Raw genomic sequence first — 115,343 nt, 5'->3', positions numbered from 1 at the left:
TGCTGACGCACGATGACATAGTCGCCGTCGTGGATGCCCGCTTCGATCATGCTCTCGCCCATGACGTTCAAGATGAACACGCTGTTGTCCCCGACAAAATGGGCCGGGAGGGGGAAGTACTCTTCGATGTTCTCCGTCGCGGTAATCGGCACGCCGGCCGTTACCTTGCCGACGATCGGCACCTTCGAGACGGCGAGCGGAATAATGCCGTCGACGCCTTCCTGGTCCAAAATTTCGATGGCGCGCGGTTTGGTCGGGTCGCGGCGGATGAGGCCTTTCTTCTCCAGACGGTCCAGATGCCCGTGCACGGTCGAGCTCGATAATAATCCGACAGCTTCGCCGATTTCGCGTACGGAGGGCGGATAGCCTTTCTCCCGGACTTCATTCTTAATAAATTCCAGAATCGAATGCTGCCGGTTTGAAATCTTCGACACTGCGATCACTCCAGTTAGTAGGTTTGTAGCAAATTATAACATAGAACCGGAGTTCGTACAAACATAAGTTCTCAAGTACAGAAGTTCGCATTTTGGGGTTGACACCAAACGTCTGTTCGTGTAATCTGAGAACAGAACAAATGTTTGGGGTGTTGATAATGATGATGACAAGTCCAAGTTTTTATAGAACGATACATAAGCGCGAAGAGAGCGGATCGTCGAAGCTGCGGCGCATTGCCAAGCATTTGGCAAGACGCCATGCGGTTAAGCTCCTCGTTAGCGTCGCCGTGTTCGTATTGCTGTTCACGAGCTTCCTGATGATGGGAACCGATGCTTCGGGTACCGCTCCCGCTTCCGCGACCCCTCAGGAGCAAGTCGTCACCGTGCAGGCCGGCGATACGCTGTGGACGATCGCGAAGCGGTTCGGCAGCGAGAACGAAGATGTCCGTTATGTGATCTATTTAATTAAAGACCGGAACGAGCTGCGGTCGGCGGACATTAAGCCCGGCCAGAAGCTTATTATTCCGGCCGTCTAGCTCTAAGCCAGCCTCGATTGCCTGTCAGACGACATAACCGATCATAATATAAATTAAACTTTCCGACGAACGGATTGGAGAAATCCGGCTCAGTTGGAAAGTTTTTTTGCTTTTTCCGCAGGGTGTAGTATCATTCTATACGTCTATTAAAAAAGGGGAGGAAGGAGAGAGAGGATGCTGCAAATTGATAGGTTAAGCCATTCGTTTAAAAACGGTAGCGAAGTTACGGCCGTGCTGCGCGATATAAGCTTCCGGGTACACAAGGGCCAAATGGTTGCCTTGCTCGGCAGCTCCGGTTCGGGCAAATCGACGCTGCTCCATCTAATGGCGGGCCTCATGAAGCCGACGGAAGGCGATATTTTAATAGCCGGACATAACATCGTGTCGATGAGCGAGAACCGGTTGGCCGAATTCAGGCGCCATCATATCGGATTTATTTTTCAGGCTTACGAATTGCTGGCCAATTTGACCGTCAGGGAGAACATCGAGCTTCCGCTTGTCTTTCAATCGGTTCAGCCATCGGTTAGACGAAAGAAGGCGCTCGCGTTGCTGGAGCAGGTCGGCATCCCCGAAAAAGCCGAATTGTTCCCGTCCCAGCTGTCGGGAGGCCAACAGCAGCGCGTGAGCATCGCCCGATCGCTCATTACGGAGCCGTCCGTCATCTTCGCGGACGAGCCGACCGGGAATTTGGACACGCGAACGGAGGAGGAAATCCTCGCGATTCTTAAAGAGCTGAACAAGGCGCTCGATACGACCTTCGTCATCGTCACCCACGAGAGGGAAGTCGCCGCGCAGACCGAGCATATTTTATCGCTTCGGGACGGCTATCTGATTACGGAGAGGCAAGGGTTTGCAGAAGCTTCGTTGACGGGAGGGCCGGCCATTGCGATTACGTGACATTACGCGCCAGTCTTGGGACCAGGTGAAGCGGAGGAAGGTCGTCACCGCGCTGTGCGCGGCAGGAATCTCGATCGGCTGCGCGGCCATCATCGTCGCGATGAGCATAGGGGAATCCGCACAGATCTACATCGAGCAGCAAATGAACAGCTATTTGAAGATGGATGAGATTACGGTGCGGGCCAACAACGGCGCGCTTGCGGACGATTCGGGCGGCACGGCGGACAGCGATTCGCTGCAGCAAGGCCGGCTCACCGGCCAGAAGCTGGACATTATGCGCCAGATCGCGCATGTGAGCGCGGCGGCCCCTTACTTGCAGATCGGTCATATGCAGATGACGACGATGGATAATAAGTCCGCGCAAAATCCGACGGAGCTGCTGGGGACGGATCTCGAGACGCTTGCAAGCTTCGGACATTCTTTCTTGTACGGAGGACTGTCGGACATGCAGGGGACGATCGTGCTCAGTTACGGGGCGACGCTCGGCCTTATGGATGAAGAAACGAGAGACAATCTCCAGAAGCAGATGAGCGGAAATTACTACGACGAGTCGCTCATCCGGCAGATGGAGAGTCTTAACCGCGTGCCGGGCGAGCTGTATCAGAAGCAGGTCCGTTTCGTTCAATACACGCCGGAAGGTGAAGCATACAGCATGCCGCTGCGCGTCGTCGGGGTATTGGCAAAGCCAAGCGGCTCGACCGAGGATTCAATCGTGTATGACAAGAAAGGGTATATCTCGCTGGAAACGGCCGAAATGCTGAAAAAGGAGCTGAAGCTGGACGGCGAGAGGAACGGTGCATTTGACACGGTCATCGTTAAGGTAGACGATCAAGCGTACGTCGAGCAGGTCGAGAAGCAAATCCAGAAGCTGACGGTGACGACGGAAACGAACCTGTATCAGAAGGAGCGGCTTGCCGGGGAATTCAAAATTTTGAAGGCGGCCGCTCTCGGAATCGGCGTATTTATTTTGATTATCGCTTCGATCTCGATCGTCGTGGCCATGACGATGTCTACTTATCAGAGAAGAAGGCAGATCGGCATTATGAAGGTGCTGGGCGCGAATTTGAGCCAAATTCGGAACCTGTTCATCGTGGAAGCGGCGCTGCTCGGTCTTCTTGGCGGCTTGCTCGGCGTCATGTTCTCCTACTGGATCGTATGGGGGATCAACGGCTTGATCTACAGGCTGGCGAGCGAGCAGGATTCGGTCATCATTTTCATTCCGCTCGCAACGATACCGGTCGGCATGGCGTTCGCGCTCGCGACCGGCATCTTTTCCGGCATATATCCGGCCGTTAGCGCCTCGCGGACGGATGCATTGACGGCCATAAGGCGCGATTAATTATGGGGGTTAAAGGGAGAAACGGACAATGAAGAAAAAAATAAAATGGGCAATTATCGGTTTGATTCTCATCGCGGTCAGTTTCGGTTTGTACCGGATCGGCAATCCGCCAAGGCAGACGGTCATCATGAACGAAGCGGAGCAAATTACGTTCGAGGTAACGAAAGAGACGCTCGTTAATACAATAGAAGTAAAGGGGAAATCGTTGTACGAGCAGGAGACGCCGGTCTACGCCCCGTTCAGCTCGGAAGTGACGGCGTGGAACGCAACGGACGGACAGCAGGTGACGAAAGGAGACGTCCTCTTCCGCCTTGACCGGACGGCCGCGCAAAACGAAATTTCGCAAATGGAAGCCGCATTGCGCAAGGCTCGGCTCGAGGCGGAGCTTAACCGCTATTTGAGCCAAGCTTCGGACGAGTTGACGCCTCTTGCCTCTTCCGATGAAGAGAGGAAGAAAACACTGGTCGAACGCGAGGCGGCCCGCCTTCAGAGCGAACTCAATGAGGTGACGGCGGACATTCAGGAGAGCGAGCTGGCGCAAAAAAAGAAAAAGCTGCGGGAGGCCGATTTCAAATCGCCGGCGACCGGCATTTTTCTGTACGAAAGCCCGGGAAAACGCCCGCAGGCCGTCGGGGAGAACGAATACATCGGCAAGGTCGTCGATTTGAAGAAGCTGCAGTTCATCGCGCTTGTCGGGGAACAGGACGTATTTCGAATCAAGCCGGACATGCCGGTTCAAGTGAAAATGAACGCGATGAAGGATTTGGAACTGGAGGGAACCGTCCAGAAGGTGTCCAAGTTCGCCAAAACCGGCACGGACCAGAACAATCTCGATCAGGCGGCGCAGTTCGAAATTATTATCGCGCTCGAGCCGAACGAGCATTTAATCGCCGGATTAAGCTTGAACGGCGCGATCGAAACCGAAAGAAAGGAGCTCGCCGCCGTCATCCCGTCGATCGCGATCATTAGAGAGGGCGGGAAGCATTATGCGATGGCGGATGCCGGAGACGGCCGTTTTGAGCGAAAGGAAATCAAGATCGGATTGGAAACGCCGGAGAAGACGGAGGTCACCTCCGGCTTGAAGGAAGGCGACCGGGTCGCCTTGCCGTAAATAGCGGGGGAATTGCGGTTCGACCTGCATCGTTGCCTTGACAACGGGGTGTCGAAATGTAAAAGTAAAGAGTAGAGTGTCCGGACAGCAGGAGAGGGGTGGAGCAGATCATGGAAATCGAGAAATTGGTTGCGCGCATCAACGAGCTTTCCCGCAAAAACAAAACGGTGGGCTTGACCGATGCGGAAACGGCGGAAAGAGACGAGCTGCGCCAACAATATTTAAGCAACTTCAGGCGGAACTTTCGCCAGCAGCTCGATAATATTACGATTGTCGACGGCGACGATACGATCAAGCATTGACGGCTGCCGTCGCTCAATTCATTTAATATCCTTCAGGAGGGTGATTAGATGAAATATAATCTGTTAGGGAAGAGCGGTCTCGCCGTGTCCGAGCTGTGTCTCGGCACGATGACGTTCGGCGGCTCTACGGGCGAAGAGGAATCGATCGAAATGATCGACCGCTTCATTGACCTTGGCGGCAATTTTCTGGATACGGCCAACGTGTACGTAAGCGGCCGTTCGGAGGAGATCGTCGGCAAGGCGATCAAGAACAAACGGTCCGACGTCGTGCTCGCGACGAAGGTCAGAATGACGACTTCCGATAACGTCAACGGCGTCGGGTTGTCCCGCAAGCACATCATGGACGGCGTCGAAGCGAGCCTCCGCCGCTTGCAAACCGATTATATCGATTTGTACCAGGTGCACGTGTGGGATCATGCGACGCCGATCGAGGAAACGCTGCGGACGCTGGACGATCTCGTGTCGTCGGGCAAGGTCCGGTACATAGGCTGTTCGAACTTTTTCGCATGGCAGTTAATGAAGTCTCTCGCCTGCAGCGACGCGAATCGATACGTGAGATTCGCATCGATCCAGCCGCAGTATAGCTTGGTCAGCCGGCAGATGGATCGAGAGATGCTGTCGCTTTGTTTGGAAGAGAAGGTCGGCGTCATTCCCTGGGCCCCGCTGGGAGGCGGCTTCCTGACGGGAAGGTATTCACGCGAGACGCCGACGGAGGGGCGCTTAACCTCGAAGGTGGGCGAAAGCGCATGGATTAACCGCGCTTCGGACAAAAACTTCGTCATCCTGGACGCGCTGCTCGAAGCGGCCGCCGAGCTCGGGAAAACGCCGGCCCAGGTTGCGCTGAGATGGCTGCTGCAGCGCGAAGGCATTACGTCGCCGATATTCGGGGCAAGCAAGCTGGAGCAGTTCGAAGATAATATCGGCGCGGCGGGCTGGGAGCTTCCGGACGACGTTTGGCGCAGACTCGACGAGGTTAGCGCGCTGCCGGCCGATTACCCGAACCGTTTTATCGAGAAATTCCGCAGACCGTTTGAATTGGGTTAACAAATAGGAGGAGTCAGCTTGTCACGTTCTTGGGAGCGCAAAGTGCGCAAAAACATGAGCAACGTCAATAAACAGCGGAAGAAGCAGGGCGCGGGCCAAATCGTATTCAACGCCGATAAATCGGAAAAAATCGTCGGCCGTAATTTCATCGCTCCCATTCTATTGCTATTGTTCATCGGTCTGTACGTCATTCTTATGCAAAGCGCGGAAGGGTTCCGGACGGACACGATGTTCTGGATCACGATCGGCTGCTATATCCTGCTCGCATCGCTATTCTACTTCCGCAGGCCATACCTGACGATCGGCAAGGACTATGTTCAGACGCGCCGGTTTACGGGGGACAAGCGGATGACCGCTTCCGCCATCAAGGGCATTAGCGTTCAGCCCGGCTACGTCGTCATCGAACCGGTCAAGGGGGCGAACTGGGTATTCTCGCGCGTGATGAACCGTTACCCGACGGAAGAAATGGGCGAGAAGCTGAAGACATTCGCGCAATCGAACGGCATCAAGTACGAGCAAAAATAAAAGGCAGGAGCGTTCAAACAACAATGGCTAAACAAGCAGTTTTATTCGACTTGGACGATACGCTGCTGTGGGACGACCGCAGCGTGAAGGAAGCGTTCGAAGCAACGTGCAAGGCCGCGGCGGCGGAGACGGGGGTTAATCCGGAGGAGCTTGAAGAAAGCGTGCGCCGCGAGGCGAGGGCGCTTTATGAATCCTATGAAACATTCCCCTTTACGAAAATGATCGGCATTAATCCGTTCGAGGGACTTTGGGCGCCGTTCCGCGAAGGGGAGCAGGAGGAGTTCCGCCAGCTGGAGCGGCTTGCGCCGCAATACCGCAAGGCGGCTTGGACGCAAGGCCTCAAGTCCCTCGGCGTCGACGACGAAGAGCTGGGAGCGAGGCTTGCCGAGCAATTTCCGGCGGAGCGGAGGTCCCGTCCGATCGTATATGAGGAGACGTTCCGCCTGCTCGACGCGCTCAAAGGGAAATACAAGCTTCTGCTTCTGACGAACGGATCGCCGGATCTTCAGCGGGAGAAGCTTGCGGGCGTCCCGGAGCTGGCTCCGTATTTCGACCATATTATTATTTCGGGAGAGTTCGGCGAAGGAAAGCCGGCCGCATCGATTTTCAAGCACGCGCTCGAGAAGCTCGGCATCGAGCCGGAGCACGGCATCATGGTCGGAGACAAGCTGACGACCGATATTTTGGGCGCGAATACGATCGGCATGACCTCGGTCTGGATCAACCGCCACGGTACGGTTCGCGACGACGAAATCGTGCCGACGCACGAGATCAAGCATTTGGAGGAGCTGCTGAAGCTTCTGGAAAATTAGCAGCAAGTCACTTGCCGCACATAAAAAGCCCCCGCCGTCAGCGCTTGCTGCATGCGGGGGCTTGCCTCATAAGTTCGGCTTTACGCTTTGTTGAAAGCTTCGTCCGCGTACGGATGCGCGATCCAGCCTTCCGTCTCGATGAACAGGCGAACGGCGACGATTTGACGGTTCTCCATCAGCGTGAAGAAATGCGGCTTGTATTCCGGTACGGAAATGACGTCGCCGGCTTCCAGCTCCACGTCAAAGTAGCCGACGTCGTCCGTGCCTTTGATAATGAAGATCCCTTTGCCCGCCGTAATGGCGCGCACTTCGTCCTCGGTATGCGTATGGACGTTCTCGAATTTTTTGAGCAGCTCCTCGAGATTCGGCGTCGCGTCGGACAACGCGATGACGTCCCAGGTCCGGTAGCCGCGGCGTCCGGCCAAATCGCGAATTTCTTCATCGAACGTCGCGAGAATTTGCTGCTTGTCTTCGTCGGAGAGCACGAACTTCTCCTGCAGACTCGCTTCTAATTTATTCGGATCCCAGTGCTCGTACAGTACTTCCTGCTTCTCCAGAAATGCCCGTACATTCTCTTCCCCTTGAATCCGTTCATCCGTATTCCGAATTCTTATTTCCGCCATGAACATTCCCTCTTTTCCCATAGAGATTAAATGATAGGCCCATTATAAAACAAATCAAAGGTATTGTCGATGGATGCTCCTTTTCACCGGAAGGGTATTCTGATAAACTATTGGTTAATGATTTCGGGGGGAAGGGTGCATAATTTTGTCGAGACCGACTATACAACAACTGCTGCAGGAGCGCATTCTCATTTTGGACGGTGCCATGGGGACGATGATTCAGCAGGCAGACTTGAATGAAGACGATTTCGGAGGGGCGGAGCTCGACGGCTGCAACGAGATGCTCGTGCTTACCCGACCGGACGTCATCCGCACGATTCATGAGCAGTACCTGGAAGCGGGAGCGGACATTTTGGAGACGAACACGTTCGGCGCGACCAGCGTCGTTCTGGCCGAATACGATATTCCGGAGAAGGCAAGAGAAATCAACCTCGCGGCGGCTAAGCTTGCCCGCGAAGCTTGCGATAAGTACAGCACGCCGGACAGGCCGCGGTTTGTCGCAGGCGCGCTCGGGCCGACGACCAAGACGCTGTCGGTTACCGGAGGCGTGACGTTCGACGAGCTGGTGGACAGCTATTATGAACAGGCGATTGCCTTGATCGAAGGCGAAGTCGACGCCCTGCTGCTCGAAACGTCGCAGGATACGCTCAACGTGAAAGCGGGCAGCATCGGCATCCGGAAGGCGTTCGAGACGACCGGCCGCGAGCTGCCGATCATGATCTCCGGCACGATCGAACCGATGGGGACGACGCTCGCCGGGCAGAACATCGAGTCGTTCTATATCTCGCTCGAGCATTTGAAGCCGATCTCGATCGGGCTTAACTGCGCGACGGGTCCGGAATTCATGCGCGACCATATCCGGTCGCTCAGCGAAATCGCGAAGGCGGCGGTCAGCTGCTATCCGAACGCGGGCCTGCCCGACGAGAACGGGAACTACCACGAATCGCCCGAATCGCTCGCGAAGAAGATGGCCGCTTTCGCGGAACAAGGCTGGCTCAACATCGCCGGCGGCTGCTGCGGGACGACGCCGGACCATATCCGAGTGATGGCGGAGACGATGGCCGCCTACAAGCCGCGCACGAAGCTCGGCGAACACCCGAACGCCGTATCGGGCATTGAGACGGTGTACATCGAGCCGGATAACCGCCCGATCATGATCGGGGAGCGGACGAACATCTCGGGGTCGCGGAAGTTCAAGCGGCTGATCAAGGAAGAGAAGTTCGACGAGGCGTCGGAAATCGCCAGATCGCAGGTAAAAGGCGGCGCGCACGTCATCGACATTAACCTGCAGGACACGGATATCGACGAGGCTTACGCGGTGCATCATTTCCTGCCGCAGGTCGTCAAGAAGATCAAAGCGCCGCTCATGCTCGATTCCACCTATGACCATATTATTGAGCTCGGGCTCAAATATTCGCAGGGAAAAGCGATTATTAATTCGATCAATCTCGAGGACGGGGAGACGAAGTTCGAGAAGATCATTCCGCTCATCCATCGCTACGGCGCGGCCGTCGTCATGATCCTGATCGACGAGCGCGGGCAAGCGGTCAGCCGCGAAGCGAAGATGGAAGTGGCGGAGCGCTCGTACAATCTGTTGGTCGATAAGTACGGCTTAAATCCGGAGGACATCATTTTTGACCCGAACATGTTCCCGATCGGCTCAGGCGATCCGCAGTATATCGGCTCCGCCGTCGAGACGCTCGAAGGGATCCGGATGATCAAGGAGAAATTCCCGCTTGCGAAGACGATCCTCGGCCTGAGCAACATTTCGTTCGGCCTCCCCGACGCGGGCCGCGAGGTGCTCAATTCGGTATACCTGTATCACGCGACGAAGGCGGGGCTCGACTACGCCATCGTGAACACGGAGAAGCTGGAGCGTTACGCCTCCATTCCGGAGGAAGAGCGCAAGCTGGCCGAGGAGCTCATTTACAATACGACCGACGAGACGCTCGCCGCGTTCGTGGCCGCGTTCCGGAACAAGAAGGTTGAGAAGAAAGAGAAAGTGTCGAACTTGACGCTGGAAGAGCGGCTCGCTTCCTATATCGTGGAAGGAACGAAGGAAGGGCTCATCCCCGATTTGGACGAAGCGCTCAAAAAATACGCGCCGCTGGACGTCATCAACGGTCCGCTCATGCGCGGCATGGAAGAAGTCGGCCGGCTGTTCAACAACAACGAGCTGATCGTGGCCGAGGTGCTGCAGAGCGCCGAGGTGATGAAGGCTTCCGTCAGCCATTTGGAACAATTCATGGAGAAGAACGAATCGTCCGTGAAGGGCAAAATCATTTTGGCGACGGTCAAGGGTGACGTGCACGACATCGGCAAAAACCTCGTCGAGATCATTTTGTCGAACAACGGCTACAAAATAATTAATCTCGGCATCAAGGTGCCGCCGGAGCAGCTCATCGAGGCGTACCGGAAAGAAAAAGCGGACGCGATCGGTCTGTCCGGGCTGCTCGTCAAATCGGCGCAGCAAATGGTCGTCACCGCGCAGGATTTGCGCACGGCGGGCATCGACGCTCCGATACTCGTCGGCGGGGCGGCGCTTACGCGCAAATTTACGAAAACGAGAATCGGTCCGGAATACGACGGTCTCGTCCTGTACGCGAAGGACGCGATGGACGGGCTCGATATCGCGAACAAGCTGATGGATCCGGAGCATCGCTCGCGTTATGAGGAAGAGATGGCCGCTTTCAAAGCGTCGGGAGGAGCGGACGAAGACGAGAAGAAGCCGCTGCCGCAATTGACCCGCGCCGTCCGCTCGAACATTTCGCCGGATGCCCCGGTGTTCGCGCCGCCGGATCTGGACCGCCACGTCCTTCGCGACGTGCCGCTCCCGCATATTATTCCTTACGTCAATATGCAGATGCTGCTCGGGCATCATCTCGGCCTGAAGGGCAACGTCGAAAGCTTGCTCAAAGAGAACAACGAGAAGGCGGTGCAGCTTAAGGCGACCGTCGACGAAATATTGCGTGAGGGCAGCGAAGAAGGCTATATCAAGGCGCACGGCATGTACCGCTTCTTCCCTGCTCAGTCGTCCGGCAACGATGTCATTATTTACAGTCCGGACGACAAGGAGAAGGAAATCAAGCGGTTCACCTTCCCTCGCCAGCACGTGGAGCCGTTCCTGTGCCTCGCCGACTTCCTGAAGCCGGTCGAGAGCGGCATAATGGATTACGTCGGATTCCTCGTCGTAACGGCCGGCCAAGGCATTCGCGAGCTTGCGAACCGCTGGAAGGACAGCGGCGATTATTTGAGGTCGCACGCCCTTCAGTCGGTCGCCCTTGAGGTCGCGGAAGGCCTTGCCGAACGCGTGCATCATATGATGCGCGACATATGCGGCTACCCGGATCCGGCGGATATGACGATGAAGCAGCGGCACGGCGCGAGATACCAGGGTATCCGCGTGTCGTTCGGCTATCCGGCCTGCCCGAATCTGGAGGATCAGGAGCCGTTGTTCGACCTGATGAAGCCGGAGGATATCGGCGTCGAGCTGACCGAAGGGTTCATGATGGAGCCGGAGGCGTCCGTATCCGCGATGGTGTTCGCGCATCCGGAAGCTCAGTATTTCAACGTCGAGAAAGTATAAACGAGCACGATTTGCGCGAAGCGGAGCCCTCCGGCGTTCGGAATACCGAGCCTTAAGAGGGCTCTTCGTTTCATAATCGGCTCCGGCAAGACAGATGCTAGTAACGAGGTGATCGGGTAATGAAAATATGGTTTTTGGGGACTGGCGCCGGCCGGCCGGGCAAACATCGGAACGTGACGGGCATCGCGCTTCAGCTGCCCGATCCGAGCTGCCATTGGTGGCTGTTCGACGCCGGCGAGGCGACCCAGCATCAGCTGCTCCGCACGCCGCTGAAGCTGAGCAAGCTGGAGGCGGTATTCGTTACGCATCTTCACGGCGATCATCTGTACGGGCTGCCCGGCCTGCTCAGCAGCCGTTCCTTCGACGGCGGCATTACGCCGCTCAGACTGTTCGGACCTCCCGGTCTGAAGCATTACGTCGATACCGTATTCGGGATCAGCGGCACGCAGCTCGATTACGAGCTGCATATCCACGAATTGACGGCACCCGAAGGAGAGATTTGGGACAACGGAACGGTCCGGATCGAAGCGGGGGCGCTGGAGCACCGGATCGCTTGCTACGGTTATCGCGTGACGGAACGAGAGCAGCCCGGCAAGCTGCTCGTCCATAAGCTGGAGGAGCTCGGGCTGACGGCTGGACCTTTATACGGCAAGCTGAAGCAAGGGCAGTCGGTCGCCCTCGAAGACGGCACGCTTATCCGTTCGGAGGATGTGACGGGGGAGGCGAAGCCGGGCCGAGTCGTGACGATACTCGGCGATACGAAGCCTTGCGCGAACGTGGTCAAGCTGGCCAAAGGCGCGGATCTGCTCGTGCACGAAGCGACGTTCGCGCGCGGGATGGAGGAGAAGGCGCATGAGTTCGGCCACAGCACGACGGCGGAAGCGGCCGAAGCCGCGGCGGCAGCGGGCGCGAAGCGGCTTGTGATGACGCATTTTAGCGGCCGGTACGGGAGCGAGGATTTGATTCGATTGGAAGCGGAAGCCGCCGAGCGATTCAAGCCGGTCACGGCCGCCGTCGACTTGATGATGCTGGAAGTCAACCGCGAATAACATCGAGCTCAAAGCAGCCCGATTCGCTAAGGATAGCGCCTCGGGCTGCTTTAAGTTCGATCAATCGTCCAGGCTTTCGAGTTCTTTCGCGAGCAGCTTCAGCGTTGCCTCTCTGTCCCGGTCGTCTTGGCGATCGAATAAGAGCTGCTCCATGAATTCCCAAATATCCTCCAATTTCCGTCTGCCCTCATAGAACGATAACGCTTCGGCGTTGGCGGAATAGCCGGGGCGGACGCTCAAATAGGCGGACATAAACGATTCGTAATACGGCTTGTCCGTCAGAAACATCATATCGGCTTCGGCGGGCGCGAGCTTCAAGCCTTCCCAGTCGATCAACACGAGACGGTCTTCCGCCTTCATCAGGTTCCAATGATGCAGATCCGTATGGCAGAGCACCATCGGCAGCGATCGGTCCGGCAGAAGGGCCGACAGCCGTTCGATGTCGGCAATCAAGGCGTTCAATCGCGAGGAGAACGGAAGCAGCCGATCCCGGATTGCCGGCGGCAACGTCGCTCCATTGCCTCGCAGCGCATCCTTAAGTCGCTCTAGAAAAGGAACCCGGAAATCTTCCTTTATAGCCTCCGTATCAAGCGGGAAGGAGTCGCCGAAGGAATGGAGCTCCGCCACGATTTCCGCGAACCGGACGGCTTGAAGGCCGGTCAAGGCGTCCGCGCCGATCGTTGTTCCTTCGATATAGTCGTACAGCATGTATATCCCTTCATCGTCTTCGCATTTATAGCGCCCGTTCACCGTTAACAACGGAACTGGAATTTTTCCGTTCAACCCGCTGTTCCGATCGAGCCAAACGAGAATAGGCGCATAGCGGTCGATCAGCGCCGTCCATTTGGGCGTGGAGGCCCGGCTTTTTTCGTACTTTTTCAAGAAATAGGCCCGCTCGCCCTTCTGCACGCGGTAGGCCAGCGCCGCCCAGCCGCCTTGCTGCGGCGTTACGCCGCTCGGGTGAATACCGTAACTTTTTATCAGAACGGTGTTGATTTTATCCACGTAAATTGTCCCCCTCCGGACTGGAAGAATAGAAAATAAATCGCCTTCGACTCATAAATTTTACCACAAAATCAAACGTACACGGTTGCGCGGCGGCGGCTTCAGTGATAAATTATGATAGAACATACGAAGGAAAGAGGTGGGGGTATGAAATTCAACATCAAGCCGCACAACCGGATGGGTCTCGAATTTCCTATTTCCGCCGATTGGATGCACTGAAGCGATGCCGCTTCGGTGCTTTTATTTTTTCGGGGAGGTGTTTCGCATGCTCAGGTATAAGAGGGTACTCGTTAAATTAAGCGGAGGCGCCGTTGCGGGGGACAGCGAATTCGGGTTCGACCCGGCCAGACTGGAGCATATCGCGGGCGAAATTTTATCCGTAACGGAAATGGGCATCGAGGTGTCCGTCGTCATTGGCGGCGGGAACATCTTTCGCGGCAATATGGCCGAGAGCTGGGGAATCGAGAGGGCGGAGGCCGATAATATCGGCACGCTCGCGACGGTTATTAACAGTCTAATGCTCAGGGGCGTGCTTAAGGCGAAAACGGCGAAGGAAGTAAGAGTGATGACGGCGCTCCCCGTTACGTCGGTCGCCGAGCCGTATATCCGGCTGCGGGCGGTCCATCATTTGGAGAAAGGCTATATCGTCATCTTTGCCGGGGGGAACGGGCAGCCATACGTCACGACGGATTATCCGTCCGTGCAGCGCGCGATCGAAGTGAACTGCGATGCGCTGCTCGTCGCGAAGCAGGGCGTCGACGGCGTTCTGAGCGCCGATCCGAAGCAGGATCGCTCTGCCCGGAAGTACAAGTCGATGCACTATAACGACGTTCTGGGGCAAAACTTGAAGGTGATGGATCAGTCGGCGTTTATATTGGCACGGGACTATCAGTTGCCGATTCACGTCTTTAATTTCGACCGGCCCGGATCGATGAAGCAAATTTGCGAAGGAAGGAATAACGGCACGATCATAAGCGAGGATTCGGAACTGCAGCTGGAATAAACCGCATACGACAGACGGCCAATCGTGCGACGAGGCGCATGGTCAGCCGTCTTTTTTTCGAAAAATTAGAACCGTTTCTTCGTGTAACGCATGGAGACGAATATCGTGGAGAGGGCAACGCCGACGATGATGCAAAGGAAGGCGACGCTTTGAAACGGTGCCGGCACGAATGCGGTCAGGATCATAAGCAGGCCGCCGATGACGTAAAACTTGGCCGTGGCCTGGTGCGTTTTTCTCCAAACGGTTTCGTTGCCGAGCGTGCTCGCGGTCTTAATGCCGACATGGCTGTTCGGCTGGAAGCGGGGCATATAGTTCCCGAGCGCGACGAAAATGATCCCGATGACCGGCGGCACGATCATGGAAACGTTGATCTCCATTCCGTATCCGTAACCGATCGTTATGCCATGAAAGACGAGCAAGCCGAGGAGCACGACGTTCTCTAAGATCCGAATGCTGGATTCGAACTTCTCGTAATTTTGCTTCTTCGCATCGAGAAGCGGTATGACGCGGAACATCGCGATAAGGAGCGCCATTAGTCCGGGCAGGAAAAACAGGGCGAACGCCTTGGAGGTGAACCGGTCGATCTCGCCTGCCGCGTTCCAATGAATCGGAAGCCGATCGGGCATGTCGGCGTACGTCAAGGCGCTTGCGATAAGAGCGGCGGCAACGATCAACAAAGAAATCAGGCTTTTTTTCATGGCGAATCATTCCTTTCGGTTTTTGTTCTGCTGAAAGGATAACATCCATTTCATCAGGTCATGGAAGACGGTCGTATTGAGCGAGTAATAAATGTGCTGTCCTTGCCTCTCGTCCCATACGAGCTCCGCTTGCTTCAGCAGGCTCAGATGATGCGAGATGCTCGGCTTCGTCATTTGAAAGTGATCCGCAATTTCTCCGGCCGTCATGTCGCGGTCGCGCAGCAGATCGAGAATTTTGCGCCTTGTCGGGTCGGACAACGCTTTAAAGGCCAAGTTGATCGACATAGCAGACTTCCTTTCCGGCTGTGCCGCGTTCTCTTCGATATTTAGAAAATTATCTAAATGTTTAACTTAAATCAAAAATAGCTTACTCCGAAGCGATTGTCAACCGGCGAATCGCCTCTTATTTCCGGAAAATTAAAATTGCGGACCGAACATGTATTCTGTAAAATGAGGGTAGAGGTGTGCGATCATGCTGAAAAAGAAAAGTTTACCCGAAATCATCGAACAGTTGAGAACGAACGAAAACATAATCAATTGGCACGAAGTCGAGCCGGTGGAGGCCAAGACGCGGCCGATGCCGGAGAGCGCGGATCCAAGAATACAAGCGGCGTTGGCAAGGCGCGGCATCGAGCGGCTCTATACGCATCAGGCCACGGCCTACGACACCGTCCGCAAAGGCGAGAACGTCGTTGCCGTCACGCCGACCGCGTCGGGCAAGACGCTTTGCTACAATCTGCCCGTCCTGCAGGCGATAGCCGAGGACGATGGCAGCCGCGCGCTTTATTTGTTCCCGACGAAGGCGCTCGCGCAGGACCAGAAGAGCGAGTTGAACGAGATCATTGCCGAGATGGGGATCGACATCAAGAGCTTTACATACGACGGCGACACGTCGCCGGCCATTCGGCAGCTCGTCCGAAGCGCGGGGCATATCGTCATTACGAATCCCGACATGCTGCATTCCGCCATCCTTCCTCACCATACGAAATGGATCAGCCTATTCAGCAATTTGAAATATATCGTCATCGACGAGCTGCATACATACCGGGGCGTCTTCGGCAGCCACGTGGCAAACGTGGTACGGCGTCTGAAGCGGATTTGCAAATTTTACGGCAGCGACCCCGTATTCATTTGCACGTCCGCGACGATCGCCAACCCGAAGGAGCTGGCCGAGCAATTAACCGGCAAACCGATGAGGCTCATCGACGACAACGGCGCGCCGAGGGGAAGGAAGCATTTCGTCTTCTACAATCCGCCGATCGTCAACAAGCCGCTCAACATCCGGAAGAGCGCGACGGTCGAGGTGAACCAGCTCGCCAAGCAATTTCTCGCGAACAAAATCCAGACGATCATCTTCGCCCGCAGCCGGGTGCGCGTGGAAATCATCCTAAGCCACATCCAGGAGCTCGTCAAAAACGAAATCGGTGCGAAATCGATTAGAGGTTATCGGGGCGGTTATTTGCCGAATCAGCGCCGCGAGATCGAAAGAGGCTTGCGCAACGGGGACATTCTCGGCGTCGTCAGCACGAACGCGTTGGAGCTGGGCGTTGACATCGGACAGCTGCAGGTATGCGTCATGACGGGGTATCCGGGAAGCGTGGCGAGCACATGGCAGCAGGCGGGAAGGGCCGGTCGGCGGCACGGGGAAGCGCTGGTGCTGATGGTTGCGAGCAATACGCCGATCGACCAGTATATCGTGCACAATCCCGAATATTTCTTCGACCGGTCTCCGGAGTCCGCGAGAATCAATCCGGAAAATTTGCTCATTCTCGTCGATCATTTGCGCTGCGCGTCCTACGAGCTTCCTTTCAAGAAAGGGGAGGAATTCGGACCGCTCGAAATCGAGGAGCTGCTCGAGTACCTGGTGGAAGAGCGGGTTCTCCATTATGCCGGCGACACGTATTACTGGGCGAATCAGTCCTTTCCGGCAAGCGAGGTCAGCCTTAGATCCGCCGCGCAGGAAAACGTCGTCATCGTCGACCAGTCGAACGTCGCCAGCGTGAAGATCATCGGGGAGATGGACCGGTTCAGCGCCATGACCCTGCTGCACGACGAAGCCATTTACTTGCACGAGGGCGTGCAGTACCAGGTGGAGAAGCTCGATTGGGACCATAAGAAGGCATACGTGAGGGAGGTCGACGTCGAATATTATACGGACGCGAATTTGGCGGTGAAGCTGAAAGTGCTGGAAATCGACCGGACGGAGACGAGGCGCGCTTCCACCGTTCATTACGGCGACGTCGTCGTGAACGCGATGCCGACGATATTCAAAAAAATCAAGCTGACCACGTTCGAAAACATCGGCTACGGGCCGATCAGCCTTCCCGAGGAAGAGCTGCATACGAGCGCCGCTTGGGTCGAGCTGACGGAACCGGATCCGTCGCTCGGCACGAAGACGCTGGAGCAGCTGCTGATGGGCATATCCAACGTCCTCAGGCATATCGTGCCGATTCACGTCATGTGCGACCGGAGCGACATTCACGTCGTATCGCAAATTAGGGCGGAGCATACGCAGCTGCCGACGATTTTTATTTACGATCATTATCCGGGCGGCATCGGTCTTGCCGAAGACGTCTATAAGCGGTTTGACGAAATCAAGACGGCCGCAAGAAACCTGATCCGGAAATGCGCTTGCGAGGACGGATGCCCTTCCTGTATCGGCACGGAAATCGAGGGCATCGACGCCAAACAAAAAAGCGTAGAACTATTGGGGGCCCTATGAGCGGATTAAAGGATCGCATGATGCGGCTGCGCGGCCATTCCTCCGAGGCGCCGGCCGACCGGAAAACGGAGGAGCCGGCCTCAGCTTCGGCTGCTATCGATTCCGAGGAAACGGATCGCCGCGCAGCCGATTCGTCGGATGACGGCCTATCGCCGGTTTGGGACCGAATCGGCGTGAAGCTGCTTACGAACGATGCCGGCAGCTTCCTGCTGCGCAAGGTCGACTATCCGGCCGACTACCGGCACGGGCTGCATGCGATTGAGGAGCTTCGCCAAGCGGCACCGGGCTTGTCCGCCTTCCATCCCGGCGCGAACGCGTCCGCGGAGCAGGTGCTCTTCCTCGACCTGGAGACGACGGGTCTTGGCGTCGGAACGGGCAACGTGCCGTTCATGCTCGGCATTGCCTACGAGGCGCAAGGACGCTTTACGATCGAGCAAGCCTTGATCCGCCATCCGGCGGAAGAGAGGGCGATGCTCGCTTATTTGGCGGAGAAGCTGCCCAAGTTTACGTATCTCGCTACGTATAACGGCAAGACGTTCGACTGGCCGCTCGTGCAAAGCCGGTTTATAATGAACGGCTTGGGCCGGAACGTATGGGAGCCGAGGCATCTCGATTTTCTGCATCCGGCGCGTTCGGTATGGCGCAATACGCTCGCTTCGTGCAAGCTGAGCTACGTGGAAGAAGAGCGGCTGGGCATTCATCGGGAAGACGACGTGCCGGGCTCGCTTGCCCCGCAGCTCTATTTTCAGTTTTTGGCGGACGGCGACCCCTCGCCGCTTGCTGGCGTATTTCGCCATAACGAAATCGACATGCTGTCGCTTGCCGCGCTCGCGATTCGGTTCGGGCATTTGCTGAACGGCCGTTTCCAGCCGTTCATTCCGCTTCCGAAGGAGCCCGAGGAGTTGGTCCGTACCGGACTTTGGCTGGAGAAGATGGGCATTCCGGCGCTGCCCGAGCAATTATTCGAGCTGGCCGCGCGGACGGAGGAAGCGAATCCGGCCACGCTGCTAATGCTTGCCGCGCGCGATAAGAAGGCTGGAAATTGGGCACGCGCTGTGTTATTGTGGCAGAAGACTGTTTTAAGAGCGTTGTCGAATTATGGCGCGGCCGCTATGGAAGCGAACATCGAACTGGCCATGTATTACGAGCACAAGCTCAAAGATTTCGATTCCGCTCTCGGCTATGCGGATGCGGCCTTCGAGCATGCGACGAATCAGGCGATGCTCGTCCGGCGAGACGCGAAGAAACGCGCGGAGCTCGAGGCTTTGCGGAATCGGATCGCGCGGCTGCGCCGGAAAGCGGAGGCGGCAACGGCGCGCAGGGCCGAACCGGCGACTTTTTTGGGGGAGGAACTTCTATGACCGGCATAAGTCCAAAAATGCGCGGATTTTTAATCGATTTGGACGGCACCTTATATCATGGCCATCATCGGATCGACGGGGCGGATACGTTGATCGCGTACATGCGCGACTCGTCGCTGCCGTATCGGTTCGTGACGAACAATTCGTCGGCATCGCCCGAAGACGTAGCCGAACGGCTTAGAAATATGGGAATTCCGGCGGAGGCGGCGGAAGTGTGCACCTCGGCGCACGCGGCCGCGAAGCATATCGCGGGTATGAAGCCAGGAGCCTCCGTTTTTGTCGTCGGCGAGGCCGGGCTGAGGAGTGCGGCCCAGGAAGCGGGATTGCGGCTTACGGAGGAACGGCCGGATTTCGTGCTGCAGGGCATCGACCGCTCGCTTACGTATGAACGGCTGGCGAAAGCGGTAAGATTTATTCATGAAGGCGCCGAGTTCGTCTTGACGAATCCCGATTTGCTGCTGCCTTCCGGCGACGGGCTTATTCCGGGAGCGGGATCGATCGGCGCGATGCTGAGGGCGGCAGGGGGCAAGGAGCCTACGCTAATCGGCAAGCCGTCCTCGATTTTGATGGACTATTCTTTGAGGAGCATCGGGCTAACGGCGGAAGAAACCTGGGTAATCGGGGACAACCTCGCGACCGACATCGCCTTCGGCAAAGCGGCGGGCTGCGGCACGCTGCTGGTCCTGACCGGCCTTACCACCGAACAAAACATCGATGACTACGCTCTTCAGGCTGGCTGCAGGCCGGATGTCGTGTGCAAGGATCTCGGCGAGCTTCTCGCGTATATTGCCGAACATCGAGCGAACTGACAAACCGAAATACCGAAAGGCATAGGAAGGAAGAGAGCTTTCATGCAGGAACTGCCGGAATTGGACGTATACCGGGCTAAGCTAGCGGAGCAATTCGCCGGAGCTCAAATAACCGGTATCGAAGTGTTGAAAGAAAAAGTGTCGCAGACGGGCACCGATCAGCTGGAACGCGACATCGCTTTGAAGGCGCTATGGTTCGTCGAACGACGCGGCAAGCATTTGGTTTTTCATTTGGACAACGGCAAGCGTCTGCTTGTCCAGTTATCCCACGGCGCTTATTTGTACGCGGGATCCGAAGAGGACAAGCCGGGCCGAACGGCGTCGGCGAAGATTCGTTTCGGCGATCGCATCCTGTACCTCGTCGGACTGAAGACCGGCGATTTGCAGCTGCTGTCCGTGAAGGAGGTTGAGGAGCGGCTCGGCGCTTTAGGACCGGATCCGTTCGATAAACGGCTGACGCTCGAGAAGTTTATCGCGCGCTTCGCCAAGAAACGCGGCGCCATCAAATCCGCGCTTATGGATCAAACCGTCATTACGGGAATCGGCACCGTCTATTCGGACGAGATTTGCCATGACGCGGCGATTCGCCCCGACGCGAAAATTCCGTCGCTTGGACAGGATGCCTGGGAACGACTGTATCAATCGATGCATAAAATATTAAAGGAAGCGATTTCATACGGCGGCGCAGGCGTTCATCCGTTCAGCGAGGGAGACGAGTTGACCGGCGGCTACAGCCGGCACTTGAAGGTGTTCGATCGGGAAGGGGAGCCGTGCGGACAGACCGGCAGCGCGATCGAGACCGTCGACGTATCGGGGCGCAAGGCCTATTTCAGCCCGGGCTTCCAAACCAATCAATGAATAAGCGAGCATGTCATCCATTATTAGAATGGAGGCTTCATTCATGATTCATGTATACTTAGACGATTATCGCCCATGTCCGAAAGGCTTCGTCCCGGCCTTAAATGCGGAGGAGTGCAAGCAGCTGCTCGATCTCGAAGCGGTCGGCATTTTGTCGCTGGATTACGACCTGGGCTGGGCGCAGCCTACCGGCTATGAAGTGGTACGTCACATCGTGGAAACCGGCCGATATCCGGAGGAGATTTATTTGCATACGTCCAGCGCGGCCGGCCGCATGCAAATGTACCATACGCTCTCGACGAGCGCGCCGTCCCATATCAAGCTCCACAACGGCCCGATGCCGGAGTCGCTTATCCGCCAAATTTCGGAGACGCCTTAACAAGAGTGACCAGACGGACTTCTCCCTTCAAGGGAGGAGTCCTAGAGCGCTTCATACGGATTGGACAAGCCCTTTGTCCTTCGTCGTTGTCGACCCGGATGAAAGGCTGCAGGGCGGACGAATCGGCGGATTTCCATTAACTGCACCTGTACACGCGCTCAGGATTTGTACGATCATAAAGTAAAGCTGTTGTTGCACTTGCGCACCACCTGGAAGCGTGTCCCGAAAGGGACGGAAGCGGTCCTAGCTCAAATCTGCTAACACCCATCTCTTGGGCACATACGTTACTCATGATCTATACAAGGTTGCACGAGTGCCCCACCTGGAAGCGTGTCCCGAAAGGGACCGAAGCGGTCCTAGCTCAAATCTGCTAACACCCATCTCTTGGGCACATACGTTACTCATGATCTATACAAGGTTGCACTAGCGCACCAACTGAAAGCGTGTCCCGAAGGGACGAAAGCGGTCCTAGTACAAATCTGCTCACATCCGTCTCTGTGGCTCTCATGTTCATTCAATTGCAGGTGTCCAGAGGACGCAGTCCTTGGGGCCCTCCCTTGGAAGGGAGGGTTTGGGAGGGATCGAAGGGTTTCGGTTTGGGAGGGATCGAAATAATTACGAAAGAGGAAAAGTCATTGAGCCAATGGATCGGAACGGCGAATCAAGGTTATGCCCCGTACGCGATCGAGGAGCTGCGTCGACTAATCGACGGCGCGACCTTCACGCAGCTGGCGGCGGGGGAAGTGTTCATGATGAACAGTCCGCTCGATCGGAACGAGACGCTGCAGGCGATCCGCCAGCAGGAGCCGATCTTCCTGCGGCACATTCAGCCGGTCGACCGGACGCTCGAGATCGAAGGAAACGCCGACGATCTGGAGCGGTTGTCGTCCATGGTGCGCAATGCCGTTCTTGCTTTGGAGAACAAGCGGACGGCGGTGCATATCCGGCGCACGCCGAAGACGGTCTACGTGTATTCGGCGGCCGATACGAAGGCGATTCTGGATGCCGTGCTGGAAGAAATCGACGCGGAGCCGGCCGTGCAGCAGCCGGATATGATCATCGCGATCTACGCCGCGGATAGCCAGCTATACGCCGGCTTCGGCACGCCGCAGGACATGCTGTCGGACTGGCCGGGCGGCGCCGTTCGCTTCCAGCGCGAGGAAGGGCAAGTATCCCGCGCCAAGTTCAAGCTGCTGGAGGCGGAGCGGGCGTTCGGCTTAAATTACGCGAAGCATCGCAACGCGCTCGACGTCGGCGCCGCGCCGGGTGGTTGGACGTCGCTCCTGCTGGAGCGCGGCCTACGCGTAACGGCCGTCGACCCGGCGGAGCTGCATCCGTCCTTGCTGGAATACCCGACGCTGACCTACGTGAAGCGGAACGCTTCGGATGTCAAGTTCGATGCCGGAGCGTTCGATTTGCTCGTATGCGACATGAGCTGGAGTCCGATGCAAATGTGCAGGCTCGTTCTCGATCTGGAGCCGGCGCTCGCGAAGGGAGCGACGGCCGTCATAACCGTCAAGCTGATGCATCGCAAGCCGCTTCAGACGATCCGGGACGTCATCTCCCGGCTGTCGACCGCGTTCGTGCTCGGGAAGGCGAAGCAGCTGTTCCATAACCGCGAAGAAATTACATTGCACCTTCAAAAAAAATAAAGAGCGGTCTCCTAAGCGGGACGCTCTTTTCTTCTACCCGGCGAACGGCGATTTTTCATCGAACGGCGATTTAGCGTTAATGCGGAAAGGAGGCGACTCGCATGGCCCGTCTGAAAGCGCTTTATATGAATTTGCGCATCAAACATAAAATGTTCGTGCTTATTTCGGTGATCATGCTCGTCGTAGCCGTGCTCGGCATCGTCGTACAGCGCTACGCCTTCGATTTCTACGATCAGGAAATTTATGAGCAATCGGCCAAAGCGCTGCGGCTGTCGACGCTGAACATCGAGAACGAACTGAACAAAATGGAGAAGCTGACCTTCCGGCTCGCGACCGATCCGACGATCCAGCATTATTTGCGGTCGATCAAAAGCGGCCAAACCGATTACGACGACTACGAGGCGCGCACGACGGTCCGGGAGAGGATGGTCGACCTCGGGGCGCTTGATAAATACGTGCTCTCCGCGCAGCTCTACGACGTGTACGACAACGAGTACGCGGTCGGGGCCAATTCCATTACCGTCGGCAAGGACCGGTTAGCCCGGTTCAAGGAAAGCACGGCGGTCAACCTTGGCGGCAATACGTGGATCGCGCCCGCCGGGAACGACAAATCGTTGATCGCGGCCCGCGAGGTGCGTTCGTTTCAGCAGCTGAACCTGGATTACATCGGAACGTTGGCGCTGCGCATCGACATGAACAAGGTGTTCGCCGATTTCGCCAAAGGCATCAACAGCAACGACGCCAGACTTATCATTATGAAGAACAACGAAGCGGTCTACCCGGAAGCGTCGGAATTTCCGATCGATCGGCTGACCGGGCTGTCCGGAAGAGAGGGCTACAAGGTCATTCAGACAGGCGGCAAAAAATATTTCGTCACGTACGTCGCCTCCTCCAACACGGAGTGGACCTATTATACGCTTATTCCGTTCGACAGCATTTTCGAGCGGGTCGTCAAGGTGAAGAATACGATCATCATTATTTTTATCGTGCTGTTCATCGCCATTCTATTAGTCGCCGTCGGCTTCGCGAACGGCATTACCGAGCCGATCGAGAGGCTGAACGCGAAGATGAGGCGGGTACAGCTCGGCCATTTCGAGTACGCGGACGAACCGAACGGCCGGGCGCTCGCGATGGACGAGGCGGGGCAGATGCACCGCAATTTCCGGATCATGGTGGAGCGGATCAATGACTTGATCCACGAGAATTACATCAAGCAGCTCACGATTCGCGATACGGAATTCAAAGCGCTGCAGGCCCAAATCAACCCTCATTTTTTGTACAACACGCTGGAATCCATCAACTGGTCGGCGAAGCTGAGCAACCAGACGCATATTTCCCAAATGGTCGAAGCGCTCGGCTCTCTGCTCCGGACGTCTCTCAATTTGAAAGAGCCGCTCATTCCGCTGTCCAAGGAGCTGGAAATCGTGAATCATTACGTCACGATCCAAAAATACCGGTTCGAGGAAAGGCTCGACTTTCATGTCAATGTGCCGGACAAATTGCTGTCTGCCCGCATTCCGAAGCTGTCTTTGCAGCCGCTTGTCGAGAATGCGATTAATTACGGACTCGAGCAAATGATCGAAGCCTGCACGATCCAAATTCGCGCCTATGTCATGGACGATATGGTATGCATATCGGTCGAGGATAACGGTCCGGGAATGGAGAAGCCGTTTCTGGAGCAGCTGCTGAGCGGGCAAGTGAAGCCGAAGGGCTCGGGTCTGGGACTGAAAAATATCGAGGACCGCATCAAGCTGCTGTACGGCGAAGCCTACGGCTTATCCGTCGAAAGCGCGCCGAACGAAGGGACGAAGGTGATCTTGATGCTTCCGTATGAAACGAGGGATTCGAATGTATAAAGTACTGCTGGTGGACGACGAGCGGATCATCGTCGAAGGCATTTCGCGCACGGTTGACTGGGAGGCGCATCGGACAGAATTGATCGGCACGGCCCGCAACGGGCTCGAAGCGTTGTCCTTTATCGAAACCCATATGCCGGACATCGTCATTTCCGATATTAAAATGCCCGGGATGAACGGTCTGCAGCTCGTCGAGAAGGTAAATGAACGGTTTCCGCATATTGCCTTCATCCTATTGTCCGGCTTCAGCGAGTTCGATTACGCGCGCACGGCGATGCAGTTCGGCGTAAAGCATTATTTGCTGAAACCCTGCAACGAGAACACGATTACGCAGGCGTTGGCCGAGATCATCCTCGATCTGGAGAAGCTGCAGTCGCAGGAAAATTTCATGGCGAACATTCAGAAGGAATTAACGAAGGTGCTGCCCCACGCGAAGGAGCAGTTCCTGAAGGAGCTCGTCACCAACAAGACGTACGGCCAGCGGGATTGGGACGATTACCGCCAAATGTTCCGGATGACGGTCGAGAACGACAGCGTGCGGCTGCTGCTCTTTCAGCTTGAAGGCAAGTTCGAATTCGAGCATATGTTCGCGATCAAAAACATCGCCGAGGACGTGCTCGGCAAGTCGACGGTGCTTCTTAGCACGACGATCGGCAAGCACGTGCTACTGTTGATCAAGGCGGATGGGGAATCGGATGCGCTATTTGCCAATCTGTCTGAAATCAAACGGACGTTCGCGGCTTATTACAAAATGGATGCGACGGCGGCCGTCAGCGATCCGGGCCCGATCGTCGAGGCGCGCAGCATGTACCGCGAGACGCTCGAATGCTTGAACTACCAGTTTTATTTGGGCGAAGGCAGCATTATAACGAAGAAGGACATCGGCCGCGACGACGAATCGGCGCCGGGGACTTTCCTCTATGACGAGGAGCCGCTATGCATGCACGTCAAGTCGGGGGATTGGGCATTCGTGCGGGACGAGCTCCAGGCGTACTTCTCGCAGCTGGCCGACAGCCGGCTCGATACGCATCTTTCGAAATCGTACGTCATTCCGCTATATGTTTCGATCGTGCGCCAAGGAAGTCCGGAGGAGATCAACGACTATTTGCAAAAAATCGCGAGCTTCGACCAATTCCAGACGCTTCGGGCGATCGAGCAATTCATTACGGACAACGCGGAGCAAATCTGTCTGAACAATTACCGGTTGCTGACCCGGAAGCACTCGTCCATTATCCTTAAAATGCAGCAGGTCGTTGAGGAGCAGCTCGGCAATCCGGACCTGTCGCTCGGGTGGGTCGCAACCGAGATTCTATACATGAACGCCGATTATTTAGGCAAACTGTTCAAGAAGGAGACGGGCGACAAATTTTCGAATTACGTCGTCAAGCTGCGGATCGAGAAGGCGATGGAGGAGATCGAGAAAACCGGCGACGTCAAAGTGTTCGAGCTCGCGGAGCAGCTCGGCTTCGGCGACAATCCGCAATATTTCAGCCAGGTGTTCAAGAAATATACGGGCTTTACGCCGTCCGAATACAAGAGGTCGCCTTGACGGCGACCTCTGTTTTTTTAACAAAGAAAGCGGTTTTTTAAATTCCGACAATTCGACATAGGTCCTATAATAAAGCATGTCAACAACAACTCAAGAGTTTGGAAGGGGCGTAACACGATGAAAGCAAGGAACAAAATGCTTTTGCTGCTGATGGCTTTCGCTCTCGTTCTCGTAAGCGCTTGCGGCGGGAATGCGGAAAATTCCGGAAATAGCGCAAACGGAACGAATTCGGGGACGGAGACTGCGGACGGATCGGGCGAAGCGAAGCCGGTCACCCTTCGGATCGCCTGGTGGGGCGGACAGCCGCGCCACGATTACACGATGAAGGTCATCGAGATGTATAAGGAAAAAAATCCGCATGTCACGATCGAAATGGAATACGCGAACTATGACGATTATTGGAAGAAGCTGGCGCCGCAGGCGGCCGCCAACGAGCTTCCGGACATTATCCAGATCGACACGCAAAACTACTCGCAATACGCGGGACGCAACCAGCTGGCGGATTTGACGCCGTTCCTGGGCAAAGAGATCGACGTCACCGACATTTCGCAGAACGCGATCGACGGCGGCAAGCTGGGCGACAAGCTGTACGGCATGAATCTCGGCGTCAACGCGCTCGGATTCAACTACGATCCGGCGCTGCTGAAAAAAGCGGGCATCGATTCGATTCCGGAAAGCTTCACTTGGGACGATTACGTCGCGTGGGCGGGCAAAGCGAAGGAAGCCGACCTGTACTTCGACAACGGCATGCGCCCGGAAGTATTCTTCGGCTACTACCTCCGCACGATGGACAAAACGTTGTTCAACGCGGAAGGCACCGGACTTGGCTACGAGGACGACCAACTGTTCGTCGATTTCTTCGGCATGCTGGCTAAACTCGTCATCGACGGCGCGGTTCCTTCGCCGGACGTGCTGGCGCAAATCAAAGGCGCGGAAGACAGTCATCTCGTGCTGAACCAGGGCATCGGGGTATGGCAATGGTCGAACCAATACGTCGGCCTGCAGCAAGTAGCGAACCGTCCGCTTGCGATCGCGCCGATGATGGGACCGAATATGGAAAAAGGCTTGTTCCTGAAGCCGAGCATGTTCTTCTCCATCTCCGAAAATTCGAAGGCGAAGGAAGAAGCGGCTAAATTCATCAACTTCTTCGTGAACGACATCGAAGCGAACAAATTGATCCTAGGCGACCGCGGCGTGCCGGTATCCGCGAAGGTCAAAGAAGCGCTGAAGGAAGTTTCCACCGAAGCGCAGGTGCAAGTATACGACTATGTGGCATGGGCGGAATCGAACAGCTCGCCGATGGATCCTCCGGATCCGATCGGCTCCGCGGAAGTGTTCAAATCGCTTACCAGCCTGGCCGAGCAAATGAACTACGACAAAATTACGCCTGAAGAAGCCGCTAAGAAATTTAGAGAAGAAGCAACCGCCATTCTGAAGAAAAACGGGTAACCTCAACCGAGCTGCGCGGTGGCCGGTCGCAAGATCGGCCATCGCGCTTTCATACTTGGCGCGTTAGCTGGCGCATAGGAGTTGGATTAAGATGAAATCGCTCTCATTCAAAAATAACCTCATCGGCTACACGTTCATCGGACCGTTCGTCATCGGATTTTTATTGTTCACGTTAATTCCCGCAGTCGCATCGCTCTACTTCTCGGTTACGGATTACGATTTGCTGTCCACGCCGTCTTATATCGGCCTTGAGAATTATTCCTCGATGTTCACGGACGACACGAAGTTTTGGACATCGCTTCGGGTTACGTTCCTGTACGTCTTTATCGGCGTGCCGCTGCGGCTCGCGTTCGCTTTGTTTATCGCCATGCTCTTGAACACGGCCTCGAAAGCAATCGGGTTATATCGGACGGTTTACTACCTTCCTTCCATCATCGGCGGAAGCGTCGCGGTATCGATCATGTGGCGCAACCTGTACGGCGACGAAGGGGTCATCAACCACTTCCTGAACACGCTCGGTTTAGATAGCGTCAGATGGTTCGCGGAACCGGCAGCTGCTCTCTGGATGTTGATCACGCTGTCGGTATGGCAGTTCGGTTCCTCCATGCTTATTTTTCTTGCCGGCCTAAAGAATATTCCGCCAGAGCTGTACGAAGCGGCGAATGTGGACGGCGCGGGTCCGGTCGTCCGGTTTTTCAAAATGACGCTGCCGATGCTGAGTCCGATCATTTTGTTCAACACAATCATGCAGACGATCGGCGCGTTCATGACGTTCGTGCCGGCCTACATTATTTCCAAAGGAGAAGGCGGTCCCCTCGACGGCACGCTTCTGTATTCGCTTTACCTGTTCCGTCAAGCGTTCGTTTACTTTGATATGGGCTACGCGTCCGCCATGGCGTGGGTCATGCTTATCATCATCGCCATTCTGACCGGCATTTTGTTCTGGACATCGAAGAAATGGGTGCATTACGAGTCGAAAGGAGGCCATTGATCATGATCTTGAAAAAGCTGAAGTGGCCGGCATACCACGTTTTCGTCTCGCTGCTCGCGCTCGCCATGATCTACCCCGTGCTGTGGCTGCTCATGAGCTCGTTCAAGCAAAGCAATCTGATCTTCGCCACGGCGGACTCGCTCATTCCGCAGCCGTGGATTTGGGAAAACTACAAAACCGGCTGGATCGGCATCGCCGGCCAATCGTTCGGCACCTTTATGATGAACTCGCTGGAAATCGTCGTGTTGTCAACGATCGGCGCCGTGCTGTCTTCGGCCTTTATCGCCTTCGGGTTCGCTAGACTGAATTTTACGGGCAAGGCGTTCTGGTTCGGCATCATGATGGTGACGCTTATGCTGCCGCATGACGTCGTCCTCGTCCCGCAGTACATTTTATTCGCGAAGCTGGACTGGCTCAATTCGATCAAGCCGATCGTCATTCCGCAATATTTCGGCATTCCGTTCTTCATCTTCTTGCTCATCCAGTTCATCCGGACGATTCCGAGCGAGCTGGACGAGGCGGCGACGATCGACGGCTGCGGCAAGTTCCGGCTGTTTTTCCGCATCATCTTGCCGCTCGTGGTGCCGGCTCTGGCGACGGCCGCGATCTTCTCGTTCTACTGGCGCTGGGAGGACCTGCTCGGACCGGTACTTTACCTGAACCGGCCAAGTCTGTATCCGGTATCGATGGGGCTCAAGATGTTCCTGGACAGCGATACGGTATCGAACTGGGGCGCGATGTTCGCGATGTCGATCGTCAGCTTGCTTCCCGTACTCGGCATCTTCTTCGCGTTCCAGAAGTACATCGTGGAAGGGATTAGCACCAGCGGTCTCAAATAATTAGAACCAGGAGAGAGGAAGATGGATATGCCGCAGCTGCAATATGACGAAAATCAGATCCGCGACGTCATCGACCGGGTCGTGGACCGTACGTTTAGAATGGATTTCGGTTGGGATTGGCCGGGAGGCGTGGCGTTCTTCGGCGTAGCGGAAGCTTATGAGGCGACGGGCAACGAGCGGTATATCGAATGGCTCAGGGAATGGGTGGACGAGAAGCTGGAGGACGGCCTGCCGAAGCTGTCGGTGAACGGCGTGTCGATCGGCCACTGTCTCCTTTCGCTGTACAAAGCGACGGACGACAAGAAGTATTTGGACGTTGCCGTCCAAATGGCCGAATACTTAAAGCATGACGCGGTCCGGTTCGCGGACGGCATCTTCCAGCACACGGTCAATTCCGAGACGTACAACTTTCCCGAGCAGGCGTGGGTCGATACGATGATGATGGCGGGTTATTTCCTCGTGCGCATGGGCCATTCGCTGGACCGGGAAGATTATTTGGAGGACGGCCTGAAGCAGTATCACGGGCACGAGCATTTCCTGCAGGATCCCGTAACGAATTTGTATTACCACGGCTGGGACAACATCGCGCAAAATCACATGTCTTCGATTTTCTGGGCGCGCGGCAATTCCTGGGCCGCCCTGACGATGGCCAAAGCGCTGCCCCTCGTGGCGGTGCAGCATCCGTCCTTCATGATGATCGAAGGATCGATGCGCGATCAGCTAAGCGCGCTCGTCCGTCTGCAAGGAGACAACGGCCTGTGGCATACGGTGCTCAATGACGATGCGTCTTATTACGAGACGTCGGGCTCCGCCGGCATTGCAGCCGCGCTATTCGCTTTCGGTTCGCTTTACAACAAATACATCCAGCGCTCGATCGACGGCATTCTGAGCCAAATTGCCGAAGACGGCTCGGTCATGAACGTATCGGCCGGAACGGCGGTCATGAACGACCTGCAGGGCTACCGCGAAGTTGCCCATAAGCGGGTGCAGGGCTGGGGACAAGGGCTGGCGCTCGCTTTTTTGGCCGAGCTGCTGAATGCCAAGAAGCACCGCTAAACGAGGCTATGCCGCCAACGACGGCGTAAGCCGTTTTCGCTTGAATGAAATAGTTGTGTGCGCCCTCTCATATATGGTACTATTTACGAAATGAAATGAACCGGGAAAGCATCCTGGGGGCGCTTGCGCATCGGCAAGCGGCTTCAGGATGTTTTTTTGTGTCCGCAGAAAGGAGAATATCCGTTGGACAGCAGGCAGGAAGAAGCGGTTCCGACGCTTGGCGGCGGAGTGATCGTGGGAGGGCGCTATCGCGTCGCGGGGATGATCGGGCGAGGCGGAATGGGCACGGTATACGCGATGGAGGACATGAAGCTCGGCGGCATGCTGCGAGCGGTTAAGGTGACGCGGCTGTCACCGGACGCGAACGAAGCCTATTCCGCGGAGGCACATATGCTCATGTCGCTTAGCCATCCCAATCTCCCGCATATCGTCGACTATTTAAGGATGGAGGAGAGCGGTTGCGACGCGCTGGTCATGGATTATTTTAACGGACAGACGCTTACGGCCTATGCGAACGGCACGTACGGCTCCATCCCGTATGGACAGATCGTGCAAATCGGCCTGCAGCTCTGCTCGGCGCTCCGTTATTTGCATCGGCAATCCCCCCCGGTGATCCATCGGGATTTGAAGCCGTCCAACGTCATGATCGGCGGAAACGGGGAGGTCAAGCTGATCGATTTCGGCATTTCCAGGCGCTACAAGGAGAATCGGCGGCAGGACACGGAGCAGCTTGGCACGGAAGGCTTCGCCGCGCCGGAGCAGAAGGGAGGCGGCCAAAGCGATGCGAGAACCGATATATACGGCCTTGGCGCGGTGCTCTTTTATTTGGCTTCCGGAGGCGCGGTGTTCCGGCACGGCGAGGGCGCAGCAAGCGATCCGTTCGCCGGCATGCGTGCGGATATTCCGCCCAGGTTCAAGGCGGTCGTCGAACGGATGCTGCAATCGCAGCCTTCGCGGAGATATCCAAGCATGGCGGAGGCGGAGGAAGCGCTTGCGCTGTTGATTCACGGAGAAATGCCGTTTCTGAACCAGGTCGCGCCGACTGCAAAGGCGGCTTTGTTTCCTGCGGGGCAGATTCAAATCGGCGTTGTTTCGCTATCGCCGGGAGCGGGCGCGACGTTCCTGACCTTTGCGCTGCATGCGTTGTTCGGCCATGCCGGCTCCGCTTCGTCGGCCGTAGAGTATACCGGATCCAGGCCGGAATGGCATGCCGTCCTATCCCGCCATCTACGACTTCGCAACGCTCCTTATCGGGAGAGCCGCGGTTTTGACGATCGGTATACGCATGTTTGGCGGCAGGACGGCAAGCTGAGCTGGTTCGCCATCGATCCGGCGCGCCCTGTGCCGGGCGACCACGTCTCGCAGAAGTTCGACCAGATGCTGCGCCAATCGGGCAGCTCCGTTCACCTGTTCGATTTTTCAAGCCGTTGGGACGAGCCCGATGCCATGCATAGGCTGCTGCAATCGCATATCGTCATTGCCGTCGGCGACCCGGCCGTGCATAAGTGGCAGCCGGCTATGCTGGGCAAGCTTGAACGGGTTAAAGAAGAGCTGCGCGGCAAGGGGGGCATGCTCGTTTGGGCGGCCAACAAGGATATCCGCTTCGGCGGACGCCACGAATGGCTGTCGTTATTTCCGGACCGGCCGCTGGCGGTCATTCCGCAATTGCCACCGGAGCATGTCTGGGACGCGCTGTGGGACGGGAGATGGGTAACCGGCCAGCGGAAGACGGGGAAGCGGCTCGCGCGGGCGCTTCAACCGATTTTGACGTTCATTGCCAACGGATTTAACACAAAATAAACAAAGCCATGCTACAATGATGCGGGCGTTATCGGCTAAGTCCGGCCTAAACTTGACCGAACGGGATTGGGGACTCATTGTCATGAATTTGTTGACGGTACAACGATTAACGAATAGGTTAAGCGATCATCGGATGATCGAAGACGGAACCTTTCTGCCGCAGCCGATGCTTCTTATCGGCAAATCTACGGTCTCATTGCTCGATGAGACCACGAACTATTTGGACGGAGAGCTACTCAACCGGCCCTCCGCGACTCCGGCATCCGAGAGCGTCTGCCGTTTGCGAAGACGGGAGGGCTAAGGGATGACGGAGAGAAAATTCGGATTCGGCGCGGCCGGCGACGTATTCTGGACGGCGCTTAAGCTCGGTCTTACTTCGTTCGGCGGTCCGATTGCCCATATCGGTTATTTCCGCGAGGAATACGTCGGCCGCAGGCAGTGGCTGTCGGATCGGTCGTTCGCCGAATTGGTTGCCCTTTGCCAGTTCCTTCCAGGTCCGGCGAGCAGCCAGCTCGGCATGGCGATCGGCGCGAAGCGCGCTGGCGTTCTTGGCGCGCTTGCCGCCTGGATCGGCTTCACGATGCCGTCCGCGCTGCTGATGGTCGCTTTCGCCTTCGGCGCGCAAGCGGCGGGAATCGGCGGAGCGGGATGGCTGCAAGGATTGAAGCTCGCCGCCGTCGCGATCGTCGCGCAGGCGGTCTGGAGCATGTCGCGCACGCTGGCGCCGGACCGTCCGCGCGCCACGCTCGCTCTTGTTACCGCATGTGCGGCGGTACTGTGGCCATCGATGGCCGGCCAGCTAGTACCGCTTCTCTTCTGCGCGATAATCGGCATTGCGGTTTATAAGTCGAAAGCGGGTGCAGGCGCAGAGGAAGGGTCTGGGGAGCCTCCGATCCCGATCGGGCGGAAGCTCGCGGCTGCGATGCTTGCGCTGTTCATCATCCTGCTGATCGGCTTGCCGATCGCAAGCGGATGGTCGGGTTCCGCCGCTTTGACGCTGATTGACAGCGTCTACCGGGCAGGCTCGCTCGTATTCGGCGGGGGGCATGCGGTGCTGCCGATGCTCGAGACCGAGCTTCTGAGCGGGAAGCGGCCGCTGCTTACGAGCGATCAATTCATGGCGGGCTACGGCGCCGTTCAAGCCGTACCGGGCCCGCTCTTTACTTTTGCGGCATACATCGGCGCGGCGATGGAAACGGGCTATGCGCGGATCGGCTATGCTATGATCTCGCTGTTTTCCATCTTTTTGCCATCTTTCTTGTTGGTGCTTGGCGCGTTGCCCTTCTGGGAGAGGCTGAAGCGTAACAAAACCGCGCAATCGGCGTTAATGGGAATCAACGCAGGCATCGTCGGCATCCTGCTCGCGGCGTTGTACGATCCGATATTCATGGACGCGGTCGGTTCCGCCAAAGAGCTGGCCATCGTCATCGTCTTGTTCATACTCCTTCAAATATGGAAGCGTCCTCCTTGGCAAGCCGTCGCGCTTGCGGCGCTTGCCGGCCTGCTCTTTCTGTAGGCCGGCTTGCTTGCATTTGGAATAAAGCTTCATTATGATGAAATTACCGTTCTCGCCAGGGAACGTCGGGACCAATGGGATAGGCTTAACATTTAAATAGACAACCGAAAAGCAGGTGAGCTTCTAAGATGAAAGAACGCATTCTCGTCGTGGAAGACGAAACGGGCATTTCCCGCATATTGCAATTGGAATTGGAGCACGAAGGCTATACGGTAGGCTCGGCCGCCGATGGCCGGACCGGGTACGAAATGGCCTCGACCGGCGAATGGCAGCTCGTGCTGCTGGACGTCATGTTGCCGGAGATGAGCGGCATCGAGGTGCTCAGGCTGCTCCGGCAGGCGGGCAATCCGGTGCCGATCATTTTATTGACGGCCAGGGATACCGTGCCGGACAAAGTGAGCGGCTTCGAGCACGGGGCGAACGATTACATTACGAAGCCATTCGCGATGGAAGAGCTTCTCGCCCGCGTCCGCAACATTTTGAGGATTTTCCAGCAGCATCCGCGCGAGGCCGAGGGCTCGGATCTGATCAAGGTAGGGGATCTGACGATCGAGCTGCGTACGCGCAAGGTGTACCGCAAAGATATATTGATCGAATTGACGCCGCGCGAATTCGAGCTGCTCGTCTACCTGGTCGAGAATAAAAACGAGGAAAAGTCCAGGGAAGATATTTTGTCGGAGGTGTGGGGCTACGACTTCATCGGGGAGACGAATCTCGTGGATGTTTACATCCGGTACTTGCGGCAAAAGCTGGACAAGGGATACCGCCACAAGCTTATTCACACCGTGCGCGGCGTCGGCTACATGATTAAGGAGCCCGATGCATGACCCTTCGCAAACGGTTTACGCTGTTCACGATCTTTTGGTTAATCTTCATTCTTATTTTATTTAATATTTTCGTCTATTTCTACGTAATCAAGATTACGACGGAAAGCGAAGAAGAAGTGATCGCGAATAAGGTAACCATCATGCTGGAAAATCCGAGAATCCAAAGCGGCCGCGGGCTGAATACGCCGGAGCTTCTGAACGAGTATTACAATGTGAACGAAATGATCCGGATCATCGTGCCCAATAATCGGGTCGTCAACATATCCGGCTCCGATCCGCTGCTGCTGCAGCTGCCGGCGGCGTTCGAATCGGAGCATAGGACCGGAATGATCACGAAGGGCGGCGAGCGCATCTTGTACATGCGCGTTCCGCTCTACGAAGGCAACCGGGTCATCGCGATGCTGGAGATCAACCGGATATTGGACGAGCTGGACAATTATTTGCAGGTGCTCGTCGCCGCGCTCAGCGTAACGAGCGCCGGCGCGATTTTGTTCGCGATTTTCGGCACGTATTGGTTCACGTCCAGGCTGACGGCGCCTATTCAACAAATGGTCAATACGATGCGCGAGATCGACCGAAGCGGTAAATTGAGACAGATCGAACTGAGCAGCCGCGAGGAATCGGCGGAGCTGCTGCAGCTCGTTCGCGCGTTCAATCAGATGATCGGACGGCTGGATCGGACCTTCGAGAAGCAGAAGCAGTTCGTGGCCGACGCCTCGCACGAGCTGAAAACCCCGCTGACGGTCATCAGCAGCTACGCCGGCATGCTGAAGCGCTGGGGACGCGACGACGAGAGCCTGCGCGACGAAGCGATCGAGGCGATCGACAAAGAGGCGAACCGGCTGCAAAACTTGACGAAGTCCATGCTCACACTGGCCGAGGCCGAGCAGGAAGATTGGCTGAAGCAGGAACTCTTCGACGTCGTTCACGTCGTCGACGAGCTGGCGACGATGCTGCAGACGACGTTCGGCCGCCAGATCCGCGTCAAAGCGGGCTCGAAGGCGATCCGCATGGTGGGCGACAAGGATAAGATCAGGCAGCTGCTGGTCATATTGCTTGACAATGCGATAAAATACTCGAAGGATCCGATCGACATTACGCTGACGCTCGTCCGGCATATCGTCAAAATCGAGGTCAAGGACAAAGGAATGGGCATCCCGGAAAACGAGATTCCGCATTTGTTCGAGCGCTTCTACCGCGTCGACGGCGCGCGAAGCCGGACGACGGGCGGCGTCGGGCTGGGCTTGTCTATCGCGAAGCGGATCATCGATCTGCACGAGGGCAAGGTCGACGTCTTCAGCTTGCCGGATCTCGGCACGACGATTACGCTGCAGTTCAAGCAGCGCAAGCAATAGAGCTACATAGGGAGGGGAAGACGGATGAAATTCCGCACGGCGGCCGTACAGTACCGTTTGACGGATATCCGCTCGTTCGAGCAGTTCGCGGAGCAGGTGACGCATTACGTGCGCAACGCTTCCGAATATGGGGTTCAATTCATTTTGTTCCCCGAATTTATGACGACGCAATTGCTTTCCATTGGGGATGAAAGCGGCAACGCGCTGCCGATTGAACGGCTGCCCGATTTCACGGAACCGTATTTGGCTTTATTTCGCGGATTGGCGGCCGAATACGGCGTTTATATCATCGGAGGAACGCATGTCGTCGAGGTGGGCGGAGGCAAGCGGAGAAACGCCGCGCATCTGTTCCACCCGGACGGGAAGGTCGACGTTCAGCACAAAATCCATCTGACGCCGACCGAGGTCAGCGAATGGAATATGTCGCCCGGCGAAGGGCTCGACGTGTTCGAAACGGCGTTCGGCACGATCGCGATGCTTACGTGCTACGATATTGAATTTCCGGAAATCGTGCGCATGGCGCGGGCGAGGGGAGCGGACGTTATATTTTGTCCTTCGTGCACGGACGATCGCCACGGCTTCTATCGCGTGCGATACTGCTGCCATGCGAGAACGGTGGAGAATCAAGTGTATATCGTCACGACGGGGACGGTAGGCGCGCTCCGCAAAGTCGACTTCATGCGCGCCAATTTCGGCCAAGCGGCCGTCATTACGCCGAACGATATCCCGTTCCCTCCGGGGGGGATCCTATGCGAAGGCGTCATCAACGACGATATGCTGATCGTTGCGGATCTGGACCTTGATCTGCTCGAGGACGTAAGGGCCAAAGGGTCGGTTACGACTTGGCGGGATCGCCGTACCGATCTGTACCCGGATTGGAGCTGAAGCGCCGGTCGAACGAGTCCGGCAACGGGGGAGGGAGAACGCTGCGCAAAGAGCTGTATTTATTCGCCGGCGGCAAGCCGGAGCGAACCGTTATCCGCAATTATGACGCCGGGGATTTCCGGCAATTGATCGAGGTGCAAAAGGCCAGCTTCCCGCCGCCGTTTCCCGAAGAGCTGCTGTGGAACGCCGAGCAGCTGGCCGAGCATGCGACGCGCTTTCCGGAAGGAGCGCTCTGCGCGGAGATCGACGGCCGGTTGATCGGCTCCATGACGGGACTCATCGTGAATATGGACGATTACGGCCATGCGCATGACTGGGAGACGATAACGGGCGGCGGCTACATCCGCAACCATAATCCAAGCGGCGATACGCTGTACGTCGTCGATATATGCGTCATTCCGGAATACCGCAAATCCGGCATCGGCAAGTGGCTGATGCAAACGATGTACGAGACGGTCGTTCAGCTCGGCCTCGACAGGCTGCTGGGCGGCGGGCGAATGCCGGGATACGCCCAGCACGCGCACGAGGCGACTCCGGAGGCCTACTTGGAGAACGTCGTGAACGGCGTCTGGAAGGATCCCGTCGTCACGTTTCTGCTGCGCTGCGGCCGCATGCCGGTCGGCGTTGCCCGCGAGTACCTGGAAGACGAGCAGTCGAACAACTGCGCGGCCATCATGGAATGGCGCAATCCGTTCAAGTAAAAGGAGTTGGAATCGAACTTGTTAACCTATCATCGCCTATCATCTATTCAGGATCCGAATTTCCGCGCTTTGCATCATTTGCTGCAATCGATTTTTCCGCCGGAGGAAGTGCTGGCCTACGACCTATGGAAAGAGCCGCTTGAGGATCCGTCCATTCACGTCTGCGTTGCCGTTCATGAAGGCGAAGTCGTCGGCGCGACGGAGTACCGTTATTATCCCGAGCTGCGCGTGGCGATGACCGACTTCACGATCATCGGCAGGCCGGCGCTGGGAGTCGGGCGCTTCCTGCTCCGCAGCCGCGAGCGCGATCTCGCGCGGCTTGCCGAGCAGTCGGAAACGAAGCCGATCGGCATGTTCGCCGAAGTGTACGATCCGTTCCGGGCGGCCGATCACGCTTTCGGAGGCGTATCGCCGATGAATCCATACGTCCGCCGCGAGGTGCTGTCTCATATCGGCTACAAGCGGCTGGATTTGGCTTACGTTCATCCATCATGGGACCACGAGGGAGAAGCGGTGTCGGAGCTGGATTTGTGCTTCTTGCCGGCCGACGAGGAGCAGTCTTCGATCGACGCGTCGCTCGTCGCGACTTTCCTGGAACGGTATTATTCGGCTCTTCCGAATAAGCCGGAGGAGTGGCTGGGCATGATGAATCGCATCCGCTCGTCGGAGTCGATCGGATTGCTGCCGATATGACGAAGCTAATCTTTCGCGGCACTGGCGATGCGATGGGCGTCCCGCGCGTCTACTGCGAATGCGCGGTTTGCGAGGAAGCCAGACAGTCGGGCCGGAACCGCCGGTTCCGCTCTTCCGCCCAGCTCGACATTCCCGGCGCTGGCACGGTCTGGATCGATTGCGGTCCGGACTTCGGCAAGCAGCTGGAAGCGGCCAAGCTGCGCACGATCGACGTCATGCTGATTACGCATGCCCATTTCGACCACATCGGAGGATTGCCGGAATATGCGGACGCTTGCCGCTGGCTCAAGAAGCGAGGAACGGTTTACGCGCCGTCGGAGGTCATTCAGGAAATTTCGGCCCGCTTTCCATGGCTCGGCAATCAGATCGACTTCCGTTCGTTCGACGAGCCGATAACGCTCGGGGATTGGAAAGCGGCAAGCTGGCGCGTCAACCACGGCAAGAACGGCTATGCCTACGCATTCCGGTTCGACCACCGATCGTCCGGATACCGGTGGGCGTATTGCTCCGACTCGATCGGGCTGACGGAGGAGCAGCAGAAGCCGCTGGCCGGCCTCGATCTGCTCGTTCTCGGCACTAGCTTCTACCGGGAGCCATTTCCATACGAAACTCGCTCCGTGTACGACGTGACGGAGGCCGTCGGTTTAACCGAGAAGTGGGGATGCAAGCGCACGCTGCTTACGCATTTGTCGCATGATATCGATCTCGAAGTCGCGTATCCGATGCCGGAGGGGATGCAATATGCGGAAACCGGGATGGCGATTGCGATCGGCTGAACCGAATTTTAAGCGGTGACCGCTTGACAAAGGACTTGTCGATTTTGTACATTTAGTAAGTAACAACGAAAGGGGAAATTTTCATGTTTGCTGGTGTCCATAACTCATAAATTGGATAAGGTCAGATAATGATTTAGTCTTGCGCCGTTTCAAGGACGATTTCGTCCTTAAGCAGGGCTTAGTTTGTGATCTGACGCCATGAGTTCTGGACATGAGGATTTCCGCCTGATTCGCTATTCGACAGCGGCCCAATCACCGTGCTCACCAGCACGGTTTTTTTGTACCCATTTTCAACGATGCGCGGTTCGCCTCCGCGCGGGAACGGGTGCGAATGGAGCGGCAGCGGTCGGTCAAAGACAGGAATGGAACGCACTCGCGTTCTGTTTCTGTCTATTTTTTTTCACCTCAAATCAAGGAGGCTTTATCGAAGATGAACGATACGTCTAGAAGAAGATTGGAATTCGACAAATTGAAGGTCCAGGTGGTTGGCTATGCGGTATCGCCGGCGGGCAGACTGCTTGCCGAGAAGCTCGAGCCGAGCGCCGATCGGCGGCAGATCGAATCGTGGCTGCAGGAGACGGAAGAGGCGGCCGCGCTGCTAGCGGGCGGGGCGAGCATCCCGCTATCCCCGATGGAAGGGATAGACCCCTTTCTGGCGCTGCTCGGCAAGGGACGAATCTATAACGAAGCCGAGCTGGAACAGCTTGCGGTGTGGCTGACGTCAGTCGCGCAAATGAAGAAGTATATGAACGCCAAAAGGACGATCGCGCCGACGATCGCCTCCTACGCGGATTCGATGTACGATTGCCCGCAGCTGAGGGAGGAGCTCGGCAGGTGTATCCGTTACGGGCAGCTGACCGACCAGGCCAGCGCCGATCTCGCCTATATTCGCAGGCATATTTACGCGGCCGAGGATAAGATTCAGAAAAAAATGGAGCAGTCCTTGCATAAATACCGCTCCTCGCTGCAAGAGCCCGTCATCAGCAAACGGCGGGACCGATTCGTCATCGCCGTCAAGAGAGAGCTGCGGAAGCAGGTGCCCGGCACGGTGTGGGACGAATCGTCCAGCGGCCAGACGCTGTTCGTCGAGCCGCTGGACGTGGCGGAGCTGCAGGGCGAGCTGCAGCAATGGAAAGCGGAGGAGGAGCGCGAACGGACGATCATTTTGTCCCGGCTGTCGGAATCGGCGGATTCGTTCTCGTTCGAGCTGCGCCGCAACGTCGAAGCGATGGCTTCGTTCGATTTCATCATCGCCCGCGCGAAGCTGTCGCGTTCCTACGACGGGATAAGAGCGGAGCTGTCGGAGCAGCCCGTCGTCCGATTGGTTGGCGCCAGGCACCCGCTGCTCGGAGCGGATAGCGTCGCGCTGCACGCGGAGCTGGGCTTCGGCTGGAAGCAGCTGATCATTACCGGTCCCAATACGGGAGGGAAAACGGTGACGCTCAAGACGATCGGCCTCTTCGTCCTGATGACGCAATCGGGCCTTCTCGTGCCGGCGGAGAAAGGAACGATCATCGGCGTCTTCCGGCATGTCGTGGCGGATGTCGGGGACGGGCAAAGCCTGGAACAGTCGCTGAGCACCTTCTCCTCCCACATCACGGTGCTGAAAGAAATGCTGGAATGCGCCGGACCGAGATCGCTTCTCCTCCTAGACGAGCTGGCCGCGGGTACGGATCCGTCCGAAGGGATCGCGCTGTCGATCGCCTTGCTCGAAAAGCTGCTCGAGCGGGGAGCGATCGCCGCAGCCACGACGCATTTCAACGAGATCAAGTCGTTCGCGGCAAGAACGGCCGGCTGCCAGAACGGCAAAATGGCGTTCGATCCGGATACGCTGAGGCCGCTTTACCGTCTTGAAATCGGAGAGGCGGGGGACAGCCACGCCTTCGCGATCGCCAGGCGCTTCGGGCTGCCGGAGGACGTCATGTCGCGCGCGGAGCGGCTGCTCGCCCGGAAGGACGGCCGATTGCCAGCGGGTGAGGGACCAGACCCGGAATCCGAGCGCCCGTCAATGCAAGCCGGCAGCGTCGTTATGCCGGATGTTACGGGAGCCGCCAAACGGGAGAGGATTGAGAAGCCGAAAAGGAGAAGCTTCGAGAAGGGGGACGCCGTATGGATCTATCCGCTGAAGCGGGCAGGCGTCGTATTCCGCCCCGCCGACGAGCGGGGGAACGTCGTCGTGCAGGTGCAGAATCAGAAGATGACCTTTAACCATAAACGACTCAAGCTGTATATCCCGAAGGCGGAGCTTTATCCGGACGATCAATACGATCTGGATATCGTATTCGAAACGAAGGAGAACCGGAAAGTCCGTAAGCTGATGAGCCGAAAATACGTGGAAGGACTGGAGATCGTGACGAAGGAAGAGGATCTCAATTAAAAAAGCGGCAGGCGGCCGGTATTCGCGAAATCTCCGGCTCCTGCCTAATCGGGGAATTAATCCCGGCTTTGAATGATAAGAAGCAGGCCGTCGCTTATCCGGATCGTGCCTGTCGATCGTACAAGCACATTGCTTATGCCGAGCGATTGGCCGATCGAAAGCGTCGCGTCCGTAAGCGGATATTGAAAGCCCGTCAGCGTAATGCCGCTAACTTCCATCGTTAACGGTAGCAAGGAGACGTTCGGGAATCCCTCCTGCACAATCGTTGCTTCTCCCGACGTCAGCACAATTTTGTTATGCTCGTCGACGATCACGGCGTTCACGTTACGGGCATCCGCAAGCGCCAGCAGATGAACGTTGGCAAGCGTATGGTCGAACCGGGTGCCGAGAGCGCCAAGAAGAACGAGCTCGCGCGGCTTCATATCGAGCGCGAGCCGGAAAGCCATTTCCGTATCGGTGTAGTCCTTGTCGACGGGGTCGCAGGCGATCGTCCGGCCGCTCCGCTGCCGGATCGCCGCAAGCTCGCCGCCCGATACGGAATCGAAATCCCCGATCGAAATGTCGGGCGAAAGCCCATGCGCTACGAGGAAGCGCGCGCCGCTGTCGGCGCCGATCAGCACGTCTTCCGGATTTATATATTCGAGCGCCCAACGGCCGAGCCGGCCGCCCGTGCAGATCACGATGCGTTGCTGCATACAAAATAACCTCTCTCGTATGGAATGGTGCGACTATTCCATTAGTATAAGTCCATTTGCCGCTTGAAAACTAGTGCGAGAACAAGACGTGGCGAACGATTGCGCATATGGGCGAAATTTGTCGTTGCTATTTCCCGGTGCCGCCGGATAAAATGGGGAAGGAAGTGCCGGCGGCCTATGCCGGCGAATGAACGGGAAGCGAGGAGTTACGCATTGAGCATGGATATTTTCGGCATATTCAGCATTATCGGCACCATCGCCTTCGCGGTCAGCGGAGCGATCGTCGCGATGGAGGAGGAATACGACATACTCGGCGTATTCGTTCTCGGGCTCGTGACGGCATTCGGCGGCGGTGTCGTACGGAATTTGCTGATCGGCATGCCGGTCACGACGCTCTGGAGCCAAGGCTATTTGCTTAAAATCGCGATTATCGCCATGACGATCGCGTTCGTGCTGCCCGTCGCCTGGATACAGCGCTGGCGGCGGAGCGAAGCGTTCTTCGACGCGATCGGCCTGTCTGCGTTCGCGATTCAAGGCGCCCTGTACGCGACGCAAATGAAGCATCCGATCAGCGCCGTGCTTGTAGCCGCCATGTTGACCGGAATCGGCGGGGGAATTATTCGCGACGTATTGGCCGGACGCAAGCCGCTCGTATTGAAGGACGAAATATACGCGGTATGGGCGATGCTGGCCGGTCTCGCGATCGGGCTCGGATGGTTTAAGACGACGCTGGAGCTGTTGTTTCTGTTCGTCGTCATCATTACGTTCCGGATGCTGTCGGTTTATTTCAAGTGGAAGCTGCCGCGGCGCTCCTTGAAGGCCGCTATTCTGGAGCAGGAGAGGAAACGGGAGGTGCAGCAATGAAAGTACGGATATTATTCGTATGCTTGGGCAATATTTGCCGGTCGCCGATGGCGGAAGCCGTCATGCGCCACCAAACGGAGCAGGCGGACCTGTCGAGCGTCATCGAAGTCGATTCGGCCGGCACCGGCGATTGGCACATCGGCCATCCGCCCCACGAAGGGACGCGCAAGCTGCTCGACGAGCACAGCATTTCCTATGCCGGCATGAAGGCGAGGCAAGTAACGGCGAACGATTTCGGCGCGTTCGACTATATCGTTTGCATGGATACGAATAACTTGCGCGACGTGCGGAAGCTTCTTGACGGGGCCGGTCCGGGAGCTGAACGACGGAAACCGCATCAGCTGTTCGCGTTCATGGACCTGCTGCCGGACAAAGGATTGAAGGATGTTCCCGATCCGTATTACGACGGCAATTTTCCTCTCGTCTACGAATTGGTCGAGAGCGGCTGCCGGGAGCTTCTGAGACGCGTTCGCGCGGACTTTAATCTGTGACGAGGAAATGAAAGAAGCTGCCTTGGCGCTCCAAACGGAGCCAGTCAAGGCAGCTTCTTTTTTCGCGTTATTCCGCTGCGATAAAATACGACAGCGCCTGGTTGAGCTCCTTCTGCCAGAAGCCCCATTGGTGCTTGCCGTCCTTCTCCTGGTAGGCGACGGCGGCTTGCTTATGCTCCAGCAGCGCCTTGGCATTCCGGTTCAGCGCGACGAAGTCGAATACGCCCCGATCGGTCTCGTACGCGTCCTCCTGCAGGCCGACGATCATGTAGACGGTCAGCCAGCTGAGATCGCCCTGCTGCGAAATGATGTTTTGCGACACGCCGTAGAATGCGCCCGACAGCGACATGACGCGGGTGAACAGATTCGGGTAGGCCAGCGCCAGGTGAAGCGATACGGAGCCGCCGAGCGAATCGCCGGCAAGCAGCCTGTGCCGGGGCTCCCTCCTCGCCGCATAACGCTCTTCGACGAACGGGACGAGCTCCTCGCCGAAAAATCGGATGTACGCGTCGTGCCTGCTTCCGTCCGGCGCGTATTCATCGGTGCGCAGCTTCTTGTCGACGTCGACGCCGACGATGATGAAGGGCTCCAGCCCTTCGTCGAGGATCAGCATGGTCGCCGTCGTCGCGATGCGGCCGAAATTGAAAAAGTCCTCGCCGTCCTGGCAATAGACGACCGGATAGCTCAGCACTTCGTTATAGCCCGGCGGCAGGAAGATGCGCAGGTTGCGGCTTTGCTCCGGCAAGTAACGGCTCGGGACGGTTTCTTTCACGATGGTGCGTTTCAAGTATCTCTCGTCGGTCATTTCTTTATCTCCTTACGATTCGTCGTCATTGAATGGAATGGTACCGTTGTGGGCAAACAATAGTAAGGTGTGGAAAGGGACATTTCGGTAAAGCGCTTGCTTGTATTATGCTGTTACAGTGAAAAAATAAATCTGTAGCATATACAATTTCTTAAGAGTATGATCATTATTGGCGAAAAAACAACGGTTTTTTTGTTTTTTGCTTTGACCATTTTCTTTAAACAGGTTTATAATAATTCTATAACAGAGGCAAACGATTTTCAAATATTTCAATTGAGGTGAGCGTTCAAAATGAGCAAATTGCCATACGAAGTTCAAACGGAACCGGTAACGCCGCTAGCGGTCTTGTCGCTTGACGGAGAAGTCGTTAACCCGGACTACATGCCGGAATTGACGGACGAGCAATTGAAAGAAATTATGTACCGCATGGTATTTACCCGTACTTGGGACGAGCGAGCCGTTAACCTTGGCCGCCAAGGCCGACTGGGCTTCTACGCGCCGGTATCCGGACAGGAAGCTTCGATGGTCGGCAGCGAATACGCGCTTAACAAGGACGACTTTATTTGCCCGGGCTACCGCGACATGCCTCAGCTGGTATGGCACGGACTGCCGCTGTACCAGGCGTTCCTATATTCCCGCGGTCACCAGCACGGCGGACAAATTCCGCAGGACGTGCACGTGCTAATGCCGCAAATCATCATCGGCGCCCAAATTTTGCACGCGACCGGCGCGGCGATGGCGTTCAAGAAGAAGAACGAGAAGCGGGTCGCCATTACGTACACGGGCGACGGCGGATCGTCCGAAGGCGATTTCTACGAAGGCTTGAACTTTGCCGGCGTATATAAGCTTCCGGTTATTTACGCGGTGCAAAACAACGGCTACGCCATTACGACTCCGTTCTCGAAGCAGACGGCGGCGATGTCGATCGCGCATAAAGCGGTCGCGGCCGGCATTCGCGGCGTACAAGTCGACGGCATGGACGTCCTTGCGGTGGTCAAGGCGGTTCAGGAAGCTGCTGAACGCGGACGCAGCGGGGAAGGCGCGACGCTGATCGAGCTGCTCACGTACCGTTTCCGCCCGCACTCGATGGCGGACGACACGACGAAATACCGTACGAAGGACGAGGAAGCGGAATGGGCGCTGAAGGATCCTCTCGTTCGGTTCGGCAAATATTTGGAGAAAAAAGGTCTTTGGACGGAAGAAGACACGAACCGCGTGAAGGAAGAAGCGAAAGCGACAGTCAACGAGCATATCAAGAAAGCGGAAGCGGTCGAGAAAATGACGGTTGCCGGCTTGATCGATTCGATGTTCGAAACGACGCCGCAGCATTTGGAAGAGCAAAAGGCCGATTTTCAATAGTGGAGGAGGAATAGACGATCATGGCTCAAATGAATATGTTGGAAGCGATTCGCGACGCGATGCGCGTTGAACTTAAGCGTGATTCGAACGTGCTCATCTTCGGTGAGGACGCAGGCAAGGTCGGCGGTGTATTCCGCGTAACGGAAGGTTTGCAGGAGGAATTCGGCGAGGACCGCGTATTCGACACGCCTCTTGCCGAGTCGGCGATCGCCGGCATGGCCGTCGGGATGGGAACGCAAGGCTTCCGCCCGATCGCGGAAATTCAATTCGTCGGTTTCATTTACGAAGCGCTCGACCAAATGTTCGTCCAAGCGGCCCGCATGCGCTATCGCTCAGGCGGACGCTACAATTCGCCGATCGTGTTCCGCACGCCTTTCGGCGGCGGCGTGAAGGCGGCCGAGCTGCATACGGACTCGCTGGAAGGGCTTGCCGTTCAGACGCCGGGCATTAAAGTAATCATCCCTTCGAATCCATACGATGCAAAAGGTCTGTTGATTTCCGCGATCCGCGATAACGATCCAGTTTTCTTCATGGAACATTTGAACCTGTACCGCGCGTTCAAGGCCGATGTGCCCGAGGGCGAGTACACGGTCGAAATCGGCAAAGCGAACGTGGTCCGAGAAGGTAGCGACGTGACGATCATCGCTTACGGCATGATGGTCCATACGGCGGTGAAAGCGGCGGAGGAGCTGGAAAAAACGGGCGTAAAGGCGGAGGTTATCGATCTGCGCACCCTGCTTCCGCTCGATATCGATACAATCGTCGCTTCGATCCAGAAGACCAACCGCGCGATCGTCGTGCAAGAAGCGCAAAAAACATCCGGCGTAGCCGCCGAAGTCATTGCGCAAATTAATGAAAAAGCAATTTTGCATCTGGAAGCGCCTGTGCTTCGCGTGGCGGGTCCGGATACGGTATATCCGTTCGCTCAGATCGAAGATGCGTGGCTTCCGTCCGCAGCTCGTATTTCTGCGGCGGTTCAGAAAGTATTGAACTTTTAAAGGAGGGTGCTAGCGTTGGCTAAATTCGAATATCGTTTCCCTGAGCTGGGCGAAGGATTGCACGAAGGCGAAATCGTCAAAGTCAATATCAAAGTCGGCGACACGGTAACGGATGATGACGTAATTATGGAAGTCCAGAACGACAAAGCGATCGTCGAAGTGCCTTGCCCGGTTAACGGCAAAGTGCTTGAGGTGCTTGTAAAAGACGGTCAGGTCTGCCACGTCGGCGAGCTTGTAGCCGTCATTGAGGCGGAAGGCGATCTGCCCGAGCAGGCGACGCCTGCGGCAGCGGAAGCTCCGAAGGCCGAAGCGCTTGCGGCCGCTCCGGCTGAACCGGCAGCGCCGGCTGCTGCGCCTGCAGCCGCTCCTACAGCTGCGCCTGCTGCAGCGCCTGCTCCGAAAGCCGAAGGCGGACTCGTGCTGGCAACGCCAAGCGTGCGCAAGTTTGCCCGCGAGAAAGGCGTCGACCTGGCGCAAGTGAACGGAACGGGCAAGAACGGACGAATTACCCGCGACGACGTCAACGGATTCGGCGGCGCGCCTGCTGCGGCAGAGACCGCGGCTCCTGCGGCAGCCGAACAGAAGGCGGGCGAAGAGGCTAAACCGGCAGCGGCAACGGCGGCGTCCGAATCGTCTTATCGTCCGGAAGAACGCGTGCCGTTCAAAGGCATTCGCAAAGCGATCGCAAGCGCCATGACGAAGTCGGTCTACACGGCTCCGCATGTCACGATCATGGACGAAGTCGACGTGACCGAGCTTGTCGCGCTGCGCGCGAAATATAAACCGTACGCGGAGAAAAAAGGCTCCAAGCTTACGTACCTGCCGTTCATCGTGAAGGCGCTCGTGGCGGCATGCCGCCAGTTCCCGATCTTGAACTCGACGCTCGACGAGGCGAACCAGGAAATCGTCCTGCGCAAATATTACAACATCGGCATCGCTACCGATACGGATAACGGACTTATCGTGCCGGTCATCGAAGACGCCGACCGCAAAAATATTTTCATGGTGGCGGACGCCATCCGCGATCTGGCTGCACGCGGCCGCGAAGGCAAGCTGAAGCCGAACGAGATGAAAGGCAGCACGATTTCGATCTCGAACATCGGTTCGGCGGGCGGTATGTTCTTCACGCCGGTCATCAACTTCCCCGAGGTTGCCATCCTCGGCACCGGCCGCATCTCCGAGAAGCCGGTCGTTCGTAACGGCGAGATCGTCGCGGCTCCGGTAATGGCGCTGTCCCTAAGCTTCGACCATCGTCTGATCGACGGCGCGACGGCTCAAAACTTTATGAACTACATCAAACAGCTTCTGGCGCAGCCTGAACTGTTCATAATGGAGGTATAAGACATGGTCGTAGGTGATGCTTCCCTCGATATCGATACTCTAGTCATTGGCGCGGGTCCCGGCGGTTACGTGGCGGCGATTCGCGCCGCCCAACTCGGGCAGAACGTGCTTATCGTGGATAAAGAATACGTCGGCGGCGTATGCTTGAACGTAGGCTGCATTCCTTCCAAGGCGCTTATTTCCGCCTCGCATCAATACGAATCGATCGGCCACGCTTCGGACTTCGGCATCGAAGTCGGCGAAGCGAAGGTAGACTTCAGCAAGGTTCAGGAGTTCAAGAACGGCATCGTCAAGAAGCTGACGGGCGGCGTCGCTTCGTTGCTGAAGGCGAACAAGGTGCAATACTTCCAAGGCGAAGTCATGTTCATTAACGAGAACGAAGCCCGCGTCTTCAACGATCAGGAAGCGCCGCGCTACCGGTTCAAAAACTGCATTATCGCGACGGGCTCCCGACCGATCGAACTGAAAGCATTCCCTTACGGGGGCCGCATCGTATCGTCGACCGGCGCGTTGTCCTTGCCGGAAGTGCCGAAGAGCCTCGTCGTCATCGGCGGCGGCTACATCGGCATCGAGCTTGGCCAAATGTACTCCAAATTCGGAACGAAGGTTACGGTGATCGAGGGCTCCGATTCGATCCTGCCTGGCTTCGACAAAGATATGTCCTCCATCGTGGCGAAGAAGCTGAAGAGCAAGAACGTCGATATCGTCACCGGCGCGCAGGCGAAGAGCGCCGAGCAGACGGACAAAGACGTAACCGTCACTTACGTCGTGGGCGACAAAGAAGAGAAGGTTACGGCGGATTACTTGCTCGTTACGGTCGGACGCCGTCCGAACACCGACGGGGAACTGGGCCTTGACCTGATCAACGTGAAGCTTTCCGATCGCGGCCTCGTCGAAGTCGACGAGCAATGCCGCACGAACATTCCGCACATCTACGCGATCGGCGATATTATCGCAGGTCCCGCGCTCGCTCATAAAGCGATGTACGAAGGCCGCGTCGCGGCGGAGGCGATTTCGGGCCTCAGCAGCGTGATCGACTACAAATGCGTGCCGGCCGTCTGCTTCTCGGATCCGGAATGCGCAAGCGTCGGTCTCAGCGAGAAGGAAGCGAAGGACCAAGGCCATAACGTAAAGGTCGGCAAATTCCCGTTTGCCATTAACGGCCGCGCCATGTCGCTTAACGCGAACGAAGGCTTCGTGAAGCTCGTATCCGACGCCGATTCCGGTCTCGTGCTCGGCGCCCACATCGTCGGCCTCGAAGCTTCCAACATGATCGCCGAGCTTGCGCTGGCGATCGAAATGGGCGCTACGCTCGAAGATATCGCGCTTACGATCCATGCGCACCCGACGCTCGGCGAGATCGTGCTCGATGCCGCCGAAGTAGCGCTCGGCCATCCGATTCATACGTTTATAAAATAAACGGCTATCATCGTCGTCGTTTTGCGAAACCAGAGGTCACGCGGCTGCCCAGCCACGGGGCCTCTTTGCGCATATAGAAGCCAGAGGCAGGAAGGGCGTGAATACGCATATGGAGTTGAACCCAAAACCGGCAAGCCGTTCGCGGACGTTAATGACGCAGCTTATTTTCCCGCTCGATACGAATCCGCATCATACGATGTTCGGCGGCAAGCTGATGGAATACATGGACAAGGTCGCCGCGATCGCGGCGATGAGGCATGCCAGGGGACAAGTAGTAACCGCCTCGACGGACAGCCTCGACTTTTTGGCGCCGATCCGGGTCGGCGAGGTCATCGAGGTGGAAGCGTTCGTCACGTGGACGAACCGCAGCTCGATGGAGATCTACGTATCCGTCGAATCGGAAAACTTGTTCACGGGCGACCGCCAAAAAACGGTGACGGCTTTCTTCACGTTCGTCGCGCTGGATGAACGAGGCAAGCCCGTCGCCGTACCGCCCGTCGTCCCGGAGACGGAGGAAGAGATCAAGCTGCATGCTTCCGCCCCCGAGCGCCACAGGCTTAGAATGAAACGAAAGCAGGACAGAAGGAGCGATTAATGATATAATAAATGTTATTTTTCGATTTTTTTCGCATGTATAGTTATAGGGCCAAATCTTTATGAGCAGAAGCGAGCAGGCTTATTTGCAGCTGCTTAGGCATGTGCTGGAGAACGGGGCGAAGAAGGAGGACCGGACCGGCACCGGAACGATTTCCGTCTTCGGCTACCAGATGAGGTTCGATCTAAGCGAAGGCTTTCCGCTGATCACGACGAAGCTCGTCCCTTTTCGCTTGATCGCGAGCGAGCTGATTTGGTTTATTCGCGGCGATTCGAACATCCGGTTCCTTCTTCGGCACAACAATCATATTTGGAACGAATGGGCGTTCAAGAAATGGGTAGAGAGCGACGATTACGCCGGCCCCGACATGACGGATTTCGGGCTTCGCGCGCAAGCCGACGCCGCCTTCGCCTCGCGGTACGAGGAGCAGATGGAGCGCTTCAAGCAGAGGGTGCTGACGGACGACGCTTTCGCCGCGGAATACGGCGAGCTCGGCAACGTGTACGGCAAGCAGTGGCGGCAATGGAAGACGTCGCAAGGGGAGACGATCGATCAACTGAAGGATGTCATCGATGCGATCAAGCGCAATCCGGATTCGCGCAGGCTGATCGTATCTGCCTGGAATCCGGAAGACGTGCCGACGAACATGGCTTTGCCGCCATGTCATACGATGTTCCAATTCTACGTGTCGAACGGGAAGCTTTCGTGCCAGCTCTATCAACGGAGCGCCGATATTTTTCTCGGCATTCCGTTCAATATCGCGAGCTATGCGCTGCTGACGCATTTGATCGCCCATGAATGCGGGCTTGCCCCCGGAGAATTCATTCATACGCTCGGCGACGCGCATATTTATTCGAATCATGTGGATCAAATTCGGCAGCAGCTGGATCGGGACCCCCGGTCGCTGCCTGTCTTAAAGCTGAACCCGGACAAAACATCGATATTCGATTTCGAGGTTGCCGACATGGCCGTAGAAGGCTACGAGCCGCACCCTGCGATTAAAGCGCCGGTAGCCGTCTGACCGAATGCCGAACGGGAGAGAAAGGTGCGATACCTCATGCCTATTACATTGATCGCCGCGATGGATCGCAGCCGCACGATCGGCGTCGGCAATAAGATGCCTTGGCGGCTGCCTGCGGAGATGGCGTATTTTACGAAGATGACGACCGGGAAGACGGTTCTGATGGGGCGCAAAACGTACGAATCATTGAGGGGACCGTTGAAGAACCGAAGGAACGTCGTGCTGACCCGGCAGCCGGATTACATGCCGGAAGGGTGCGAGGCCGTTCATTCGGTAGAGGAAGCGCTTGGACTCGGCGAGACGGATGAACTCATGGTCATGGGCGGCGCGGAAATATACGCACTCTTTCTGCCCTATGCGGACACGATTCTGCTGACGGACGTCGAGACGGATATCGAAGGCGGCGACGCTTTTTTTCCGTCGTTCTCCACGGCGGAATGGGAGCTTGTCGATAGCGACAGACGGGAAAGCGACGAGAAGAACGCGTACGCGTTCACGTTCCGGACGTACAAGCGTCGCGCCTAAGGTCGAATTGGCGGCTCTTCGATAAATTGACGAACGATATGTCATATAGTGCAAATGATTGTGCGGATAATCCATTAACGGTTTCAAGACAGGAATGCTAGGATGTTATAAAATAGTAGAACCATAATCCGAACGTTTTTACCGCTTCGCCATAAGTTTGTTATTGAATAATTGATGGATTCCCGATATAGTTTGATAAGAGAATCGTTATGACGGTACACGGGAAATATGGATGGAGGAAATGCGATCATGTCTACACCTACTGGTTTTATGGAATATCAACGCGAACTGCCGGCCGATCGCGATCCGCTGGAGCGTATTAAAGATTGGAACGAATTTCATAAGCACTTTTCGGAAGAGCAGCTGCGGACGCAGGGCGCGCGCTGCATGGACTGCGGCACGCCTTACTGCCACACGGGCATGGAGCTTGCGGGCTCCGCGTCGGGCTGTCCGGTCAACAACCTCATTCCGGAATGGAATAACCTCGTTTACCGCGGCTTGTGGCGAGAAGCGCTCGAGCGTCTGCACAAGACGAACAATTTCCCGGAATTTACCGGCCGCGTATGTCCGGCTCCGTGCGAAGGCTCTTGTACGGTCGGGCTGATCGGGGATGCCGTTGCGATCAAGACGATTGAACAGGCCATCATCGACAAAGGCTTCGAAGAAGGCTGGGTCGTGCCGCAGCCGCCGAAAGTCCGTACCGGCAAACGAGTCGCCGTCGTCGGTTCCGGACCCGCCGGCCTCGCCGCGGCGGCGCAGCTGAACAAAGCGGGCCATACGGTTACGGTATACGAGCGCGCGGACCGCATCGGGGGCTTGCTCACTTACGGCATTCCGACGATGAAGCTGGAGAAGCATGTCGTACAGCGCCGCGTCGATCTGCTGGCGGCGGAAGGCGTCGAGTTCGTAACGAATACGGAAATCGGCAAGGACATTGCCGCAAGCGAGCTCGTCGACAACTTCGACGCCGTCGTCCTTTGCGGCGGGGCGACGCGCGCACGCGACGTGGGGATCGAAGGACGGAATCTGAACGGCGTTCATATGGCGATGGACTATTTGAACGGTACGATCAAGAGCTATCTGGATTCGAACCTCGCAGACGGCAACTACATTTCGGCCAAGGACAAGGACGTTATCGTCATCGGCGGCGGCGACACGGGTACGGACTGCGTGGCAACGGCGCTCCGCCACGGCTGCAAGTCGGTCACCCAGTTCGGCACGCATGCGAAAGCGCCGCTGGAGCGCGATATGGTGAACAATCCGTGGCCGCAATTCCCGAACGTTTATACGCTTGATTACGCGCAAGAGGAAGCGAAAGCGTTGTTCGGCGAAGATCCGCGCGCCTTCTCCGTCCTGACCAAAAAATTCGTCGGCGACGAGAACGGCAACCTGAAAGAGCTGCATACGGTACAAATCAAGCGTACGGTCGACGAGACCGGCCGCAAAGTTTACAGCGAAATTCCGGGCACGGAGAAAGTATGGCCGGCGGATCTCGTCTTCATCGCGGTAGGCTTCGAAGGTCCCGAGAAGACGATCATCGAGCAGCTTGGCCTTGAGCAGGACCGACGCACGAACGTGAAAGCGGCTTACGGCAAATACACGACGAATGTCGACAAAGTGTTCGCCGCCGGCGATATGCGCCGCGGTCAAAGCTTGGTCGTATGGGCCATCAACGAAGGCCGCGAGGCTGCCCGCGAGGTCGACAAATATTTGATGGGCTCCTCGATGCTGCCATAAGCACCGGAACGAGCGACATCGACGTAGCTGAGAAGCGCCTGCGGGCGCTTTTCTTGCTGAGGCCCACAAATTGGCTGGAGTATATCGACTTTAGAGGAGGAGAGCGCGATTGATTAAATATGGACTTGACCGCGTGACGGAGCTTCGGTTCGAGTCGTTTCGGCCCGTCATCGAGCGGAGAGACGATCAATGGATCGATATTGCGCTTCGCTTCGAGCTGGCGCCCGGATCGGAAGAACCGACGGATCTTATCGATTTCACCGCCCTGGTCATTTGCACGCTGGACGGCACGATCGTTCAAATGGTTCCCCAGGACGAGGAATGCGACTGCGAATATCAATTTACGGCAGGGGAGAAGGAACAAATCGCTTCCTATATAAATCAGTCTGCGATTCAATCGGCGATTCGGAATCTAAGCTCCCCGCAATAAGGAAAGTTGTGGTAAAATCGGTGTGAGATAACGCGTTTGTTTCGGCCGGCGGACGTTTACGCGTACACCTGAATCAACCGCAAGTACGCCCGGGATCGAAGTTGGCGGAAGGAGTCCGCTCGATTTCTCGATGAAGAACTATATAGAGAACGATTCGACGAGAGAATAAGGTACAGCATGCGATGAAGGGGCGATTATCTTTTGAAGACATTAGTCATTGCGGAAAAACCGGATATGGGAAGAAACATAGCAGCCGCAATCGATCCGAAAGCAAAAAATCACCGCTCCTACATTGAAGGAGAGCATTACATTATCACGTGGGCGATCGGGCATCTAATCGGGCTCGCGGAGCCCGACGCCTACGACGACCGCTACAAGAAATGGAATATTAACGATCTTCCTATCATACCCGATCGGTTCAAGCTCGTTCCGAACCGAAAAACGATCGATCAGCTAAAGGTGATTGGCGAGCTGGCCAAGCGGAGCAATCTGCTCGTCAATTCCTGCGACGCCGGGCGAGAGGGCCAATATATTTTCTCGCTCATCCAGCGGCATTTGAAGCTGAGTCAGCCGGTCAAGCGGCTCTGGATTTCCGATTTGACGCCGGAGACGATCCGCAAAGGCTTTGCCGAGCTGAAGGACGGATCGGATTACGACAATTTGACCAAAGCTGCCACGGCGCGCAGCGAAGCGGATTGGCTGATCGGCATGAACGGATCGCGCGCTTTTACGACCAAGCATAACGTGCTGCTCTCGGTCGGCCGGGTCCAGACCCCCGTGCTCGCGCTGATCTATGACCGGCAGAAGCAGATCGAAGCGTTCTCGTCGCTGAAGTTTTTCGAGCTGGAAGGGCATTTCAAGCAGGACGGGACGACTTATCGCGGGATGTGGCAGGGCGAGCGGATGACCGATAAGGCGAAGGCGGACGAGCTGGCGGCCAAAGTGAAGGGCAAGCCGGGCCGGATCGCTTCCTACGAAGCGAAGGAGACGAAGGAGTATCCCTTCAAGCTGTACGATTTGACCTTGCTGCAGCGCGACGCGAACGGCAAGTACGGCTTTTCCGCGAAAAAAACGCTCGACACGGCGCAGGCGCTGTACGAGAAGCATAAAGTGATCTCGTATCCGCGGACGAATTCAAACTATGTAACCGAGCAAAATATTCCGGAAATGCACAAGACGTTAAATGCGCTGCAGGGCACCGCCTATAACGAATGGGTTCAAGGAGCGAACCGCGGCCTCGTCCATAAAGGCAACAAGTTCATTTGCAATCCGGCGAAGGTCGAGGACCATCACGCGATCCTGCCTACCAACCGCAAGGCGGGCGGGCTAAGCGCTGACGAACAGAAGCTTTACGATCTGATCGTCAGACGATTTCTGTCGCAGTTCTATCCCGCTGCCGAGTACAAGGTGCATTCGGTCATGACGGAAGTGGAGAACGAAACGTTCAAAACGACGGTCAAGGAGCTGCTCAGTCTGGGCTGGAAGGTCATCTACGCCGATCAGAAGAAGGACAAAGCAAAGTCGAAGGGCAAGGAAACGGACGAGTCCGGCGAAGAAGAAATCGAAGTTAGCGAGCCGTTCTCCGTCAATCCGGGCGAAGGCGTCACGTGCTCGGATGCGGTCGTTAAGGAGAAGGATACGCAGCCGCCTAAGCATTATACGGAAGGGACGCTGCTGAAGGCGATGGAGAGCGCCGGCAAGCAGATCGAGGACGAGGAACTTCGCGAAGCGATGAAGGACTCGGGCCTCGGTACGCCCGCTACGCGGGCCGCGACGATCGAACGGCTCAAAAACGTCGGCTACGTGGACATGCAAGGGAAAAAAATCGTCGTCACCCAAAAGGGCCGAACGGCGATCGAATTGATCCGGGGAGCGGGCATCGACCTGCTCACCTCGCCGGAGATGACCGGATTATGGGAAAGACGGTTAAACGAAATATCGAGAGGGACCGCTTCCAACGCGCAGTTTATGGAGAACGTCAAAAAATTCGCGACGATGATCGTCGATAAAGTACGCGTGCAATCCCGCGCGGCCAAAACCTCGTTCGAAAGCGATCCGTCCTCGGCGCCGGCTAGCAAAGGGACAACCCGGAAAGCGGCCGTTTCCCGCAGCCGTGCGGCCAAGCCGAAGCCGGATGGAACGGCAGCACCGTCCGCAAGCAGTTCCGCTGTCATAGCGGCATGTCCGAGGATCGGATGCGGCGGCTCCATCTTCATGGGACGCAAAGGCTACGGCTGCTCGCACTACAAGGAAGGCTGCAAATTCGTCATATGGAAGGATAGCTTCGGGAGAAGCTTGACGAATACGCAGGTCAAAGCGCTCGTGGAAAAGGGGAAAACCGCGAAGCTGAAGCTTCGTCTTGAGGACGGCACGGAGACGGAAGGCAAGCTGGTCTTAAGAAATATAGACAACGGCGAGCTTGGAATCGAAACCTGATCGCATGCGAATAACAAATAGACCCGAACCGCTCTTGGCTGCAAGAGCGGTTCGGGTCTATTCGCGTTATCGGGAGCGTTACCGGTACACATACCGGCGGATCGTCTCGGGCACTTCCTTCAAATGGTCGAGCGTGAAGAAGGCGCCCTTCGGCTCGACGTCGATTTGAACGACATTGTATTGCCACTCGGTTTGGGCGCGCATGTGGATCGCGTGAATGCCAGCCGTTAACGCCGGCACAACGTCGGTACGGATGGAATTGCCGATCATCCAGGTACGGCCGCGATCGAAACTTCCGGCCGACAAAATGCCTTCCAGCGCGTCGTTATTTTTCAATCGGCGAATGTAGATCCGGGTGTCGAAATAGCGTTCCAATTTCAAGCGCTCGATCTTGCGGCGCTGGATCGGAAGCTCGCCGCCCGTGTACAAATGCAGCTCGTGACCGGCGTCCGCCAAAGCAAACAACGTCTGCTCCATGTTCGGATAAGGCTCCGTGTCATGCTCGTATACGCTAAGTCCGAGCTTCCAGAGGAAGCTTTCCTCGGACGGGGCACGCTTGCGCCCGGTTAAGTGGGAGAAGTAAGCGTACGTATCGACGAACGATTGCGGAAAGTGCTCGCTCTTGAAGCCGGACACGGCTACGCAGGCGATGTCGATTTCCATCTGCTTATCCCGTACCGCTTGCGGGGTGACGAGCGAGTGCCCGGCAAACCAGGTCGTCATGGAATCGATGAATTGATCGATCACCAGGTAGAAATATTTATTGCAGTGAATTAATGTATCGTCCAAGTCGAATAGGATCTGCTGCTTCATCATCGATGTCTCCTTTGCGGATGTTGAACCGTATGATCAATCTACCGCAATGGAAGGTCAGAGTCAACGTAACAAGCGCGGGAAATTCGAAATTTACATAGTTAACCAATTGTTGTCGCATAATGAGTAGGGAGGTGATGATCATGGCAGGGAACAGAATGGACAAAGCGGAGGACCATCGGATGCATACGAGCTTGCGCGAGCATACGGCGACGTTGAAAACCGAGAAATTCGCCAAACGGCCGCCAAGCTTAAACCGGATCAATAAGCAGCTTCCTTAATACGGAAGGCAATGAAAGGGGAAGGAGAGCTCCCTTCCCCCGAAAATGCGGCTAGGCGTATTTGAGTTGGGAGGCGATCAGCTTGTTCTTAATGAACGCGATCCGCTTGCGAACGTAGAAGTCTCTGCTCTTCCCTCTTAAATCCTTCGGGGAGATCACCTCCTCGGCAATATTGTCGACAATGACAAGCCGTCCGTCGGCGTAAAACTTAAACGTCAAATCGCGTTCGAAACGTCCTTCCTCTACAAAACGGAAATTTTCGCAAGTGTTTTTCATGGTGATCTAGCCTCCTTCAAAAGGTTTAATTGGTCCGATTACAGGAACATTTGTTCTTGTTCCCATTATACCAAACATTTGTTCGTATGGAAACTGTTTTTTGTTTAACGTAAACTAGATTCATAGAAACGATTGCTGCTAACAGAAGGAGCGCGGAAGATGATCAGAATCAAAGGGTTGACCAAACGTATTCCCGGCGGGCCGAAGGTGCTCGACGATATTAGCTTCGAAGCGTATCCGGGCGATTTTATCGCCATCAAGGGGGAGAGCGGAAGCGGGAAGTCGATGCTGCTTCGCTGCCTGGCTTTGCAGGAGAATTGGAGCTCGGGCACCTATCAATTCGACGGCAAGGACGTGTTCAAGGAAGGGCTGAAGGGCAAGATGAAGGTGAAGCGGGAAGTCGCCTACGTGGAAGAAAAGCCTTTCCTGTTCCCGAACAAAACCGGACTGAAAAACGTCATTATCGGCTCCGTCTCGCAGACGCCGGCCTGGCGCAGATGGACGGGCATGGTCCGGAACGACGATTATATGGGCGCCATGGATATGATCGAAAAACGCGGACTGATCGATAAAGCCCATCAGAAGGCAAGCACGCTGAGCGGCGGGGAGAAGCAGCGGATGGCCATCGCGAGGGCGCTCGTGCACGGCGCGAAAGTTATCGCGGCCGATGAACCGGTATCTGGCCTCGATCCTCATACGGCGGATCAGGTGCTGAGCGATTTGAAAGCGCTATGCCGCGAGCAAGGGGTTATCGTCATCGCGGTCATGCACCAAGGCGACTGGGCGGAGCGGTTCGCCGACCGGATTCTCGGCCTAAACGGCGGGAAGCTTGTTATCGACATTAGGGGCCGGCGGCTCACCGAGCGCGAGAAGGCGATGCTGTGAGCGGCGATTTCGAGCTTCGGCCCATCGCGGAGGACGAGCTGGACGCCGCGATCGCGCTGGAGAGGCGCTGCTACGCCCCGGAGGCGGCCGCGACGCCGGAAGGCTTCCGGCATCGCTTCCTCCGATTCGGGGATTTTTTCTGGTCGGCGTGGTCGGGCGGCGAGCTGGTCGGCATCGCGAACGGCATTCGGACCTCGCAGTCGTCCTGCGGCGACGAAATGAAGGGCGAGCAGGCGGACGATGCGCGCGGCGTCAACTTTTGCGTGCTGACGGTTGCCGTGAATCCCGAATACCGAAGGAGAGGCATCGGAACCTTGCTGCTGAGACGGCTGGTGCGGCAATGCGAAGCAAGCGGCATTCGCGGCATGATCCTCATGTGCGAGAAGCATCTCATTCCGTTCTATGAAGCGGAGCGGTTCGAACGGCATGGCGTATCCTCCTCGACGCACGGCGGCATCGAATGGCATGAAATGAGCAGGAGGCTGCATACAATGGAGCATCTTACTTAATGGGAAGGTGCCTTCAGCATGCCATTTCAATCGCCTGTCGTCGTTCAAACCGTCAAAACGGGTTTCCCGAAGGCCGAGTTGTATTTGCCGCATATCAGCCGCGGACCGAGCGACGCTTCCGATCGCCGGATCAATCAAAAAATTCATGAAGCCGTACAGCATCTCGTGAACAGCCAAGGCTCCCTGGACGATCCGAGGGCCGAAATGCTGGGCTACTTCGAACAGAAGACGAACGAGAAGGATTACTTGAGCCTGTCGTTATTTAATTACGCGTACACCGGCGGGGCGCACGGGCTGACGCTTCAGCATTCGCTGACGTTCAAGCAATCGACGGGTCAGGATTATTCGCTCAGGCAGCTGTTCAAGCCGGGCTCGGGATACGTTGCGCGAATCAACGCCATCGTCGGTGCGCAAATCAAAGCGAGGAAGATCGATACGCTGGAGCCGTTCCGAACGATCCGGCCGGATCAGGATTATTACGTGGCGGACCGATCGCTCGTCATTTATTTTCAGCTGTATGAGCTGACGCCCTACGTGTTCGGATTTGCTTATTTTCCGATTTCGGTATTCGAGCTGCAGGACATGATTAATGAAGAAGGTCCGCTCGGACCGATGATCGTTAACGATTAGCCGCTCTTGGCGCCGTACCGGCCGAATGGTCACGACCGCATACCCATAAGGAGACGACGCCATGATCGAATATGTTGTTTTCGCAGCGGCAGCCGCGCTGCTTGCCGTCTCCATCGTTGTATACCGGAAGCGCGGCAAGGAACGGCGGCGCATCCGGGAGACGGAGCCGAAGGCACGGTCCGCGAACCCGAATTCCGCAACCGTCGTACATGCTTTTTCGGCCCGTTCCTCGGGAGCGCCGGCCAAGGCGGATCATGCCGACGCCGCCGACTTGACCTTCGGCGTGCACGCCGGAATCCTGGTCGTGGACGACCAACCCGCGATCCGGATGCTGCTCAATGAGTTGTTCTCCGCGCTTGGCGCCGACGTCTATGCGGCCGAACGCGGGGGAACCGCGTTGCGCCTGATGAACGAGCACGCCATCGATTGCGTGCTGCTGGACCTGAAGCTGCCCGATATGGACGGCATCGAGGTGCTGCGGGAGATCAGAAGACGGCATCCGGACGTTCCGGTCATTCTCATGAGCGCGTATGTCGAGCCGTCCGAGATGGAGGAAGCGGTGCGGCTTGGCGTCAACCGCCTCATTTCAAAGCCGTTTGACGTCGAAGAGCTTAGAGAGGCCGTGCTGAAGCAGCTGGAGCGGCGTTTTGAAATTACGACTTGAACGAACCGCAAGACGGGTTCGCACCGGAGTGGTGCGGGCTTTTTTTATAAGTTTTGCACTTATAAATTAGCTTATCTTTCATCGCGAAACGAGTTTATGCCGCCAAAGACGGCACAGAACCGAGCTGCGCAAGATGCAGCTAGCGGTTCGTGCGTAGCGTCAGCCGTTTACGCTTGGCCGCCATCCGCGGGGTTTCGTCAATTGCATACATAAGCAGTCAACCGTTCTATTTTCGGAGCAAAGGGAAACTATGCAGGAGGATCGGGCGGGAAATAATACGGTCCAATATAGGAAATAGTCAAACTATTCCGAAAAAATTTCCCGGGGAAGCGCAATATGCTACACGAAAGAGACCAATTCGACAAAAGCGGGCCGAGAGAAGAGGGAACGTGTCGAATGCGGGCTCGTCGCCAAAATCGTTCATGTCATTAATTTTCTTTGCCATCTTCTCCCTCCCAAGATTATAATAGTCAAATAAAGAGAATGGGAAGGAGGCGGACAGGCCATGTCCGGAATAATGAAAACGGCGCGCATCGTATCGTTGAACGTCGGCATGCCGGCGGCGGTCGCGCACGGCTCCAAGGAAGTGTTGACGGGCATATTCAAGCATGCCTCGGCGGACGCGCACGCGCTTGCCTTTACGGGGCTTGCGGGAGACGGCCAGGGGGATACGGTCCATCACGGCGGTCCGGACAAAGCGGTATGCGTTTATTTCGAACGGCGCTACCCGTATTGGAAGGAGCAGTACCGCGTCCCGTTCGAATACGGATCATTCGGCGAAAACTTCACGTTGTCGGACTGGACGGAGGAGGACCTGTGCATCGGCGACGTCGTGGAAGCGGGCGAAGCGCTGCTGCAGGTCAGCCAACCTCGCCAGCCTTGCTTCAAGCTGGGGCTCAGGCACGGGCTTCCGGAGCTGCCCCAGCATGTTCAGCGGGAGGGCTACACGGGCTTTTATTTTCGCGTGCTTCGCGAAGGGGAAGTAAAGGCGGGAGAGACCCTGACGCTGCTCGAGAGGCATCCGGCGGGCAGGACGATCGCCGAAGCGAACCGCGTCATGTACAACGATAAGAACGACGTCAAGGGCCTCCGCGAATTGCTGGAGGTCAAGGAACTGGCCGCGAGCTGGCAAGAGCAGCTCGGAAGCCGGCTCGCGCGCCTGGAGCAGAGTTAGGGAGGCATGCAGTTATTGAAAGAAGGCATCGATTTCGATTCGTTTTTGAAGGCGTATGATTTCCAGGTTCCTTATGAAGTCGAGAATCGGGAAAGCGGCATGAACAACACGACGCGGATCATAAACGCGGGAAGCGAACGGTTCGTTCTGCGAATCTATAACAACCATCGCGACCCGGCGATCGTCCGCCTCGAGCATGAAGTGCTCGCCGCGCTGGACCGGCGCGATCCGCCCTTCCGCGTTCCCTCTCCGGTACGCGATAAAAAAGGGGAAACCGTCGGCATTGCGGGCGACGGGACGGTATCGGCCTTGTATCGCTACATCGAGGGGGAACGCCCGGATCCGGAGAAGCCGGCACATGTATTCGCGCTCGGCCGCACGGCGGCGCTTCTCACGTCCGCGATGAGCAGGATCGAGCCGGCCGGAGCGCCCTTATACAGTCCTTATTACGAGCTGGAGGACACTTACGCCGCGATGGACGAACGCGCATTCCTCGCGCTTCCAGAGAGCTTCGAGGCGCTTGCGCCGATTCGCGTCCGCTTCGCAATGCTGCAGAAGGAGAGGGAAGGATTGCGCGAGGCCCGCGAAGCGGCCGCGCGATTGCCGAAGCAATGGATACACGGGGATTTGGTTTTTAACAATACGGTTGCGCAAGGCGACGAGATCGTCGGCGTGCTCGATTTCGAATTCAGCACGAAGGACGCGAGGGCGATGGAGCTGGCCGTGATCGTCGCCGACCTTCTGAAGCCGGACGATCCGGGCTGCGGGGAGAAGATCGGGCTGCTGCTTGGCGGATACCGCGAATCGTTCCGGTTGTCCGAGGAGGAGCGTCGGCTGCTTCCCGCCCTCATGAAGCTAAGGCTGCTCGACGTCGCGCTTCACTTCGCCGTCCGCCTTCGTGACGGCTTGGATCGCGAAGACGTCCTGAGCGGCATTATCGAACAGACCGCATTCGGCTGCGGCTGGATCAATGAATACTGGGAGGATGAGTGGTTATGAGCTTGGCAGAGGCGCTCGGTTACGGGGAGAAGGATCGGTTGCTTATCGTAAACGCGGATGATTACGGCTTATGCCACTCGGTAAATGCGGGCATTCAGCAGCTTCTGCTCGAAGGCGCGGTGAGCTCGGCGACAATCATGATGCCATGCGGCTGGGCGAGGGAAGCGGCGCTATGGAGCGCGCAGAACCCGCAGGTCGACGTCGGGGTTCATTTTACGTTTACGAGCGAATGGGACAATTATCGCTGGGGACCTGTCCATCGACACGGCAGCACGGCGTCGCTCGTGGCGCCGGACGGCTATTTCCCGAACGGTTGCGCCGATTTCGAGCAGCAGGCCGATCCGGCGCAGGTAAGGGAGGAGCTGGTCGCGCAGATCGAAATGGCGCTCGCGGCCGGCATGAACCCGTCCCATGCCGACAATCATATGGGCAGTCTCTACGGGCTTGCGACGGGCCGCAATTTTCTTCCCGTCGTTCTGGATGTATGCGCTTCCTACGGGCTCCCGTTCCGACTGCCGCGCTATTTGCCTGACGAGGACGGCCAGGTGGCGCCGCCCGAGCTGAGCGAGAAGGCGAAGCAGCTTGCGCAGCTGGCGGATTCGATGGGCGTCGTCATCCTCGACTATTTGGTCGGCCTTCCATTCGGACTGCAGGACGGCGAGACCTACGATTCCTTTAAAGGCAGCATGAAGCAGCTGCTTGCGGGCCTGCGTCCCGGCGTAACGGAGCTGATCATCCATCCTTCGCTCGTTACGGAGGAGCTCCGCGCGTTTCACGGGCAGCCGCTCAAGCGGGGAATGGAGTTCGACCTGTTCCGGGACGACGAAATCAAACAAACGGTGAAGCAAGAGGGCATCCGCCTCATCCGGTGGAGCGAGCTGCAGAAGCTGCAGCGCGGCCGCGCCGGATATTCGAAATAAGCAAAGGAGCTGTTCGTTATGACATTTGAAGCCGTAACCCGGTTGGCGGAGCAGGTTAAGACCAATATCGGCCGCGTCATCGTCGGGAAGGAAGAAGTCGTCGAATTATTGTTGATCGGACTCATCACATCGGGTCACGTGCTGCTCGAGGACGTTCCCGGCACGGGCAAGACGCTGCTGGCCAAGTCGCTGTCGAGATCGCTCGACCTATCCTTCAAGCGGATTCAATTCACGCCGGATCTGCTCCCGTCGGATCTAAGCGGCATTCATTTCTATAACCAAAAAACGAGCGAGTTCGAATTTCGGGCTGGCCCGTTGTTCACGAATCTTTTGCTGGCCGACGAAATTAACCGGGCTACGCCGAGGACGCAATCGAGCCTGCTCGAATGCATGGAGGAGCGCCAAATCAGCATCGACGGGGAGACGAAGCGGCTGGAACGCCCGTTAATGGTCATCGCGACGCAGAACCCGGTCGAGCACCAAGGCACGTTCCCGCTGCCCGAGGCGCAGCTGGACCGGTTTCTGTTCAAAATCAAGATGGGCTACCCTTCGACCGAAGAGGGGCTGAAGCTGCTGAAGAGGTTCAAAAGCGACGACCCGCTGGCCGCGCTCGAGCCGGTCGCGGACATCGGCGCGATCGTAAACGCCCAGCTTGCTTACAAGGACGTCAAAGTGACGGACGACGTCCTGCTCTACATGCTGCAGATCGTCGAAGCGACAAGAAACCGCGACGAAGTGTCCGTCGGCGTCAGCCCGAGGGGAAGCCAGGCGCTGCTTCGCGCCGCGCAGGTGCACGCGATTTTGCGCGGACGCGATTTCGTTACGCCGGACGACGTGAAGGCGATGGCGAAGCCGGCGCTCGCGCACCGTCTTGCGATCCGCGGCATGCAGCGGACGGCCGGCAACGCGGAAGCGGTCGTCGACGATATTATCCGGCAAATCCCGGTGCCGACGGAAGCCGGCCTAACGGTTCGATAGGCGGCGCGCGATGATTTTGTTCTGGTTCATCGTTGCCGCCCTGGCGATCCTGTTCGTACAGAGCCGGATCTTTAGACGGTTCGTGCTTCGGCGCATTGCGTATCGGCGGCATTTTCAAACGAAGGCGTGCTTTCGCGGCGAACAGATCGAATTGATCGAGCAGATTTCGAACGCGAAATGGCTGCCCGTGCCATGGCTGCGGGTGGAGTCGCAGCTGTCGACGCATCTGCACTTTCAGAAGCTGGAAAATTTCGCGGTAAGCAGCGGTCAGCTCTATCAGAACCACAAAAGCTTCTTCAGCTTGGCGCCATATACCAAAATTACGCGAAAGCACCGCATTACGGCGGCGAGGCGGGGCTGGTACCAGCTGCAAACCGTGACCCTTACCGGCGGCGACCTGCTTGGCATAACGAACGATTCCGCGCAAATTCCGCTTAGCGGGCAGCTGTTCGTCTATCCGAAGCCGGCGCAGGTGCCCGTTCACGAGCTGCCTTATCATAGCTGGCAGGGCGACCAGTCCGTCCGGCGCTGGATCGTCTCCGATCCGTTCGTCATTGCGGGCGTACGGGATTATCAGCCCGGCGACACGTTCAGGCAGATCAACTGGAAATCGACGGCCAAGACGGGACACCTGCAGGTCCACAAACCGGATTATACGGCGGATCGCCGCTTGATGATTTACTTGAACGTGGACGATGCGGAAGGGATGTGGCGCACGGTCAGCGACGAGGAACTCATCGAACGCGGCATCGAATGGGCGGCCGGTGCGGCGGAAGCGGTGATCGGACAAGGGATGGACGCCGGGTTCGCGGCCAACATGCCGATCCGCGGCTCCAGGGAGAGCGTATGCATCGAGCCGCGCGGCGGCCACGAGCACCTTATGGAGCTGTTCGAATGGATGGCCAAGCTTCAAATCGAGCGGACCGAGCTGTTCCATCATCTGCTCGAGCGGGAGGCGTTAAGCGGTTACAGCGAACGGGATGTCCTGATCATTACCTCCTACTGGAACGACGCGCTCGAGCTTCAGGCGGAACGTCTTCGCTACAACGGCAACGCGGTTGCCGTATGGATGCTAACGGACAAGCTGACGGGAACGAATGCGGATGACGCCGTTGCCGGCAATGGCAGGGATGGGGTGAGCGCATGAAGAAAGACGCGAAGGTTCCGTTGTCGCTGTCGTCGCCAGCGACAGGCGTCGTTGAAATCTTTTTCTACTTGCCCGTGCTGCTTGCGGCGACGATCTATTTTCTTCCGGCCGGGGCCGTATGGACATGGATCGCGGCTTTGCCGCTCGCGTATTGGCTGGCGGCCGCGATCGTCGAAGCAAAGCCCGGCATGCGCCGAATCGCGCGCTTTCTGCTCGCGGTCGCCATCGGCGCCGTTCACGCCGCGTTATTCATCTCGGTCGCAGCGGGCGAGCTCCCGGTCATCGCAACGCCTATATGCGGCATATTGGGAGCGATCGCGGCTGCGCGGGGCATGTCGCTGAAACTGCGGGGCTGGGTCGCTTCGTTCTCGAATGCGCATATGCTGGTCGGCATCGTCGCTTACGTCGCAGCTCAGCCGCTCAAGCTGTTCGCGTTCAAGCGGCTTGCCGACTATAACGGCGTGCTGCTGTTCTGCGGCATCGCCGCCGTCATCCTGTTTTTCTTCATCGCGAACGAGCGGCATTTGAACAACGAGACGGTCGATACCGCGAAGTCGCCGGCGACGGCCGCTTTCAAGCGGCAAAACCGGCTGCTCATGATCATTGTCGTAGCGGCTATTACGATTCTCGCGCTTTTCCGTCAAATCCAGCAGGCGATCGAAGACTTCTTCCGATCGATGGTGCAGAAGCTGATGGCCTGGCTGAACAAGCCGGGCGGGCAGGAGACGATCGAGCAGCCGCCCGTCAATCAGGCTCCGCCGGACTTGACGGGAGGCGAGGCGCCGAAGCCGCCTCCGGAATGGATGGTCGTGCTCGAGCAGATTTTGAAAATAGCCGGCATCGTCGTCGTCGTCATCCTGGTCGCCGTTGGATTGTTCTTCCTGTTCCGTAAGCTGTATCAATGGATAAAGCGGCTCGCTGCCAAGCTAATGGAGCGTGATAACGCGCTGCGCAAGGGCGACGCCGGCTACACGGACGAGATCGAAAACTTAATGTCGTTAACGAACTGGCGCGAGCAGCTCGGCGACCGGCTTCAGAAGCTCATCCCGAAGCGGAAACGCGGCGAAAGCTGGGACGATATGAAGTCGAACGCGGAACGGATTCGGTTTTTGTACGCGCATCTCGTCCGTTCGGACGCGACGAAGGGCCGCAGGCACGAGCCTTCCCTGACGCCGCGGGAGACGGCGAATCGGATGGAGGCGCGGGAGCGGCGACCAAGCGAATTGAACCGTTTTATCGAGGCGTACGAGCAGGTTCGATACGGCGAGAAAAGCGTGGGGGACGATCGGGTATCCGACTTCAAGCGGCAGCTGTACAAGGATGAAAATTGATTGCGAGTATAGGCGAACGCGGCGGCCGAATTCGGCCGCCGTTCTGTTCGCAACGGGCTTTACCGGCTTGACCGGATATGCTCCGCGATTTTGCGTCCGTGAAAGCGGCCCGATTCGATAAAGATTTCGTTGGCCTCGTGGCGGGAAGCGACGACGCCGGCCAAATAAATGCCGGGCACGTTCGTCTCCATCGTATCCTCCCGAAAGGTCGGATAGCCTTCGTCCTCCATCGTTACGCCGGAGCGCGTCAAGAAGCTTCTGTCGGGGTGGAAGCCGGTAAGGGCGAGGACGAAATCGTTCGGAATCCGATACTCGCCTTCCGGTCCGTTAATGGCGATTTCCCGCTGTTCGATTGCCGTCACCGACGAGGAGAAGAGCATGCGAATCGCACCTTTATTGACTTTGCTTTCGAACCCCGGCCTGACCCATGGCTTAATGCTTCGGGAATAGCTCTCGCCGCGGTAGACGACCGTGACCTTGGCGCCGACGCGCTCCAGCTCGAGGGCCGCGTCGATCGCCGAGTTGCTTCCCCCGATTATCGCAACTTCCGTGCCCACGTAGGGATGCGATTCGCGGAAAAAGTGGCTGACCTTCTCCGATTGCTCGCCCGGAATGCCGAGCTCGTTTGGATGGTCGAAATAACCGGTCGCGATGACAACGTAGCGGCAATAATAAACGACGCTCAGGCCGAACCGGTCTTCGCCAGTCAGCAGGAAGCCGTCCGTTTCCCGCCGAATCGCGTTAATGGCCGTATAGGGCCGGATCCGCAGGTCGCGGCGCTGCGCGGCAACCCGGTAGTAATTCAAGGCTTCAAGCCTGGAAGGCTTGTCGCTTGCCGTCGTGAACGGGATGCCTCCGATCTCGAGCAGTTCGGGCGAGCTGAAAAACTGCATGTATGTCGGATATTGCGATATGGAATGAACGATATTTCTTTTTTCGATAACGAGCGGATTAAGGCCGATTTCCTTCAGCTCGATCGCCGCGGCCAGGCCGCAGGGCCCGGCCCCTATGACGATCGCTTCTTCGTGTTGCATCCGATATTCCTCCCGATCCGTGTTTCGGTATAATTTGACGCGCCGCTAACGATTGCCTAACGAACATTTTACTGCGCGGCGCGGCGATTGCGCAAATTTGGATTTTTGACTCTCTTGAACAGGCTATGTAATATTGTATAATAATGTGGAAATGTTTTATAGAAAAGCTAGAATAGCATTGGGAGGAGATCGCATGCGGCGGCGTTTTGTAATTGAAGCGGTATTGGTGGCAACGTATGGGCATCTTCTCGTACCTAGCCGTCCCGTCGATTATGTCGTGCCTTATTCCTCGATCGCGGAGCTTTACGAGATGAGAGACGGCTCCGAGCCCGTGATGGACGATCCCGAGGATGACGGACACGTGAAGAGCAAAATAAACGAGCTGATCACTTTTTTCGAAGATCCGCTCAACCGCAAAAAAATCGAAAAGGCCATGCAGGTGCCGTGGCGGGAAAGCTCTCCGCTGCTGCTGAGCGACCGGATTCAGTTCACGGTCGTTCATGCCGTCGATAACGCGCACTACGGCGAGACGTTCGATCCGATCGAAACGGAGCTGTTGCTGACCGGCATGAAGCTGAACGCCCCGCTGCTGTCCGATCAGTTCGAATTTCAGGATCGGCTGATCGAAGCGGAGGTGCCGGTGCAGATATACGATATCGAAGATTTTGAATTCGCGGTGGAAGAGGGTATATCGGCAAGCGACCTTGCGCCGTTCAACGAGACGGACAGGTTCTCGTAATTTTTCGGGGAAAGCCTCTTGCGCGAAGAACGGACCCGGTGTTAAGATTTGGATGGGTTAGAAAAGCAATTTATTCGGAACGGAAAAAAGGGGGGCTTACGGATGTTGAACAATCAGATTGGAATGAATGTCGGCGGCGCTTTGTCCAACATGAATTTCTACCGATTGCGTTCGACATGCCGAACGGCCTGCCTTCGTGTTTGGACAGCCGCGCAGCGGCTTGATTAGCTGCCGCCGTCCATTCCTGCGAGGATCCCGAGCCTTCTGCGGCTCGGGGTCCTTTTTTTATGACCCGAGGAGAGAGGAGCGATTGGATGAAAACGCTATTTCGATTAATGATTTACGTCAGGCCCAGCGCCAAATGGGTCGCTCTCGCCGTTTCCGTCATGATTATGGGTACGCTTATCGATCTGATCGCCCCTTGGCTGCTGCGCGAAATTTTCGATGAAGGCATCGCGAAGCGGGACATGGCCGTCGTATTGTGGCTGACGCTCGCGCTTGCGGGCGTTCAAGCGGTGAAGAGCGCGGGCATGTTCGCGCAGGGCTATTCGCAGGAGCTGGTCGGCCAGAACGTCGTGTTCCGGCTGCGAAAGGAGCTGTACGCCCACCTACAGCGGCTCTCCTTCAGCTATTACGACCGGGCGCAAACCGGGCAGCTGATGTCCCGGATGACCGGCGATATCGAAGCGGTCAAAAACTTCGTCGGCTTCGGCGCGATGAACCTGTTCGCCGGCATGCTGACGTTTTTGGGCACGATTATTTTCATGATGTCGATGCAGTGGAAGGTAACGGTCATCAGCCTCGTTACGATACCGTTCATCTTGTTCGTGCTGTGGCGCTTCAACGACAAAGTCGGTCCTGCCTGGTCCAACATCCGGGAGCAAATGGGACGGCTGACGACGACGCTGCAAGAAAATATATCCGGCATCCGGGTCGTCAAATCGTTCGCGACGGAGAAGACGGAGCAGCAAAAGTTCGCGGAGCGGAACGAGCAGAATTTCGAGACGAACATGGAGCGCGCGAAGCTTGAAGCAAAGGCTTTCCCGCTAATGGGTTTTTACGGAGGGCTGACTTTCGTGCTCATGATTTGGATCGGCGCCATCTTCGTCGTGAGGGGCGAAATGTCGCTCGGCACGTTCATGGCTTTCCAATGGTATACCTGGGGAATTATTTGGCCGCTTAACATGCTCGGCTGGCAGATCAATATTATGCAGCAGGCGATCAAGGCCGCCCCGCGCGTATTCGAGGTGCTCGATACGCCGGTGGACGTCGTTTCCCCAAGCGTCGGCGTGCCGACAACCGGCATGAAGGGGGACGTCGTGTTCGAGAACGTCAGGTTTTATTTCGCCGACCAGGACCCGGCGAGCGATCAGCCGGTATTGCACGACATCTCCTTCCGGGTGAAGCAGGGCGAAGTGGTCGGGGTGCTCGGCTCGACGGGCTCCGGCAAAAGCAGCCTGATCGGTCTGCTATCCCGGTTCTACGACGTATCCGGGGGGCGCGTCGCCATCGACGGCGTCGACGTCCGCGAATACGAGCTCGACGGGCTCCGGAGAAGCATCGGCATCGTGCCGCAGGAGACGTTCCTGTTCTCGGCCTCGATCCGCGACAACATCGCGTACGGTTTTCCCGAGGCGACGCGGGAGCAGATCGAATTCGCGGCCCGCAAAGCGCAAATCCATGCGTTCATCGAAGGGCTGCCGGACGGCTACGACACGCGGATCGGCGAGCGGGGCGTCGGCCTCTCCGGCGGTCAGCGCCAGCGCGTCGCGTTAGCGAGGGCCATCTTGATGGACCCGCCGATTCACGTCCTGGACGAAGCGACGGCAAGCGTGGATACGGCGACGGAATCGGCGATCCATGTGGCGCTGCTCGAGGTCATGAAGGGGAGGACGACGTTCATCATCGCGCAGAGGCTGTCCTCGATCCAGCACGCCGATCGGATCATCGTGCTCGAGGGCGGAAGGCTGACCGAGCAGGGCACGCATAAGGAATTAAACGAAGCGAACGGCTTTTTCCGCCAATTGTTCGACCGGCAGAAGCAAATCGCGCATTCATAGTGAGGGAGGGAAAGCCATGAGTCAAGCGGAGTGGGATACGGACGACGAAATCGAAGAGAAGCCGTTTAACGTCAAGTACATGAAGCGGATGATGCGGTATTTGGTGCCGTACCGCCGATTGATGACTGCGGTCGTCGTCATCGTCCTGTTCAACATGCTGCTCAGCTTAGCCGAGCCGATCATGCTCGCTTATATTATCGACGAGGGCATTATTAAGGGCAATTTTGCCGTCATTCATATTTTGGGCTCGGTCTTGCTGGGCATCCGCCTCATCAGCTGGCTGTTCAGCTTCATGCATACGCGATGGATCAATTTTACCGGACAGCGCATTTTGTTCGACTTGCGCCAGCAGCTGTTCAACCATCTTCAGTCGCTGTCGTTCCGCTTCTTCGACGGACGGCCGGCGGGCAAAATTATGTCGCGAATCACGAACGACACGAACGCGATCGGCGAGCTTATTAACGGCGGCTTGATTACAATGGTGATGGAGACGACGCATTTGCTCGGCATCGTCGTTATTTTGTTCTGGATGGATTGGCAGCTGGCGCTCTTGTCGTTCACCATGCTTCCGCTGCTTTATTGGATCATTGCGAAGCTGAGGCCGAAGATCGAAGGCTCCTGGTCGCGCTCGCGCGCCACGATGTCGGCGATTAACGGCAATTTGAACGAGACGATCCAAGGCATTCGCGTCATTCAGGCATTCTCTCGCGGGCGGATAAACAACGAGAAATTCAACGGCATTAATACGAGGAATAAAGAAGCGTTCATGAAAGCCGTAACGCTCGAATCGACGGTGTATCCGTTAGTCGAAATGATCGGCATGATCGGCACGTGCATCGTCGTATGGTATGGTGCGGTACGCGTCATGGAGGAAGCCCTTACGCTCGGTTTCATTATGGCCTTCATCAATTACTTATGGCGGTTCTGGGGACCGCTGAGCGCATTGTCCAAAGTATATAGCCAGCTGCTGTCGGCAATGGCCTCGGCGGAGCGGATATTCGAAATATTGGACACCGAGCCCGAAGTGACGAACAGCAGCAAAGCGCGCGAGCTGCCGACTATTCGCGGAGAAGTCGTCTTCGACAACGTCTCGTTCCGCTACGAGCCGAATAAGCCGGATGTGCTGCATAACGTGTCCTTCCGCGTGCAGCCGGGGCAGCGGGTCGCGCTCGTCGGACCGACCGGCGCCGGCAAGAGCACGATCGTCAATCTGCTTATGCGCTTCTATGACGCGACCGGCGGGACCGTCCGGATCGACGGCATGGACGTGAAGGAGGCTACGCTGGAGTCGCTGCGCAAGCAGATGGGCATCGTCCTGCAGGATTCGTTCATCTTCGCGGGAACGGTGGAGGATAACCTGCGCTACGGCAACGAAGGGGCAACCGACGAACAGCTAGTCAAAGCCGGAGAAAGCGTCAGGCTCGACCGCGTCGTCGCGCAGCTGTCGCACGGCTACCGGACGGAGGTCGAGGAGCGCGGCTCGAAGCTGTCGGTCGGACAGCGGCAGCTGCTGGCGTTCGGCCGCGTGCTTCTGTCCGATCCGCGCATTCTCATCCTGGACGAAGCAACCTCGAGCGTCGACACGGAGACGGAGCAGCATATTCAAGAAGCGCTTCAGACGCTGCTCGCCGGCCGCACGGCCTTTATTATCGCGCACCGGCTGTCGACGATCAAAGACGCGGATTTGATCCTTGTCGTGGAGAACGGCCGAATTGCCGAGCAAGGCTCGCACGAGCAGCTTATGGAGAAAGGCGGCATTTACGCGAATCTCGTGCTGACGCAGCTGTCGATGCAGGAATCGGTCATCCTGCAAACCTCGACTTAGCGGGCGCATATCGAAATAGAAAGAGGACGAAGCGGTCGGCGCCGGTTATGCGCTGCCCGCCTCGTCCTCTTTTTTGGTACGGTCGATCGCTTCGGCCATCGTCTTGTCGGTCAAATGCGCGTAAATTTGCGTCGTCTCCGGCGAAGCGTGTCCAAGCTGCTCCTGCGTCTTGTAAATGTCGTTGCGCAAATAGTAATCGGTGGCGAACGAGTGCCTCAGCTTATGAACGGACAAGTAGGGCTTGCCGAAGCGCTTCGCGTATTTGATGACCATCTCCTGGATGGCGCGCTTGGTCATGCGCGAGCCTTCGCTTTTACCGTTCGCAATGGCTAGGAACAACGCCTTCTCGCGCTTGGACGCTTTGTAGCGGACGTCGCGAAGGGCCAAATAAGTCTGCAGGTCGGCAACCGCTTCCTGCCGGAAATAGACGGGCGTCTTGAACGTATCGTCGTTCTTGCCTTTCCGGTAGACGTAGCAAAGCTTCTTCTTCAGGTCGATATCGTCGACGTTTAAATTGACGAGCTCCGATACCCGGAGACCCGAATGCAGAATGAAGCCGATCATGCACGCGTCACGGACCATATTGAGCTCATAGGCGTATAGCGCTTGCTTATTCGATGCGATATCGGCGCCGTAATCCCGCTTTACGTAAGCCATGAACTCGAATATCTCTTCCTCTTGAAGCAGCTTTCCTTCCAGCTTGGCCGCCGTGTCCTTCGGCTTGTGCGTCCGCTTGATCGCGACCTTCGCCATGACGTTGCGCTTCAGCAGCGGATAGAAGTTTTCGTCCTCGGCGATTTGGCTGAGATAATGGAAGAGAGAGCGGAGAGAGGAGAGCTTGCGCGATATCGTCGTCTTGCTGTTCCGCTCTTCCTTATGCGTCGAAAGGAACATCCGAAAGGCGTCGATGCTGTCCATATGCAGCCTCTCGAGCTCCAGCAGCGTCACGTCCTTCATATCGCGGGCTTCCGACAAGCCTTCGGCCATCAGCCAGCGCAGAAACGTCTCGTAATCCCGCATATATTCGACGAGCGACGAGGGCGAGAGATCGGGCAGCTTATAGTTGATGAATTTCTCGATATACCAAGGCATGCCCGGCAGCTTCTTATCCAGCTCCAGCCGATCCTTTTGCTTTAAAATATTGATGACGGCTCACTCCCATTTAGTTAATGATGTTAATAATAAACCGACTTAATTGAATTCGAAGGAAACATAATAATCGTTATGTAAACAAAATGGGTCGATCTAGCTATTTCCATTGTAGCAAGCGGCAGGTTAAGGGACAACGGCATATGCGGCAAAAAAGTCGATTCCGACTCGGGGATTGACCGCTAAACGCGGGAACTTGGCGGTCCTTCGATCGCGCAAAATCCTATTGAAAAGCAAATTAGTAAATCTATGTAATTTCCCGATTCCGGTTACTTTTGTTAAGCAGCTATGCTAAACTCGGAAAAAGCCAGTCGACGGGTTCCAAACTTATTCTCATTTGCGAATGATTCGTGCACGCGCAAAAGAAAAGGGAGGTTCATTCCATACATGAACAAGAGATTCATTCAATATAGCATGACCGCCTTGCTCGCCGTTTTGCTGGCGCTGGCAGGCGTGCCGGCGCAGCAGGCGGAAGCGGCTCCGCCCGCGACGCTGGGGAAGGGAAGCGCCGGCGCCGACGTGCCGGACTTGCAGTATCGGCTTAAGACGCTCGGTTACTTTACCGAGGACTTGACGAGCTACTTCGGCAACGAGACGCTGGAGTCGCTCCAAAAATTCCAGAAGGATTACGGCCTCGTCGCCGACGGCGTTGCCGGAGAGAAGACGTGGGCCAAGCTGAAAAAGGTATCCGTCAACCAGAAGGAGCTTGACCTGCTCGCCCGCATCATTTACGCGGAAGCCCGCGGCGAGTCATACAAGGGGCAAGTCGCGGTAGGCGCGGTCGTCATGAACCGGCTCGCTTCCTCCAGCTTCCCGGACACGATCAGAGGCGTGATCGAGCAGCCCCGCGCGTTCACGGCCGTCGACGACGGGCAATATTACTTGAAGCCGGATTCGACGGCATACAAAGCGGCGCTCGAAGCCGTCCGAGGCTACGACCCGACGAGCGGTGCGCTCTATTACTTCAACCCCGACACGGCGACATCCGACTGGATCTGGTCGCGCAAGCAGACGTCCAAAATCGGAAAGCATATTTTTGCCGTCTAATATCGAAAATAAAAACGGTCTTCACGCTGTCGATCAATCGGCGCGTGAACGATCGTTTTTTGTTTTTTTAAACTCGTAACCATTCGTGTTACAATAGAACGGAGAAAACGATCATTCCGCACATAAAGCGGCAGGGGAGGAAATTGGCATGAAAGTGGAAATTTGGTCGGATTACGTATGTCCGTTCTGCTATATCGGCAAAAAGAAGTTCGAGGCGGCGCTGGAGAAGTTCGCGCACAAGGACAAGATCGAGACGACATTCCGCAGCTTCGAGCTGGATCCGGGCGCGGATTCGAATTCGAACGTCAGCACGTTCAGCATGCTCGCCTCCAAATACGGCATGAGCATCGAACAGGCGAAGGCATCGACCGTGAGCGTCGCCCAGCAAGCCGCGGCGGTCGGCCTTGCGTTCCGCTTCGAAGGGACGGTCGAGACGAATACGTTCGACGCGCATCGCATGGTGCATTTCGCCGCCGGTCACGGCAAGGACAAGGAGCTGTCGGAACGGCTATTCAAGGCGCATTTCACGGACGGGATCAATATCGGGCAAAGAGAGCGTCTGATCGAGCTGTGCGCGGAGGTCGGCCTCCCGGCGGACGAAGCCGCCGCGGCGCTTCAATCCGGCCTTCATGCGGACGTCGTGCGCGAGGAGGAGGAAGAAGGGAGCCGGCTCGGCATCCGCGGCGTTCCGTTCTATGTCATCGACCGCAAATATGCGGTATCGGGCGCGCAATCGCCGGAGGTGTTCCTGGATGCGCTAAATAAAGCATGGGAAGAAAAGTATCCGACGCTCGTGCAAGTCGAAGCAGGCAACCCGGACGCCATGTGCGCGGACGGCGTCTGCGCGCCGAAGCGGGAGCCGCAAAGCTGAATGTTCGATTCATCGGGAGGCGGGAAGGCCGGCAGCTGCCGAATCGAGCGTACCGGCGAGGTCGTTCGGATCGATACGGATTCGGCCGTCGTGTCATTCGGAGGCAAAACCGTCTCGATCCCGGCTGCCAAGCTGGATAAAGGCATCCGGCTTGGCGACCGGGTCGTTTGGACGGGCAGCGTCTGGAGGCGAAGCGAGCCTCTGGTGCCATTGGACGATGCCGAAACGGATTTGTCTGAAACGGAATGACGAATTATAATAGATACGGCTTAATCAATTTTGATTTGGGGGGAAGCTCGTGGCAAACGAAGGGCAGCGGCTGCTCGTATTCGTCGGTTCCTATGCGGAAGCGGAAGAGAACGGCGTATACGCGTATGCTTTTGATGAAGAATTGGGCACATTAACGTTGCTAGACCAGTATGCCGGCATTAAAAATCCGACCTTTCTGAACGTGGACGCGGATCGGAACCGGTTGTACGCCATTTGCGAGACGCTAAGCCCGGAAGGGCAACGAATCGGCGCGGCGGCTTCATTCGCGATCGATCCGGCCTCGGGAACGATCAGCCTGTTGAACCGCCAACATACGACGGACGGCACGACCTGCCACATCCAGCGCGACGCCGAAAGCCGGTATTTGACCGTGACCAGCTACGGCGGGGGGATGATCGGCTTGAGCCGCATCGCGGAGGACGGCTCGATCGGCGAGGTGCTCGACGTGCGGCAGCATGAAGGACGAAGCGTGCACCCGGAGCGCCAAGACCGGCCGCATCCTCATTCCTCGCTGTACAGCCCGGACGGCAACTATTTGTATGTGCAGGACCTTGGACTCGACCGGATCGTAACTTACGCCGTACGGGACGGCAAGCTGGAGCGCCTTGGAGAGACGGAGCTTCATCCCGGCGCCGGTCCGAGACATCTTTCGTTCCATCCGAACGGGCGGTATGCGTATGTCATCAATGAGGTCGATTCGACGATTACCGCCTTTACATACGATGCCGCAAGCGGACGGCTCGATGCGCTGGGAACGGTGAGCACGCTGCCGGCCGAATTCGAGGGCGAGAATACATGCGCCGAAATCGCGGTGTCGAAGGACGGCAAATTCGTTTACGGCTCGAACCGCGGCCACGACAGCATCGTCGTCTATGCGGTCGACGAGAAGAACGGAACGCTGAATTACGTGCAGCATGCCTCCGTGGAGGGCGGCCATCCGCGTCATTTCGCGCTTACGCCAAGCGGACGCTACTTATTGGCGGCCAATCGCGACACGAATAATATCGCGGCGTTCGCCGTCGATCGCGACAGCGGAGAACTGCGTTATACCGGCAAAAGCACGACGGTTTCGAAGCCGGTATGCGTTATGCCCGTTTATTTTAAAATATAACAATTTATTCATGACATAAGTTAGGGAAGAAGAGGAGTTTTGCAAGCGTGGCTACGACCGAAGACGAGAAACAGAAGCTAATACCGACAAAAATTTTCAAATGCAAAAACCCCGAATGCAAAGCATGGGTCAGGGACGAATTTGCCGCCGGGGAGCAGGCATGCCCGATATGCAAAGGACCGATGCTAAGAAGCATGAGACATCTTCCGCCCGTACAGAACAAGGCGAAGTCGCAGCCGCGCAAGCCGAAATCGGACTATTAATAGGAAACGTACGACAACCAACCCTGCGATCAAGCGGCAGGGTTGGTTTTTTTTATGATGGCGGCAGAGGCTTCCGGCTTCCGGTTGTGTTAGGATAGAAGAAGCGAAACGTTATATCACGAGGTCAGGACGGATCTTCACATGCTGATTTATTTTATCGCCTTATTCACGGCGGCCTTCATTATATGGCTGAATAACAGAAGCGGCGAAACGAACCGGTGGGCGGCGTTTTTTTTGTGCAGCGCGTCGATCGGCGGGCTTGCCAATCTGCCGGCCGCAGCCGAATGGCCCGCAGCCGCAGCGGCGCTGCAGTTTCTGAATTATACGATCACGCCATACGGCGTTCTCGTGTTCGCCATCGTATATGCCGGAATGCCGGCGAGCGGATCGGCAAGGCGTAGGCTGAAGCTTTGGCTGCTGCTGCCGGTTATCGTCATGGCCGTCTATGCGGCGTTTCGATCCGGCGATCGCCTCTTTTTTGTACTGCTGCTCTTGTGGAGCGCGCCTTATTATTTGGCTGCCTGCGGTCTTCTTGTCTATTCAACCTGGATGGAGCGGGAGGCGAGGGCGAGGAGAAGCCGCTTCATCGCGACGATCATCATCGTGCCCACGCTGCTCGGCGTGCTGGCTTTTATTTACGTGGCGAAAGTGTTTTCGCCGGATTTCGATTTTTTTCATTACATCTCGGTCTTTATTATCTACTCGCTCGGGCTTGCGTTATTATGCACGTTCGTGTACGGCGTGCTCGGGGTTCGGGTCCGCCTGGAGCACGATCCGCTCGAGAGCACGATGAAGGCGGTCAGCACCGGCGCGGCGATGCTCAATCATACGATCAAGAACGAAATCGGGAAAATTTCGATCAGCACCGAAAATTTGAAATCGCTGCTCCCCGCGCAAGACGAGGAATCGCTGCACCATATGCGGATCATTACGAATTCGGCCAATCATATGCTCGAGATGGTGAACCGGATCCATCGCCAGATGAAGGATATCGTTCTGCGCGAAGAGCCGGTACGTCTCGACCTGCTGACCGATGCGTGCATGAGGCAGCATGAAGGGCTGATGGAGAAGCGCAAGGTGCGGTATCGCGCCGAATATGCCATTCGTCCGGTCGTCATCTGCGATCCCGTGCACGCGAGCGAGGCGATCGGGAACCTCATGACGAACGCGAGCGAAGCGATGCCCGGCGGCGGCGTTATCGAATTTCGGCTTCTTCCCTACAAAGGTGGCGTCTGCCTGTCGATTTTGGACGACGGCGTCGGCATCGACCCCGAAAAGCTGTCCCAAGCGTTCGAACCGTTCTACAGCAGCGGCAAATCCGGCGGCAACTTCGGACTCGGCCTATCCTATGTGTACAACGTGATGCAAAAAAGCGGCGGCAAGGCGGAAATCGCGCGCAGGGAAGGCGGCGGCACGAAGGTATCGCTCATCTGGCCGCGCAAAAAAACGGCGGAGTCGCATAGTAAGGGGAGGCAACCGTGATGAGTCACATTAAAGTGTTCATTGTCGAAGACGACGCGGACTGGGTGAAGGCGCTCACCTCTTATTTGAACCGCGAGGAGGATATGCTCGTAACGGGAACGGCTTCCCATTCGGATGAAGCGTTGAGCCTGGCGCGAACGACCCGCTTCGACATCGTGCTGATGGATATCCAGCTAGAGGGCAGCGAGCTGAACGGCATTCAGACGGCGGTCATGATGCACGAGCTGACGTCCGCCAAAATCATCATGCTGACGTCGCTAGCCGACGAGAAGTCGATGGCGCAATCGTTCACGGCGGGCGCGGTTCACTATTTGGAGAAATCGCGCTACAAGGAGCTTCCGCAAGCGATTCGCGCCGCGCATTATTATCCCGCGCCGATGGATGCGCTGCTTAAGGAGCTGGCGCGGCTAAAGCGGGAGGAACAGCTTAAAGCGCTGACCGGAGCGGAGAGGGAAGTGTTCGAGCTGATCGAAGCCGGCTACACGCAGTCGCAGATCGAACGGAAGTTGTATAAGGCGGAAAGCACGCTCAAAAATCAAATCAACAAAATGCTGAAAAAGTTCGGCGTCAAGAGCAGCAAGGAGGCGGTCGAGAAGGTCCGCCGCAGAGGCCTGTTCGATCGGGGAGATAACGAATAGGCGGGGACGCCGGAAAAATTCGAGAGGGTACTACAATCCGTAGTACCCCTTCGTTCGTCGTACTATGAAAGTTGGAACTGCAACGCGAAGGACGCATGCCGTACAATAGAAGCGAGAGGCAGGGATGAGGCGATGAGAAACTGGAAGATTGACGGCGCGGCGGCATCCGTCCTGTTGATCGACGGCGAGTGCGCGCTTTGCAGCGGCATTACGCGGTTCGTCGTGAAACGGGACAAACCGGGCAGGTTTCGCTTCGCTTCGCTGCAGTCGGGCGCCGGGCGGAAGCTCTTAACGGAGGCCCGGCTGCCGGTTGACGATTTTCAAACGTTCGTGCTGATCGAGAATAGCCGCATTTATACGAAATCGGAAGCGGCGCTGCGCGTGCTGCGGCGGTTGAACGGATTGTGGCCGCTTCTGTACCTGCTCATATGGATTCCCGCGGGCATTCGCGACCGGGTTTACGATTGGATCGCGCGGCGCCGCTACCGCCTGTTCGGGAAAGCAGATATTTGCCTGCTCCTATCGGCGGAAGTGAGGGAGCGATTTTTGATCGACGGCGTCTATGCGGCGCGTCGGGAGGGAGCCGGTGATGAGCAATAAACCGATATACGTCGAGCTGGCCATTGACGCTTCACTTGACGAGCTCTGGAAGTATACCCAGTCGCCGGAGCTGCACGAGCAGTGGGATTTGCGGTTTTCGGAAATCCGCTACTTGCCGAAGGCGAACGAATCGGACAATCAAAAATTCGTCTACCGGACGCGCATCGGGTTCGGCCTGCGCATCGAGGGAACGGGGGAGTCGGCGGTCATCATGAAAAACAACAGGAAGGACAGATTGTCGACGCTCGCGTTCGCATCGGACCAGCGGCTGTCCCTGATCCGGCAAGGAGGCGGCTTCTGGAAATACGAGCAGCGCCAGCCGGGGCAGCCGGTCACGTTCTCGACGCTGTACGACTACCGGACGCGGTTCGGACCGGCAGGCCGGCTGTTCGACCGGTGGCTCTTCCGGCCGTTGTTCGGATTCGCGACCGCATGGAGCTTTGACCGGCTCCGCCTATGGCTGGAGGAGCGCGTACCGCCGTCCGTTACGGCCGAGCGGGCGCTGATCCACTATTGCAGCGTCATGCTGCTCTTGCTCTTATGGTGCTTCGAAGGAATCGTACCGAAGCTTCTGTTCCCGGAATCCGGCGAGATGGCTCTGCTCGGCGGCACGGGATGGTTCGCGGGCGCGGAGCGGGAAGCGGTGCGGCTGCTCGGGCTGGGCGAAGTCGCGTTCGGCGTCGCGGCCGCCATCCTTCACCGCAAGCGATGGGCGCATTTGGCGCAGCTGGCCGCGCTGCTGCTGCTTACGATTCCGGCGCTCGCCTTCAACAGCGGGATTATGGCCGAGCCGTTCAATCCGCTCACGCTGCTGCTGCCGATGGCGGGGTTATGCATGGCCGCGTATTGGACGGCGCGGCAGCTGCCCGACGCCAGGCGATGCAGGCGGCGGCCCGCGGCCAATCCGCGCAAGGCAAGGAGGCGATCGAATGAGATCGATCTATGAACAGGCGTTAGGCGATGATTTCCGGAAGCTGCACCCGCAGATTCGCCAGCGGTTCGGCTTCAGCAGCGCGGACATGATCGCCTCGATCGGGCGAGGCGTCATGAAGCGGATCTGGTATAACAAGCTGGCCGCTCTTCCGCTGCAGATCGGAACGCTGAGGCATATGATGTTTCCGCAGGGGGGATGCGACGTTCCGTTCTCGATCGAAAATTACGCCTACGTCGACCGTTTCGGGCGAGAGACGGTGTCCTGGATCCGCAAGTTTCAGTTTCCGAGATCGGTCCGCCATTTCGACGCGACGATGATCTACAGCGGCGAGAGGGAGCGGATCGTCGATTACTTAGGCAATAGGCAGCATTTGGCCGTCGATCTGGACATCTCCGCGGCGCCGAACGGCGGCATCCGGATCCGGTCGGGCGAGCAGCGCTTCTACGAAGGAAGGCTTGGCTTCCGGTTTCCGAGACTGCTGACGGGCATCGCGGACGTGAACGAATGGTACGATGACGGCGAACAATGCTTTCGTATATCGGTTCACGTGAACAATCCGCTCCTCGGCCCGGTCTTCCGGTACGAAGGCAGCTTCCGGGCCGAGCTTATAGCGGCGAAGCCCGGCGCGATACCGGTCGGCATTCGTCCTTTGCGCGACGAAAGCAGGGAGTAGGCGGCCGCGGCCGCTTATTCCCTTTTGTCAGTCCGCCGATCGCCGTAGTATAATAGTTCCGTTCGGTCATAGACGGCTCGGGCGCTTGCATTCGCCGAGCCGAGGCGGCCCGATAGAAACGGAGCTAACGCGCAGATGAAAAAATTCAAAAAATTTTATATCGAAACGACGAGCATATGCAATCTTTCCTGCACGTTCTGTCCGCCGACGCAGCGGGCGAAAGGGTTTATAAGCCTAGACGATTTCACGAAAACGCTGGACCAGGTCAAGCCGCATACGGATTATATCTATTTGCACGTCAAAGGGGAGCCGCTGCTCCACCCGAAGATCGACGAGCTGCTCGACATCGCCCACGCGAAAGGCTTTAAGGTCAATATCACGACCAACGGCACCTTGATCGCGAAGAACAGAGCCAAGCTGCTGAACAAGCCGGCGCTGCGCCAGATCAACTTCTCGCTGCACAGCTTCGACGGCCATCCGGGCTCGAAGGACAAAGCGGGCTATTTGGCGGAAATCTTATCGTTCGCGCGCGAAGCGGTATCCGCAAGCGACATCATTATCTCGTTTCGGCTCTGGAACCTGGACATGGACAACGAAACGAATTTGCAGCGCCAAAAAAACCGCGAGCTTCTCGGCATGATCGAAGACGCGTTCCGGCTGGATTACCGGATCGAGGAAAAGTTTGCGCCCGGCACAGGCGTAAAAATCGCCGACCGGATCTATTTGAACCAGGATCCCGAATTTAAATGGCCGGATTTGAAGGAACCGGAGGACGACGGCAAAGGGTTCTGCCACGCGCTTCGCAACCAGGCGGGCATCCTTATCGACGGCACGGTCATCCCTTGCTGCCTCGACGGCGAAGGCGTCATTAATTTGGGCAATATTCACGAGACGAAATTTTCCGATATCATCGAGAACGAGCGGGCGGCGCGGCTGTACGACGGCTTCTCCCGCAGGGAAGCGGTCGAGGAGCTGTGCCGCAAATGCGGATATCGCCAGCGCTTCGGCTGACGGGAGGAACCGGGACAAATGCAGAAGACGATATTGATCGTGGAGGACGACCCCGCCATCGCCGAAATGGTCGCCGACCATTTGACGAAGGATGGCTATCAAGTGCTGCACGCACCGGACGGACGAGCAGGCCTGGAGAAGTTCGAACGGGAGCGGATCGATCTGATCGTGCTGGACTTGATGCTCCCCGAGCTGGACGGCACCGAGTTTTTGAAGCAGGTCCGTTCCGCGAGCTTCGTGCCCGTCCTAATCGTGTCGGCCAAGGACGGCGTGCTGGATAAGGCGCTCGGGCTCGGCTTCGGCGCGGACGATTATTTGACGAAGCCGTTCTCGTTGATCGAGCTTTCCGCGCGGGTGAACGCGTCGCTGCGCCGAGCGACCTTATACGCGGCGGAAGGGCGGCCGGAAGCGCGGAGCGGCACGACGCTCCGCATCCACGAGCTGACAATGGATACGGAGCGCCTCGCCGTCAGCAAGCGGGGGGAAGACGTTAAGCTGACCGGCAAGGAATATCACATTTTGAAGCTGTTCATGCTGAACCCGCGCCGCGCCTATTCCAAAGAGCAAATATACAGGGCGGTATGGCACGACGATTATTTCGGGGACGACAACGCGATTAATGTGCATATCAGCAGACTAAGGGACAAAATCGAAGACGATCCGTCGAGTCCTCGCTACATCATAACGGTATGGGGAATCGGCTACAAGCTGGGGGAGTTCTAGCATGCAGCCGTTTTTTGCCGCCGCTCTTTGCTTGCTGCTCGCCGCCGTCCTCTTACTTGTTCGGGACGTCCGCGCGCGCAAGAAACAAATCGTCTATATTCGCGCCAAGCTGGAGGAAGCAAACGCGGCGGAGGGGACGGTGCCGCTGTACTTGAACACGTCCGACCGCGAGCTGCAGCGGCTGCTCGTCCAGATCAACCGGCTCATCGACGGCAACCGCAAGGCGACGGCGGCTTACGCCAGGAACGAGCGCTCGATGCGCACCATGCTGACGAATATGTCCCATGACCTCAGAACGCCGCTGACGGTCGTGCTCGGCTTAACGGAGACGATCGCGAAGGACGAGGCGATGAGCGGCGAGGAGCGATCGCGCCTGCTTCACCGGGTCCATGCGAAAGCGCTCGAAATGACCGGCTTGATGGACAAGTTTTTCGATCTGGCAAGACTGGAATCCGACGATAAGCCGATTCCGCTCGCCGTCATTCCGATGCATGTTTTTTGCCAAAATCTCATTTTGTTCTTCTACGACGCGATTACCGCGAAGGGGCTTGAGGCCGCGATCGACCTGCCGGACGAGCCGCTGTACGCGCTTGGCAACGAAGAAGCGCTCGAGCGGATCTGCGGCAACCTGCTGACGAACGCCATCCGATACGGGAGCGGAGGCGGCGTCATCGGCTTCGCGCTGCGCGGCGGCGAGTCCGGCGTCGTCGTCGAGGTGTGGGATCGCGGCCAAGGGATCGCGGAGCCGAACCGGCAGCGCGTGTTCGAGAGGCTGTACACGCTGGAGGATTCGCGGAATCCGCTATATCAGGGGAGCGGTCTCGGACTCGCCATATCGAAGCGGCTCGCGCAGAAGCTGGGCGGCGATCTCGACCTGCGCAGCGTTCCCTACGAGAAAACCGTATTTACGCTTACGTTGAAGCAAGCCGCCGGTCCCCCGAATCGGCAAGGCCAGAACGCTAAGAAGGATCGCCGTTAGCCGCCGCCGCGGCGCCGGCGATTTTTTTTGTCGCGCCGTCGCGCCGATCGAAAGACTTTCTTAATCATTGCGAAACGGGAACGACAGCTTCATTTGTTACACTTGGCTTGCGAATGCGTAAATCTGCAGGATGAATTGGAGGAATGGCGAATTTGAGCATCGTATTGCGGACGACAGGGCTAAGCAAATCGTTTAAGGGCAAGGAAGTCGTGTCGGAGGTTAGCATGACGATACGCAAAGGCGAAATTTACGGCTTCCTCGGACCGAACGGAGCGGGGAAGACGACGGTGATGCGGATGCTGACGGGGCTCGTTGCGCCGTCCGGCGGGACGATCGAACTATTCGGCGAGCCGGTGCGGCGCGGCGAGGTCGAGCCGTTGAAGCGGATGGGCAGCATGATCGAGTACCCCGTGTTCTACGAGCATTTGTCGGCGCAGCAAAATATGCGGCTTCATTGCGACTATATGGGATGCTACGATCCGGACGCGATAGGGGAAGCGCTGCGGCTGGCCGGACTTAAGGATACGGGCGGGAAGCCGGTCAAGGCGTTCTCGCTCGGCATGAAGCAGAGGCTCGGCATCGCCAGGGCGATCTGCGCGAAGCCGGAGCTGCTCATCTTGGACGAGCCGGTCAACGGGATGGATCCCGTCGGCATCCGCGAGCTTCGCGAGCTGTTTCGGGCGCTCAGCAAGGATTACGGCATCACGATCCTTATATCCAGTCATATTTTGCAGGAAATCGAAGTATTGGCCGACACGATCGGCATCATCCATGAAGGGAAGCTGGTTGAGGAAGTGTCGATGGAGCAGGTGAGAAACGAGCGGACGGCCTGCATCGAAGCCGTCACGTCGGACGCGAGGCAAGCGGCCTTCGTCATCGAGGAGCAGCTCGGCATCCGCAGCTTCAAGGTGCTGGGGAACGACACGGTTCGCGTATACGACCCGCGGATCGCCCCATCCGAGCTGGCAAGAGCGCTCGTCCTTCACGGGATCGGCCTTACGAGCTTGACGAGGCGAAACGTGTCGCTCGAGGAGCAATTTTTGAAATGGATACAAGGAGGAAAGTCCCATGGCGATGCTGATGAGGCTCGAGCTTCGAAAAATTAGGCTGCGCAACTGGCTCTTGTCCTTTGCCGCCGCCAACCTCGTCATCGCGATGTGGGTCGTCACGAATTTGCCGAACGAGGGCGTTCGCACGTTCGTCGAAGCTTTCTACAGCAACCGTTCGTATGTCGAAATGACGTTCATCGTGTTCTCGTCGGTGTTCATGTCGAAGCTGGTGATGGACGAGTACAAATCGAAGACCGTCGCGAATTTGTTCGCGTATCCGATTGCCCGGAGCCGGCTGCTGGCCGCGAAGCTGATTGTGACCGCGCTGTTCTCCTTTGCCGCGTCGATGCTGTCGAACCTGTTCGTGGCGGCGTTCTTCCTTGCGGCCAACGCGAAGAACGGCTACATCGCGGAACCGCTCACGAGCGGACTGTTGACCGACGAAGCGCTGCGCATCTTCATTAACGCTTTCGCGGTCACCGGCGTCGTCCTGCTGCCGCTCTATGTCGGCATGGCGCGGAAATCGGGGAACGCGATCATCGTCGCATCGTTCGTCCTTGCGCTCGGACTCGGCGGCTCGCATGACGAGAGCGGGCATAATTGGACGCTTGCCGCCGCCATTGCAGCCTGCTGCGTGGGGGCGGGCTTCGTATCGGCCGCGTTTGCGGTACGCAAGGCGGAGCGGGAAGATATTTTATAGGACTCCCGTATTTTGTCGGCCTCCCCGAATTATGTTATGATTTGAAACGGGCTGCTTTCATCGGAATCTATCATTTCTAAGTTAGGAGATTTGCCGAAATGGATTTTTTAACGATTTTAAAAGCGATTATTCTCGGATTTGTGGAAGGGATGACGGAGTTTGCGCCCGTATCGTCGACGGGTCATATGGTCATCGTCGATGACATGTGGCTGCAGTCGGAGCAATTTTTGACGAAATATGTAGCCAATACGTTCAAAATCGTCATCCAGCTAGGCTCGATCCTGGCCGTCGTCATTTTGTTCCGGCACCGGTTCATCGAGCTGCTCGGCCTTAAATTCGGCAAGAACAAAACGGAAGCGGCATCCGCGGAGCCTGGGAAGAAATTGAAGCTTGCGCATGTCCTTGTGGGCCTTATCCCGGCCGGCGTGTTCGGTCTGCTGTTCGACGATTACATCGACGAGCATCTGTTCTCGACAAGAACGGTGCTGATCGGACTCGTGATCGGAGCGGTGTTCATGATCGTCGCCGACCGATTCAGGCCGAAGAAGCTGAAGACCGAAACGGTCGACCAGATTACGTACAAGCAGGCGCTGTCCGTCGGTCTCATTCAATGCTTGTCGCTCTGGCCGGGCTTCTCGCGTTCCGGATCGACGATCTCTGGCGGCGTATTGCTCGGCATGAGCCACCGCGCGGCCGCCGACTTCACGTTCATTATGGCCGTGCCGATTATGGCCGGAGCCAGCTTGCTCTCGCTCGCGAAAAATTGGGAATACTTCACGCTCGATACGCTTCCTTTCTTCATTGCGGGCTTCATCAGCGCGTTCGTATTCGCCGCCATTTCGATTCGCTTCTTTCTAAAGCTGATTAACAAGATCAAGCTCGTGCCGTTCGCGATATACCGGATCGTGCTCGCGGCCGTCATCTACTTCGTCTATTTCTAAAAAAAGATAGTAGGCCTGCTCTCCATGACTGGGAGCAGGCCTTTATTATTGCCGCAGCTATTGCCGCTGCGCCTCGTATATCCCCGTCCGCCCCGAGAAGAGGAAGCTGATCAAGCAGCCGATGAACAAATAGACCGCGCCCTCCGAACCGAATAATTCGATCCCCATGACAAAGCAGGCGATCGGCGTTTTGGCGGCGCCGCCAAAAACCGATACGAAGCCGACCGCCGCAAGGAACGGCGCGGATACGCCGAGCAGGCCGGCCAAGGCGCTGCCGAGCGTCGAGCCGATGACGAACAGCGGCGTCACCTCTCCTCCTTGGAAGCCGGCGCCGAGCGTTACCGACGTGAACAGCGTCTTGAGCAGGAAATCGAGCGGCGAAGCGGCCGTTTCGAACGATTCCCGGATAAGGGGAAGGCCAAGCCCCAAATAATCGCGCGTTCCGACCGCGTACGCAAGCCCGATTACGATCAGTCCGCCGGCTGCGCTTCTTAAGACCGGATGCTTGAACCATCGGCCGAACAGCAGCTTGATCTGCTTGGTTAGCCGGGTGAACAGAAGGGCGGCCAATCCGAACGCGATCGATGCGGCTATTAGTTTGGCAAGGAACGGCAAATCGGCTGCCGGGACGGGGCCCATCGCGTAATGGATATGCCGGATGCCCCAGGCCGTCGTTACGAGATGGCCGACGGAGCTCGCGACGAAGCACGGGAGCAGCGCTTCGTAGCTGCCGATCATGCCGATCGCCAGCACCTCCAAGCCGAATACCGTCCCGGCTAGCGGCGTTCCGAACACGGAGCCGAATCCGCCGCTGATGCCGCATATCAATAGGAGCTTGCGGTCCGTCGCATTCAGCTTGAGCAGCCTTCCAAGCCGCTCCGCCAAGCTGCCGCCCATCTGCACCGCCGTCCCCTCGCGGCCGGCCGAGCCTCCGAACAAATGCGTCGTCCACGTGCCGATCAGGACGAGCGGCGCCATTCGCAGCGGGATGGCGCCGTTACCGTCATGAATTTGCTCGATAATGAGATTGTTGCCTCTGCCGGCCTCTTTGCCGGCTTTCATGTACAAATAAGCGACGGCCGCTCCTCCGACGGGCAGCAGCCATAGCAGCCACGCATTCGCTTCCCTCGTCCTCGTCGCGAGGTCCAGTCCGGCAAGGAAGAGGGCGGAGGCGCTCCCCGTCACGCTACCTGCAAACCCGGCGATGCACAGCCATTTGAGCGAAAATAAGACAACAGCCTTCACAATTCGACGCCCCTTCGATGTGTTCTAATAAAAAAACTCCTACCGGCAGCAAAAAAATGCCTGGTAGGAGTCATTAGCGCTAAGGCGGTTATGGCGAACTCCATCGCCAAATTTCGCCTTAATTATACCGGGTGGCGAACCTCTGGTCAATGACCGCAATAAATATAAACAAAAATAATAAATGGACACGTTGTGATGAATTGATTTTTCCTGATCCAATCAACCCCGACATTATAAGAAAGTCTTATATACCATAAATGACAAGGGGATAAAACCGCCGTATAGCGTACGATAAGAGAGGATGTGGGAGGAATTGGATGGATCGGCCCCCTGACCCCTCCTCTCGATACGAGAGCAGGCTATTCGCTGAATTATCATACAATTCTGGAAATGACCTCCCAGGAGATAGATGGTAGCCTTATAGGTGTTCCAGAAAACAGAAAGGAAGTGGGAAGTCGTGAAGAAGGGCATAGCCGCCATTATGGCGCTGTCCGTGCTGCTGCTGGCAGCCTGCGCTAACCAAGGCGCGGAGAAAACGGATACGCTTGAGGAAGCGAGGAAGAACGGTTACATAACCGTCGGCTTCGCGAACGAAAATCCGTATGCCTACAAAGACGCGGATGGAAATTTAACGGGGGAAGCGGTAGAAATTGCGCGAGTCATTCTGAAACGGCTCGGGATCGACGAGCTGCGCGGGGAGCTGACGGAATTTACGTCCCTTATCGCGGGCCTTCAGGCGGAGCGATTCGATCTGATTACCGCCGGCATGTTCATTCGGGAGGATCGGTGCAGCGCCGTGCTGTTCGCCAATCCGGAATACAGCATCGGCGAAGGACTGGCCGTCAAGGCCGGCAATCCGCTCGGCCTGACGAGCTATAAGGCGATCGCCGATCATCCGGAGGCGAAGGTCGCCGTCATGTCCGGCGCGGTGGAGGTCGAATATTTGAAAAAATCCGGCATTCCCGAGGATCGCATGGTCATTGTGCCCGACCAGGACGCAGCGATCAGCGCGCTGCAATCCGGAAGGGCGGATGCGATGACGATGACCGGTCCCGCGTTGGAGTCGCGCTTGACGGCAGCGGGCGACAGCAAGCTTGAGCGGGTTATGGATTTCGAGCAGCCGGAAATCGACGGAGAAAGCGTGCGGGGCTACGGCGCAACCGCCTTCCGGTTCGGCGACGAAGCGTTTCAGGAGGCTTATAACGCCGAGCTGGAGAAAATGAAGGAATCCGGCGAGCTGCTCGAAATTTTGCAAAAGTTCGGATTTACGGAGCAGGAGCTGCCGGGGGATGCTACGGCTGAAGCGCTCTGTAAGGCATAGCCATGAATCTGCCTTGGCTGGAATCGCTTCCGTTGCTCGTTGACGGACTGCTCATTACGGTTCAAGTAGCCGTCCTGTCCTCCGTCGTTGCGCTGGCGCTGGCGGCGGCGGCAGGGCTCGCAAGAACATCGCGCTACGCCGCGATACGGGGATTGGCAGGCACCTATGTGGAAATTTTCCGCGCTTGTTCGCTGCTCGTGCTGTTGTTCTGGGTTTACTTCGCTCTTCCTTTTCTTGGGATAGAGCTGTCGAAAGTAACGGCTGCCGTGCTGGCAATCGGCCTTAATATCGGCGCCTACGGGGCGGAGATCGTCAGAAGCTCGCTCAAGGCGATTCCGGAAGGTCAGCATGAAGCGGGCATTGCGCTCAATTTATCCCCGAATGAGCGGATGCTCCGAATCATTCTGCCGCAGGCGGTCGCTCGGATGCTGCCGCCGTTCGGGAATTTGTTGATCGAGCTGCTGAAGTCCACCTCGCTCGTATATTTCATTACGTTGTCCGACCTGACCTACGAAGCGATGGTTATTCGGAACAATTATTATACGTGGACGCCGCATATTTTCGGCTCATTGTTGATCATTTATTTCTTGCTGTCGTCTTGCATTTTTATAACGTTCCGGCTGCTTGAACGCAAGCTGACGGCGTGGAGGTGAACGGGACGATGTGGAAATGGGATTATGTCATCGAGCTTTTGCCAGCGCTGCTTCAAGCATTTGGGGTTACGCTAGGCGCTACGCTCGCGGGCTTCGCATTATCGATTATTATCGGCCTGCTGTTCGCCGTCGGCGCCCGTTCCCCGATCGTACCGGTAAGGCTGACCGTCCGCGCCGTCGTCGATTTTATCCGCAGCACGCCGCTGCTCGTGCAGCTTTTCTTCCTGTATTTCAGCCTGCCGATGCTGACGCCGTTCGCGATGTCCGCCTTCGCGACCGGAGTGATCGGACTTGGCCTTCACTACGGCACGTATATGTCGGAAGTGTTCCGCTCGGGCATCGAAGCCGTGCCGCGCGGCCAATGGGAAGCGGCGACCGCGCTTCACTTGTCCAAACGGAAGACGTGGTTCTCGGTCATTTTGCCGCAGGCGCTGCCGCCGGTCATCCCGATGATGGGCAACTATTTGATCGTTATTTTCAAGGAAACGCCGACCTTATCCGCGATAACCGTAGTCGAGCTGCTGCTCACGGCGAAGAGCGAGGCTTCGATAACGTACCGCGTCTTTGAGCCGTATTCGATCGTGGGACTTCTGTTTCTGATCACGAGCTTGCTCTTCTCGCTCGGCATACGGTATTTCGAGAAAAGGTATTTCGGCGGACACATTGCGGACGGGGGTGGAAAACGATGATAGCGGAAGCGGAAAACGGCTTGAAGCCGGAACGGGAGGAAGCGGCCGAGCAAACCGGGCTCCCGAACGGCTATACGCATCTGGTGCCGATCGTACGGTATCGTTCGATTCAGAAGAGCTTCGGCGAGCTGCAAGTCATCAAAGGGATCGATCTCGATATTTACCCCGGAGAGAAAATCGCGCTGATCGGTCCGAGCGGTTCGGGGAAAACGACGCTCGGCCGCATGCTCATGACGCTGGAGGAGCCTTCGTCGGGCACGATCACGATCGAGGATGAGCCTTTGTGGCAGATGGAGAAGAAGGGTAATTTGGTTCGCGCCAGCGAGAAGCATCTGCATCGGATGCGCAGTAAAGTCGGGATGGTGTTCCAGCACTTCAATCTGTTTCCCCATATGACGGTGCTGAGAAACGTTACGCTTGCACCGCGTTCCGTTCTCCGATTGGCGAAGGAAGAAGCGGAGGAACGCGCGGTCGAGATGCTGCGCAAGGTGGGACTCGAGAACAAACTGCACGAGTACCCGGCCAAGCTATCGGGCGGGCAGAAGCAGCGCGTCGCCATCGCGCGGGCGCTCGTCATGCAGCCGAAGGTCATGGTGTTCGACGAGGTGACCTCGGCTCTTGATCCGGAATTGGTCGGCGAGGTTCTTAATGTCATTAAGGATATTGCCGAGGACGGCAACATGGCCATGCTGCTCATCACGCACGAAATGGAATTCGCCAGAGAAGTCGCCGACCGCATCGTATTCGGCGCGGAAGGGCGGATCGTCGAGCAGGGCACGCCCGTGGAATTGTTCGAAAACCCGCAAAGCGACCGGCTTAAGTCTTTCCTTCAGCGCTTCCGGTAATGATACTGCGGTTCGCCTGCCGACAAGGAGGTGTTGTAAAGATGAGCTTGATAACGAATGGAAGCATCAGCTATCGCGTTCCCGCCCCGCAGGACGGAGCGGACGTTTGGCGGCTGGTCAAGGAAGCCGGCACGCTGGATCTTAATTCGCCCTATTGCTATATCATGCTTTGCGACAAATTTCGCGGCACATGCGCCATCGCCCGAAGCGACGAATCGGTTATCGGTTTTGTGTCGGGGTACCGGCTGCCGGATAAGCCGGATACGCTGTTCGTGTGGCAGGTCGCCGTCAAGCGCGAAGCAAGGGGCAAGGGCGTCGCCAAATCGCTGCTGCGGGAAGTGCTGCAGCGACAGGGCAACGAAACGATCCGATTCGTCGAAGCGACCGTCGGCCCGGATAACGCGGCGTCCGGCCGGCTGTTCAAAAGTTTGGCCGAGGAACGCGGCTGCCGTTGCACCGTTACCGAACACTACGGGAGCGAGCTGTTTCCCGGATCGACGGGACATGACCGGGAGCTGATGCACCGGGTCGGTCCTCTGCGTTAGGAGCGGGTCCATGATCAGAACCGAAGAAAGAAAGGGTGATTCATAATGAGTACGAAGCAAGCGGAAGCAACGGATATGCAAGTGTTCAACAAGCTGGAATCGGAGGTGCGGAGCTATTGCCGCAGCTTTCGGACCGTGTTCAAGAAAGCGTCGAACGCCTTCATGTGGGACGTTCACGATCGGCGCTACATCGATTTTTTCGCGGGAGCCGGAGCGCTGAATTACGGGCATAACGATGACTCGATCCGGAAGAAGCTCGTCGAATACTTGATGAGCGACGGCGTCGCCCACAGCCTGGACATGGCGACGGAGGCGAAGGAGAGTTTTTTGGTCAAGTTCCAAAACGTTATCCTGAAGCCGCGCGGGCTCGACTACAAAGTAATGTTCCCCGGACCGACGGGGACGAATACGGTGGAGAGCGCGCTCAAAATCGCCCGTAAAGCGACAGGGCGCACGAATGTAATCTGCTTCACGAACGCGTTCCACGGGATGACGCAAGGATCGCTGGCGGCGACCGGCAACCGGTTCAAGCGCGGCGGAGCCGGACAGCCGCTAGGCGGCACGACCTTCATGCCGTACGACGGGTACTTCGGCGAGGAGCAGGATACGAGCCTCATGCTCGGCAAGCTGCTGGACGACCCGGGCAGCGGGATCGACCTGCCTGCCGCCGTCATTCTGGAGACGGTCCAAGGCGAAGGCGGTCTCAACCTGGCGTCACCTTCATGGCTTCGAAGCGTGGAGCGGATATGCCGCAAGCACGGCATCCTTCTCATCGTGGACGACGTGCAGATGGGCTGCGGCCGGACCGGAAGCTTCTTCAGCTTCGAGGACGCCGGCCTATCCCCCGACATCGTGTGCCTGTCCAAGTCGATCGGCGGCTATGGGCTTCCGCTCGCGCTAACGCTCATTAAGCCCGAATACGACATCTGGCGTCCGGGCGAGCATAACGGCACGTTCCGCGGCAACAACCTGGGCTTCGTCGCGGCGACCGAAGCGCTTCGTTTCTGGGAAAACGGACAATTTCAGGCTTCGATCGAGCGCAAATCCGTCGTCATCGGCAATGCGTTGAAGCGTTTCGCCGCGAATTATCCGGAGCTCGTCAAGGAAACGAGAGGAAAGGGCTTCATTCAAGGGCTCGTCTTCCATAAGCCGGAGCACGCGGCCTCGTTATGCGCCGAAGCGTTCAGCAACGGGCTCATCATGGAAACGTCGGGACCGTTCGACGAGGTCGCGAAGCTGATGCCGCCGCTCACCATTGAGGAATCGGTATTGCGGCAAGGACTGGCGATCGTGGAGCAAGGGCTTGACCGGCTCCAGGCCAGCTTGGCGACGCCGAGCGAACCCGCTTTAAAGCAGGAGATGAACGCCTAGCTTGTATTGTTAGCCATAGCTTGCATGAACGAATTTCGAATAAGGAGGCTGCCGCAATGATCGTAAAGCATTTGTCGGATGTAGTCGGAACGAAGGACGATATCGATACGAAAACCTGGAACGCGAGAAGGCTGCTTTTGAAGAAGGACGGCATGGGCTTCTCCTTGCACGATACGCGGATCAAAGCCGGCACCGAGACGCTTATTTGGTACCGCAACCATGTCGAAGCCGTCTATTGCATCGAGGGCGAAGGCGAAATCGAGGTGATCGGCGGCGAGACGTACAACATTCGGCCCGGCATTCTGTATGCGCTTGACGGCCATGAGAAGCATATGCTTCGCGCCAAGTCGGAGCTCCGCATGGTGTGCGTGTTCAACCCGCCGCTGACGGGCGATGAAGTGCATGACGAGAACGGCGTTTATCCGCTTGTCGAGACCAATTAAACTCAAATCGAAGGAGTGATCGCGATGCAATTTGCAAACACGAAACAAACGGCGAGCCCATCCGCCGCCGACCGGTATCCGTCCCGGGTCGAGGAACAGCCGGCCTTTCTTGAACGTCAGGATCCGGTCGTCTACTCGGAATGGACGGCGGACAGTCCGCTTACGAAGGAGCAATCGGCCTTTTACGAGAAGAACGGATATTTGGTGCTCGACCGGTTTTTCTCGAAGGAGGAGATCGGGGAGTGGCGCACGGAGCTTAGAAGACTAAGGGAAATATATCAAAGCAAAGAAGCGGAGCATGTCATTGCCGAGCCGGAAAGCCGGGAGGTCCGTTCCATCTTCGCCGTGCACGACAACAATGAAATGTTCAAGCGGCTCGCGGCCCATCCCCGCCTCGTCGCGATCGCGGAATATTTGCTCGGCTCCGGTACTTACATTCATCAATCGCGCATTAACTTTAAACCCGGCTTCTCGGGCAAAGAGTTTTATTGGCATTCCGACTTCGAAACGTGGCACGTGGAGGACGGCATGCCGGCGATGCGGGCGTTCAGCTGCTCGATCGCGCTTGAGGATAACTTCCATCATAACGGTCCGCTCATGGTCATACCCGGTTCGCACACCGCGTTCGTATCCTGCATCGGCAAAACGCCGGACAACCATTTCAAGCAATCGCTTCGCCGCCAGGAGTACGGCGTGCCCGACCCGGACAGCTTGGAGAAGCTGAGCCGCGAAGGCGGCATTCACACGACGATCGGGGAAGCCGGCTCCATCGTGCTGTTCGACTGCAACATCATGCACGGCTCGAACAGCAACATTACGCCGGATCCGCGAAGCAATGTGTTCCTCGTCTACAATTCGGTCGAGAACCGGCTCCGGGAGCCATATTCCGGCCAGAAGCCGCGTCCTCCCTATATCGCAACGAGGTCGTAAATGACGACGGTTTCCAAAATCGAATAGAGAATCCTTTTGACTATGCGTATGGTCTGGTGCTATATTAAAATGTACGCTTAGTCGCTAGGAATCGCGCAGACGGCCGCATGCACGCACGCAGCCGTCTGCGTCTATTATATGGAGGAAACCAATCCGTGAACCATTATCCGTTTGAATTCGATCCGAAGCAGCCGTTTGTCCGGCAGGCAAGCGATTGGATCGCCGACGTCTTCTACGAACGATTGCCCGAGGCCGGATTCGAAATCCGGGACGAACAAATTTATATGGCGTTCCAGCTGGAGCGCGCCTATGCCGAGAAGCGGACGATATTCGCCGAAGCGGGCGTCGGCACGGGCAAAACGCTCGTCTACCTGCTGTACGCGATCAGCTACGCCCGCTATACGAGAAAGCCGGCCGTGATCGCGTGCGCAGACGAATCGCTCATCGAGCAGCTCGTCAAGCCGGAAGGCGATATCGCGAAGCTTGCGCGCCACCTCGACCTCACGGTAGATGCCAGGCTCGGCAAGTCCGCCGATCAATACGTCTGCTTGAACAAGCTGGACGACGCGCGCGGCGACTTCGAGGATGCGGAGCTGTTCGACCGCATTTACCGGGAATTGCCGAGCTTCGTGAACCGGCCGGATTCGCTGCAAAGATTCCATCCGTACGGAAGCCGGCGGGATTACCCGCATCTGAACGACGAGCAGTGGAGCCGGATCGGCTGGGACGTCTTCCAGGATTGCCTCGTATGCGAGAGGAGGCATCGCTGCGGGCAGACGCTGTCCCGCGATCATTACCGCAAGTCGGCCGATCTTATTATTTGCTCGCACGATTTCTATATGGAGCATGTATGGACGTACGACGCGAGGAAGCGGGAAGGTCAGCTTCCGCTGCTGCCCGAGCACAGCTCGGTCGTCTTCGACGAAGGGCATTTGCTGGAGACGGCGGCACAGAATGCGCTGACCTACAAGCTGAACCATTCCGTCTTCGAGAGCATCATTACGCGGCTGCTGCAGGACGAGATCCGCGAGTCGCTGGCGCTTGCCGTGGAAGAGGCGATCACGCAGAGCGAATTCGTCTTTCGACTGATCGATCGGGGAAGCGAGAGAGTCGAAGGCTCGAACCGGAAGGAAATCGCCTGGAGCGCGGAGCTGCTGAAAGAGATTAACCGGCTGCAGGATACGCTGACCGTCATCGAGGAAGAGCTCGTCTTCGAAAGCGGGCTGTATACGATCGACGCGTATCAGCTTCGAATCGTGGAAGAGCATTTGGAGATGATCCAGTTCGCCTTGTCGTTGTTCAAAAGGGAGGACAAGCCGATCAGCTGGGTGTCGCGGGACAAAGAAGGCCTCTCCCTCGTCATCATGCCGAAGTGGGTGAAGGAAGTGCTGAAGGAGCATGTATTCTCCCGCAAAATGCCGGTTGTTTTCTCGTCGGCGACGTTATCCGTGGGCGGATCGTTCGACTATATGGCGGACCTTCTCGGCATCGAGGACGCGCTTTCGTTCTCCGTGCCGTCTCCGTACGAGTACGCGGACAGTATGAGCCTTCTTGTACCGCGAGCTGACGTTCCCATGAGTACGCCTGACAAAACGAGGGCGATTCACCGGCTGCTGCGGCAGTCGGGAGGACGGTCGCTCATCCTGTTCCCGTCGATGGAGCAGCTTGCGTCGTACAAAGCCGAAGCCGGGCAAGACGGCGAGACGGAAGGCTTCACGATGCTATACGAAGGCACCGCCGAGATCAGCAGCTTGATCGAGCGATTCCAGCGGGACGAGACGAGCGTGCTGTGCGCCGTTACGCTGTGGGAAGGGCTGGATATACCGGGCCCGTCCTTATCCCAGGTTATCGTGTGGGAGCTGCCGTTCCCGCCGAACGACCCGTTGTTCGCCTCGAGACGAGCGGATGCGGCTTCGCCCTTCGAGCAGGTGGACATGCCGTATATGCTGCTGAGGCTGAAGCAAGGAATCGGCCGGTTGATCCGGGCACGAGACGATCGCGGGACGGTCGTGCTATTCGGCGACAAAATGACCGATGCCGCCATACGCGAGCAGGTGCGCGGGATTTTGCCGGAGGACGTCGGCTTGGCGATTTTGGATGAGGAGTAAGGGCTGTGGGCCGCATTTCGCGATGCCGGCCCGCTTTTTTCTTCCGAAAAAATTGCATGAAATACATATTTCGCGTAATTTTAATTTCAAGCGGCTTTTTCGAGAGGAATTGAAACAAAATACGATAAAAATTTAATGAATCGGACGTTTGATAGGAGGTGCTCGCGGTGCGAAACCGGCGTCATGAAGTTTGGGAACGGTACGGGATCGAGCTGGAGCTGTTCTCGATCTGGATGAAAAATAAAGGGATGACGAAGTCGACGCATCAAGCTTACCTGAACGATGCTTGCCGATTTCTGGCGACGGTAAACGAGGCGGAGACGAGACGGATTACGAGATTGGACGTCATGCGGTTTCTGTCCGAGTGCCGGGAGAAGGGAGCGGGGGACGAGACGCGCAACCGGAAGCTGTCGTCGCTGCGGTCCTTCTTCAAAGCGCTCATCGAGATGGAGCATCAGGACGGCAATCCGGCCGCGATGATCGCCAAGTCGAAGCAGGAGAAAAACCGGATTCCGGTCTACCTGGAGGAGAACGAGCTGGAGCGCCTGCTTCAGGCGATACAAGGCAAATATTATGCCCGCAACGTCGCGATCGTGCTGCTCATGGCTTTCGCGGGACTTCGGGTCGGCGAGGTGCACCGGATGAACGTGCAGGATTTCCGGCAGGACGGCTCGGTTCACATTCTCGGCAAAGGGAGGAAATGGCGCGTTATCCCGCTGCCGGATCCGCTGCAGCGCGTCCTTCGCGAAGCGCTTGCCGAGCGCCGGGACGTAAGACAAGGCAAGGAACAGCCGTTTTTCGTATCGCAATTCGGCCGTCGGCTGTCGATCCGAATGATTCAGACGGTAGCCGACGATACGATCAAGCTGCTGAAGGAAGCGATGCCGGCGCTGGCGGACAAGAAGCTCTCGAGCCACAAGCTGCGGCACTCCTTCGCGACGATGCAAATCCGGAGCGGCACCGACATCCGGACGCTGCAGGAGCTGCTAGGGCACGCGAGCATCGGAACGACGCAAATCTATACCCATATCGACAATCGCCAGTTAAAAGAGGCCATGAACAACATTTCGGCGAAAATTCCGATTACGAGGCGTTTGAAGTGACATAATTATAGTTATGTAAACTTTTGCGTGACACGAACGAAAGAGTTCTATTTGCAGATAAAGCTGAGCGATTGGAAGAGGTTCGGATTGCAATGAAAACTACAGATGAAATCTGGATGTATGTACGCTACCAGTGCATTTATTTATTCTTTCGAGTGAAATTCGAAGTCGAATTAAGGAAATTTTAGACCTTAACATTGAAACCGTCGGCATCTATTTCCGGTCAATTTGTGCTGGTGGCTTAGCGGGACTTCAGTTGGATCACTCACCTGGACGATCAAGACTATTAACCACTGAGCAAGAACAAGAATTATGTCAAATCATCACACATAAGTTTGTCTGATGATGTTGGCTTCCCAGCCGATATGAATTGGAATTCAGGAATGATCAGGCATTGTGGATAGAGCAGCATTTTCAGGTCAAATATTCTGAACGAGGAACACGTGAACTCCTGTATCGACTAGGCTTCAGTTTATCAAGGCCAACATATTCGTTGGCAAAAGCAGACCCTGAACAGCAAGAAGCATTATGTTGAAGATCACGAACAATACGACGCTCAAGTATTTCTGTCATTTCTCAAAAACATCGTTGCTAAATATTCAGAAGGTAAAACCCCGCCAATACTACCATGAAGCGGCGGTGGCTAATATAATTGGCGAGCGAATCAATTTGGCATGGTGCATGCGTGCATTACTCAAGAATGGCGCGGCTACTGTGGATTCAGATTATCCGTATCGGTGAGAACGACGGATGTACTGATAGCCGTGATTTCTGGGAATCTATAGAAATGTTTTTTCCGAGGATCTTCAATGTATAAAGCATGGAACACAATTCACTACAGACTGCGGCTTTTGAAGCCGCAACAATCTAAACAACGGCCCTTGCAACAATTCTCTCCCCAAGTACGTCTATAATGGAGAAATCCGTTTAGAACGTGTGAAGTTAATCAAATCGATCTGTGTCACTTCGACCTATTTTCCCATTCGACAAAATATAGGTTACTTCGTCATACATAATATGGTGCAATTTATATGCTTCAAACAAATATGGGAAAGGATGGTTGTCCATTGCCAACAGGAGAAGTTGAAATACAACCCGTAGAAATGCAGAACTAATCGTAGAAGAAGAAGTAGTTGCAAATTAGGGCCGTCATCAGCGTTTTCACTGTAGGTGTTATTGCTTGAACACTCTCGTCCTTTGCGTATGCTGCAAATGTAGGAAGAACTCCTAAGATTTACGATCCGGTTAATAGGTATTAAGTATCGGCCAGGGTTGCCACATTTCCTAATATAAAAAGAAATAACATTTTTATCTTACTAAAGCGCTTTCTTTTTATACGGTGAAATCATTTGGTAAATAAAACCCAAGACAGGGGATGGTTTTAAAACCGGTCTGAATGGTTTATTTACTTCGATCAAAGTAATTTTTGTTAAAATCGGAGTCCTTTAGCACAACAACTCAGAAATTCTAAATTAAGGGGCTGAGGAGAGTATGTCAACCGAAAAAAAGACCATTTTGCTCATATTTCTCTATTTAGCATTTATCGTAATTGGTGGTCGGTTACTTTTTATCATTCCAAACAATAATTATTTGGGCATTTTAAATGCAGATAACTTCTTTATTCTGAGTTGTATCATTATTTTGCTGATGATGTTACCTGTTTATTTACTACTTAAAACGAATATCTTCAAAAAAACGTTAATCAATTTTACTTTAACTATTGCTGTTTTTGTTCTCGTAGCGGTGTTCTATTATTCCAATCTTCCTATGTACACTTATGAGGAAGCTGGAAAAGTAGTGGAAGATGCAGAGAACAAAGAAGGTAGGAATGCACAAGTATTTATTCCTGAACAACGTGAAGACAAAATTGCTTTCGGTTCAGGTCCTTACTTCAAGACAACCAATGATAAATATTTCATTTATTTAAAAAATGGTGATGAAATATTTATCTTCAGATTCGATCCCTTGAATGGTGAATATGATGCTTATAATGGAAGTAGGAAACTTTTAGAGTAATCGATACTGGAGGAATGGCAATTGAAACTGAAAAAATACATGAAGCACATCAGTTTGATGCTCATATTGTCCGTTTACTCACCATGCTTCCTATGTCAGTCTTTGCAGAAAAAAATAACACTACCACTTTTACCGAAGACGGATTCACATATAAATTAACGAAGAACCCAGAATTGGTAACTACGGAAAAGTTCAATTCTCAGGGGAATCTTGTTGATTCCACGACAGTAAATAAAGTTACTGGTGAAGTAACGATTAAGCAAGCAAATGGAAAAGTCGAAGTATCCGACTTGAATGACTATGTTCAATACAATGTGAGCTCAAATAATCCAGAATCTTCACCTCTAAGCGATCCAATCAGCCAAGGATTCTTTTCAAAAGAAGGAGTTCAAGTTGTAAATGATCTAATTACTATCCAAGACGCTGTAGACGACGAGCCAATAACCGATGATGGTTTAGCTAATTCTGTATATGGAGATGGCTATAAGTTTTTGGGGAATATGTCGTGACAAGAACTTGTATCATTAAAAGACAAGAGCTAATATACAACAATGAGACGACGCTCAGGCAAGTACTCAACGTCTAGAGGTGCCACCACAGATCCGCAGTTATCCAACATGTGCAGGACGTGCCGAGGTGCCGCTTGCGGCCACTGCAGCGCCTCCCGGGGCGGCCGCTGCGGGAAGTAGCGTCCGAAGAATTTTAGTTGTTAATTCTTAAACTATCTGTTAATGGAATTTCAGCAATAACTTTTGGTCCATCGAGCATGAGTAAAACACCAACGAGTGAGGATGATTTTATTTTTCCAATATCAACATTTTCTTTAATTTGATATTCAACGTGAAAAGATGCTTCTTTTCCAGGTTCTATACTACCCTCTGAGCCACTTCCTCTTGCATTTTTCTAAAGCCGTGTTCTATTCCATTATCATCATCGAGGCAAGCTTTTCATTTGGTCTTATTGTTGTTTCCACACTTGTCAAAACAAGGTCACCCTTCTTTGCGAATCCCAAAATGATCGGCAAACTCGTCAGCAAAACAATTGATATTTTTTTCATTATTATCTCCTTTGATTAACTAAATCACTTTAACTCAAAATTTGTCTTTTGGATAGTTTAATCATATCTTTGAAAATTATTCACCTTTCATCACTGGTACCAACGAAGCTGACACCACCCGCAAAGTAGATGTTATTATATGGGGAATTTATTAATGGCCTCGTTGTACTCCTGCTGGGCATCAGTGATCGTAAGCTTTGAATAGACTTCCAACGACTTACGGCTTTCGGCTTTTTAAGTCAGGTCAACAGGAATTGTCACAGCTTTTGCGGTAACTGTTTTTTTACCAGACCGGCTTCCTCCGAATATTTGGCCAATATCTTTCGTATTCCCCGATCCGTATGTTTTTTCTTCCATGATGATTCGAACACTTTTTCGTTGAATCGGCGTGCATGGCCAGCATATGCTTCCCTTTCCCTTATTTATCCGGATTTGACAGAAGTCGAAATCAACATCGGACTAATGAATAAGTGAATGGGTCATCATTACATAACAATGATTATGTTAACTATTTCGTGAAAAAATAAGGCAAACAAAAGGCTTGTACCTCGTCGTCTGCCTTATTCTTCTAACTCTGGCTTGCCGCAAGCACTTCCTGCCGTCGTTCCTCGCGTTCCTCCGGCAGCATGCGCGGGCAATTGTAGCATTTCTCGCCGTCTACCCGGCAATCGTACATACAGCAGGAAGAGCGGAGCAGCATCTTGCCTTCGGGCGGGGACCAAGGATCGTCTATGTAGCGCGGTTTGTGGATGAACGGGTTCCGCTTGCGGTTGAACACTTCGGGCGGCAGCTCCTTCAGCATGGCGAAATCGCGCTCGAACCGCTCCAATACGTCTTGCCGCTGCTCATAGAGCGGAAGATAGTCGCGTATCGCGTGAATTTGGCCGCCGAACTGGTTCCAGATCATCGCGGACTTCACGTCCGCGCTTGCGGCTACCGTCTCGATCGCCTCGTTCAGCTCCTCTTGAAAATAGGCCGTGAGGTCATCGAGCAGCAGCCTCTTGCGAGCCGGCCCGTCTTCGGGCAGCGCTGCCGAGTTCAGCTCCCGGAGCTTAAAGCCGAGATGGGCGTGGTCGTCATGCGGCTCGAGCTGGAAAGTAAGCTCGGTCAGCGGCAAATCCAGCAGCCGGTTGCACTGGGCGGCGACGATCAGCTTCGCGACGCATAGGTTGAAGAACGACATGCCGACAAACGACGCGGCCAGCTCCATGCCCGTAGCTTGTACCAGTTCGCCGCCCAGCAGGAGAGCGGACCTAGAGCGTTCCTTATCCAGAAACGCGGTTGCCGGCATCTCGAATACGGGATGCTCGGCGCCTTGCGGCGAAATATGAAAAAACGTGTCTAGAATCGTAAAATCGATTTCCTGTGCCATCGGCCGTTTCCTCCAAACCTGAATTGGCAGCATGAACGTACGTTTGACGAATACGATAATGATTATCATTCACGCGGCATTTTCAGTATAGGAGCGAAGCTATCGCGCTGTCAATACATAGGGCTCGACAATGGCTTTCACCCGTTCAAGGCCTTCCCACATGTCGCCCGGACCGTCGTAGATAAGCACGTAGGCGCCATCGAAGCCTGCCTGCCGGACCTGATCGAGATAGGCGATGAGCTGCTCGCGGTCCGGATAACCGGCTTCGTCGTATGTCGGCTTCGCATGGATGGACACGCTGTACGGCGTAGTGGACGCGATTTCCGCAAGCTTCCGTTCGCCGTGGTAATTGCCGAAATCCGTAATGAAGCCAACGCGGCTGCCGGCCTGTGCGAGCAGCTGTAGGGAGCTTTCGCCGGTGGAGGCGAGCGGCTTGAAGTTTTCCGTTATAACCCGAACACCGAACTCGGCTGCATATTCCGCCAGTTCGGCCAAGGCGGCTGCCGATATGGCGATAGCCGCCTTGTCATCCGGCTGCGCCTCGCCGGCGACGACCCGGATCTGCTTGGCGCCGCACGAGGACGCGATGCCGATCCACTTCCGGATGAACGCCAGATCGGCGACTCTCCTTTGTTCGTCTGCGCTCGTCAGATCGCCGTAATCCAGCAGCAGCGTATCAAGCGATACGCCCGCCGTGCGGAACGCTTGCCGAAGCTCCTCCAAGTATGCGCTTTCCGTGGAAGGGAAATGGAAGTGGCACACCTCGACGGCCCGATAGCCTCTTGCCGCGGCTTTGCCGGGGAGCTCGAGCAGCGTCAGCAGCTGCGGCTGTTCCTGTACCCGCGTTAGTTGGGATCCGCTCTCCGCGTCCCATACCGTCAATCGGAGCGGACCGAGCAGCCGGTGCAGGCTCCAGGTGCTTACCGATAAATAAGACATATTCATCCCGCCCTGTATCGTATTGGTGAAGCTTCACGAATAGAATAGCACTCTTGCCCGTAAAAAAGATGCATCGATATTGGCGAATTGTTCCGCATATTAGGGATGCCCCCCGCTAACGATTTTGGCATATCGGTCCGCAAGCATTATAATGAAAGAAATCAAGACATGCCTTAAGAAAGGAAAGTGGAATGATGATCGACGTCATAAAGGTAACGACAGACGAACAATTGGAGGATGCGTTCCGCGTCCGCAAAACCGTATTCGTGAAGGAGCAGGGGGTTGCGGAGGAGGTTGAGCTGGATGAATATGACGACGTTGCGGATCATGTCGTTGCCTATGTCGGCGGCGAGCCGGTAGGGACCGGGAGAGTAAGGATCGTCGATGACGTCGCCAAGCTGGAGCGGATTTGCGTGCTCGCCTCGCATCGCAAGCATAGTTTGGGCAAGACGATCATGAAGGAGCTCGAAGCGATCGCCGCCGGCAAAGGCGTGGCCAAGGCCAAGCTTCACGGGCAGGTGCAGGCCGCTCCGTTCTATGAGAAGCTGGGCTACGAGATCGCTTCGACCGTCTTCATGGAAGAGAATATTCCGCATGTTAAGATGGTTAAAGATTTATCGCATTAAATTAAAAATCAGTGCTTTTTCAAGAACGGTTGCGGCATATCCGACGGAGCGGGAAATTTCCGATGTTAACGTAATTTTAAGCTTTTTTTAAACATTGCTTACAAACCTCTTAAATTTTGACCTTTATCTTATTGAGTAGGATAACGAGTCAAATTTAGGAGGTTTTTCTTTTGCGAACAAAGCTTATCGTTCTGTATGGCGGCAAATCCGTCGAGCATGAAGTATCCCTGAAAACGGCCTATACGGTCATTCAAGCGATAGATGAAACCAAATTCGAAATCATCCCGATCTATATCACGCGCGAAGGGCTGTGGGGCAGCCTGGATTGGACGAGCGTCCCCGCGGGGCTGCGGATGGACGATCTCGTTGCGGAGCCGGTTCACGGCAGTCCCGCCGCCTCGATCGGAGACGTGCTCATACAGCGGTTGACGGCTCCGGGCAAGAAGGCGGTGCTGCCGCTGCTGCACGGCTCGAACGGGGAGGACGGCACGGTCCAAGGGCTGCTCGAGCTGCTTGACGTTCCGTATGTCGGCAACGGCGTGTTGTCCTCCGCGCTCACACTCGATAAGGCGGTATCCAAGCAGCTGCTTGCCGGTGCCGGCATCCGGCAAACCGAATTTGTTTCGTTCCGTCACGAGGAATGGCTGGAGGAGCACGCGGCATTGCTGGACAGGCTGGAGCGGCGGCTCGGCTATCCTTGCTACGTGAAGCCCGCCTCGCTCGGTTCGAGCATCGGCATCAGCCGATGCGAGAGCAGAAGAGAGCTTCAGGCCGGCATCGAAGAAGCGCTGCGATATGACGGCAAGATCGTCGTCGAACGCGAGATCGCGGGACGCGAAATTCAGGTTGCCGTCTTGGGCAACGAGAAGCCGCTCGTCTCCTTGCCGGGCGAATTTATTCATAACCGTAGTTTTTTCGATTTCGACTCGAAATATTTAGACAAGAGCCTGACGATGTCGATCCCCGCGCAAATTCCGGATCCCGTTACCGAGCAAATCCGCCGTACGGCGCTGCATGCGTACCAGGCGCTGTGCTGCTCGGGCCTTGCCCGCGTCGACTTCTTCCTGGACGGCGACGGCGCGCTGTATCTTAACGAAATCAACGCGCTGCCGGGGTTTACGAATTTCAGCATGTATCCGGTCATGTGGGAGAGAACGGACGGCACGAGCTATTCGGAGCTGATCGAGAAGCTGATCGATTACGCCTTCACGCGCCACGCGGAGAAGCAGACGATTCAATACGCGAGGTGACGATATGTTCAGAGTGACGCGGGCCGAGGTACGGTTGGGCAAAATTCGCGACAATATGAAGCAAATACGATGCCTCTTCCCGGACACGGTCAAGCTGATGGCGGTCGTGAAGGCGGACGGCTACGGGCACGGCGATGCCGAAGCGGCCCGTATGGCGGAGCAAGGCGGCGCCGACGCCTTGGCGGTCGCATATTTGAACGAAGCGCTGCGTCTGCGGGCGCAGGGCATTACGCTGCCGATTCTTATATTGACGCCGATCGAGCCGCAGGAAGTTCCGCTTGCGGAAGAGCATGAATTGATGCTTACCGTTACTAGCGGGGAATGGTTTCGGGAAATGCGCCGATACCGCAACGCTTCGGCGGCAGATAAGCTGAAGGTTCACGTGAAGGCGGATACGGGTCTTGGCCGGATCGGCCTTAGAAGCAAGGAAGAATGGGATGAGCTGGCGCCTTGGCTGCATGCGGACGACATCGTCGTCGACGGATTTTTTACGCATTTCGCGACGGCTTCGAACGAGGATACGACCTTTTTGACGCGCCAGCGCGACCGCTTCGCCGAAATGATCGAATGGGTCGAACACTCCGGCGTTGCCGTGAATCATTATCATTGCGCGGGAAGCGCCGCCGCGCTGCGCTTCCCGGAGCTTGCCATGGATATGGTGCGAATCGGCGCCGCCATGTTCGGCTTCTATCCGGAGCGGCTCGTACCTTCGGTTAAGCTGGAGCCGGCATTAAGTCTGCGCAGCCGGCTTATGCAGGTGAAGCAGCTTCGCAAAGGGGAATATATCGGCTACGACAATTCGTACCGGGCGGACGGGGACGAATGGATCGGCACCGTGCCGATCGGCTATGCCGACGGTTGGTCGCAAGGGCTGCAGGGAACGCAAATGCTGGTGAACGGCAAGAGGGCGACCGTCGTCGGCAAAATTTGCATGGACCAGCTCATGCTTCGCCTGCCGGGCCCTTGCGAGGAAGGCGCGGAGGTGACGATCATCGGAAGCCAAGGCGACGAACGGATTACATGCGCCGAGCTGGCCCGCCACATCGGCACCGTGCCGCAGGAAATTTCCGCGTCGATCGCGCCTCGCGTATCGAAAGTTTATAAAGAATAGAGGGGGTTCACATGATCATTACCGTTGGGCAAGAAGCGGTGCATGCCGGTTATTTGGTCTTAATTAACGGGGACCATCCGGTTCGGGAGGATGCGGGCGCGGATCGGCTTCGACCGATCGGCGTCCATGGCTCCCTTCGCGGACGGCAGGAAGGGATACGGCTTGAGCAGACCTGCCTCGGGCAACTGGCCGCTCTGCTTGAAGCGTCGGGAGGAGAGAAAGACATCGTCATCGTCAGCGGTTTTCGGTCCCGAACGGAGCAGGCCGTCATCTATCGGCAATCGTTAGCCGAGAACGGCAAGGCCTACACGTCGAAGTACGTGGCGCTCCCGAATCATAGCGAGCATCAGACCGGACTTGCGGTCGATGTCGGCAAGTTGGTCCGGGACGTCGATTTTATCGCGCCTACTTTTCCGGACGACGGCGTCTGCGGGCGCTTTAAGCAGCTTGCGGCGGAGTACGGCTTCATCATGCGGTATCAGGAAGGGAAGGAGGCGATTACCCGGATCGCCTGCGAGCCATGGCATTACCGTTTCGTCGGACGTCCCCATGCCGCGTTGATCGGGCAGCATGGCTTCTGCCTGGAGGAGTACATCGATTTTGTGAGGGACTACCGTTACTCCGGCGCTCATCTTACGACCAAGCACGGCGGCGGCGAGGCGGAAATTTATTTCGTGCCGTCCCGCGGCGATGGCAACACCCCGGTTCCGATCGTCGCTTGCGAAGCGTACCGGATTTCGGGCAACAACGTCGACGGCTTCATCGTGACCGCATTCCACGGAAAGGAATTCGCGCGCAGTGAGGCATAAGCCAGAGAATATTGCGGGCTGGACCGGATCGCTCACAGCCTCGGGCATTTCGCTGCCGTATGCATCGTGACGATATTGCTTGCCTTCACCGCGGCGAGATTATTCGTCATAAAACGGAAACCGCGCTCATATAGATGATAATGGGAGACGTTGCACCCATCAACGAGAGGAGAGGCCGATGCGCGAAGGAGCATTACTTGCGGCTGGGAGGGATTCGGATGAGTGCGGAACTGCTCATTCAACTGCTCGTGCTAATCGTAATGATCATCGGGCTCGCCAACAAATCGAAGGATTCATAAGGCTTTGGAGGCAAAACGCCGTTTTCCGGCGTTTTGCCTCTTTGTGCGCTTGGCAGCGCATTCGACTAAGGAGCGAAAGTCTCCAGTACACCGCGAGGTGGCGGAAGTACATAGCTGACACATAGTGCGTAGTCCGTGAGGATGTGAAGGCAAAACCCGGAACAGGCGGCGCAACCATGTTGGCTGGCAGAGCCGGATGACCCTGCAAAAGGGGGTAGTACCAGCGAAGCTGACACCACCCGCAAAGTAGATGTAATTAAATGGGGAATTTATTGATAACCTCGTTGTATTCCTGCTGGGCATCGGTGATTGCAAGCTTTGAATAGACTTCCAACGACTTACGGCTTTCGTGTCCTGAATAAGGCTGTATGAGTGCGTCATCAATGCCCTGCTTTTTAAGCCAGGTCAACAGGAAATGTCGTAACTTATGCGGCGACAGATTTTGTACAAGGCCGGCTTCCTCCGAATATTTGGCCAGAATCTTTCGTATTCCCCGATCCGTATATTTTTTCTTCCACGATGATTCGAACAGGTAAACCGCCTGCTTTTTTTTCATTGAATCAGCGTGCATGGCCAGCATTTCCTTGAACGATTGAGGGAATGGGACAAGGCGATCCTTGCTCCCCTTGCCCTTTTTAATTCGAATTAGGCAGTAATGGAAATCAACATCAGATAACTTGATATTGATCAGCTCGCTTACCCGAACGCCGGTATATAGCAGCGTCTTGACGATCATCATGTCTTGAAAGTTCTTCGCTTGCCAAACCACATCGTAGTAGCGCTTAAGCTCCTCTTCTGTAGGTACATAGGGAATGTTTTTGGAACCTCTACCTCCAGCTCTGCTCGAAGATGCTGAAACAGGCTTTTGAGATAGGCATAATCTGGCCGTTCCCCCCGGAGATACTTGGCCAACTCCTTCGCTTTGCGTTTCGGGGATATGTGTCTTTCATTCACGCAATAACACCTTCTTCCAATGGAAGGCGTTCACTCATGTCCAGCCTAAATGTACCGTAAGGGTTTACGTGCGTGTAGATAAGCGGGGTAAGCGCCCGCAAGTCTTCCGGAGTCATCATATCGAACCATTTACGGTCGGATAGGATGCTTTGCAGCATAATGGTATTGATGTACACCAGGCAGTTTTGCCTTCACTCGGAGGAACTGCGCCGTGAGATAAATGCAGGCTTGAATGTCGTAGAAAACTGGAACTCGGCCAATAGCTTTATTTTTTACGGCAAAGGCGGAGAAATTGCTACCAACCGGTTAGAGTAACACGAAAAATGGCATTCACCACTTCGGAAACTGCGTTTCGAAGATTATCCTTATGAATAAATTTCCTCCGGACGTACAGCAAGTCTTTGTAGCTTTCTCCATGCTCACCGGCACTCACACGGTTCAAGCCGGTATTCGTCCCGAGTCCATAAAGGGATAGGATGAGTCTTTTTTGCAGCGTATCCCGGCCTAACGCTTCGCGTACAGCAACAGTCTTGAATTTTTCCGTAAATCCGACACGAAGATCGGCCTCTTTTAAAATGTCCAATAGGCTCGTCATCGGCCATCGCCGAAGCATCTCTGATTTTATTCGTGATAGGTTGACCGGCTCTGCTTGTGGTTCTAACGGAGATAAGCTAATCCAACCATTCCCCTTCTCCGTGATCCGGACCTTGGGTTTTTTCTGGAGCCCGGTATCAAGCTTTTCTAATCCATCTTTCATGGCCTGCTTCAACGTTGCAATGAATGCTTCCGCATCCAGCGGCTGCTTTAGAGCTTTATAATTTTCTTCCCGCCGTTCCTCAAAGTCTGTTGGCAAGTCATCGTCCGGATTACGGTACCGGTTCGCTCCGGCGACCCATATTTCCTTGCAACGAAGCTTTTCCCGTAAAGCTTGCAGGACGCTTATCTCATAATTCATCCGATTAATCCGCTCTTGGCCTTTCTCGTCCTTCTCTACAATGATTTCTTTATTAACAGTCCGGATTACACCATCTACCGGGATTTCTTCGGACATCGGCAAATAATGATGGCCAGTATCTGAATATTTCTTGACCAGTTCCAACGCACGAATCACTGGCCGATATAATGGTATGGATTTTCTCCCGGTAAGCCGGACCTGTGTGTTTGAATAACTTTTATCAAATCCCGTAATGTTTGCTCATTAACGACCGGGAAAATGACATCACGAATTATTCCGTCTGGGTTATTGACGGCAGACTGGGCCATATTGAATAAAATGCCATACTTATTGCTTACCTTGCGTAAGTCATTCAGGATTTCCTTTTCGACTTTGCATTCTGCCCGTACTCCTATCCGATGGACGATTTGAATAAGCAGCTCAATCAAATTGTCCGTTATCTCCATACTCCTTAGCCAGAAGAATGCGGCCAACAATGTGTAACGGATCGGATCAGGATGGCGGCGAAGTTCCCGAAGATCCTCAGTTGCGGTCCGCTGCCGGTACTTGGTCAATACTTTAAGAGGGATATCACGAAACAGATCATCGGGAAGTTCCAGATTTCGAATCGTTCGCAGCTTGCTTGCTTCTCTTAACACACTTTCGACACCTGGTTTACCCGGATCGGCCTTTAGCTCTTGAAAAGAAAGAAGTCCTTCGTCGCTGCTTGGGCCACCCTGGTCTTCATCCAGAAATGCAATACTATCGACGAGTGAATCCAATTTAGACAAAGACGCCATAGGCAGCTTTTCCAGTGTGGCTTGGAAAAATTGCTCCTCATATGTACGGATTGCGGTTCTGATAAGTCGCTCGATGCGATCAGGCGTAGGCGGTACAACTTTCATCTCCCGAAATCGCCGGTATACGGTTTCAACCAAATGTTCGAAGTCGTGATCCTGGAATAACACACTTTTGCATAGCCAATCGATTACCTCTTCAGCATCATTGATGGTATCCTCACGAAAGCCAAAGAACTCCCTGATTTGTGTTCGATGGTAGGTTATAGAGCGACCGGCCCAATCGTATTGTGAATACAACTCTGCCGGTGCCTCGATCTGCTTTGCTATGTTTTGAATGACTGCTTTGGGCACTTCGAATTTATAGAAGGGGAATCGCGCTTCATATTGGAAAAACTTAAACAGAACAGCAAACCCCAACCGAGTCTCCCCCGACTTATTGCCGACTTGCTGCATTTCATTTGGAAGAAATGTAAAATGCTCAATTAACTCCTCCAGCTCCCAATTTCGCTTCATATGATCCCTTCCGAGAAAAGTTCCTAAAATGGTCAGAATCGGAATTATTCTATTGAAATCAGTATACAAAAGCCTACTTTACGGAGCAATGTGAAACTAAAATGCTTTGAAGTTCTAATTACAAAATTAAATTCGGAACTTTATCAAAATGACGATATGTGCGATTAACAGCGAAGTCATTAGAGAATGAAAAACGCTAAGCCCAGACACGATCAAGGGCTAAGCGTATATTTGCGGTAAACTGTCGGCGAGTCCCCGAAAAGCAAATTCAAAAGCGAATCGCGCAGGTTCTGTAAGGTACGCTCGCATCTCGGCAGTCGGCGACATCATTATTGAGGGATGAGTTTCATATTAATAATCAAGGACCATTAACAATAAGAGGAGATGACTATGGGAAAGAAAAACTTTTAATCGGAAATCATCACAAAAATCCATAAATTATTCAAGCTCACAAGTGTGGAATTTTGTTTCAGCCCCCGACTTGCATCCCATGATGGTTACGATAAATGTAAATAAACCAGGAACGGCTCCCGGTTTCATATTCGTTGCACCATATACATTATTCGAGGCAAAATTGTTTGGGCAAACTGGTGCACTGATCATGGATCAGACGGGTAACCCTGTCTGGTTTAGGCCTCTCAATAACAAATTTTATACAAAATACGGATTTTAGAGTACAAACGTACAATGGGCAACCCGTTCTTACCATGTGGCAAGGAACGATATCTGGAACTCAGTCTGCAAATCCCAACCTTCCTGACGGGGATGCTGAGCCTGGTGCTTTCTACCTGATCATTGATCAGCATTATCAAGTAATCAAAACGCTCACTGCTCAAGAGGGGTTCACTTCAGATTTTCACGAGTTTACGATCACGAAGCAAAATACCGCTTTGTTTCTTGGACTGAAACAAGTGCCGGCAGATCTAAGCCCGTTTGGAGGACCGGAAGACGGATTTTTCGATAATTATTCCATTCAAGAAGTCGATCTCGCGACAGGCGAGCTTCTTTTCTTTTGGGATGTGCTTGCACATGTCGATCCGGCCGACTCGATGTTGCCCGCGTCATCTGCATTCAGCTCTAACAATATATGGGATTGTTTCCATGCGAATTCGGTTGAAGAGGGGCCAAACAATACACTCCTGGTAAGCATGCGCAACATGTGGGCCATTTACAATATCGATAAAGCAACGGGAAATATCATTTGGCAGCTTGGTGGAAAACAAAGTGATTTTACTTTCGGTCCGAACGCCGTATTTTCATGGCAGCATGATGCGCGGCATAGATCTGGAAATAAAATCAGTATGTTTGATGATGCTTGTTGTGCGACTCCCAGCTCTCCGGCTATGGGGCCGGCACACGGTTTGATCCTTCAGCTCGATTTCCAAACCATGACGGCAAATGTAGATCGAACCTACTATCACGATCCGGCGCTAAAAGTTCCAAGTCAAGGAAATGTTCAACAACTGTCGAACGGAAATCAATTCGTCGGATCGGGACAGGAACCCTATGTTTCTGAATATAAAAATGCTGGTAATACTGAGAAAAATCCTTCATTCAATTTCTTATATGATATGCAGTTTCCTGGTCAAAATTTATCTTATAGAGCATTTAAAAATGAATGGGTGGGGTTGCCGATTGATCCCCCCGGCATTGCCGTAGATATACTCGGTGAAGATTATGCGAATGTTTTTGCATTATGGAATGGCTCAACAGAAACTGTCGCTTGGCGGGTGCTAGCTGGTCCAACACTTGATACATTGTCAGTAGCAGTTAAAAGCACTCCTCGAACCGGATTTGAGACAGAAATTGATGTTAAGTCAGACGGGCCATTTTTTCAGGTAAATGCATTGAATTCATCTGGCCAAGTCATTGGTACGTCACGGATTATTCAAGCAGAGGAAGAGGACCAAGAATAAGCCTCAAAAGCGGAAAGGAAATGGTAAGATGGGTTTCGCATACAAACCGCCTGTTTTTAACAGCAAAACAGCCATATTTCTCGCAGCAATGAGCTATCAGACGTACCCGTTCTTTTTTGAGGGAAAGCTGGTCTTGCCGGAAGGCTTTAAGCTTCAATTTACGATTCGCGCTTTCGCCGACGTTGAGAATCCTACGGAGCTCGTATTCGGCTTTATTGCCGAGTCGCCGGATCAAATCGTTGTTGCGTTTAGAGGATACGCTTCGTATCCGGCAGACCTTCTTGCCTCGTATGACATCTTTCTGATCCCGTATCCTTTCGTCCGAAACGGGGGGAAAACCTCTCGTGGCTTTACATGTTTGTATCGATCAACCCGAAACAACATAATCCATGAATTAAAAAAGCTTTCGACAACTAAAAGGCTGTATATTACCGGCCACAACTACGGCGGAGCTTTGGCCACGCTGGCCGCTTTGGATATTGCGGTAAACACCGGGTTCAAGCATCCGTTCGTCTATACGTACGGCAGTCCACGCATCGGAGATCCCAACTTCGTTTCCCGCTTTAACAGTACGGTTAAAAACAGTGCGCGAATCGTCAACATTCATGATTCTTTCCCGACATTTCCGGCCCGAAGGTATCCGCCTCCTTTTACAAAGAGAGGAATTACTTATCGGCATGTAAAAACGAAGGTACCAATCTCTTTTCAACTGAACAATGTGCCGCGCAACGACTCGATTGCTTGCTATTTCAACAAGCTCAGCCAAAAGAATCCCGAATTTGCCAAAGCGTTATGCGACGAAAATCCGGGGTTCTGTCCCGATACCGGCATGTGCTTTCCGTTTCAAGGATGCTAGAGTTCGAAGCCTTGAATATATAGGAGGAGCTGCAGTTATGAAAATTTCAGGCATTTACAGCAGCGAAGACGCGATATTGCTTGCGGCCATGATCAATCAGGCTTATCGGCTTTTTGAGAAGGAAAAGGTTGTTCTGCCGCTAGGTTATACCCTTCGATTTAACATTCTCGCGCTTGCCGGTGTCGAACAACCGGAGGAAGAAGTATTCGGCTTTCTCGCGGAGTCGAAAGACAATGTTGTACTAATTTTTAGAGGAACCCGAACTTTTAAGGACAATGAGTCGGACCAGGACTTTTTTCAAATACCGTATCCTTTTATCAGACATGTTGGAAAGACTCATCGCGGATTTACATGTATTTACCAATCAGCAAGAGAAGAATTGATCGGGGAATTGAACAAACTTTCTACGAATAAAAGACTGTTTGTTGCTGGCCACAGCTTGGGAGGGGCTTTAGCCGTATTGGCTGCTTTGGATATTGCGGTGAACACCGAGTTCAAAAATCCTGTCGTGTATACGTATGGCAGTCCGCGTGTCGCAGACCCGGAATTTGCTTCCTCTTTCAACCAAACGGTAAAAAACAGTTTTCGTATAGTCAATGTCCACGACATCATTCCGACTTTGCCGGCTAAGGCGTATCCGCCTCCGATTACAAAGAACGGACTATTTTATCGGCATGTTAATACAAAGGTTCCGATCTCTTTCCAGCTGAACAGTTTGCCCGTTCGCAATCATGAGATTGTCTGCTATTTTAAATTCCTCAGCCTGCAGAATCCTCGTTTTACCGAAGCGTTATGCGCTGATATCCCGGGGTTTTGTCCCGATACGGGATTATGTGTTCCATTTATAGGAATATGCAGTGCGGAGGAAGAAGACGAAGAATAGAGGCTACATGGATGATCCTAACACTGATCGGTTGTGTTACTCTGAATGAAGTGAAAGACGTTCTTCGAGCCACCGCTCCACCCTAAAAGTGGAAAATACGAAGGCCGAGACGACTAATATTCATTTTTGAACAGAAGTCGTTTTTTGGGCCAATTTAACCTTTGGTTTACTATCCACGATCATGCCGTTAATAGGGACGTGCTAGATAACAAACGCAGTAATAAGTAAGCATTAGAATGGGTAAAAAGATCAAGACGGACATTGATCGAGGATTTTCGTTTAAATGTTGACTCCGATCCCGGAAATGATTCTCTACTTTACATATATATCCATCTACTTTGCGGGTGGTGTCAGCTTCGCTGGTACTACCCCAAAAGAAGGGAATGTCCAATACCACCGGAGGCCCTGCAAGTTAAGAGGACTGGACTCGGGGGAAAGTCAAATGACGTGACCCAAGGAGATCTCATCGTTTCTGCAACATGCGGTAACCCTAGACCAAGACCGTGAGGGTCAAGGCAAGGCTATGGATGGTGAGAAGTCAGACGTAGGGATAGTAGTGAGGAAATTTGCCAGAAAAGCCGTAAAGGCAAATGAATCGGCGTGAAGTCGCCGATACAAGCATCGACTCAAAAGGCGGTGACTTGTGCGAAGCCCGAAACCATGGAAGAAGAGAGATGGAAGGGATGCCATGCGCCAGGCAGGAGCCGGTGAGCTACGATGTGCGAAGAACCGGGGCATGAACAAAAGGAGAAGCCGTCTGGGGCGAGTACCAACAGAGAAGTGGAGATTGCCGAAGGGCTACAAGCCATGGAACTGGAAGGGAAGGAAAACAAGCATGGACGAACAAGGGAAGCGCAATCACTCTCGTGAAGCAGCAAAACAAAGAGACCGCAAATGGTACAGCCTCATCGACAAGAT

Annotated in this window: 113 protein-coding genes, 1 pseudogene and 1 riboswitch (1 of these 115 running past the window's edge); of the genes and pseudogenes, 96 read left to right on the top strand and 18 right to left on the bottom strand. The window is 55.7% G+C overall.

What is annotated here, in order from left to right; translation table 11 throughout:
* Nucleotides 1-434 carry the 5' portion of a transcriptional repressor LexA gene (gene lexA / locus IDH41_RS14670; RefSeq protein WP_190862247.1) on the bottom strand. The gene continues 187 nt to the left of window position 1, outside the view, so only the first 434 of its 621 coding nucleotides appear in the window; it begins with the start codon at nucleotides 432-434; the stop codon falls past the left edge of the window.
* A gap of 164 nt (nucleotides 435-598) precedes the next feature.
* On the opposite strand from lexA, the gene yneA reads away from it, so the two are divergent.
* From yneA to IDH41_RS14630, 8 genes are all read left to right on the top strand, one after another.
* Nucleotides 599-970: a cell division suppressor protein YneA gene (gene yneA / locus IDH41_RS14665; protein ID WP_190862246.1), complete on the top strand. Its 372-nt coding sequence runs from the start codon at nucleotides 599-601 to the stop codon at nucleotides 968-970.
* Nucleotides 971-1,144: 174 nt separating this feature from the next.
* Nucleotides 1,145-1,867: an ABC transporter ATP-binding protein gene (locus tag IDH41_RS14660; RefSeq protein ID WP_190862244.1), complete on the top strand. Its 723-nt coding sequence runs from the start codon at nucleotides 1,145-1,147 to the stop codon at nucleotides 1,865-1,867.
* Nucleotides 1,854-3,206, top strand: a complete 1,353-nt coding sequence (locus IDH41_RS14655; protein WP_190862242.1) for an ABC transporter permease — start codon at nucleotides 1,854-1,856, stop codon at nucleotides 3,204-3,206. The genes IDH41_RS14660 and IDH41_RS14655 overlap by 14 nt, the downstream gene beginning before the upstream one ends.
* Nucleotides 3,207-3,234: 28 nt before the next feature.
* A complete protein-coding gene (locus tag IDH41_RS14650) occupies nucleotides 3,235-4,317 on the top strand; it encodes an efflux RND transporter periplasmic adaptor subunit (RefSeq protein ID WP_190862240.1) in 1,083 nt (360 codons plus the stop codon).
* A gap of 110 nt (nucleotides 4,318-4,427) precedes the next feature.
* Complete coding sequence (locus IDH41_RS14645; protein ID WP_190862238.1) at nucleotides 4,428-4,619, top strand: DUF896 domain-containing protein; 192 nt, start codon at nucleotides 4,428-4,430, stop codon at nucleotides 4,617-4,619.
* 48 nt (nucleotides 4,620-4,667) lie between these two features.
* Nucleotides 4,668-5,663, top strand: coding sequence for an aldo/keto reductase (locus tag IDH41_RS14640; protein ID WP_190862236.1), 996 nt, complete (start codon nucleotides 4,668-4,670; stop codon nucleotides 5,661-5,663).
* A gap of 18 nt (nucleotides 5,664-5,681) precedes the next feature.
* Nucleotides 5,682-6,188 carry a hypothetical protein gene (locus tag IDH41_RS14635; RefSeq protein WP_190862233.1) on the top strand — a complete coding sequence of 169 codons (507 nt, stop codon included), beginning with the start codon at nucleotides 5,682-5,684 and terminating at the stop codon, nucleotides 6,186-6,188.
* 23 nt (nucleotides 6,189-6,211) lie between these two features.
* Nucleotides 6,212-7,000 (top strand): HAD family hydrolase, encoded by a 789-nt coding sequence (locus IDH41_RS14630; RefSeq protein ID WP_190862231.1) that lies wholly within the window; start codon nucleotides 6,212-6,214, stop codon nucleotides 6,998-7,000.
* A gap of 80 nt (nucleotides 7,001-7,080) precedes the next feature.
* Here the strand turns inward: IDH41_RS14630 and IDH41_RS14625 are convergent, their stop codons facing one another.
* Nucleotides 7,081-7,623 (bottom strand): 1,2-dihydroxy-3-keto-5-methylthiopentene dioxygenase, encoded by a 543-nt coding sequence (locus IDH41_RS14625; protein ID WP_190862229.1) that lies wholly within the window; start codon nucleotides 7,621-7,623, stop codon nucleotides 7,081-7,083.
* A gap of 205 nt (nucleotides 7,624-7,828) precedes the next feature.
* Here IDH41_RS14625 and metH point away from each other — a divergent pair, with 205 nt between their 5' ends.
* Together metH and rnz are read left to right on the top strand one after the other, a co-directional pair.
* Nucleotides 7,829-11,209, top strand: a complete 3,381-nt coding sequence (gene metH, locus IDH41_RS14620; protein WP_397328001.1) for a methionine synthase — start codon at nucleotides 7,829-7,831, stop codon at nucleotides 11,207-11,209.
* 119 nt (nucleotides 11,210-11,328) lie between these two features.
* A complete protein-coding gene (gene rnz / locus IDH41_RS14615) occupies nucleotides 11,329-12,258 on the top strand; it encodes a ribonuclease Z (protein WP_190862225.1) in 930 nt (309 codons plus the stop codon).
* 60 nt (nucleotides 12,259-12,318) lie between these two features.
* Here the strand turns inward: rnz and IDH41_RS14610 are convergent, their stop codons facing one another.
* Complete coding sequence (locus IDH41_RS14610) at nucleotides 12,319-13,263, bottom strand: phosphotransferase (protein WP_190862223.1); 945 nt, start codon at nucleotides 13,261-13,263, stop codon at nucleotides 12,319-12,321.
* A 265-nt stretch (nucleotides 13,264-13,528) separates the two neighbouring features.
* On the opposite strand from IDH41_RS14610, the gene pyrH reads away from it, so the two are divergent.
* On the top strand, nucleotides 13,529-14,266 hold the full coding sequence (pyrH, locus tag IDH41_RS14605) for a UMP kinase (RefSeq protein ID WP_190862222.1): 738 nt from the start codon (nucleotides 13,529-13,531) through the stop codon (nucleotides 14,264-14,266).
* A gap of 65 nt (nucleotides 14,267-14,331) precedes the next feature.
* Here the strand turns inward: pyrH and IDH41_RS14600 are convergent, their stop codons facing one another.
* Together IDH41_RS14600 and IDH41_RS14595 are read right to left on the bottom strand one after the other, a co-directional pair.
* Entirely contained in the window at nucleotides 14,332-14,964 is a 633-nt protein-coding gene (locus tag IDH41_RS14600; protein WP_190862220.1) for an SdpI family protein, read from the bottom strand.
* A 6-nt stretch (nucleotides 14,965-14,970) separates the two neighbouring features.
* Entirely contained in the window at nucleotides 14,971-15,249 is a 279-nt protein-coding gene (locus IDH41_RS14595; protein WP_223829733.1) for an autorepressor SdpR family transcription factor, read from the bottom strand.
* A 190-nt stretch (nucleotides 15,250-15,439) separates the two neighbouring features.
* Here IDH41_RS14595 and IDH41_RS14590 point away from each other — a divergent pair, with 190 nt between their 5' ends.
* From IDH41_RS14590 to IDH41_RS14490, 21 genes are all read left to right on the top strand, one after another.
* Complete coding sequence (locus IDH41_RS14590) at nucleotides 15,440-17,686, top strand: DEAD/DEAH box helicase (protein ID WP_190862378.1); 2,247 nt, start codon at nucleotides 15,440-15,442, stop codon at nucleotides 17,684-17,686.
* Complete coding sequence (locus IDH41_RS14585; RefSeq protein WP_190862219.1) at nucleotides 17,683-19,047, top strand: ribonuclease H-like domain-containing protein; 1,365 nt, start codon at nucleotides 17,683-17,685, stop codon at nucleotides 19,045-19,047. Before IDH41_RS14590 ends, IDH41_RS14585 begins: the two co-directional genes overlap by 4 nt.
* Complete coding sequence (locus IDH41_RS14580) at nucleotides 19,044-19,856, top strand: TIGR01457 family HAD-type hydrolase (RefSeq protein ID WP_190862218.1); 813 nt, start codon at nucleotides 19,044-19,046, stop codon at nucleotides 19,854-19,856. The genes IDH41_RS14585 and IDH41_RS14580 overlap by 4 nt, the downstream gene beginning before the upstream one ends.
* Nucleotides 19,857-19,898: 42 nt before the next feature.
* Entirely contained in the window at nucleotides 19,899-20,714 is an 816-nt protein-coding gene (locus IDH41_RS14575) for an Fpg/Nei family DNA glycosylase (RefSeq protein ID WP_190862217.1), read from the top strand.
* A gap of 43 nt (nucleotides 20,715-20,757) precedes the next feature.
* Nucleotides 20,758-21,093 (top strand): cyclic-phosphate processing receiver domain-containing protein, encoded by a 336-nt coding sequence (locus IDH41_RS14570; protein ID WP_190862216.1) that lies wholly within the window; start codon nucleotides 20,758-20,760, stop codon nucleotides 21,091-21,093.
* A gap of 635 nt (nucleotides 21,094-21,728) precedes the next feature.
* The gene (locus IDH41_RS14565; RefSeq protein WP_190862215.1) at nucleotides 21,729-22,745 is read left to right on the top strand and encodes an SAM-dependent methyltransferase; all 1,017 of its coding nucleotides are present in this window, start codon (nucleotides 21,729-21,731) and stop codon (nucleotides 22,743-22,745) included.
* 101 nt (nucleotides 22,746-22,846) lie between these two features.
* Nucleotides 22,847-24,601, top strand: coding sequence for a sensor histidine kinase (locus tag IDH41_RS14560; protein WP_190862214.1), 1,755 nt, complete (start codon nucleotides 22,847-22,849; stop codon nucleotides 24,599-24,601).
* Nucleotides 24,594-26,150 carry a response regulator transcription factor gene (locus IDH41_RS14555; RefSeq protein WP_190862213.1) on the top strand — a complete coding sequence of 519 codons (1,557 nt, stop codon included), beginning with the start codon at nucleotides 24,594-24,596 and terminating at the stop codon, nucleotides 26,148-26,150. The genes IDH41_RS14560 and IDH41_RS14555 overlap by 8 nt, the downstream gene beginning before the upstream one ends.
* A 117-nt stretch (nucleotides 26,151-26,267) precedes the next feature.
* Nucleotides 26,268-27,599 carry an ABC transporter substrate-binding protein gene (locus IDH41_RS14550; protein WP_190862212.1) on the top strand — a complete coding sequence of 444 codons (1,332 nt, stop codon included), beginning with the start codon at nucleotides 26,268-26,270 and terminating at the stop codon, nucleotides 27,597-27,599.
* Between the two features lie 91 nt (nucleotides 27,600-27,690).
* Nucleotides 27,691-28,590 carry a carbohydrate ABC transporter permease gene (locus tag IDH41_RS14545; RefSeq protein ID WP_190862210.1) on the top strand — a complete coding sequence of 300 codons (900 nt, stop codon included), beginning with the start codon at nucleotides 27,691-27,693 and terminating at the stop codon, nucleotides 28,588-28,590.
* 2 nt (nucleotides 28,591-28,592) lie between these two features.
* Nucleotides 28,593-29,429 (top strand): carbohydrate ABC transporter permease, encoded by an 837-nt coding sequence (locus IDH41_RS14540; RefSeq protein WP_190862209.1) that lies wholly within the window; start codon nucleotides 28,593-28,595, stop codon nucleotides 29,427-29,429.
* 27 nt (nucleotides 29,430-29,456) lie between these two features.
* Nucleotides 29,457-30,485, top strand: a complete 1,029-nt coding sequence (locus IDH41_RS14535) for a glycoside hydrolase family 88/105 protein (RefSeq protein ID WP_190862376.1) — start codon at nucleotides 29,457-29,459, stop codon at nucleotides 30,483-30,485.
* 183 nt (nucleotides 30,486-30,668) lie between these two features.
* Nucleotides 30,669-32,285 carry a serine/threonine-protein kinase gene (locus tag IDH41_RS14530; protein ID WP_190862207.1) on the top strand — a complete coding sequence of 539 codons (1,617 nt, stop codon included), beginning with the start codon at nucleotides 30,669-30,671 and terminating at the stop codon, nucleotides 32,283-32,285.
* Nucleotides 32,286-32,589: 304 nt separating this feature from the next.
* Nucleotides 32,590-33,801 (top strand): chromate efflux transporter, encoded by a 1,212-nt coding sequence (chrA, locus tag IDH41_RS14525; protein ID WP_190862206.1) that lies wholly within the window; start codon nucleotides 32,590-32,592, stop codon nucleotides 33,799-33,801.
* A gap of 128 nt (nucleotides 33,802-33,929) precedes the next feature.
* Nucleotides 33,930-34,628 (top strand): response regulator transcription factor, encoded by a 699-nt coding sequence (locus IDH41_RS14520; protein WP_190862205.1) that lies wholly within the window; start codon nucleotides 33,930-33,932, stop codon nucleotides 34,626-34,628.
* Nucleotides 34,625-35,983, top strand: a complete 1,359-nt coding sequence (locus IDH41_RS14515) for a HAMP domain-containing sensor histidine kinase (RefSeq protein ID WP_190862203.1) — start codon at nucleotides 34,625-34,627, stop codon at nucleotides 35,981-35,983. The genes IDH41_RS14520 and IDH41_RS14515 overlap by 4 nt, the downstream gene beginning before the upstream one ends.
* Before the next feature lie 24 nt (nucleotides 35,984-36,007).
* Entirely contained in the window at nucleotides 36,008-36,868 is an 861-nt protein-coding gene (locus IDH41_RS14510) for a carbon-nitrogen hydrolase family protein (RefSeq protein WP_190862202.1), read from the top strand.
* Nucleotides 36,869-36,909: 41 nt separating this feature from the next.
* Entirely contained in the window at nucleotides 36,910-37,569 is a 660-nt protein-coding gene (locus IDH41_RS14505) for a GNAT family N-acetyltransferase (protein WP_190862374.1), read from the top strand.
* A gap of 18 nt (nucleotides 37,570-37,587) precedes the next feature.
* Nucleotides 37,588-38,262, top strand: coding sequence for a GNAT family N-acetyltransferase (locus IDH41_RS14500; RefSeq protein WP_190862201.1), 675 nt, complete (start codon nucleotides 37,588-37,590; stop codon nucleotides 38,260-38,262).
* Nucleotides 38,259-39,038 (top strand): MBL fold metallo-hydrolase, encoded by a 780-nt coding sequence (locus tag IDH41_RS14495; RefSeq protein WP_190862199.1) that lies wholly within the window; start codon nucleotides 38,259-38,261, stop codon nucleotides 39,036-39,038. The genes IDH41_RS14500 and IDH41_RS14495 overlap by 4 nt, the downstream gene beginning before the upstream one ends.
* 430 nt (nucleotides 39,039-39,468) lie before the next feature.
* Nucleotides 39,469-41,415, top strand: coding sequence for an endonuclease MutS2 (locus IDH41_RS14490; RefSeq protein WP_190862198.1), 1,947 nt, complete (start codon nucleotides 39,469-39,471; stop codon nucleotides 41,413-41,415).
* A 56-nt stretch (nucleotides 41,416-41,471) separates the two neighbouring features.
* Here IDH41_RS14490 and IDH41_RS14485 read toward each other — a convergent pair whose 3' ends face one another.
* Entirely contained in the window at nucleotides 41,472-42,110 is a 639-nt protein-coding gene (locus IDH41_RS14485) for a thiamine diphosphokinase (protein WP_190862196.1), read from the bottom strand.
* Nucleotides 42,111-42,329: 219 nt separating this feature from the next.
* On the opposite strand from IDH41_RS14485, the gene IDH41_RS14480 reads away from it, so the two are divergent.
* Nucleotides 42,330-42,974 (top strand): trimeric intracellular cation channel family protein, encoded by a 645-nt coding sequence (locus IDH41_RS14480; protein WP_190862372.1) that lies wholly within the window; start codon nucleotides 42,330-42,332, stop codon nucleotides 42,972-42,974.
* Nucleotides 42,971-43,465, top strand: a complete 495-nt coding sequence (locus IDH41_RS14475; RefSeq protein ID WP_190862195.1) for a low molecular weight protein-tyrosine-phosphatase — start codon at nucleotides 42,971-42,973, stop codon at nucleotides 43,463-43,465. The genes IDH41_RS14480 and IDH41_RS14475 overlap by 4 nt, the downstream gene beginning before the upstream one ends.
* Nucleotides 43,466-43,532: 67 nt before the next feature.
* On the opposite strand, the gene IDH41_RS14470 is transcribed toward IDH41_RS14475, so the two are convergent.
* On the bottom strand, nucleotides 43,533-44,270 hold the full coding sequence (locus IDH41_RS14470; RefSeq protein WP_190862193.1) for an alpha/beta hydrolase: 738 nt from the start codon (nucleotides 44,268-44,270) through the stop codon (nucleotides 43,533-43,535).
* 291 nt (nucleotides 44,271-44,561) lie between these two features.
* Between IDH41_RS14470 and pdhA the strand changes: the two genes are divergently transcribed.
* The 10 genes from pdhA to IDH41_RS14420 all read left to right on the top strand — a co-directional run bounded on the left by pdhA (nucleotide 44,562) and on the right by IDH41_RS14420 (nucleotide 56,131).
* Complete coding sequence (gene pdhA / locus IDH41_RS14465) at nucleotides 44,562-45,629, top strand: pyruvate dehydrogenase (acetyl-transferring) E1 component subunit alpha (RefSeq protein ID WP_190862192.1); 1,068 nt, start codon at nucleotides 44,562-44,564, stop codon at nucleotides 45,627-45,629.
* A 20-nt stretch (nucleotides 45,630-45,649) separates the two neighbouring features.
* Complete coding sequence (locus IDH41_RS14460; RefSeq protein ID WP_190862190.1) at nucleotides 45,650-46,627, top strand: alpha-ketoacid dehydrogenase subunit beta; 978 nt, start codon at nucleotides 45,650-45,652, stop codon at nucleotides 46,625-46,627.
* Nucleotides 46,628-46,642: 15 nt separating this feature from the next.
* Nucleotides 46,643-47,968: a dihydrolipoamide acetyltransferase family protein gene (locus IDH41_RS14455; protein ID WP_190862188.1), complete on the top strand. Its 1,326-nt coding sequence runs from the start codon at nucleotides 46,643-46,645 to the stop codon at nucleotides 47,966-47,968.
* A gap of 3 nt (nucleotides 47,969-47,971) precedes the next feature.
* Nucleotides 47,972-49,387: a dihydrolipoyl dehydrogenase gene (gene lpdA, locus IDH41_RS14450; RefSeq protein ID WP_190862186.1), complete on the top strand. Its 1,416-nt coding sequence runs from the start codon at nucleotides 47,972-47,974 to the stop codon at nucleotides 49,385-49,387.
* Nucleotides 49,388-49,496: 109 nt separating this feature from the next.
* A complete protein-coding gene (locus IDH41_RS14445; protein ID WP_190862370.1) occupies nucleotides 49,497-49,982 on the top strand; it encodes an acyl-CoA thioesterase in 486 nt (161 codons plus the stop codon).
* 61 nt (nucleotides 49,983-50,043) lie between these two features.
* Nucleotides 50,044-51,003: a thymidylate synthase gene (locus IDH41_RS14440; RefSeq protein ID WP_190862184.1), complete on the top strand. Its 960-nt coding sequence runs from the start codon at nucleotides 50,044-50,046 to the stop codon at nucleotides 51,001-51,003.
* A 36-nt stretch (nucleotides 51,004-51,039) separates the two neighbouring features.
* Entirely contained in the window at nucleotides 51,040-51,528 is a 489-nt protein-coding gene (locus tag IDH41_RS14435) for a dihydrofolate reductase (protein WP_190862182.1), read from the top strand.
* A gap of 249 nt (nucleotides 51,529-51,777) precedes the next feature.
* Complete coding sequence (locus tag IDH41_RS14430) at nucleotides 51,778-53,265, top strand: glutamate synthase subunit beta (RefSeq protein ID WP_190862180.1); 1,488 nt, start codon at nucleotides 51,778-51,780, stop codon at nucleotides 53,263-53,265.
* 109 nt (nucleotides 53,266-53,374) lie between these two features.
* Nucleotides 53,375-53,695 carry a hypothetical protein gene (locus tag IDH41_RS14425; protein WP_190862178.1) on the top strand — a complete coding sequence of 107 codons (321 nt, stop codon included), beginning with the start codon at nucleotides 53,375-53,377 and terminating at the stop codon, nucleotides 53,693-53,695.
* A gap of 201 nt (nucleotides 53,696-53,896) precedes the next feature.
* On the top strand, nucleotides 53,897-56,131 hold the full coding sequence (locus IDH41_RS14420; RefSeq protein ID WP_190862176.1) for a type IA DNA topoisomerase: 2,235 nt from the start codon (nucleotides 53,897-53,899) through the stop codon (nucleotides 56,129-56,131).
* 78 nt (nucleotides 56,132-56,209) lie between these two features.
* Here IDH41_RS14420 and IDH41_RS14415 read toward each other — a convergent pair whose 3' ends face one another.
* The gene (locus IDH41_RS14415) at nucleotides 56,210-56,944 is read right to left on the bottom strand and encodes an HAD family hydrolase (protein WP_190862174.1); all 735 of its coding nucleotides are present in this window, start codon (nucleotides 56,942-56,944) and stop codon (nucleotides 56,210-56,212) included.
* Between the two features lie 143 nt (nucleotides 56,945-57,087).
* On the opposite strand from IDH41_RS14415, the gene IDH41_RS14410 reads away from it, so the two are divergent.
* Nucleotides 57,088-57,225 (top strand): hypothetical protein, encoded by a 138-nt coding sequence (locus tag IDH41_RS14410; protein WP_190862172.1) that lies wholly within the window; start codon nucleotides 57,088-57,090, stop codon nucleotides 57,223-57,225.
* Between the two features lie 51 nt (nucleotides 57,226-57,276).
* Here IDH41_RS14410 and IDH41_RS14405 read toward each other — a convergent pair whose 3' ends face one another.
* Nucleotides 57,277-57,501, bottom strand: a complete 225-nt coding sequence (locus IDH41_RS14405; protein ID WP_190862171.1) for a hypothetical protein — start codon at nucleotides 57,499-57,501, stop codon at nucleotides 57,277-57,279.
* A 159-nt stretch (nucleotides 57,502-57,660) separates the two neighbouring features.
* Here IDH41_RS14405 and IDH41_RS14400 point away from each other — a divergent pair, with 159 nt between their 5' ends.
* From IDH41_RS14400 to IDH41_RS14355, 10 genes are all read left to right on the top strand, one after another.
* A complete protein-coding gene (locus IDH41_RS14400; protein WP_190862169.1) occupies nucleotides 57,661-58,386 on the top strand; it encodes a phosphonate ABC transporter ATP-binding protein in 726 nt (241 codons plus the stop codon).
* Nucleotides 58,383-58,895, top strand: coding sequence for a GNAT family N-acetyltransferase (locus tag IDH41_RS14395; RefSeq protein ID WP_190862167.1), 513 nt, complete (start codon nucleotides 58,383-58,385; stop codon nucleotides 58,893-58,895). Before IDH41_RS14400 ends, IDH41_RS14395 begins: the two co-directional genes overlap by 4 nt.
* Nucleotides 58,896-58,913: 18 nt before the next feature.
* Complete coding sequence (locus IDH41_RS14390) at nucleotides 58,914-59,525, top strand: DUF3298 and DUF4163 domain-containing protein (protein WP_190862165.1); 612 nt, start codon at nucleotides 58,914-58,916, stop codon at nucleotides 59,523-59,525.
* A gap of 61 nt (nucleotides 59,526-59,586) precedes the next feature.
* The gene (locus tag IDH41_RS14385) at nucleotides 59,587-60,189 is read left to right on the top strand and encodes a response regulator (RefSeq protein ID WP_190862163.1); all 603 of its coding nucleotides are present in this window, start codon (nucleotides 59,587-59,589) and stop codon (nucleotides 60,187-60,189) included.
* Between the two features lie 505 nt (nucleotides 60,190-60,694).
* Nucleotides 60,695-61,363, top strand: a complete 669-nt coding sequence (locus IDH41_RS14380; RefSeq protein ID WP_190862161.1) for an MOSC domain-containing protein — start codon at nucleotides 60,695-60,697, stop codon at nucleotides 61,361-61,363.
* 6 nt (nucleotides 61,364-61,369) lie between these two features.
* Nucleotides 61,370-62,362, top strand: coding sequence for a phosphotransferase (locus IDH41_RS14375; RefSeq protein WP_190862159.1), 993 nt, complete (start codon nucleotides 61,370-61,372; stop codon nucleotides 62,360-62,362).
* On the top strand, nucleotides 62,359-63,282 hold the full coding sequence (locus IDH41_RS14370; protein WP_190862157.1) for a polysaccharide deacetylase family protein: 924 nt from the start codon (nucleotides 62,359-62,361) through the stop codon (nucleotides 63,280-63,282). Before IDH41_RS14375 ends, IDH41_RS14370 begins: the two co-directional genes overlap by 4 nt.
* A gap of 18 nt (nucleotides 63,283-63,300) precedes the next feature.
* On the top strand, nucleotides 63,301-64,260 hold the full coding sequence (locus IDH41_RS14365; RefSeq protein WP_190862155.1) for an AAA family ATPase: 960 nt from the start codon (nucleotides 63,301-63,303) through the stop codon (nucleotides 64,258-64,260).
* Nucleotides 64,261-64,270: 10 nt separating this feature from the next.
* On the top strand, nucleotides 64,271-65,407 hold the full coding sequence (locus tag IDH41_RS14360) for a DUF58 domain-containing protein (RefSeq protein WP_190862153.1): 1,137 nt from the start codon (nucleotides 64,271-64,273) through the stop codon (nucleotides 65,405-65,407).
* Nucleotides 65,404-66,738 (top strand): DUF4129 domain-containing protein, encoded by a 1,335-nt coding sequence (locus IDH41_RS14355; RefSeq protein ID WP_190862152.1) that lies wholly within the window; start codon nucleotides 65,404-65,406, stop codon nucleotides 66,736-66,738. Before IDH41_RS14360 ends, IDH41_RS14355 begins: the two co-directional genes overlap by 4 nt.
* Nucleotides 66,739-66,797: 59 nt before the next feature.
* On the opposite strand, the gene IDH41_RS14350 is transcribed toward IDH41_RS14355, so the two are convergent.
* Nucleotides 66,798-67,772: a YpdA family putative bacillithiol disulfide reductase gene (locus IDH41_RS14350; protein ID WP_190862151.1), complete on the bottom strand. Its 975-nt coding sequence runs from the start codon at nucleotides 67,770-67,772 to the stop codon at nucleotides 66,798-66,800.
* Nucleotides 67,773-67,965: 193 nt separating this feature from the next.
* On the opposite strand from IDH41_RS14350, the gene IDH41_RS14345 reads away from it, so the two are divergent.
* The 3 genes from IDH41_RS14345 (at nucleotide 67,966) to IDH41_RS14335 (ending at nucleotide 72,396) form a co-directional block, all read left to right on the top strand.
* Nucleotides 67,966-68,511 (top strand): ADP-heptose synthase, encoded by a 546-nt coding sequence (locus IDH41_RS14345; protein ID WP_190862150.1) that lies wholly within the window; start codon nucleotides 67,966-67,968, stop codon nucleotides 68,509-68,511.
* Between the two features lie 314 nt (nucleotides 68,512-68,825).
* Nucleotides 68,826-70,571 carry an ABC transporter ATP-binding protein gene (locus IDH41_RS14340; RefSeq protein WP_190862149.1) on the top strand — a complete coding sequence of 582 codons (1,746 nt, stop codon included), beginning with the start codon at nucleotides 68,826-68,828 and terminating at the stop codon, nucleotides 70,569-70,571.
* A 16-nt stretch (nucleotides 70,572-70,587) separates the two neighbouring features.
* Nucleotides 70,588-72,396 carry an ABC transporter ATP-binding protein gene (locus tag IDH41_RS14335; RefSeq protein ID WP_190862148.1) on the top strand — a complete coding sequence of 603 codons (1,809 nt, stop codon included), beginning with the start codon at nucleotides 70,588-70,590 and terminating at the stop codon, nucleotides 72,394-72,396.
* A 45-nt stretch (nucleotides 72,397-72,441) separates the two neighbouring features.
* Here the strand turns inward: IDH41_RS14335 and xerS are convergent, their stop codons facing one another.
* Nucleotides 72,442-73,542: a tyrosine recombinase XerS gene (gene xerS / locus IDH41_RS14330; protein ID WP_190862368.1), complete on the bottom strand. Its 1,101-nt coding sequence runs from the start codon at nucleotides 73,540-73,542 to the stop codon at nucleotides 72,442-72,444.
* Nucleotides 73,543-73,932: 390 nt separating this feature from the next.
* Between xerS and sleB the strand changes: the two genes are divergently transcribed.
* The 16 genes from sleB to IDH41_RS14250 all read left to right on the top strand — a co-directional run bounded on the left by sleB (nucleotide 73,933) and on the right by IDH41_RS14250 (nucleotide 86,837).
* Complete coding sequence (sleB, locus tag IDH41_RS14325) at nucleotides 73,933-74,592, top strand: spore cortex-lytic enzyme (RefSeq protein WP_190862147.1); 660 nt, start codon at nucleotides 73,933-73,935, stop codon at nucleotides 74,590-74,592.
* 148 nt (nucleotides 74,593-74,740) lie between these two features.
* Nucleotides 74,741-75,463, top strand: a complete 723-nt coding sequence (locus IDH41_RS14320; protein ID WP_190862146.1) for a DsbA family oxidoreductase — start codon at nucleotides 74,741-74,743, stop codon at nucleotides 75,461-75,463.
* The gene (locus IDH41_RS14315; protein ID WP_190862144.1) at nucleotides 75,464-75,712 is read left to right on the top strand and encodes a hypothetical protein; all 249 of its coding nucleotides are present in this window, start codon (nucleotides 75,464-75,466) and stop codon (nucleotides 75,710-75,712) included.
* Nucleotides 75,713-75,761: 49 nt separating this feature from the next.
* Nucleotides 75,762-76,844 (top strand): lactonase family protein, encoded by a 1,083-nt coding sequence (locus tag IDH41_RS14310; protein WP_190862142.1) that lies wholly within the window; start codon nucleotides 75,762-75,764, stop codon nucleotides 76,842-76,844.
* A gap of 47 nt (nucleotides 76,845-76,891) precedes the next feature.
* Nucleotides 76,892-77,107 (top strand): cold-inducible protein YdjO-related protein, encoded by a 216-nt coding sequence (locus IDH41_RS14305; protein ID WP_190862141.1) that lies wholly within the window; start codon nucleotides 76,892-76,894, stop codon nucleotides 77,105-77,107.
* Nucleotides 77,108-77,248: 141 nt separating this feature from the next.
* Nucleotides 77,249-78,589 carry a sensor histidine kinase gene (locus IDH41_RS14300; protein ID WP_190862139.1) on the top strand — a complete coding sequence of 447 codons (1,341 nt, stop codon included), beginning with the start codon at nucleotides 77,249-77,251 and terminating at the stop codon, nucleotides 78,587-78,589.
* Nucleotides 78,589-79,227 (top strand): response regulator transcription factor, encoded by a 639-nt coding sequence (locus IDH41_RS14295; RefSeq protein ID WP_190862138.1) that lies wholly within the window; start codon nucleotides 78,589-78,591, stop codon nucleotides 79,225-79,227. The genes IDH41_RS14300 and IDH41_RS14295 overlap by 1 nt, the downstream gene beginning before the upstream one ends.
* A gap of 132 nt (nucleotides 79,228-79,359) precedes the next feature.
* A complete protein-coding gene (locus IDH41_RS14290) occupies nucleotides 79,360-79,827 on the top strand; it encodes a thiol-disulfide oxidoreductase DCC family protein (protein WP_190862136.1) in 468 nt (155 codons plus the stop codon).
* A complete protein-coding gene (locus tag IDH41_RS14285; RefSeq protein ID WP_190862134.1) occupies nucleotides 79,817-80,773 on the top strand; it encodes a DoxX-like family protein in 957 nt (318 codons plus the stop codon). The genes IDH41_RS14290 and IDH41_RS14285 overlap by 11 nt, the downstream gene beginning before the upstream one ends.
* Nucleotides 80,757-81,434, top strand: a complete 678-nt coding sequence (locus tag IDH41_RS14280) for a DUF4166 domain-containing protein (protein ID WP_190862132.1) — start codon at nucleotides 80,757-80,759, stop codon at nucleotides 81,432-81,434. Before IDH41_RS14285 ends, IDH41_RS14280 begins: the two co-directional genes overlap by 17 nt.
* Before the next feature lie 135 nt (nucleotides 81,435-81,569).
* Nucleotides 81,570-82,445, top strand: coding sequence for a radical SAM/SPASM domain-containing protein (locus tag IDH41_RS14275; RefSeq protein ID WP_190862130.1), 876 nt, complete (start codon nucleotides 81,570-81,572; stop codon nucleotides 82,443-82,445).
* 18 nt (nucleotides 82,446-82,463) lie between these two features.
* Entirely contained in the window at nucleotides 82,464-83,168 is a 705-nt protein-coding gene (locus IDH41_RS14270; RefSeq protein WP_317890752.1) for a response regulator transcription factor, read from the top strand.
* 1 nt (nucleotide 83,169) lies between these two features.
* Nucleotides 83,170-84,147 (top strand): sensor histidine kinase, encoded by a 978-nt coding sequence (locus IDH41_RS14265; RefSeq protein ID WP_190862128.1) that lies wholly within the window; start codon nucleotides 83,170-83,172, stop codon nucleotides 84,145-84,147.
* A gap of 152 nt (nucleotides 84,148-84,299) precedes the next feature.
* On the top strand, nucleotides 84,300-85,253 hold the full coding sequence (locus IDH41_RS14260; RefSeq protein WP_190862126.1) for an ABC transporter ATP-binding protein: 954 nt from the start codon (nucleotides 84,300-84,302) through the stop codon (nucleotides 85,251-85,253).
* A complete protein-coding gene (locus IDH41_RS14255) occupies nucleotides 85,216-85,896 on the top strand; it encodes an ABC transporter permease (RefSeq protein ID WP_190862124.1) in 681 nt (226 codons plus the stop codon). The genes IDH41_RS14260 and IDH41_RS14255 overlap by 38 nt, the downstream gene beginning before the upstream one ends.
* A gap of 98 nt (nucleotides 85,897-85,994) precedes the next feature.
* Nucleotides 85,995-86,837 (top strand): undecaprenyl-diphosphate phosphatase, encoded by an 843-nt coding sequence (locus IDH41_RS14250; protein WP_190862122.1) that lies wholly within the window; start codon nucleotides 85,995-85,997, stop codon nucleotides 86,835-86,837.
* A 57-nt stretch (nucleotides 86,838-86,894) separates the two neighbouring features.
* Here IDH41_RS14250 and IDH41_RS14245 read toward each other — a convergent pair whose 3' ends face one another.
* Complete coding sequence (locus IDH41_RS14245) at nucleotides 86,895-88,082, bottom strand: voltage-gated chloride channel family protein (RefSeq protein WP_190862120.1); 1,188 nt, start codon at nucleotides 88,080-88,082, stop codon at nucleotides 86,895-86,897.
* A 57-nt stretch (nucleotides 88,083-88,139) separates the two neighbouring features.
* Nucleotides 88,140-88,199, bottom strand: a riboswitch (Fluoride riboswitch).
* Between the two features lie 364 nt (nucleotides 88,200-88,563).
* Between IDH41_RS14245 and ehuB the strand changes: the two genes are divergently transcribed.
* From ehuB to IDH41_RS14180, 13 genes are all read left to right on the top strand, one after another.
* Nucleotides 88,564-89,403, top strand: coding sequence for an ectoine/hydroxyectoine ABC transporter substrate-binding protein EhuB (ehuB, locus tag IDH41_RS14240; RefSeq protein ID WP_190862365.1), 840 nt, complete (start codon nucleotides 88,564-88,566; stop codon nucleotides 89,401-89,403).
* Nucleotides 89,404-89,405: 2 nt separating this feature from the next.
* Entirely contained in the window at nucleotides 89,406-90,056 is a 651-nt protein-coding gene (ehuC, locus tag IDH41_RS14235) for an ectoine/hydroxyectoine ABC transporter permease subunit EhuC (RefSeq protein WP_190862118.1), read from the top strand.
* A gap of 8 nt (nucleotides 90,057-90,064) precedes the next feature.
* The gene (ehuD, locus tag IDH41_RS14230; RefSeq protein ID WP_190862116.1) at nucleotides 90,065-90,745 is read left to right on the top strand and encodes an ectoine/hydroxyectoine ABC transporter permease subunit EhuD; all 681 of its coding nucleotides are present in this window, start codon (nucleotides 90,065-90,067) and stop codon (nucleotides 90,743-90,745) included.
* Nucleotides 90,742-91,590 (top strand): ectoine/hydroxyectoine ABC transporter ATP-binding protein EhuA, encoded by an 849-nt coding sequence (gene ehuA / locus IDH41_RS14225; protein WP_223829732.1) that lies wholly within the window; start codon nucleotides 90,742-90,744, stop codon nucleotides 91,588-91,590. The genes ehuD and ehuA overlap by 4 nt, the downstream gene beginning before the upstream one ends.
* Nucleotides 91,591-91,631: 41 nt before the next feature.
* Nucleotides 91,632-92,135 (top strand): diaminobutyrate acetyltransferase, encoded by a 504-nt coding sequence (gene ectA / locus IDH41_RS14220; protein ID WP_190862114.1) that lies wholly within the window; start codon nucleotides 91,632-91,634, stop codon nucleotides 92,133-92,135.
* Nucleotides 92,136-92,180: 45 nt separating this feature from the next.
* Nucleotides 92,181-93,506 (top strand): diaminobutyrate--2-oxoglutarate transaminase, encoded by a 1,326-nt coding sequence (ectB, locus tag IDH41_RS14215; protein WP_190862112.1) that lies wholly within the window; start codon nucleotides 92,181-92,183, stop codon nucleotides 93,504-93,506.
* Nucleotides 93,507-93,562: 56 nt separating this feature from the next.
* Nucleotides 93,563-93,949, top strand: a complete 387-nt coding sequence (locus IDH41_RS14210; protein ID WP_190862111.1) for an ectoine synthase — start codon at nucleotides 93,563-93,565, stop codon at nucleotides 93,947-93,949.
* A 24-nt stretch (nucleotides 93,950-93,973) separates the two neighbouring features.
* The gene (gene thpD / locus IDH41_RS14205) at nucleotides 93,974-94,879 is read left to right on the top strand and encodes an ectoine hydroxylase (protein WP_190862109.1); all 906 of its coding nucleotides are present in this window, start codon (nucleotides 93,974-93,976) and stop codon (nucleotides 94,877-94,879) included.
* A 155-nt stretch (nucleotides 94,880-95,034) separates the two neighbouring features.
* The gene (locus IDH41_RS14200; protein ID WP_190862107.1) at nucleotides 95,035-96,987 is read left to right on the top strand and encodes an ATP-dependent DNA helicase; all 1,953 of its coding nucleotides are present in this window, start codon (nucleotides 95,035-95,037) and stop codon (nucleotides 96,985-96,987) included.
* A gap of 167 nt (nucleotides 96,988-97,154) precedes the next feature.
* Complete coding sequence (locus IDH41_RS14195; RefSeq protein WP_317890751.1) at nucleotides 97,155-98,090, top strand: tyrosine-type recombinase/integrase; 936 nt, start codon at nucleotides 97,155-97,157, stop codon at nucleotides 98,088-98,090.
* A gap of 370 nt (nucleotides 98,091-98,460) precedes the next feature.
* On the top strand, nucleotides 98,461-98,625 hold the full coding sequence (locus tag IDH41_RS32145; RefSeq protein WP_223829731.1) for a helix-turn-helix domain-containing protein: 165 nt from the start codon (nucleotides 98,461-98,463) through the stop codon (nucleotides 98,623-98,625).
* Between the two features lie 956 nt (nucleotides 98,626-99,581).
* Nucleotides 99,582-100,106, top strand: coding sequence for a hypothetical protein (locus IDH41_RS14185; RefSeq protein ID WP_190862103.1), 525 nt, complete (start codon nucleotides 99,582-99,584; stop codon nucleotides 100,104-100,106).
* Between the two features lie 14 nt (nucleotides 100,107-100,120).
* A complete protein-coding gene (locus IDH41_RS14180) occupies nucleotides 100,121-100,615 on the top strand; it encodes a hypothetical protein (RefSeq protein ID WP_190862102.1) in 495 nt (164 codons plus the stop codon).
* 1,116 nt (nucleotides 100,616-101,731) lie between these two features.
* On the opposite strand, the gene IDH41_RS14175 is transcribed toward IDH41_RS14180, so the two are convergent.
* Complete coding sequence (locus IDH41_RS14175) at nucleotides 101,732-102,535, bottom strand: (2Fe-2S)-binding protein (RefSeq protein ID WP_190862101.1); 804 nt, start codon at nucleotides 102,533-102,535, stop codon at nucleotides 101,732-101,734.
* A gap of 99 nt (nucleotides 102,536-102,634) precedes the next feature.
* On the bottom strand, nucleotides 102,635-103,474 hold the full coding sequence (locus tag IDH41_RS14170; RefSeq protein ID WP_190862099.1) for a sugar phosphate isomerase/epimerase family protein: 840 nt from the start codon (nucleotides 103,472-103,474) through the stop codon (nucleotides 102,635-102,637).
* 194 nt (nucleotides 103,475-103,668) lie between these two features.
* Between IDH41_RS14170 and IDH41_RS14165 the strand changes: the two genes are divergently transcribed.
* From IDH41_RS14165 to IDH41_RS14150, 4 genes are all read left to right on the top strand, one after another.
* Nucleotides 103,669-104,100 carry a GNAT family N-acetyltransferase gene (locus IDH41_RS14165; RefSeq protein ID WP_397327965.1) on the top strand — a complete coding sequence of 144 codons (432 nt, stop codon included), beginning with the start codon at nucleotides 103,669-103,671 and terminating at the stop codon, nucleotides 104,098-104,100.
* Between the two features lie 170 nt (nucleotides 104,101-104,270).
* Entirely contained in the window at nucleotides 104,271-105,350 is a 1,080-nt protein-coding gene (locus IDH41_RS14160; protein ID WP_190862095.1) for a D-alanine--D-alanine ligase family protein, read from the top strand.
* A gap of 4 nt (nucleotides 105,351-105,354) precedes the next feature.
* Nucleotides 105,355-106,461 carry an alanine racemase gene (gene alr / locus IDH41_RS14155; protein WP_190862093.1) on the top strand — a complete coding sequence of 369 codons (1,107 nt, stop codon included), beginning with the start codon at nucleotides 105,355-105,357 and terminating at the stop codon, nucleotides 106,459-106,461.
* Between the two features lie 11 nt (nucleotides 106,462-106,472).
* A complete protein-coding gene (locus tag IDH41_RS14150; protein ID WP_223829730.1) occupies nucleotides 106,473-107,270 on the top strand; it encodes a D-alanyl-D-alanine carboxypeptidase family protein in 798 nt (265 codons plus the stop codon).
* Nucleotides 107,271-107,825: 555 nt separating this feature from the next.
* Here IDH41_RS14150 and IDH41_RS14145 read toward each other — a convergent pair.
* Complete coding sequence (locus tag IDH41_RS14145) at nucleotides 107,826-108,308, bottom strand: tyrosine-type recombinase/integrase (protein ID WP_223829729.1); 483 nt, start codon at nucleotides 108,306-108,308, stop codon at nucleotides 107,826-107,828.
* A 211-nt stretch (nucleotides 108,309-108,519) separates the two neighbouring features.
* Nucleotides 108,520-108,699, bottom strand: coding sequence for a Tn3 family transposase (locus IDH41_RS31370; RefSeq protein ID WP_449867052.1), 180 nt, complete (start codon nucleotides 108,697-108,699; stop codon nucleotides 108,520-108,522).
* Nucleotides 108,700-108,712: 13 nt separating this feature from the next.
* On the opposite strand from IDH41_RS31370, the pseudogene IDH41_RS31365 reads away from it, so the two are divergent.
* Nucleotides 108,713-108,832 (top strand): annotated as a pseudogene (locus tag IDH41_RS31365) (Tn3 family transposase); the annotation flags it as partial.
* On the opposite strand, the gene IDH41_RS32140 reads toward IDH41_RS31365, so the two are convergent.
* Together IDH41_RS32140 and IDH41_RS31355 are read right to left on the bottom strand one after the other, a co-directional pair.
* Nucleotides 108,819-109,118 carry a Tn3 family transposase gene (locus IDH41_RS32140; protein ID WP_397327999.1) on the bottom strand — a complete coding sequence of 100 codons (300 nt, stop codon included), beginning with the start codon at nucleotides 109,116-109,118 and terminating at the stop codon, nucleotides 108,819-108,821. The pseudogene IDH41_RS31365 and the gene IDH41_RS32140 sit on opposite strands and share 14 nt — an antisense overlap.
* A 512-nt stretch (nucleotides 109,119-109,630) precedes the next feature.
* Nucleotides 109,631-110,770, bottom strand: a complete 1,140-nt coding sequence (locus IDH41_RS31355) for a DUF4158 domain-containing protein (protein WP_223829727.1) — start codon at nucleotides 110,768-110,770, stop codon at nucleotides 109,631-109,633.
* 707 nt (nucleotides 110,771-111,477) lie between these two features.
* Between IDH41_RS31355 and IDH41_RS14135 the strand changes: the two genes are divergently transcribed.
* The 4 genes from IDH41_RS14135 to IDH41_RS31350 form a co-directional block, all read left to right on the top strand.
* Nucleotides 111,478-112,686 (top strand): arylsulfotransferase family protein, encoded by a 1,209-nt coding sequence (locus IDH41_RS14135; protein WP_223829726.1) that lies wholly within the window; start codon nucleotides 111,478-111,480, stop codon nucleotides 112,684-112,686.
* Nucleotides 112,687-112,714: 28 nt separating this feature from the next.
* Nucleotides 112,715-113,542 (top strand): lipase family protein, encoded by an 828-nt coding sequence (locus tag IDH41_RS14130; RefSeq protein WP_190862091.1) that lies wholly within the window; start codon nucleotides 112,715-112,717, stop codon nucleotides 113,540-113,542.
* 37 nt (nucleotides 113,543-113,579) lie between these two features.
* Nucleotides 113,580-114,425, top strand: a complete 846-nt coding sequence (locus IDH41_RS14125; protein ID WP_190862089.1) for a lipase family protein — start codon at nucleotides 113,580-113,582, stop codon at nucleotides 114,423-114,425.
* 736 nt (nucleotides 114,426-115,161) lie between these two features.
* Nucleotides 115,162-115,343 (top strand): hypothetical protein (locus IDH41_RS31350; RefSeq protein ID WP_223829725.1); only part of this gene is annotated, 182 nt, incomplete at its 3' end.

The sequence above is a fragment of the Paenibacillus arenilitoris genome (genome assembly GCF_014705655.1).
Taxonomy (GTDB): domain Bacteria; phylum Bacillota; class Bacilli; order Paenibacillales; family Paenibacillaceae; genus Pristimantibacillus; species Pristimantibacillus arenilitoris.
Note: the sequence above shows the minus strand (reverse complement) of the source record. Positions and strands in the feature narration are given on the sequence as shown.

Coding starts and splice junctions, on each gene's coding strand:
- yneA (WP_190862246.1), top strand. CDS start 599: ATGACAAGTCCAAGTTTTTATAGAACGATACATAAGCGCGAAGAGAGC.
- IDH41_RS14660 (WP_190862244.1), top strand. CDS start 1,145: ATGCTGCAAATTGATAGGTTAAGCCATTCGTTTAAAAACGGTAGCGAA.
- IDH41_RS14650 (WP_190862240.1), top strand. CDS start 3,235: ATGAAGAAAAAAATAAAATGGGCAATTATCGGTTTGATTCTCATCGCG.
- IDH41_RS14645 (WP_190862238.1), top strand. CDS start 4,428: ATGGAAATCGAGAAATTGGTTGCGCGCATCAACGAGCTTTCCCGCAAA.
- IDH41_RS14640 (WP_190862236.1), top strand. CDS start 4,668: ATGAAATATAATCTGTTAGGGAAGAGCGGTCTCGCCGTGTCCGAGCTG.
- IDH41_RS14630 (WP_190862231.1), top strand. CDS start 6,212: ATGGCTAAACAAGCAGTTTTATTCGACTTGGACGATACGCTGCTGTGG.
- IDH41_RS14625 (WP_190862229.1), bottom strand. CDS start 7,623: ATGGCGGAAATAAGAATTCGGAATACGGATGAACGGATTCAAGGGGAA.
- metH (WP_397328001.1), top strand. CDS start 7,829: ATGGGGACGATGATTCAGCAGGCAGACTTGAATGAAGACGATTTCGGA.
- rnz (WP_190862225.1), top strand. CDS start 11,329: ATGAAAATATGGTTTTTGGGGACTGGCGCCGGCCGGCCGGGCAAACAT.
- pyrH (WP_190862222.1), top strand. CDS start 13,529: ATGCTCAGGTATAAGAGGGTACTCGTTAAATTAAGCGGAGGCGCCGTT.
- IDH41_RS14600 (WP_190862220.1), bottom strand. CDS start 14,964: ATGAAAAAAAGCCTGATTTCTTTGTTGATCGTTGCCGCCGCTCTTATC.
- IDH41_RS14595 (WP_223829733.1), bottom strand. CDS start 15,249: ATGTCGATCAACTTGGCCTTTAAAGCGTTGTCCGACCCGACAAGGCGC.
- IDH41_RS14585 (WP_190862219.1), top strand. CDS start 17,683: ATGAGCGGATTAAAGGATCGCATGATGCGGCTGCGCGGCCATTCCTCC.
- IDH41_RS14580 (WP_190862218.1), top strand. CDS start 19,044: ATGACCGGCATAAGTCCAAAAATGCGCGGATTTTTAATCGATTTGGAC.
- IDH41_RS14575 (WP_190862217.1), top strand. CDS start 19,899: ATGCAGGAACTGCCGGAATTGGACGTATACCGGGCTAAGCTAGCGGAG.
- IDH41_RS14570 (WP_190862216.1), top strand. CDS start 20,758: ATGATTCATGTATACTTAGACGATTATCGCCCATGTCCGAAAGGCTTC.
- IDH41_RS14560 (WP_190862214.1), top strand. CDS start 22,847: ATGGCCCGTCTGAAAGCGCTTTATATGAATTTGCGCATCAAACATAAA.
- IDH41_RS14555 (WP_190862213.1), top strand. CDS start 24,594: ATGTATAAAGTACTGCTGGTGGACGACGAGCGGATCATCGTCGAAGGC.
- IDH41_RS14550 (WP_190862212.1), top strand. CDS start 26,268: ATGAAAGCAAGGAACAAAATGCTTTTGCTGCTGATGGCTTTCGCTCTC.
- IDH41_RS14545 (WP_190862210.1), top strand. CDS start 27,691: ATGAAATCGCTCTCATTCAAAAATAACCTCATCGGCTACACGTTCATC.
- IDH41_RS14540 (WP_190862209.1), top strand. CDS start 28,593: ATGATCTTGAAAAAGCTGAAGTGGCCGGCATACCACGTTTTCGTCTCG.
- IDH41_RS14535 (WP_190862376.1), top strand. CDS start 29,457: ATGCCGCAGCTGCAATATGACGAAAATCAGATCCGCGACGTCATCGAC.
- chrA (WP_190862206.1), top strand. CDS start 32,590: ATGACGGAGAGAAAATTCGGATTCGGCGCGGCCGGCGACGTATTCTGG.
- IDH41_RS14520 (WP_190862205.1), top strand. CDS start 33,930: ATGAAAGAACGCATTCTCGTCGTGGAAGACGAAACGGGCATTTCCCGC.
- IDH41_RS14515 (WP_190862203.1), top strand. CDS start 34,625: ATGACCCTTCGCAAACGGTTTACGCTGTTCACGATCTTTTGGTTAATC.
- IDH41_RS14510 (WP_190862202.1), top strand. CDS start 36,008: ATGAAATTCCGCACGGCGGCCGTACAGTACCGTTTGACGGATATCCGC.
- IDH41_RS14495 (WP_190862199.1), top strand. CDS start 38,259: ATGACGAAGCTAATCTTTCGCGGCACTGGCGATGCGATGGGCGTCCCG.
- IDH41_RS14490 (WP_190862198.1), top strand. CDS start 39,469: ATGAACGATACGTCTAGAAGAAGATTGGAATTCGACAAATTGAAGGTC.
- IDH41_RS14485 (WP_190862196.1), bottom strand. CDS start 42,110: ATGCAGCAACGCATCGTGATCTGCACGGGCGGCCGGCTCGGCCGTTGG.
- IDH41_RS14480 (WP_190862372.1), top strand. CDS start 42,330: ATGGATATTTTCGGCATATTCAGCATTATCGGCACCATCGCCTTCGCG.
- IDH41_RS14475 (WP_190862195.1), top strand. CDS start 42,971: ATGAAAGTACGGATATTATTCGTATGCTTGGGCAATATTTGCCGGTCG.
- IDH41_RS14470 (WP_190862193.1), bottom strand. CDS start 44,270: ATGACCGACGAGAGATACTTGAAACGCACCATCGTGAAAGAAACCGTC.
- pdhA (WP_190862192.1), top strand. CDS start 44,562: ATGAGCAAATTGCCATACGAAGTTCAAACGGAACCGGTAACGCCGCTA.
- IDH41_RS14460 (WP_190862190.1), top strand. CDS start 45,650: ATGGCTCAAATGAATATGTTGGAAGCGATTCGCGACGCGATGCGCGTT.
- lpdA (WP_190862186.1), top strand. CDS start 47,972: ATGGTCGTAGGTGATGCTTCCCTCGATATCGATACTCTAGTCATTGGC.
- IDH41_RS14445 (WP_190862370.1), top strand. CDS start 49,497: ATGGAGTTGAACCCAAAACCGGCAAGCCGTTCGCGGACGTTAATGACG.
- IDH41_RS14440 (WP_190862184.1), top strand. CDS start 50,044: ATGAGCAGAAGCGAGCAGGCTTATTTGCAGCTGCTTAGGCATGTGCTG.
- IDH41_RS14435 (WP_190862182.1), top strand. CDS start 51,040: ATGCCTATTACATTGATCGCCGCGATGGATCGCAGCCGCACGATCGGC.
- IDH41_RS14430 (WP_190862180.1), top strand. CDS start 51,778: ATGTCTACACCTACTGGTTTTATGGAATATCAACGCGAACTGCCGGCC.
- IDH41_RS14415 (WP_190862174.1), bottom strand. CDS start 56,944: ATGAAGCAGCAGATCCTATTCGACTTGGACGATACATTAATTCACTGC.
- IDH41_RS14410 (WP_190862172.1), top strand. CDS start 57,088: ATGGCAGGGAACAGAATGGACAAAGCGGAGGACCATCGGATGCATACG.
- IDH41_RS14405 (WP_190862171.1), bottom strand. CDS start 57,501: ATGAAAAACACTTGCGAAAATTTCCGTTTTGTAGAGGAAGGACGTTTC.
- IDH41_RS14400 (WP_190862169.1), top strand. CDS start 57,661: ATGATCAGAATCAAAGGGTTGACCAAACGTATTCCCGGCGGGCCGAAG.
- IDH41_RS14390 (WP_190862165.1), top strand. CDS start 58,914: ATGCCATTTCAATCGCCTGTCGTCGTTCAAACCGTCAAAACGGGTTTC.
- IDH41_RS14385 (WP_190862163.1), top strand. CDS start 59,587: ATGATCGAATATGTTGTTTTCGCAGCGGCAGCCGCGCTGCTTGCCGTC.
- IDH41_RS14380 (WP_190862161.1), top strand. CDS start 60,695: ATGTCCGGAATAATGAAAACGGCGCGCATCGTATCGTTGAACGTCGGC.
- IDH41_RS14375 (WP_190862159.1), top strand. CDS start 61,370: ATGCAGTTATTGAAAGAAGGCATCGATTTCGATTCGTTTTTGAAGGCG.
- IDH41_RS14370 (WP_190862157.1), top strand. CDS start 62,359: ATGAGCTTGGCAGAGGCGCTCGGTTACGGGGAGAAGGATCGGTTGCTT.
- IDH41_RS14365 (WP_190862155.1), top strand. CDS start 63,301: ATGACATTTGAAGCCGTAACCCGGTTGGCGGAGCAGGTTAAGACCAAT.
- IDH41_RS14360 (WP_190862153.1), top strand. CDS start 64,271: ATGATTTTGTTCTGGTTCATCGTTGCCGCCCTGGCGATCCTGTTCGTA.
- IDH41_RS14355 (WP_190862152.1), top strand. CDS start 65,404: ATGAAGAAAGACGCGAAGGTTCCGTTGTCGCTGTCGTCGCCAGCGACA.
- IDH41_RS14350 (WP_190862151.1), bottom strand. CDS start 67,772: ATGCAACACGAAGAAGCGATCGTCATAGGGGCCGGGCCCTGCGGCCTG.
- IDH41_RS14345 (WP_190862150.1), top strand. CDS start 67,966: ATGCGGCGGCGTTTTGTAATTGAAGCGGTATTGGTGGCAACGTATGGG.
- IDH41_RS14340 (WP_190862149.1), top strand. CDS start 68,826: ATGAAAACGCTATTTCGATTAATGATTTACGTCAGGCCCAGCGCCAAA.
- IDH41_RS14335 (WP_190862148.1), top strand. CDS start 70,588: ATGAGTCAAGCGGAGTGGGATACGGACGACGAAATCGAAGAGAAGCCG.
- sleB (WP_190862147.1), top strand. CDS start 73,933: ATGAACAAGAGATTCATTCAATATAGCATGACCGCCTTGCTCGCCGTT.
- IDH41_RS14320 (WP_190862146.1), top strand. CDS start 74,741: ATGAAAGTGGAAATTTGGTCGGATTACGTATGTCCGTTCTGCTATATC.
- IDH41_RS14315 (WP_190862144.1), top strand. CDS start 75,464: ATGTTCGATTCATCGGGAGGCGGGAAGGCCGGCAGCTGCCGAATCGAG.
- IDH41_RS14300 (WP_190862139.1), top strand. CDS start 77,249: ATGCTGATTTATTTTATCGCCTTATTCACGGCGGCCTTCATTATATGG.
- IDH41_RS14295 (WP_190862138.1), top strand. CDS start 78,589: ATGAGTCACATTAAAGTGTTCATTGTCGAAGACGACGCGGACTGGGTG.
- IDH41_RS14290 (WP_190862136.1), top strand. CDS start 79,360: ATGAGAAACTGGAAGATTGACGGCGCGGCGGCATCCGTCCTGTTGATC.
- IDH41_RS14285 (WP_190862134.1), top strand. CDS start 79,817: ATGAGCAATAAACCGATATACGTCGAGCTGGCCATTGACGCTTCACTT.
- IDH41_RS14280 (WP_190862132.1), top strand. CDS start 80,757: ATGAGATCGATCTATGAACAGGCGTTAGGCGATGATTTCCGGAAGCTG.
- IDH41_RS14275 (WP_190862130.1), top strand. CDS start 81,570: ATGAAAAAATTCAAAAAATTTTATATCGAAACGACGAGCATATGCAAT.
- IDH41_RS14270 (WP_317890752.1), top strand. CDS start 82,464: ATGCAGAAGACGATATTGATCGTGGAGGACGACCCCGCCATCGCCGAA.
- IDH41_RS14265 (WP_190862128.1), top strand. CDS start 83,170: ATGCAGCCGTTTTTTGCCGCCGCTCTTTGCTTGCTGCTCGCCGCCGTC.
- IDH41_RS14255 (WP_190862124.1), top strand. CDS start 85,216: ATGGCGATGCTGATGAGGCTCGAGCTTCGAAAAATTAGGCTGCGCAAC.
- IDH41_RS14250 (WP_190862122.1), top strand. CDS start 85,995: ATGGATTTTTTAACGATTTTAAAAGCGATTATTCTCGGATTTGTGGAA.
- ehuB (WP_190862365.1), top strand. CDS start 88,564: ATGGCGCTGTCCGTGCTGCTGCTGGCAGCCTGCGCTAACCAAGGCGCG.
- ehuC (WP_190862118.1), top strand. CDS start 89,406: ATGAATCTGCCTTGGCTGGAATCGCTTCCGTTGCTCGTTGACGGACTG.
- ehuD (WP_190862116.1), top strand. CDS start 90,065: ATGTGGAAATGGGATTATGTCATCGAGCTTTTGCCAGCGCTGCTTCAA.
- ehuA (WP_223829732.1), top strand. CDS start 90,742: ATGATAGCGGAAGCGGAAAACGGCTTGAAGCCGGAACGGGAGGAAGCG.
- ectA (WP_190862114.1), top strand. CDS start 91,632: ATGAGCTTGATAACGAATGGAAGCATCAGCTATCGCGTTCCCGCCCCG.
- ectB (WP_190862112.1), top strand. CDS start 92,181: ATGAGTACGAAGCAAGCGGAAGCAACGGATATGCAAGTGTTCAACAAG.
- IDH41_RS14210 (WP_190862111.1), top strand. CDS start 93,563: ATGATCGTAAAGCATTTGTCGGATGTAGTCGGAACGAAGGACGATATC.
- thpD (WP_190862109.1), top strand. CDS start 93,974: ATGCAATTTGCAAACACGAAACAAACGGCGAGCCCATCCGCCGCCGAC.
- IDH41_RS14185 (WP_190862103.1), top strand. CDS start 99,582: ATGTCAACCGAAAAAAAGACCATTTTGCTCATATTTCTCTATTTAGCA.
- IDH41_RS14180 (WP_190862102.1), top strand. CDS start 100,121: ATGGCAATTGAAACTGAAAAAATACATGAAGCACATCAGTTTGATGCT.
- IDH41_RS14175 (WP_190862101.1), bottom strand. CDS start 102,535: ATGGCACAGGAAATCGATTTTACGATTCTAGACACGTTTTTTCATATT.
- IDH41_RS14170 (WP_190862099.1), bottom strand. CDS start 103,474: ATGTCTTATTTATCGGTAAGCACCTGGAGCCTGCACCGGCTGCTCGGT.
- IDH41_RS14165 (WP_397327965.1), top strand. CDS start 103,669: ATGATCGACGTCATAAAGGTAACGACAGACGAACAATTGGAGGATGCG.
- alr (WP_190862093.1), top strand. CDS start 105,355: ATGTTCAGAGTGACGCGGGCCGAGGTACGGTTGGGCAAAATTCGCGAC.
- IDH41_RS14150 (WP_223829730.1), top strand. CDS start 106,473: ATGATCATTACCGTTGGGCAAGAAGCGGTGCATGCCGGTTATTTGGTC.
- IDH41_RS14145 (WP_223829729.1), bottom strand. CDS start 108,308: ATGATGATCGTCAAGACGCTGCTATATACCGGCGTTCGGGTAAGCGAG.
- IDH41_RS32140 (WP_397327999.1), bottom strand. CDS start 109,118: ATGACGAGCCTATTGGACATTTTAAAAGAGGCCGATCTTCGTGTCGGA.
- IDH41_RS31355 (WP_223829727.1), bottom strand. CDS start 110,770: ATGAAGCGAAATTGGGAGCTGGAGGAGTTAATTGAGCATTTTACATTT.
- IDH41_RS14135 (WP_223829726.1), top strand. CDS start 111,478: ATGTGGCAAGGAACGATATCTGGAACTCAGTCTGCAAATCCCAACCTT.
- IDH41_RS14130 (WP_190862091.1), top strand. CDS start 112,715: ATGGGTTTCGCATACAAACCGCCTGTTTTTAACAGCAAAACAGCCATA.
- IDH41_RS14125 (WP_190862089.1), top strand. CDS start 113,580: ATGAAAATTTCAGGCATTTACAGCAGCGAAGACGCGATATTGCTTGCG.